This is a genomic window from Paeniglutamicibacter terrestris (assembly GCF_012271785.1).
GTDB classification, from domain to species: Bacteria; Actinomycetota; Actinomycetes; order Actinomycetales; family Micrococcaceae; genus Paeniglutamicibacter; species Paeniglutamicibacter terrestris.
On sequence record NZ_JAAWVT010000003.1, the window covers coordinates 225,970 to 341,312 of the forward strand.

The window sequence follows — 115,343 nt, forward strand, 5'->3', positions numbered from 1 at the left end:
GGTGGCCAATGAGGCAGCACATCTGGGTGGGGCAGGAAAGCTGAACCTCCCAGTGGTGCGCCACCGGATCATCCATGACAAGCACGGACTGGCCGGCCTGCTGGTCGAGCGGTTCGACCGCCGGCCGGAAGCCAATGGCCACTGGCAACGAATGGCCCTCGAGGACGGAACGCAGGTTATGGGTCTGCCCCCGGCCGCGAAGTACACCGTGGCGGCCGAAGACGTTGCTGTGGCCCTAGCCCGTTTGTGCCTTGCCCCGGTGGTGGCCAGCCGCAACCTGTACCTGCAATTCGCCTTTGCCTGGCTGACCGGCAATGGGGACCTCCATGCCAAGAACCTCTCCGTGCTGGGCAGACCCGGTGGTGGTTTCGAGATATCGCCGATGTACGACGTGCCGTGCACGCTGCTTTACGGTGATGACACCATGGCGCTTCCGATTGCCGGCAAAATAAAGAACCTCAAGGCTAGGCATTGGGCGGAATTTGCCGATGCCCTCGGCTTGCCGCCCCGGGCGGCAGCGTCGGCAAACCGGCTCGCTCTCAAGGCTGCGTCCTCGGTGGACCTAACCGCGCTGCCCTTCGAAGGATCAATGGTGCGCGGGGCGCAGCGGGAACTGCGCTTCCGCCGGCACGAAATGCAGGGATAAGCCCGCCCCGCGGCCCGACCTGTGCCAAGACTTAGGGCTTCACGGGATAACGGGAGGTGATAGCGATCCGGTTGAACATATTGATCGCTGCACTGAGCCATGAGACAGCCGAGATCTGTTCATTGGTGAGCACCGCGGAGGCCATGGTGTAAACACCGCGGGGGACGTGGTCTACCGACACCAGCGTGATTGATTCGCACAGGGCCAATGCCGCGCGTTCCACGGCGGAGAAATATTCCGAGTCTGCCCAGGCGGCGACCACCGAGAGTCGGTCCGTGCTTTCGCCGAGCTTCAGCGCATCGCGGGTGTGCATGCGCAGACAATAGGAGCAGCCATTAAGCTGCGAGGCACGGATCTTGAGTAGCTCACGCAGCTTGGGATCGATTCCCGCCGCGTCGGCGGCAGCACTTGCTGCTTCATTCATGGCCAAGAGAGCTGTGTAGGCCGTCGGATCGGATTTGCTGAGATTCACACGGGTTTCCATGGCTTGATGCTAGCCCGGGTTGATGACAAGCAACAGGGGGTGAAGAAATAGCTCGAGGGCCACCAAGCCACGCTTATACAGTTGGGTCAGGCCATCCGGCATCGACCGGTCTTCGCGATCTTCTCCAAGCTGGGCTGCGAGCCATCCGGGGGCGATTATTAACGAGTACAGGCGGTGCTCACGTACCTGCGTGCGCGCGTAGCGAGCATTCGTAGCGCCTTCGGCTACCCAGTGCGTTCTGCCACACGAGGAGCGCTGGTTTTGCGTCAGGGGCACGATGATGAGCCGAAGTCGCGATGACTTGCGCGAATTTGGATTGGTTGACACCCTCGGACGTCGGTTAAGCTTGGTCTTGGCTGGCTGTGGTCTCCGTATGCCACAAGCTATGAAGCCAAACAACGAAACGAGGAACCGTAGTGCTTGAGCAAATCACACTGACCGTCGATGGAGTCCAACGCGAGGTGAATGCCGGCACTACCGGGGCCGAGCTGTACTTTGATGACCGCGAGGTTGTCGTCATGCACGTTGATGGTGTGCTGCGCGATTTGGCCCGCCCGCTGGAAGCCGGAACCGCCGTTGAGCGTGTCACCATTGATTCCCCGGCCGGACTTGAGGTCCTGCGCCACTCCACCGCGCACGTGATGGCCCAAGCTGTTCAGCAGCTGCGCCCGGATGCCAAGCTGGGCATCGGCCCGTACATCACCGATGGTTTCTACTTCGACTTCGATGTTGCCGAGCCGTTCACTCCCGAGGATCTGAAGACCCTTGAGAAGATGATGCTCAAGATCGTGAACCAGAACCAGAAGTTCGCCCGCCGCGTTGTCACCGAGGACGAGGCCCGCGAGGCCATGGCCAACGAGCCCTACAAGCTGGAACTGCTGAACAAGGCCAACGAGGCCGATTCGGCAGGTGAAGGCGTGAACGTTGAGGTCGGCGCCGGCGAGATCACCATCTACGACAATGTTGATCGCAAGTCGGGCGACTCGGTGTGGTGCGATCTGTGCCGCGGCCCGCACCTGCCCAATACCAAGCTGATCTCCAACGCCTTCGCGCTGACCCGTACCTCGGCCGCTTACTGGCTGGGCAACCAGGATAACCAGCAGCTGCAGCGCATCTACGGAACCGCATGGCCGACCAAGGCCGATTTGAAGGCCTACCAGGAACGAATTGCCGAGGCCGAGCGTCGCGACCACCGCAAGCTCGGTGTCGAACTTGACCTCTTCTCCTTCCCGGACGAGTTGGGCTCCGGCCTGCCGGTATTTCACCCGCGCGGCGGAATCATCCGCAAGGAAATGGAAGACTACTCGCGGGCACGCCATGTGGAAGCCGGTTACGAGTTCGTCTACACCCCGCACATCACCAAGGGCCACCTCTACGAGGTCTCCGGCCACCTGGACTGGTACCGCGATGGCATGTTCCCGCCGATGCATGTGGACGCCGAGCTGAACGAGGACGGCACGGTGCGCAAGCCCGGCCAGGACTACTACCTCAAGCCGATGAACTGCCCGATGCACAACCTGATCTTCCGCTCCCGCGGACGCTCCTACCGCGAACTGCCACTGCGCCTGTTCGAATTCGGTTCGGTCTACCGCTACGAGAAGTCGGGTGTGGTCCACGGGCTGACCCGCGTGCGCGGCATGACTCAGGACGACGCCCACATTTACTGCACCAAGGACCAGATGAAGGATGAGCTCACCGAGACGCTGAACTTCGTCTTGGGGCTGCTCAAGGACTACGGCCTTGATGACTTCTACCTGGAGCTCTCCACCAAGAACCCAGAGAAGTTTGTCGGCGATGACGACATCTGGGAAGAAGCAACCCGCACCCTGTCGGAGGTAGCAGAGGCCTCGGGCCTTCAGCTGGTTCCGGATCCAGGAGGCGCCGCTTTCTACGGTCCGAAGATCTCCGTGCAGGCCAAGGATGCACTCGGTCGCACCTGGCAGATGTCCACCATCCAGTTGGACTTCAACCTGCCCGAGCGTTTTGAGCTCGAATTCCAGGCAGCCGATGGCACCCGCCAGCGCCCGGTCATGATCCACCGTGCACTCTTCGGTTCGGTCGAACGCTTCATGGGTGTGCTCACCGAGCACTACGCCGGCGCCTTCCCGGCCTGGCTTTCCCCGGTTCAGGTCGTGGGTATCCCGGTCGCCGAGGCGTTCAACGAGTACATGTTTGATGTCATTGACAAGCTCAAGGCCGCGGGCATCCGCGCCGAAGCCGACATCTCCTCGGATCGCTTCCCGAAGAAGATCCGCACCGCGTCGAAGGACAAGATCCCGTTTGTGCTCATCGCCGGTGGCGACGATGCAGAGGCTGGAGCGGTGTCCTTCCGCTTCCGCGATGGCAGCACCGATAATGGCGTGCCGGTCGACGAAGCGGTAGCCCGCATCGTTGCCGCCGTGAAGAACCGGGAAGCCTAGGCACATGGGGGAGTCCACGAACATGCGCGAAGCGCGGAATTCGGCCGGAGTGCGCCAGGGGTCATCCGACGCCGAGATCACCGACGACTTTGAAATCGCCGGTGTCCCGGATTCGTTCCAACGCCTGTGGACTCCCTACCGGATGGCCTACATCAAGGCCGGCCAGGGGCAAGTCAAAGACGAGGAATCCTGCCCATTCTGTACCGGTCCCAACCGTAGTGATGAGGATTCGCTGATCGTGCACCGCGGTAAAACCGCGTACGTCATCCTTAACCTTTTCCCCTACAACCCGGGCCACTTGCTGATTTGCCCCTACCGTCATGTTCCGGACTACACGGACATCACCGAGGAGGAAACCGCGGAAATGGCGGCATTGGCCCAAAAGTCGATGCGGGTCCTTCGTGCGGTATCGCGTCCCACCGGTTTCAACTTGGGCATGAATCAGGGTGTCACCGGGGGAGCCGGCATTGCTGCGCACCTTCACCAACATGTGGTTCCGCGCTGGGCCGGTGATGGGAACTTCTTCCCGATTATCGCGGAGACCAAGGCCATTCCGGCGACTCTGGGTGATATTCACACGGATCTGGTTGCCGGTTGGTTGGACATCGACTAAGGCTTCAAAGAAATATCTGAGTAAAGACCGTCGTGCATCTGCACGGCGGTCTTTACCGTTTTAAGGCCAAGGGTCGCAGATCACGAGGGAAATGAGCTGGTATGGCGTCCGGTCACTTGACCCGGGACCTCGTGGTGCAACCAAGGGGCGGAGTTCCGCCGATACGTTCCTGGCTCTTGGGAGCGTGCCATCCGGTGCGATCTTCGCAGAGGGAAAAGTTGCGGAGAATGCCTCTTTCCGATCTTTGCCCAAAACCCTATGATTCTGCGGTATTGGCTGCTTTGCTTGGAGGTGCATCCCTCCAATTCATAGATGTTTTATCCACTAGTATTGGATTGTGACGACATGACCTACGTCTTTGTTACGTCCGCACCCTACGATGATCGCGTAATGCTCAGCTTTTTGAAAGGAAACCAAGGTGTCTGAAAACGAAGGCGTCTCGACCCCGACCACTACCCTCGGCAGCGACCGCGTCAAGCGTGGCATGGCAGAAATGCTTAAGGGCGGCGTCATCATGGATGTCGTCACCGCCGAACAGGCCAAAATTGCCGAAGACGCCGGGGCCGTAGCAGTGATGGCACTCGAGCGCGTTCCGGCCGACATTCGCGCCGAGGGCGGCGTCTCGCGCGCCAGTGACCCGGACATGATTGACAGCATCATCGCAGCCGTTTCCATTCCGGTCATGGCCAAGGCCCGCATCGGTCACTTCGTTGAAGCTCAGATCCTTCAGTCCTTGGGTGTTGACTACATCGATGAGTCCGAGGTCCTTTCCCCGGCCGACTACGAACACCACATCGACAAGTGGCCGTTCAAGGTTCCCTTCGTCTGTGGTGCAACCAACCTGGGTGAAGCACTGCGCCGCATTAACGAGGGTGCTGCCATGATTCGTTCCAAGGGTGAAGCCGGAACCGGCGACGTTTCCAACGCCACCGGTCACATGCGCAAGATTCGCGCGGAGATCGCCAAGCTGGCGGCTCTGCCCAAGGATGAGCTCTACGTGGCCGCCAAGGAACTTCAGGCCCCGTACGAACTGGTCAAGGAGATCGCGGCTACCGGCAAGCTCCCGGTAGTCCTCTTCACCGCCGGTGGTATCGCTACCCCGGCCGATGCAGCCATGATGATGCAGCTGGGTGCCGATGGTGTATTCGTTGGCTCGGGTATCTTCAAGTCCGGCAACCCGGCACAGCGTGCCGCCGCCGTCGTGAAGGCCACCACGTTCTACAACGACCCTGACGAGTTGGCTAAGATCTCGCGCGGCCTGGGCGAGGCCATGGTTGGCATCAACGTTGCCGACATCCCGGCACCGCACCGTCTGGCCGAGCGCGGCTGGTAACACCCATATCGCATGATCTAACGCCCGCTGGCATGAGAGCCAGCGGGCGTTATTTTTTGCACTACAAAGTGCTGCGAGCGGTCACTAGACTGGCGGCATGGGACAAATCATCTTCGACGCAGCAGTCACATTAAACGGCTACTTAGCCGACGTGAACCACTCACTACAATGGCTGTTCGACGTCCCCGGTGACGGCGATCCGGACCCTACGCTGCTGCCCGACGATGTGAGCCTGCACGTCGAAGGGGCCAATACGTACCTGTGGATATTGGAGCATGAAAATCTGCTGGCCCAACCAGCCAGGTGGCAGAGGCTCTACGGAGATATTCCGACATACGTGTTTACGAACCGCCAGCTGCCCATTCCCGCCGGCGCCGACGTGCGCTTCGTTAGGGGAGAGGTCGCAGAATTGCTCCCGGAACTGCGCGAAGCTGCGGCCGAGGGGAACATCTGGGTGCTTGGTGGTGGGGAGCTGCTGGGACAGTTCCTCGACATCAATGCGTTAGACAGGTTCGCGTTGACGATCGCCCCGGCCGCGTTATCCGGCGGAGCACCACTGCTGCCGCGCACCATTGGCAGCGATCGACTAGAACTAAGCGAAGCACGCCAAGTCGGCCCGTTCGCGCGGCTCATCTACCGGGTGAAACCCGGCCCGGTCGCGACGTGAAGCTAAGGACGTCATCAGTTGTAGGGGAACCCGGTTCTCAACACGCGGTCCCGCTACTATCGGGTGTTTTAGCGCAGCAGCATGTGCCTGCCGCGGCCCAACAGTCGCATTCCGTTGGCCTCAAAGAACTTGGCGGAGCGCGGGGAAGCCGCGGCAATCAGCTCAACCTGGCCGGGTTGTTCCAGGCCCAGGGGATTGACCATGCCACGCGCCAAACCGTAGAGCAACGCCGAACCAACGCCGCTGCGCTGGTATTCGGGGGAGACGGCCAAGCCATGGATCGCCAATTGCCCACCGAGCGCTTGCTGAGCAAACGCGCGACCCACGAGATCACCCTCAAGAGTACGGGCCGTGGCTTGTTCAACGCGGCGTAGTGCCGGATGTCCGGCGCTGAGGCCCGCCGAAGCGGGGTCACGCCAAAGATTGGCCACCTTCAACTCCGCGGCATCGGCGCCGGTGGCCTCGGGAATATCCGAACCCAAGCGCACTCGACCGTCCCACGGTTCTGCGGGACTGACCAGTTCGCCGGCATGCCACGAGATCTGGGCGGCATCAGTAAACCCTGCCGCCTCGAGCGGCCCGGAGGGCGCACCGGAATTAACCCACGCATCCACCCGCCGAGCACCTAACCGTGTGCCCTCGGCAAGCCCGGGACGAAGCCCGGCTTCTTGCGCGTGAGCCGGAAAAAGTAGGACCAATCGGGCGCGGGCCGGTTGCCATGCCCACGAACAGCCATGGGTGGTGAAGACTTTACCGCCGGTGGCGATGGCCAGGGCCTGGTGCCAATGCGAGAGCGCATCTTGAGCAAAGCTGATGGTGGTCACGCTTGCTTGCCCTTTGTTAGTCCACGGCGAACCAGCAGCGGTTCGATGAGTGCAGCTCGGCCCCGGAAGATCTCATACGATTCCAAGGGATCACGCGTATTGCCGCGTGAAAGTAATTCGGTGCGGAATCGTTCCCCATTTTCCCTAGTAGCTCCGCCGTTTTCGGTGAACCACTGGACGGTATCGGCATCCAGTACTTCGGACCAGATATAGGAGTAGTATCCGGCCGAGTAACCGCCATCAAAGATGTGCTTGAAGTAGCCGGTGCGATATCGCGATGGAACCAAATCGGGGATCAGCCCGGCTTCGGTAAGTACCTGCTCTTCGAAGGCCAGCGGGTCGCTGATCAACTCACCCTCGGTGAGTGAATGCCAGGCCAGATCCAAGACCGCTGCGGACAGGTACTCGGTGGTGGCAAAGCCCTCGCCCCATAACGCCGAAGCCTCAAGCGTTTGAACCGTACCTTCTGGCAGCGGAGCCCCCGTTTCGGTGTGCACGGCATAACCGGGCAACACCGCAGGATGCAGCGCCCACATTTCATTAACCTGCGAGGGATACTCGACAAAATCGCGCGGGACGCTCGTGCCGGATAGTGATGGGTACACGCCATTGGAGAAGAGACCATGCAGGGCATGGCCAAATTCATGGAACAGCGTAGTAACTTCATCCAGGCTCACCAAGGCGGGGGAGTCTGTCGCTGGTGCCGGAATATTCAGGGTGTTGGTGACCACGGGAAGTTCGCCAAGCAGCGAAGATGACTCGCGGATCGAATTCATCCAGGCGCCACCGGCTTTGGTGGGGCGGGCGAAGTAGTCGCCGAGAAATAGGCCGAGGGTGGTTCCGTCTTCGTTGAACACCTCCCAGATGCGCACCTGTGGGTGGTAACGCGGCAGATCAAAACGCTCGCTAAAGGTAATTCCGTACAGTCGAGTGGCTGCGGCAAAAACGCCGTTGGTGATCACCGCGTCAAGTTCGAAGTACTCACGCAGCGCCGCGGTATCCAGCGTGTAGCGTTCGCGCGCCACGGCTGCTGAGTAGAAGGCCCAGTCCCAGGGCTGGATGCTGGATTCGGAAATCTTTTCCAACTCGGCTGCTTCGGCCCGAGCATTGGCCACGGCCGGAACAACGAGCTCAACCAGACGCTGAGAGACCGCGGTCAGATCGGGTGCTGTTGCACCCTGCAGGACGACTTCTGCGTGGGTAGCAAATCCGAGCAGCCCCGCACGCTTGGAGCGCAACGATGCCATCTGCGCGCCCAATTCCAGGGTGCGGTTCTCACCATGCTGGCCACGGTTCACCGAGGCTTCGAAGAGCCGGCGGCGGGTGGCAGAAACCGTCAGTCGCTGCAATAACGGCTGGCCGGTGGGCAGCACCAGCGTCAGCAGATAGCCGCCGTCATGGCCGGCCTTTCTGGCAGCATCGGCAGCTGAGGCTAATTCGTTTGCGCTGAGGCCATCCAGTTCTGCAGCGTCGGTGAAGTGCACCGCCGCCTCATTCATGGCACCGAGTAACTTCGCCGAATACTCCGAAGAGAGGTCGGTGATTTGGCTGTTCAGTGCGCGCAGTTCCGCCTTGTTAGTCGGGTCAAGTTCGGCGCCGGCAGCACGGAATCGGCGTAGCGTTTCGGATACCAAGCGGGCGTCTTCGCCCGAAAGGGTCGTGGCGTCCAGTGATACCAAGCGGGAAAAGAGTGCGTCGTCAAGGTGGATTGCGTCCTGATGATCCGAAACCATGGACTGGATCTGCGGGTCAAACTCGCGCAGATCGTCGGTGCCGTGGGCGGAGAAGACCGTCCAGTACGCCATGATGGACCGGCGCAGCATCGCACCGCTGCGTTCCATGGCTACAAAGGTATTCTCGAAGGTCACGTCATCGACATTGTGTGCGATGGCCCGAAGCTCGAGGAGCTGGATCTGAATGCCATGACCAATGGCTTCCAGATAGTGAGGTGTCTCGATGGCCGAATAATCTGGGAATTCAAACGGCAAAGTGCTTGGTTCAAGCAACGGATTAGGCATGTCCTTAACCCTGTCATATGCCCGGGGAACTGGAGGTTTCCCGCGCCGAAATTCGGCCAGAAGGTTAGGCTCGTGAGTATGAATTTTCCCGCAGTGGCTGGCACGCCGCGAAGAAGCGCGTTCTCTGTAGCAGCGGTTTTGTTACTGAGTGCAATATTGGCCGGCTGCACGGCTTTGCCCGCACAGCCAGAATCTGCGCCGGGTGAGACCCCAACAGTGGCCTCCAACGAATCCCCAAGTCCATCACCTGTGGCCTCGGATGTCGCCTCACCACCTGCTTCCACCCCAAAGGATCGGGCGTGCGACGGGGATCAATGTGTTGAGGTGGCGGTCACGGGAGACATCTTGCTGCACCCTGCGCTCTGGGCTCAGGCGGAATCCGATGGGCATGGTGAGCTGAATTTCTCGCCGCTGCTTGCCGGAATCACCCCTTACCTCGCGGAGAGTGATCTGGCCCTATGCAATCTTGAGACCCCTGTCGCTGCGGCGGATGGTCCCTTTAGTGGCTACCCCATGTTTGTAGTGCCGCCGCAAATCATTCCCGCCCTGAAAAAGGTAGGTTATGACGGCTGCACGACGGCGAGCAACCACTCGATGGACGCCGGCGCCGCGGGAGTTAGGCGAACACTTGATGCCCTTGACGCCCAGGACATGGTTTACACCGGCTCCTACCGCAGCGCGGCAGATGCAAAAGCACCGTTGCTGGTGGACGTTGACGGCGCGCGTATCTCTGTCATCGCCGGCACCTTTTCACTTAATGGAGTCGCCGAAGATGCGCCGTGGCGAGTTGATGACATCAACGAGGAATCACTGCTCGAAAGGGCAAAGGTCGCACGAGCCGCCGGTGCTGACATTGTGATAGCGGCACTCCATGCCGGGGCCGAATATAGCAACACGCCCACCGCCGAACAGCTTGACCTCTACCGCTCACTGGCCGACAGCGGAGCGTTTGACTTCATCTATTCACACCACACGCACTCGGTCCTACCCATCGAAAAACGCGCGGGCACATGGATTGTCTACGGATTGGGTAACTCCGTAGCCAAACACGCCACGGCCACTGTGCTGAACAAGGAAGGTTTGAGCGTCAAGATGCAATTTGTCCGTACCGGGGATTCGTGGAAAGCGGGGAACTTGGTGTGGGCTCCACACATCATGAGCGCTAACCCGATTAGGTGGTGCGCACTTCCGGCAACCGAGCCCTGCACCACGAAGGCTGGGGATGCTGCATCCTTGAAGCGGACCACCGACACGGTGAATTCGATGAATGCGCGCGGCTCCGGCGCCAAAATGTGGTTACTTTCCGCTCCATGAGTAGGGTAGCCGCGGGCGTCACGAAAATAACGCCAGCTTCACGGGTGGGTTTACGCTGAGCTGTCCTGAGCAATCCATCGGATGATGCAGGAGGAATACCACCCCGTACCCGCGAACTAGAAAGTGATCGATGATGTTGCCACGAGTTGGAGTCCTTGCGTTGCAAGGGGATGTACGTGAACACCTAAAAGCGCTCGAATCTTTGGGTGTTCCAGTGGTGGCAGTGAAGAAGCCAGCGGAGCTCAACGAGGTCGACGGCCTAGTGATTCCGGGCGGGGAATCAACAGTGATCGATAAGCTCGCACGCATGTACGGCGTCGCGGAGGTGCTTAAAGCCAAGATTGCCGAAGGTTTCCCGGTCTACGGATCCTGTGCGGGAATGATCATGCTGGCCAACACCATCGCGGACCCCACAAAGAATCTCAAGGGCGAGCCCCAGCAAAGTTTCGGTGGAATCGATATGGTGGTTCGACGCAATGCTTTCGGGCGTCAGGTTGATTCTTTCGAGGTTGATCTGACAATCAAGGGCCTCGACACCTTGCCAAGTCAAGATCCAGCTCACGCTGCGGAGCCAGTGCGCGCCGCATTCATCCGGGCTCCCTGGGTGGAAAGCGTGGGGGATTCAGTTGAAGTTTTGGCCACGATTCCCGCCGAAAACACGCCTCGGAGCGCGGATGGGGTTCGAATGGCTAGAATTGTTGCAGTACGTTCGGGAAATTTGTTGGCGACATCCTTTCACCCCGAGGTGAGCGGAGAGCGACGAATCCATGAACTTTTCATCCAAATGATAAGAGGAGACGCGTAAGCATGTCCGGCCACTCCAAATGGGCAACAACCAAACACAAGAAAGCCATCCTTGACAGCAGGCGCGCGAAGTCGTTTGCCAAGCTGATCAAGAACATCGAAGTTGCAGCCCGTGCCGGCGGCGCAGACCTGGCCGGTAACCCCGGGCTCGAACTCGCCGTAGCGAAGGCCAAGAAGACCTCGGTGCCCAGCGACAACATCGACCGCGCCGTCAAGCGTGGAGCTGGTTTGACCGGTGAGGTCATTGACTACTCCGAGATCATCTACGAGGCACGTGGCCCCCAAGGTTCTGCCGTGCTGATCGAGTGCTTGACAGACAACAAGAACCGCGCCGCCTCCGAGGTTCGCATCGGGATCACCCGCAATGGCGGATCGATTGCCGATCCCGGCTCCGTGGCCTACATGTTCGCCCGCAAGGGTGTTGTCGGGCTGCCGAAGAACGGCCTGACCGAAGACGACGTGCTGATGGCAGTGCTCGACGCGGGCGCCGACGAGGTCAAGGAAGCGGGGGAATCTTTCGAGATTCACTCCGAGCCCACCGACCTGCGCGCCATCGTTGCGGCACTCGAGGAAGCCGACATCGCCTACGAGAGCGATGAGATCGAATTCGTTCCGTCGATGCAGGTGGAACTGGACGCCGAAGGCGCCCGCAAGTTCCTGAAGTTGGTCGACGCGCTCGAAGAGCTTGATGACGTGCAGAACGTCTACTCGAACGCCAACATCAGCGCCGAGGTCATGGCAGAACTCGAAGAGGACTAGTTCCACAATGGCTCTGCGAGTGGTGGGTGTCGACCCCGGCCTGACCCGTTGCGGTCTGGCCGTGGTCGATATTGAACCCAACCGTCGTGCCACGCTCATTGATGTTTCGGTAGTGGGTACCCCTCCGGGGACCCCGTTGGACCAGCGCCTGCTGGCCATTGCCGAGGGCATCGATGCGTGGCTCGATAAGCACCATCCCGATGTGCTGGCGCTCGAGCGAGTCTTCAGTCAGCTCAACGTCAGCACGGTGATGGGCACAGCGCAAGCCTCCGGGGTAGTGATCGTTGCGGCCGCACGCCGCAATATCCCCGTCGCGCTGCACACCCCCACCGAGGTCAAGGCCGCTGTGACAGGTAGCGGCGGCGCGAATAAGAATGCCGTGGGCAAAATGGTCGCCAAGATCCTGCGCCTGGATGAACCGCCGACGCCCGCCGACGCTGCGGATGCTGCGGCCTTGGCCATCACGCACGGCTGGCGTGGGGCAGCCTTTGGCTCCTCCGGTGCGGCAGCCTCGGCGTCGGGATCACGTCCCAGCGGTGGGACATCGGGCCTGACCCCTGCCCAACGGGCCTGGATTGCCGCCGAAGCCAAGGCCCGCACGGTTAAGTCGCGGTAGTAACGAAACATCCTTCGGGGAGTTGGGCCGTGGAAGCTGTAAGCTGTTCGTAGATATATTCGTATGGCTCGCGGTTTCGAAGAACAAATCCACGTAGCCCAGCACCACCGGAGGTCGGCCCCACATGATCAGTACGCTGCGCGGAGTGCCGCAACAGGTCAACCTCAACAGCGCCATTATTGAAGTTGGCGGCTTCGGCATGCTGATTCAGGCCACCCCCCAGACACTTGCCACCTTGCAGGTCGGCCGTGAGGTCCTGGTTCACACCTCCATGGTGGTCCGTGAGGATTCGATGACCCTATTTGGCTTCGCTAGCGGCGAGGAATGTGAAGTCTTTGAGATTCTCACCGCAGTCTCCGGCGTTGGCCCACGCACCGGACTGGCGATTCTTGCGGTGCACACCCCCGAAGAAGTCCGCATCGCCGCCAGCACCAAGGACACAAAGGCCTTCACCAAGGTTTCCGGCATCGGGCCCAAGGGCGCCGAACGCATCGTGCTGGAACTTTCCGGCAAGCTCACCCCGACCGGTGCGCCGGTACCGGCCGGCAGTTCCAAGACCCGTGCGTGGGAACCACAAGTTCTGGAGGCGTTGACGGGTCTGGGGTGGACCGAGCGCGATGCCCTGAAGGCGCTGGACGCGCTGGCCAAAAACGAACCTCAGATCGTAACAAGCGGCAGCGTGCCGGAAATTCTTCGGGCGGTGCTGCGCTCCCTGGGGCGTGGAAACCGGCCCGGAAACTAGGAGTAGGACATGACCGAAACCGGCGCACTGACCAATGCGGGATCCGAACCCGAGGAGCGTGTGCTCGAGGCTGCCCTGCGTCCTAAGAACCTGGACGATTTTGTTGGACAGGCTCGAGTGCGCCAGCAACTCTCACTCGTGCTTGAGGCCTCAAAAATTCGAGAGCGCACCGCCGACCATGTGCTGCTCTCTGGCCCTCCGGGTCTGGGCAAAACGACCTTGTCGATGATCATCGCCGCGGAAATGAACGCACCGCTGCGCATTAGCTCGGGACCGGCCATTCAGCATGCCGGTGACTTAGCTGCCATCCTCTCCTCACTAACGGAGGGTGAAGTGCTTTTCCTCGACGAGATCCACCGGATGAGCCGCCCCGCCGAGGAAATGCTCTACATGGCCATGGAGGACTTCCGGGTTGATATCATCGTGGGCAAGGGCGCCGGGGCCACGGCCATCCCACTTGAATTACCGCCCTTCACCTTGGTGGGCGCCACGACCCGAGCTGGCCTATTGCCCGGGCCGCTACGCGACAGATTCGGCTTCACCGGACATCTGGAGTTCTACAGTGTCGAGGAACTTGAACTGGTGTTGCGGCGTTCGGCCATGATGCTTTCGCTGAAGGTCAACTCCGCGGCGTTCTACGAAATTGCCTCGCGTTCGCGTGGAACCCCGCGTATTGCCAACCGCTTGCTACGTCGCGTTCGTGACTGGGCGCTGGTGAATCGGCTCGAAAGCATTGATGCTCGCGCGGCTTCGGCGGCTCTTGATATGTATGAGGTGGACGCCCGAGGGCTTGATCGCCTGGATCGTTCGGTGCTGCTGGCGCTGTGCACCAAATTTGGTGGGGGACCGGTGGGCCTGTCCACCCTGGCCATTGCGGTTGGTGAGGAAACCGAAACGGTGGAAACCGTCGCCGAACCCTTCCTAGTGCGCGAGGGTTTGCTCGGCAGAACCCCGCGCGGGCGCATCGCCACGGCTGCGGCGTGGAAGCATCTGGGGCTACGTATGCCAGCTGACGCCATTTTTGCCAGCCAGAGTAGTGGCGAGCTCGATTCCGAGGACGAGACTTAGCTCACGGCGAACATCGTTGTGGGCTAGCCAGCGGGATCTAGACGATTGGCCGAGCGAATGCCGTCAATGGTCAGGGTTTGTTCATGTAGTCCCTATAGTATGGATAGGCCTACCGGCTGCACAAAGTCCACTGTGTGTGCCGATGACACTGACTTAGAAACAGGTATCCACACGTGAACGATTTTGTTCTGGCCCAAGCCGCTACCGGTGAAAAGGCCGCATTCGACCCGACCATGTTGATCATGCTCGCCGCATTCGCCCTGCTGATCTTCATGATGATGCGCGGCAAGAAGAAGGCTGCCAAGGCTCAGGAAGAGATCCGTTCCAACCTCGCCGTTGGTGCCGAGGTCATGACCCAGTTTGGTCTTTACGGCACGATTGCCAGCATTGACACCGACGAAAACAAGATTGTCTTGGAAGTTTCTCCGGGCAGCTTCGTCACCGTTCACTCGCAGGTTGTTGCCAAGGTAGTTGCCTCGGATGAGGCAGTTGCCGAGGCTCCTGTCGTGATTCCGGATGACGCATCGTCGCTGACCAGCACCAACACCGAAGCCACCGCAACGGATCTCACCGAGACCCCGGAGGAGTCCTTGCGTCGCCTCAACGACGAAGGTAAGGGCCCCAAGGCCTAATTTTTGGTGCCATGAGCGTCAAAAATTCCTTCGCGTAGCAGCGAACGGCAGCTGGATTACCGCGGGTGAAATTCTGCGGGTGAGCGATCCAGTCTTGGCCAGACTTCACCAAGCGGCCCGGAGCGACTCTTGATTCCCCTAGTGGGAGAGGTCGTCTTCGGGTTTTCCGCCGAAACTTCGTCCCCGTCAGGGCGGCGGAACAACCAGAAAGCCTCACGATGTCATCTATTGGCCCGATCAAGCAGGCGCGTAAATCCCTGCTGTGGCTCGGCGTTATCTTCCTCATCTCGGCCGCCATCCTCATTACCGGCGTGCTCAGTGGGAAGGCTGCTTTTGCCCCCAAGCTTGCCCTCGACCTCGAGGGTGGCACCCAAATGATTTTGTCACCGCGTGTCCAGGGTGGCAGCGCCGCGACGCAGGAACAGCTGGACCAAGCAGTGGAAATCATTCGCCAGCGCGTGGACTCTACCGGCGTATCAGAAACCGAGATCACCACACAGTCGGGCCGCAATATTGTGGTCTCCATGCCTGGTGTTCCCGATTCTCGTACCCGCGAGCTCATCCAGGCTTCGGCCAATATGGAGTTCCGCCCGGTCATCTATTCCGGTTCGTTCACCGCGACCCCCGAGGACCAGCGTCTGGCCAAGGCCGATTTGCCCAAGCCGTCGGCGAAGCCCGAAAACGGTTCGGATCTGAACTGGGTTGACGCCGCGCTGTACCAGGAATTTGAGAAGTTTGACTGCCCCACGGTGCTGGCCAACGGCTCCGATGAGGTGCACGATCCGGCCAAACCGCTGATTTCCTGCGACCCGGACATGGGCGCTAAATACATCCTGGGTCCGGTTGAGGTCCCCGGTGCCGACATCGCCGATGCTTCCTTCGGCATGGCACGCGGTACCCAGGGCGCCGTTACCGGCGAATGGGCCGTCACCTTGGTCTTCAACGATGACGGTAAGTCGAAGTTCGCCGAGGTCACCAAGCGCTTGGTTCCGATGACCGGAGCCCAGCACCAGTTCGCCATCGTCTTGGATGGAACGGTTATCTCCGCTCCGACGGCCAATGCCGTTATTTCCGATGGACGCGCACAAATCACCGGCAACTTCACCGAGCAGAGCTCCAAGGCGCTGGCCGATCAGCTGAAGTTCGGCGCACTGCCGATCAGTTTCGACATCCAGTCAGAGCAGCAGATCTCCGCCACCCTCGGCGCGGATCAGTTGCGCAGTGGCCTCATCGCCGGCCTCATCGGTATGCTCCTGGTCGCCATCTACTCGATCTTCCAGTACCGACTGCTCGGCTTGGTGACCATCGTGTCACTCGTCGCCTCGGGCATACTGACCTACCTCGCTCTGGTGCTACTGGGTTGGTCAATGAACTACCGGCTCTCGCTGGCAGGTGTTGCGGGTCTGATCGTGGCCATCGGCCTCATCGCCGACTCATTCATTGTGTACTTCGAACGTATCCGCGATGAACTCCGTGATGGACGACCGCTGGCCTCCGCCGTGGAGATTGGTTGGAAGCGCGCCAAGCGGACCATCCTGGCTTCGAAGGCAGTCAACGTTCTGGCCGCAGTGGTGCTGTATATCGCCGCAGTGGGCAACGTCCGAGGCTTCGCCTTCACCCTGGGCCTGACGGCAGTTGTCGATATCATCATCGTCTTCCTGCTCACCCACCCGATCCTGCAGCTGATCTCCAAGACGAAGTTCTTCGGCGAAGGACACCGCTTCTCGGGACTTGATCCTTCGCTGCTCGGAGCCGTACCGCTGTACCGCGGTGCCGGTCGAGTGCGTAGCTTCAGCCCCGAAGCCGAGGCGGCTCGCGGTAAGAAGAACGCCAAGGCAGCCTCCGAAGCCGAGCGTCGGCAGACCATCGCCGAGCGACGCAAAGCCGCGACCACCACCGCGGTCCCCACCCAGCAGGACGAACGCGCAGAGAAGGATTCCACCAATGGCTAGTCTCGCAAGCTGGGGCAATGAGCTCTACACGGGCAAGCGGTCCTACCCGTTCACCGGCAAACGCAATCTCTGGTTCGCCATCTCCGCCGTCCTGGTGGTTCTCTCCATCCTGGTCCCCATCGTCAAGGGCGGATTTAATCTCGGCATTGAATTCCGCGGTGGATCCGAATTCACGATTTCCAAGGTCGTCCACAGCGACATTGCTCCCGGAGAAGAAGCGGTCATCTCGCTGGCGCCGGATCATCACCCGCGTGTCACCAACATCGCTCCGAACACCATGCGTGTGCAGACCGACAAGTTGACCGATGATCAGACCCTTCAGATCGCCGAATCATTGGCCGGTGCCTATGGGGTCAGCAAGTCGGAGGTAACCTCCACTTTCGTCGGCCCGACCTGGGGTGCGGATGTATCCAAGCAAGCCCTCATCGGTTTGGTCGTATTCATCCTGCTGGTCTCGTTGCTGATGGCGGCATACTTCCGCACCTGGAAGATGTCACTCGCGGCAATCATCGGGCTGCTCCAGGTGGTCATCATTACCGCCGGGATCTACGCTCTCTCCGGTTTCGAGGTCACCCCCTCGGCGATCATCGGCTTCCTGACCATCCTGAGTTACTCGCTTTATGACACAGTGGTGGTCTTCGATAAGGTACGTGAAAACACCGCCGGTTTCCTTGACCAAAAGAAGCGGAACTTCGAAGAGCTGGTGAACCTGGGTATCAACCAGACACTGGTTCGATCGATCAACACCTCGGTTGTAGCAGTGCTGCCGGTCGCGTCGATTCTGTTCATCGGTTCTTACCTTTTGGGTGCCGGAACGCTCAAGGATCTTTCCCTGGCACTGTTTATCGGCATCATCGTCTCCGCGCTTTCCACGCTCTTTGTGCAGGCGCCACTGTACTCGTGGCTGCGACACCGTGAGCCAGAGGTACAGGCTCACAACAAGAAGCTGGCGGACTATCGTCTGACCAGCGCATAAGGCGCAGACGTCACTGCCCGTTTCGCGGGCGTTGGGCGGCGAGCTCACGGAGGGAACTCCGTGAGCTCGCCGTCCTTTTTTGGTCCCGAAGTGCTATAACCTAGCAAGAGGATGTTTGACGGACGTTCACCTTCGGTCTTGCAGGGCCGGAAGTACGTGCGTGAACAAGCGTTTGAACAGCAACGAACGACATGCGGCGTCAGCGTTACACGAGGGACCCCGATCGAGAGGAGGCGCCAGATGGTTGAGAACCATGGTGTCATGATGCCAGGGGGCCCACCAGCGGCACCAAAGCGCGGAACAATCTCCCGTCTGGTCCGCCTGGCCGGACGGGGAACCACCGCCCAGCCCCCCACCCTGGAACCCTTGCTGCGCACGGTACGGGCACAGCATCCCAAGGCAGACATTGATCTGCTCGCCCGCGCCTATGCCGTGGCAGAGCACTTCCACGAAGGTCAAAAGCGTAAGAGTGGTGACCCTTACATCACCCACCCCGTCGCCGTGGCAACCATCCTGGCCGAAATGGGTATGACCGGGGCAATTCTCGCCGCAGCGCTGCTGCACGACACCGTTGAGGACACCGACTACTCCTTAGAGACCCTGACCCGGGAGTTCGGCGAAGAAATCGCCAAGCTCGTTGACGGTGTCACCAAGCTAGATAAGGTGCAGTTCGGCGAAGCAGCCCAAGCCGAAACCGTGCGCAAGATGGTCATCGCGATGTCCAAGGACATTCGGGTGCTGCTAATCAAGCTCGCCGACCGTCTGCATAACGCACGCACCTGGCGCTATGTTTCCCCGGAATCCAGCGCCAAGAAGGCACGCGAGACACTCGAGATCTTCGCCCCGCTGGCACACCGGCTCGGCATGAATACCGTGAAGTGGGAGCTCGAGGATCTGTCCTTCGCTGCGCTTCACCCCAAGGTATACGAAGAGATTGTGCGGATGGTCGGGGAGCGCACCCCGGAACGCGAAAAGTATTTGACCACGGTTCGCGCCGCAATCTCCGAAGACATTGTCCAGGCCCGACTCAAGGCCACCGTCAGCGGACGACCCAAGCACTACTACTCGATCTATCAGAAGATGATTGTTCGCGGTAAAGACTTCGACGACATCCATGACCTGATGGGTGTGCGCGTCCTGGTCGACAGCGTTAAGGACTGTTATGCGGTCTTGGGACTCATGCATGCGCGCTGGACGCCGCTACCCGGGCGCTTCAAAGACTACATTGCCCTGCCCAAGTTCAACCTGTACCAGTCGCTGCACACCACGGTGATTGGCCCCGGCGGTAAGCCGGTGGAGATCCAAATCCGCACCCACGACATGCATCAGCGTGCCGAGTACGGTGTGGCGGCGCACTTCAAATACAAGCACGGCACTCCCACGGACGGTCACACCGTGGAAGACCAGGACATGGACTGGCTGCGCAGCCTGATGGACTGGCAGCATGAAACCAGTGACTCCAACGAATTCTTGGATTCGCTGCGCTATGAGATCAACACCGCCGAGGTCTTTGTTTTCACGCCCAAGGGACAGATCATGTCTCTGCCGGTGGGGGCCACCCCGGTGGACTTCGCCTACGCGGTGCACACCGATGTTGGTCATCGCACCATCGGTGCGCGAGTTAATAGCAAATTGGTGCCGTTGAATTCCGAATTGCACCACGGCGACATGGTTGAGGTATTCACCTCAAAGGCCGAAGGAGCAGGCCCGTCGCAGGACTGGATTGGCTTTGTTAAGTCCCCGCGCGCCAGGAACAAGATTCGCCAGTGGTTTACCAAGGAACGCCGCGAAGAGGCCATCGAAAAGGGCAAGGAACAGCTGACGAAGGCGTTGCGGAAGAATAATCTTCCGCTACAGAAGCTGATGACTCACGACGTGCTCTCCGCTGTCGCCCAGGAATTGCGCCATCATGACATCTCCGCGCTGTACGCTGCCGTGGGTGATGGGCATACCTCCGCTCAGAACGTTATTGAACATCTCACTGCACTGGTCGGTGGCGTGGGCGCCGAGGTCGAGGAGGTCTTGGAAGAGACCCCGATCTACGCGGTGCCCAGCCGTTTGGCCGACTCCGACGCGGGAGTCATTGTCCCGGGTGCTGGCGAGGTGCTGGCCAAGCTGGCACGTTGCTGCACACCGGTGCCACCGGATCCGATCCGTGGCTTTGTTACCCGGGGATCTGGAGTTTCGGTGCACCGCACCGACTGCGTGAACCTGAAGGAGCTCGAGCAGCAGCCCGACCGCCTGGTTGAGGTGCAGTGGGCGCCCACCAAGTCCAGTGTCTTCCTGGTAGAGATCCTCGTTGAGGCATTGGACCGCAAGTCCCTGCTTTCGGACGTGACGCGGATCCTCTCGGAAAACCATGTCAACATCTTGGCCGCCAGCGTTTCCACCTCACGTGACCGCGTTGCGTTCTCCCGTTTCGCTTTTGAGATGGGCGATCCGAAGTACCTGAGCCACGTCTTGAATGCGGTACGTCGCATTGACGGGGTGTACGACGTGTACCGTACCTCCGGGGGAAATCGACGCAGTTAGAGCGTGCATCACACCGTCGCGCGCTGTATTGGACGCCGGGTCACAACTTGCCGCTGGCGAGTTCGTGACCCGGTGTTTCGCTTTTTCGGATCACGACGTTGATTCATGGGCGGAATCGATTTATCTCATGGATTGGACTAACTCTTCTGGCGGAATCTAGACTGACGAGTACTTGTCGGTCGATCAAGCACCTTGGGTGCGAGTGGATCATTCCGCCTGAATCTTCGAAGGGTTTTCATGTCGCGCGCGCTGGGCAGTAAATACACGATCGAGGAAAGCATCGGCCGCGGGGCCATGGGCGAGGCCTACCGGGGAAACGACCACCAAGGCCACGAGCTCGCGTTCAAAATCCTTCATGCCGAGCTGGCCAGTGACACCGCGTTGGTCGAACGCTTTATGCGCGAACGCTCCATCTTGTTGGCCCTACGTGGGGCAAACCTGGTGGAAGTGCACGATCTGGTCATTGAGGGCGACACCTTGGCCATTGTCATGGATCTGGTGGCCGGTGGAGATCTGCGCCAAGCTATCCTGAGCCGCGGTCCGTTCATTCCCTCGGAAATCTGTCGGATTGGTGCCGGGATCGCCAGCGGCCTATCGGTGGTTCACGCCGCCGGGATCGTGCATCGCGATATCAAACCCGCCAACATTCTGCTTGACGGGCCGACCGCTGCTCCCATTCCCAAGCTGACCGACTTCGGCATTTCCTCACTGATCGATGTTGACCACGTGCGCAGCACCACCGTGGTGGGAACCCCGCAATACATTGCCCCAGAGATTGGCGCAGGCCATAACGCGCTGCCGGCCTCGGATCTGTATTCGCTGGGCATCGTGCTGTACGAAATGGCCGTGGGAGTGACGCCGTTTGCCGGTGACTCGGTCATGGCGGTGCTGCTGCGCCACGCAACAACAACGGCTGCTCGTCCCGAGGGGATTCCCGATGCCCTGTGGGACATGATCACCTGGCTTCTGGCCAAGGATCCCACCCAACGCCCCGCAGATGCCGCAGCGGTCGAAGATGCGCTCCTGAAGCTGGTCCGGCAGTTCTCCGGCATAGCAGCCGCCGAGCGACTCGAGGCTCCCTTGGCCCCGCTGCCGCTAACTGCTGCGGGCGCGCCCGAGTCTGTATCCCTGCCGGCACCGCCGCAGACCCCGGCCGTGGTGTTGCCGGCAACCGACGGTATCTCGGAGCCAGAGGTGGTGCACGAGGAGGGGGAAGCGACAGAAGTCTTCCAACCTACCGAGGTGCTGCCCACGTCCCGTGGACATGTCCCTGTCACGCCGGGCGCCAACGGGGTGATGCCGCCGGCGAGCCCGCCGCTGGCGCCACCGTTGGGTCCCACGGTGTACGGCGATGGTCCTAACGGTTTCGCGCCCGATGCGCCCTCCGCCACATCTGGTGGATCGAGAGGCGCCTTGATGGTGGTCATCGTCGTGGCGTTACTGGCCGTGCTCTTGGCTGCGGCAGGGGTGTTCGTTTTTCTCAACGGCCAGAAGAACGACCCCGATCCAGTACCCAGCCCACAGGTGACACCCACGGCCACGGCGGCCAAAAACATTGCTCCGGACCTGCGTGGCATGAGCGTGAGTGAGGCGCGCAACGCACTTCCTGCGGAGGTCAAACTGGAACTCATTGGTACCACCTCACCAGATGTTCCAGTGGGTAAGATCAGCGAGCAGAATCCAGCACCTAGCGAGCCGCTGGGGCAAAGTCTGACCGTTGGTGTTGTGGGTGAAGATCAGGAACCGCCGAGTGAGGGAGCGCAGAGTGATGAACCGGAGCTCCCGTCTCCCGAAGCGATAGGCTCACCACTACCCGCCGAAGGCTCGCTGCTGTCCATTGATGGGGCCACAATGAAGGGCGTTGTTCACGCCACGGCACTCGGCGCCAGTGTCTGCACCACCGGGCAACCAAAAAGCGGGAGTGTCGTTTATGACCTCTCCGGAGACTACGACAAGCTCACCATGATCGTGGCCCTGGCCAATGTGGAGCAGGAAAGTGTTACCGCGGTACACGTCGAGGCACTCATCGACGGGGTTGTTTTCGACTCCGCCACCATTTCAGATGTCTCTTACCGCGATTGGGATATTGATCTGGCCGGTGTTGAAAAGCTGGAAATCAACTGGCAGGAAGAAACGTGCGGGTCAGAGTCAGCAATGCTCGGGTTTGGTAGCCCCGTCTTCACCCCAACCGCCGACTGAGCACCGTTGGCATCGCGCTGCTTCAGGCAACGCCATGCCCCGGCGGCTGGACCGCTTTGGTATCAGTCAATGTCCGCAAGCTCTGCGCTCATGAGCTTGGTGATGGCGAGCAATGCTCGGCGGCGACCCGGCCTCCGCGCTTGCTGAGCGATGGTGATGAACATTTGTCCGTAGTCGCAGCGTAGGTGTGCGCTCGCGTTGATGGCGGCAAGAATCGGCAGCGACTCACGTAGTTCGGAATTAAACGCGACGTCCATCGCGGTGCGCAGCGGCGAGGTGACGGGCACGTTGCCGTAGAGACAGATCTGCTCGTCATCCAGCGGTCCCTCGGAGAGACGAAGCACCATTCCCGCGGTGGGCGCGCAGGGCCGATGATAGCGCGGCACCATGATATCTATTTCGCGTGGCATCGGTGCACAGCCGAGGATCCACGCTGCGGTTCCCTTACAGAGCGCACGTGAGGGCACTAGCTGCTTTCCAGCCACGCACGCCGCCACCTGAGCGCGCGTGAGCGGCACATCGGGGTACACCGTTGACACATAGGCACCTGGCAACACTTCACGCAAGGCACCGCGTAGGCGCAGAGCCTGCAGCTCGTTGAGCGTAAAGGTTCCCCCTACGAGGATTACTGGGGGAGCGCCCGCTGTCGTTGGGGTAGCGGTAGGAAGATCGGTGAGATGTTTGCCACCGGGTGTGCGCTGCGTTGTGGCCATGTTTTGCATGGTCTAACTCTCACAGCTCCCGACGTCCAGCGTCAGGGCAGTGCCCCAAATTGTGGATAACCAACAGGGCTCTTGGGCGGGCGCGGCGTGAAACGGCGTTAAACACTTCGGGTGGGCACGGTTCACAAGAACCGTGCCCACCCGAAGGCGCTGCTAATTAATAACTACGCGAGGTCTGCGGAAGACTTCTGCAGCGTCTCGAGCCACAAACGACGAGCGTCAAGTGCCTCCTGAGCCGCCTTGATCTTGGACTCGACGCCCTTGGCCTGTGCCTTGGCCAGATCGGCTTCCAGTCCGGCGATGGCATCTTCGAGCTGGGTCAGCATCGAGTTTGAGCGTGCCTTGGTCTCCGGGTTGGACCGGCGCCACTGCTCGTCCTCGGCCGAACGAACTGCCTCTTCAACCTGACGCAGCGAGGATTCAACGCGCTGCATGTCGGCGCGCGGCACCTTGCCCGCTGCTTCCCAACGATCGCGGATCGAATCCAGCAACTTCTTGGTGGAGTTCAGATCCTTGATCGGCAACAGGGCCTTGGCCTCAACAAGCAGGGCCTCCTTGACGATGAGGTTCGCACCGAACTCTTCGTCAATGGCGGCGTTCGCGTTCAGGCGGGCCTCGAAGAAGACGTCCTGGGCGGCGCGGAAGCGAGCCCAGAGAGCGTCGTCATCCTTGCGCGAAGCGCGCTTGGAGGACTTCCACTCATCCATCAGACGGCGGTACTCCCCGGCGGTGACTCCCCAGTCCGTGGAGCTGGAGAGCTCTTCGGCACGGGCAATCAATGCTTCCTTGGCGCCCTTGGCCTCGGAGTTGGTGGCATCAAGCTGCGAGAAGTAAGCACGACGGTGACGATCAAAGGTCGTGCGAGCCCCGCGGAATCGCTTCCACAAGGAATCCTCGGTGGAACGTCCCAGACGCACGCCCGACTTCTGTGCGGTCTTCCACGCATCAAAGAGATCGTTCATACGGTTTGAACCCTGCTTCCACTGAACAGTGGAGGGATCCAGGGCGGCCAGAGCCTCGGCCTCGGCAACGATGGCCTCGCGGGCGGCCAGCTCGGTGGCTCGCAGCTCGTCGGTGGCCTTGCGTTCGGCAGCAACCAGCGTGGCTACGGCACCGCGTGCGGTTTCGATGCGAGCTTCCAGGGCCGGGATATCGCCAACCATATTCCGCTCGGCAACCGTGGCGGCCAAGTGATCAAGAGTCTTATTCATGTCCGAGCTCGGTGCCTTAGCCGCTACACGCTGCTCCAGGAGCATCAGTGCGGAGACGACCTCGTCGTGCTTACGCACGAAGTATGCCAGTGCCTCTTCGGCCGTGGCATCGGGGTACTGACCCACCGGGTGTTCGGTGCCATCAATGATGACAAAAACATGGCCGTCTTCGGAAACGCGGCTGATCTTAGCGGCGTCTTCCAACGGGGTGGAGAAGGTTGGGGGAGTTGCTACCGGGGCAGGGGCCTTGGCTGCGTGCTTTCCGGCCGGACGCGGGGCCCGGGGGGAAGGGACCATGGCTGCGGGGCTCGGTGCTGCTGCGGGGCTCGGTGCTGCTGCGGGGGTCGGCGCCTGTTCGGCTGCCGGGGTTTCTTCCGTCGCCGGTGCTTCTTGGGCGGCGGGCTCTGTAACCGGAGTTACCTCCGTAGCTGCCTCGGCCTGCGCCGGGGTGCTTTCGGGTTGCTGCTCCTCGGCCATTGCTGCTGGCTGGAGATTGTCGTCGGATTGCTGACTGGTGGTCACCGCTGAAACTCTTTCGCTTAGGTTCGGCCCCGGTAATATGCACTGGGGCACAACTGTCTCCGCCACTTTACCCGTCCGCTTGTGCCATTTGGTACTCTGCCGCGGTAAATCGATGCGCGAATAGCGTGGTTTCGCGCTCGGCGCAGTCACACCCCCAGTAGACTTGTGAGCGCCGTGGGCCCATAAAGCACCAGCATTCAGTACTGCTCGTCGCATCGGGCCAACATCACGGCATCAGCTTTCCCTCTTCTATAGGAGTACAGACTTCATGGCACGCAAGGCCTCACTATCCGGCTTCCCCGAATGGCTTCCACAGGAGCGCGCGGTGGAACAGCATGTATTGGACACGCTGCGTCGGATCTTCGAGCTGCATGGTTTTGGCAATATTGAGACCCGTGCCGTGGAAACCGTTGGCCAGCTCCTGCGTAAGGGCGAGATCGACAAGGAGGTCTACGGGCTTTCCCGTCTGGCCGCCGAGGAGTCGGCTAAAAACGACCCGAATGCCCTGGCCCTGCACTTTGACCTCACCGTCCCCTTCGCCCGCTACGTGGTGGAGAACGCCGGGCACTTAGCCTTCCCGTTCCGTCGCTACCAGATGCAGAAGGTCTGGCGTGGTGAACGCCCGCAGGACGGCCGCTTCCGCGAATTCACCCAGGCCGACATCGACGTGGTCGGTGACGGTGAGCTGCCCTTCCGTTACGACGTGGAGCTGGCCCTGGTGATCGCCGAGGCACTGTCGGCCCTGCCCATCGGTGACTTTAGGCTGCGCGTGAATAACCGCAAATTGGCTGAAGGCTTCTACCTCGGACTGGGTCTGAGCGACACCGCCGGGGTTTTGCGTTCGATCGATAAGCTGGAAAAGATCGGTGCCGCCAAGGTTGCCGAGGCGCTAAAAACCGAATTGGGTGCCACCGACGAACAGGCTGCCGCCGCGTTGTCGTTGGCCCAGATTTGCACCGACGATATTTCCTTCGTGGAGCAGGTGCGGGCCCTGGGCGTGAGCCACCCGCTACTCGAAGAAGGACTTGACGAGCTCTCGCAGGTCATCGAGGCAGCGGTGCGCCGGGCACCAGGCAAGGTAGTGGCCGATCTGTCGATTGCCCGCGGTCTGGATTATTACACCGGCACCGTCTACGAGACGGTCCTGGTTGGCCACGAATCACTGGGCTCAATTTGCTCGGGCGGTCGTTATGAGTCATTGGCCTCCACCGGTAAGAAAAACTACCCGGGTGTGGGGCTGTCCATCGGCGTGACCCGCTTGGTCTCTCGCATGCTGGCCGAGGAAACCGCCACCGCAGCACGCACGGTACCCTCCGCGGTGCTGGTGACGCTGGCCAACGACGATTCCTGGAACGAGGCGCAGGATGTTGCAGCGGAACTTCGCGGTCGCGGAATCGCCTGCGAAGTTGCTGCCAAGGCAGATAAATTCGGCAAGCAGATCAAGTACGCCGATAAGCGCGGCATCCCGTTCGTGTGGTTCACCTCTCCCGAGGGCACCCATGAGGTCAAGGACATCCGCACCGGCGAACAGATCTCGGCTAACCCAACCACCTGGATCCCCGCCGCCGAGGACCTGCTCAATACGATCACGGCGAACCGCGACTAATCCCAACACAGCGTCCCAATGCCCACCGTTTGAGGCCGACTCGTGGTGAGTCAGCCCACAACGATGGGCATTGGGACAACTTGGGTCTGCCGCTAACGGTAAACTCGCACATAGATTCTTCCCAATTCCGCACCCCGCGGGCGCTCCGCTGAAAATAGTGGCGGCAGCCCGAACCCGGGAACCCCACGCGGAAATTTGCACCTTTGTAGAAAGGAATGCAGTGCTACGCACTCATCAGCTCGGCACCTTGAGCGCCGAGAACATCGGAGAAACAGTCACTCTTACCGGTTGGGTGGCCCGCCGCCGCGACCACGGCGGGGTTGCCTTCCTAGATTTGCGTGACGCCTCGGGCTTCGCCCAGGTAGTGGTGCGCGATGAGGAAGATTTCCACCCGCTGCGCAACGAATTCGTCCTGCAGATCACCGGCAAGGTCGAGCGTCGTCCCGAGGGCAACGAGAACCCCGCACTGGCCACCGGTCAGATCGAGGTCATCGCCGATTCCGTGGTGGTGCTGAACACCTCCGCTCCGCTGCCCTTCCAGATTGATGAGCACGTAGAGGTTGGTGAGGAGGCGCGCCTGCGCCACCGTTACCTGGACCTTCGCCGTCCCACCCCGAGCCGCAACATTCGTTTGCGCTCCGAGGCCAACCGCATCGCCCGCAACCTGTTGCATGACGACGGTTTTGTGGAGATTGAAACCCCAACGCTGACCCGTTCCACCCCCGAGGGTGCCCGCGACTTCTTGGTCCCGGCACGTCTGGCTCCGGGCTCCTGGTACGCACTGCCGCAGTCCCCGCAGCTGTTCAAGCAGCTACTGCAGGTTGGTGGCTTTGAGAAGTACTACCAGATTGCTCGCTGCTACCGCGATGAGGACTTCCGCGCCGATCGCCAGCCGGAATTCACCCAGCTGGACATCGAGGCATCGTTCGTCGAGCAGGATGACATCATCGCCCTCGGTGAGTCCCTGGTACAGGCCATCTGGAAGCTGATCGACGTCGAGATCCCGACCCCGATCGCCCGCATCACCTACCACGAGGCCATGGCCAAGTACGGTTCTGATAAGCCGGATCTGCGCTTCGGCCTTGAGCTGAGTGACATGACCGACTTCTTCAAGGACACCGAATTCGGCGTCTTCAAGGCCCCGCACGTCGGTGCCGTGGTCATGCCCGGCGGCGCCTCACAGCCCCGCCGCACCCTGGACGGCTGGCAGGAATTTGCCAAGCAGCGTGGGCACAAGGGTCTGGCCTACGTCCTCTACAAGGAGGACGGCGAGCTCGCCGGCCCGGTCGCTAAGAACCTGACCGACGTTGAGCGCGCCGGATTGGCCGAGGCCACCGGAGCCACGCCCGGTGACTGCATCTTCTTCGCCGCTGGCGAAAAGAGCGAGGCACGTGCCCTGTTGGGTGCCGCCCGCGTGGAAATCGGTCACCGCACCGGCTTGATCAAGGAAGGCGACTGGGCCTTCGTTTGGGTTGTGGACGCTCCCATGTTCGAGCCCGCAGCGGCAGCGGTCGCCTCCGGAGACGTGGCAGTGGGAACCGGCGCTTGGACGGCCGTACACCACGCCTTCACCTCACCGAAGCCCGAATTCATGGATACGTTCGACACGGATCCGGAAAACGCCTTGGCCTACGCCTACGACATCGTGTGCAACGGCAACGAAATTGGTGGCGGCTCGATCCGTATCCACCAGGCCGATGTGCAGCAGCGCGTCTTCAAGATGATGGGTATCGACGAGGAAGCCGCGCAGGAGAAGTTCGGCTTCCTGCTCGAGGGCTTCAAGTTTGGTGCCCCTCCGCACGGAGGAATCGCCCTGGGTTGGGACCGTGTGTTGCAATTGCTCACCGGTTCGGACTCGATCCGCGACGTTATCGCCTTCCCGAAGACCGGAGGCGGCTTCGATCCGCTGACCAGTGCTCCGGCGCCGATTACGGCTCAGCAGCGCAAGGAAGCCGGCGTTGATACGAAGCCGGAGGCCAAGAAGGCCGAAACTAACGAATCGGCCAAGGCCGAAGCAAAGTAGTCTCACTCCCGCCAACCGCGGGATCTTAAGAGGGCGCCCACCGCACACGGTGGGCGCCCTCTTTCACGTTCTCGCTGAGACCGGGGGAGTGGCACGCTCGCTGCCTTCGCGTATCTGTTTGCCGGTTCAGGTTTCCTGCTCTCCTGCCCGTTTGCTGTGCTTCCGCGACGCGGCAAGTACGGTCCAGAGGCTAGCGCTGCCGGCGAGCCGTGTGACCAGTGCCGGATTTGCTCAAGTCCTTGGCACGTGGGTGGGGAAAAGTCACTCACAATGGGGATAACGCTGGTACTATTTTATATCTAGATAAATTTTTGACTTAGTACGTATTTTGGCGGCGTGCGTACCGAACGTACCGCACCAACCAGAGAAAGGCCACGACATGACCGCCTCATTCTCGAGTGCACCCAGTGCTCCTGGCGCCACAACATCCGGGAACAACCGCACAACTTCGGGGGAGTTCTCATGCTGAGCGGCGGCAAAGAATTCCCCAGTAGTTGGCAACGAGCACTGCTGCCGATGAGTTTGCTTGATGCCCTGGAGCAGACTCCCAACCACGGTTATGCGCTGGCTCAAATGCTTGAAGCCCGGGGCTTCTCACCCATCAAGGGTTCCACGCTGTACCCGGCGTTGGTGAAGCTCGAAGCGGCGGGATACATGGAGAGCACCTGGGAAGACGGCGATGGAGCACCGGGGCGCAAGGTATACACACTCACCGGCACCGGCAGAGGACATCTCGCCGCGCAACGCGAACTCTGGTCGTTCTTCCGTGAGGCCGTGACACGACCATGACACAACAGATTTCTTCTCCTGACCAGCAGCCGCGGCAAGGACCATCCAGCCATTTAGCAACACCCGGAGGAGCATCATGAGCCACGAAACGCACAAAAAAACCGCGTGGAGCGATGAACTTGAATTGTGGACGCCCCAGGAACGTGAGTGGGCTGAACTCGCAGCGGCATCCATGGTTTTTGCCGATGCATCGGCTGATGCCATTGGTCCTGCGCTGGCTGAGGTCCGTAAGTCGGTGGCCGGCAGCGGCCAGACACCTACCGAGCTCTTCGGCGAGCCAGTACTCTTCGGGAGAACTCAAGGCAAGACGCTTCGTGCTCCCGTTACTGTCCTGGAGTCCGGCTTGCCCTTCCCCGGCGTCTCCAGCACGATCGCAGGAATGCTGATGGGACTCGGTTTCCTGATATTTGTCCTCGGCATCTGGCTGGGATTCGACGAGGGATGGACGATAGCCAGTTTCACTGTTTCGGTCATGATCCTCTTCCCCGCCGTCTTCGTCCTGGTCGGCATCGGCCTGTGGGGATGGGTTCTGCGCACGCGCGGCCGGCTCCGCACCGCCATAGTCATATGGGCAAGCACGGTGCTCGCAACCGGTGGTCTGATAGCGACAGTGGCCAGTCAGGAAACCTGGAACGTCCCTGGACCACCGAACTGGGTCATGGCGCCAGTCGGTGCCGGACTGCTGATTCTTGGCCTTTTGAGCCCACATTCCAAGGACCGGGCATTGGAAGATGATGCCCAGTGGGACGACGAACGGTGGTTCACCCATGCACAGGACCTGCTGCGTGGACGCTACCTCTTTTCCAAGGCTCAGGCGGTCGCGGCACTGCGAGAACCGCGCGAACATCGGAGACTTGCCGGGACACACCATACTGCTGCGCAGGAATTCGGTAACGTGGAACTTTTTGCCGCCCAGCTTGCTCCGGGTGTTCGTACACCACTGCTGCGCGGAGTTGTGCTCCGTCGGGCCGGATTCAGTCTGGTGATCCTCTGCTTTGGAATTTCGATCGTCTCAGAGTTCATCAACGAACCAGTCGGCGCGTGGCTGATCACTAGGGCAGTTATCTGGACTTTGCTCGCAGTGGGAATCATCGCCTCATGGTTACCCAAGCGCATCCGCGAAGACATTAAGGAAGCCGGCGACCTACGCAAAGCCGATGCCCATACCCTTTCGGGCGACGAGTCGAGAGACTGAGGAACTTAACCCCGGGTAACGTTCTTAGTGTCCTAGCCCGGCAGGTCGTCGGTATCAACAATCAGCGTGTAGGGTCCCGAATTCACCAGAGAAACTTCCATCATCGCGCCAAATTGGCCGCATTCAACGCGCGCACCCAGGGCACGAAGTTCGGCCATGAATTGCTCATACAATGGTTCACTCACCGCTCCGGGAGCCGCGGCACTCCAGCCGGGACGTCGCCCCTTGCGAACATCGCCATAAAGCGTGAACTGACTGATGACCAGAAGCGGAGCGTCTAGGTCCTCGCAGGATTTCTCTCCGGGAAGCATGCGTAACCGCCAGACCTTCGCTGCCAGCTTCGCGGCCAACGCGGGAGTATCGGCGTGAGTGACGCCCAGTAGAACTACGAGTCCGGGCCCGTCAATCTTTCCGACGACAACTCCCTCGACCTCAACCGAGGCCCGGGACGCCACCTGCAACACTGCGCGCATTATTCCACCTTCACATCGTGTGCCCGAGGTCGGAGCCTAACGGCTGCCTAGACTCCTTCGAGCATGACGACTCTATCGATTAAACGGCATTGTCCGCATCTTGCTCCGCGCGATAGTACTGCCCGAACCACGTACTGCCCCAGCGAAGGTGTCCGCTGGTGGAATAACTCGGGAAGCGTTCACTTTCCCGCACATTGGGCTTCTGCTCCGATCGCTGAAGCGCGGACGCGGCAGACTTATGGACATGGGCACACCAGTATCCTCGCCCCGTTTGGGGCTTGAACCGATTGCGGAAATCGGCCAAAAAATGGCTGCCTTGGTAGCGGGCTTTGCTGCGGCTTCCGAGCTACTACCGATGGCCCTCTTGGATGCTGCGGGGTGCGCGACGTTTCTGGGCCTGCTAGAACGACTCCAACGCAAGATCGCCTACACCCAGCTGGTCATCACCGCGCGAGCAGACGCCACGCAAATCCACCGTCTAGATCCGTTGCTGGCACATGAGATCGACCTCATGGTCGCCGACCCACAATGCTTGGCCAATGGTGAGAAGCAAATTCCCAGCGAAGTTCTGCGCGAAGGGATGGCGCCACAGCGCAACACTCAGGCCTTTATGCAAGCGCATCTGCATATCTCCGCGCCCGAAGCCCGGCGGCGTCTCACCGGAGCGAAGCTATTGGTGGCCCCAGATCCCCACGACATGGCAGTCGATGTACTTCCAGCTGCATCCAGATATCCGATCCTCGCGCAGGCTGCTGCCGATGGCAGTGCGGATGTTGGCAACCTCATCACTGTTGCTGGCCAATTGGATTCAATGCAGCCTCGCATCGAACCGCGTGCCGACGCAGCCACTCTCAATACTGCTATCGAAGAAACGCTGGTTCACGAAGCCAGAACCGGGGAGCCCAAGTCGTGCGGTAAGGCTTTGCGTGATTGGGGGAAGCTATCTTGCTGAACATGGCACGCCCCTGAGTGATGAGGAAATACGCTCCAAGAGGGGCTTGTTCTTCCGCGGGTTACGCGACGGCAATGACGAGTACTTACTGCGTTGCGATCCGCTAGACAGTGAGGTCATCAGATCTTTCTGCGAGGCCTGGACCAACCCACGTTCGCATAAATCCGCACCATTCTCCGCGTCAACATCGCCAAGTACTGCGTCTCCCCAGAATGTGCGGGATTCCGGTTGGGATGAACCTCGCCAACCGGATGCCGGCTCGGTTTCTGGGACCCCGACATTTTCACCCGCTGGTGCGCCAATTCCCCAATGGGCAAGGGCCACCGATGCCAAGTCAGTGCCGTTGAGCCAGCTGGATTGTGGGCTTCCGCCAGACGGCTCAGGCTTTGAGTCATTCGCGGATAAAGATCCTCGTAATACCCCTCAATTGTGGCTCGATGCCATCATCGCGGCGTGTTCGGGCGCCCTGAGCGGCAGTGACATGAGCCAGACGGGTGGAACCAAGGTAAAAATCAGTGTGCTGATCGGTTATCGCAGCCTGTTGGGACAAGCCGAAGATGCAGGACTGACAGCCGGTGGACGAGCGATTTCGGCAGAGAACATCAGAAGGCTTGCCTGCAATGCCGATATCCTCCCCGCCGTGTTGGGAACGGAAGGAGAAATTCTCAATCTTGGGCGTGAATCTCGTGGATTCTCTAAGGCACAACGAAAATCCATGGCGATCAGGGACAGGGGATGCATCTATCCTGGCTGCACCCGAACGGCCGCAACGTCAGAAGCCCATCACGTAAAGTCGTGGCTCTCAGGTGGCGAAACTAGCGTCGCAAATAGTTCGACCCTGTGCCTTTACCACCACCTTCAAGTGCACGCAGGACTGATCACGCTGCAATCCATCGGAGGAATTCCCTACGTAATTGCCATAGCGGGCCAGGCACGCGGGGATCCGCAACGCAATTTGTATTGGCACCCCGAACTGCGCACCGCGGGCTACACCCAGCCGATGTTTGACTGACCCCGGCGTTCACGTGTCATCTCTTGCTTTCAAACTCCCGGGCGCTCTCATTTCCTGCATCTGAGAAGGACAACCCCCAAGTCCTTCAGATCGTTTGGACATGGCAGCACCCGGGCCCTTGTTACTGTCAGATCGACAGGCGCGTCGATAAGGAATCCGCGATTCACCAACCCTGTGACCGTAGAAATTCCCGTTACAGATGACACATTCGGGCCCCACAACCACTGGAAGCTCGGCGTCCCTGAATTATGGGTGGTCGCCCCTGAACTAGGCTGGGGGAGTGAATGATCTGCTCAGTGCCTTGGGTGACGACGAGGAAAACGACGAAGAACATGTGCGCCCGCGCGCACCCCTGGCCGTGCGAATGCGCCCTCGTTCGGTAGAGGAGCTCGTTGGCCAACAACACCTGCTGAGGGCCGGCTCACCGCTCCTTCAGCTGGCGGGGATCGATGGCCCCGGTCCATCGGGTCCATCGAGTATCATCCTCTGGGGCCCGCCGGGGACCGGAAAAACCACGATCGCTCACGTTATTGCGCGCGCTCCGGGTCGCCGTTTCGTCGAACTCAGTGCCATTACTGCCGGCGTCAAGGATGTCAGGCGGGTCATGGACCAAGCGCTGGAAGATCGAGATCTGCGCGGACTCACCACCGTCCTTTTTCTTGATGAGATCCACCGCTTCAACAAGGCGCAACAGGACGCATTGCTCCCTGGAGTGGAAAACCGCTGGGTGGTCTTGGTAGCGGCAACGACAGAAAACCCGTCGTTTTCCGTCGTGTCCCCGCTGCTTTCACGCTCCCTATTGCTGACTTTGCGGCCGCTGACCGAGGATGACATTGCAGGGCTGATCACTCGAGCGCTCAGTGATGAACGCGGTTTCAATGATGAACTTGTGCTCGAAGCTGCCGCCGCGGATCACTTGGTACGCATGGCCGGTGGCGATGCTCGGCGTGCATTGACGGCACTCGAGGCCGCCGCGGCGGTTGCCTGGAGCGCCGCTTCTTCCCAGGGGCTTTTGCATCGTGGCCCGCGCCAAAGCACTGTCGTTCACGAAGCGGATGTCGAGACTGAGACGACGGACCCCGAGCAGACCAGGGATTCCGAGGTCGAGGCAACCGAACCCGGTACGGACCCGGCTCAAGAAGAAGACGCCGAATCACGCGATGACTCTCACGCCGATGAGGCATCCCCAGACGCACGGAATGATGCAGACACTGAGAAAGAAGCGCACGCTGACAATGATGCGTTAAATGCTGCGGGCCAGATCATCATCACCATCGATCACACCGAACGCGCGATGGATGCGGCCGTTCAACGCTATGACAAGGCTGGAGACCAGCACTACGACATCATCAGCGCGTTCATTAAGTCTGTACGCGGCTCGGATGTTGATGCGGCATTGCACTACCTTGCCAAAATGCTCGAGGCGGGTGAAGATCCCCGGTTTATTGGCCGCCGCATCATGATCAGCGCCTCCGAAGACATCGGAATGGCTGACCCCACCGCTCTGCAAACGGCAGTCGCCGCGGCCCAAGCGGTTCAGCTCATTGGTATGCCCGAGGCCCGCATTATCCTGGGCCACGCGGTGGTGCACCTGGCCACGGCCCCCAAATCCAACGCCGCTTACAACGCCATCAACGCCGCGGTTGCTGATGTGCGGGCGGGGCGTGGACTCGGCGTCCCGATGCATCTGCGTGATGCTCACTATGCCGGAGCCGGTCGCCTCGGCCATGGCAAGGGCTACAAATATTCACATGACGCACCTCATTCAATCGCCACGCAGCAATATGCACCGGATGATTTGTTGGGCGTGGACTACTACCAGCCCACGGCCAACGGTGCCGAACGCTCAATCGGGGAACGAGTTACGCGCATTCGTGGCATCATCCGGGCCAAGGACCGCAGGGGCAAATAGGAAGGGGGATCTCGTCCGCTGATGAACGTCACAGGTGGGCGCATCACCTGCAGTGCACTTCGACTTTGGTCCCGGTGGTAGGATTGATCCTTGGCTGGCAAGCTGTCTAACCGCTAACCATCTGGAACTTCGGTCCCGGAAGGTTAACACCGTGACAGTTGCAGTGACTAGGGATGCGGTTTCCCACAACTCTCCATCATGGAGGCCAGGCCCAATGATAACCGCTCAAGAAGATAAGGACACTCGTGGCTAATAACACTCGTGCCCGCCGTAAGGTTCGCCTTTCGCGAGCCCTCGGCCTTGCTCTGACTCCTAAAGCTGAAAAGTACATGGAGCGTCGTCCCTACGGTCCGGGCCAGCACGGCCGTGCCCGCAAGAAGCAGGACAGCGATTACGCAGTACGTCTGCGCGAAAAGCAGCGTCTGCGCGCCCAGTACGGCATCCGCGAAGCACAGATGACTCGTGCCTTCGAAGAAGCCAAGCGCACCGCAGGCCAGACCGGTGAAAACCTGGTCGCCCTGTTGGAAATGCGTCTGGACGCCTTGGTTCTGCGTGCAGGCTTCGCCCGCACCATCGCCCAGGCTCGCCAGCTGGTTGTACACCGCCACATCCTGGTCAACGGCCAGCGCGTGGACCGTCCGTCGTACCGCGTGGCCGAGGGTCAGCTGATCCACGTTCACGAGCGTAGCGAAAAGATGGGCCCGTTCCAGATCGCCGCTGCCGGCGCTCACCGCGACGTGCTCCCCGCCGTTCCGGCTTACCTGGACGTCAAGCTTGAAGCCCTTCAGGCCAAGCTCGTTCGCAAGCCGAAGCGCTCCGAGGTTCCCGTAACCTGCGAAGAGAACCTCGTCGTCGAGTACTACGCACGCTAAATCCGTCGGGTTCACGCCCAACGAATCAAGTTTGCAACACGAAGCCCGTGGCACCTGTGCCGCGGGCTTCGTGCTACCCGGCGAGTCTCGTTTCCGTACCGCCGCTCCTGATTCGGTAAGGTGGAAAAGCACACGTCCCCAACCGAAGAGGAAAAGCACATGACAGGGTCGGATATCGCCGGACTCATCGCAGCGGGCGTCTTCGCCGTATTGGTGGCATTGCTCGCCATCCCCATCTGGAAGCTCGGCAAGGTATTTGACGAGTTGCGTGCAGCAGTTCGGGAAGTTTCCGACGGAACCACACCGCTGCTCACCGAGGTCACCAGCACCGTGGCGACCACCAACGATCAGCTCCGCAAGGTTGATGGCATCACCACACACGTCAGCGACGCATCGGCCAACATCAGCGCGCTGTCCTCACTGACCGCGGCCACCGTGGGCCGTCCGCTGATCAAGGTAGCGGCCTTCACCGCCGGAGTCCGCTCCGTCTTGGAAGCCCGGCCGAGCGGCAAGGGACGTCGATCGCGCTAATTCAGCGCAACGCACGTTGAGAATATCCACCACATGAGGAATCCGCAGATGAAGAAACTATTCTGGGTCGGTATCGGCATTGGCGTCGGAGTACTGGCCGCCCGAAAGCTCGGCCAAGCCAAAGACCTAGCCAGCGCCGACGGACTGAACCGCACCGTGGGCCGCATGAGCGACTCATTGCACGAACTTGCCGAGGCTTTTCGCACCGGTATGAATGAACGTGAAACAGAATTACGGCAGGCTCTGGGCCTCGATGAGACGTCCGGCCCCGGCCACCACTAAACTAATTGACGTGGCAGATGATTTTGGGTGCAGCGTTTCGACGCAAAGCCCGCAACACGCGGCCTCCTAGCCCAGAGGGCACGGAGGATCTGTACCGCACAGCCACAGCTAAGCAAAGCGCCCGTAAGCTTGAAGGGATCGAAGAGGAACGATGAAATCGCAGGAAATTGCACGCCGGTGGGTCGACTACTTTGAGTCGAAGGGCCACACCGCTGTACCCAGCGCCTCGCTGGTCTCCTCCGACCCGTCGCTGCTGTTCACCGTCGCCGGTATGGTGCCGTTCATTCCGTACCTGACCGCCCGCGAAGAACCACCGTTCAACCGCGCCACCTCCGTCCAGAAGTGCATCCGCACCGGTGATATTGAAGAGGTTGGCAAGACGGTTCGCCACGGCACCTTCTTCCAAATGTGCGGCAACTTCTCTTTTGGTGACTACTTCAAGGAAGGCGCGATTTCTTACGCATGGGAACTGCTGACCAGCTCCCTCGAAGAGGGCGGATTCGGGCTGCCGGCCGAGAAGCTATGGATCACCGTTTACCACGAAGATACCGAAGCCCTGGAAATCTGGCGCGACAAGATCGGCGTTCCCGCTGACCGCATCCAGAAGCTCGGCAAGGCCGATAACTACTGGTCCACGGGCCAGCCCGGTCCGGCAGGCCCGTGCTCGGAAATTTTCTATGACCGCGGACCCCAGTACGGTATCGAGGGCGGCCCGGAGGCCGATGACACTCGCTACATTGAGATCTGGAACCTCGTGTTCATGCAGTACCAGCGTGGCGAAGGAACCGGCAAGGACAGCTTCGAAATTCTTGGCGAACTGCCCAAGAAGAACATCGATACCGGTCTTGGCCTCGAACGTCTAGCCATGATCCTGCAGGGCGTCGAGAACATGTACGAGACCGACCAGGTCCGTCCGGTGCTCGACAAGGCCGCCGAGCTTTCCGGCAAGGCCTACAGCTCCACCGAGGACCCCGCAGATCCGAACCACGCCAACGACGTGCGTATGCGCATGGTTGCTGACCACATTCGTTCCTCGTTGATGCTCATTTCCGATGGGGTTTCACCGGGTAACGAGGGCCGCGGCTACGTACTGCGCCGTCTGATCCGCCGTGCCGTGCGCGCCATGCGCCTGATGGGCGTCGAAAACGCAGTACTTCCGGATCTTCTGCCGGTCTCCCGCGACGCCATGAAAGGCGTCTACCCGATCGTTGATACCGATTTTGAGCGCATCGCTCGCATCGCGTACGCCGAAGAGCGCGCCTTCCTGCGCACCATCGCCTCGGGCACCACCCGGCTGGAAGAAGCCCTCGAGGTTTCCAAGGCCGCCGGTGGCTCGCTCTCGGGCGAAGACGCCTTTGCCCTGCATGACACCTTCGGTTTCCCGATCGACCTCACGCTGGAAATTGCCGCCGAGGCCGGTTTGGCCGTTGACGAGTCCAAGTTCCGTGAACTGATGACCGAACAGCGCACCCGTGCGCAGAAGGACGCCAAGTCCAAGAAGGCCGGCCACGCCGACCTGACGGTCTTCACTCAGCTGCATGACGCCGGCGATGTCATTTTCACCGGCTATGAGGAACTTTCCAGCGAATCCACCGTGCGCGGCATCGTGCACAACGGATCGTTGGTTGACGTTGCCGAGCAGGGACAGCAGATTGAACTCGTGCTCAACGAAACTCCCTTCTACGCCGAGGCGGGTGGACAGGCCGGCGACGTCGGACTGATCACCGGTGACGGTTTTGTGCTGGAAGTCTTGGATGTTCAGGCTCCGATCCGCGGGCTCAACGTTCACCAGGTCATTGTTCGCGAAGGCGAACTTCCCGCCGGCGCCGCAGTACTGGCCGAGGTTGATAAGGTTCGTCGTCACTCGGGGGAGCAGGCGCACTCCGCCACTCACCTGGTGCACGCCGCGCTGCACGAGATTCTGGGCCCGGACGCATTGCAGTCCGGTTCGTTCAACAAGGCCGGATACCTGCGCTTCGACTTCTCTTGGTCCGAAGCACTTTCCAATGCTGCCCGTAACGAGATCGAAGAGGTGGTGAACCTGGCTATCCGCAACAACCACCAGGTCACTACCAACGTCATGCCGCTGGCCGAGGCTCGCGCCATGGGCGCCATGAGCCTCTTCGGTGAAAAGTACGGCAAGTCCGTACGCATGGTGGAAATCAACGATGCCTGGAGCCGCGAGCTCTGCGGTGGTACTCACGTATCTGCCACCGCCCAGGTTGGCTCGCTGACCCTGCTGGGTGAAGCTTCGGTCGGTTCGGGAAACCGTCGCATCGAGGCCCTGGTGGGGATGGAAGCCTTCCGCCACGGTGCAGCCGAGCGCGCGCTGGTCTCCGAGCTGTCTTCAATGTTCAAGGTCCCCGCGGCTCAGTTGAACGAACGAATCACCGACACCGTTGCGAAGCTACGTCACGCCGAGCGCGAGATCGACAAGCTCCGCAGTGCGCAGCTTGCAGCTCAGGCCGGCACGCTGGTGGCCTCGGCCCGCGAGGTCAATGGGATCAAGGTACTGGCCCACGATGTTGGCGAAGTTCCTTCGGCCGAAGCCTTGCGGACCCTGGCTCTGGACCTGCGTGATCGTTTGGGTTCAACTGCCTCGACCGTCGCCTTGACCGGTGCTTCAAATGGTCGCCCATTGGTGCTTGTTGCCACCAATGATGAGGCCCGCACCAAGGGAGCCAAGGCCGGCGCCTTGGTTCGCACCGCCGCCAAGATTCTTGGCGGCGGCGGCGGCGGTAAAGATGATGTGGCTCAGGGCGGCGGTCAGGATGTTTCCAAGACCGCCGAAGCCCTTGAAGCCATGGTCCGTTCGATCCAGGAGCTGTCATAGCCTCGGGGATTGGGTCATTGACACCGAGCAGCATTCCGCGTCCCGGAGTGCTGCTCGGTGTTGACGTGGGTATGGCCCGCGTCGGTGTTGCATCCAGTGACCCCAGCGGGGTGCTTGCCACCCCGGTTAAGACGCTGAAACGCGACGCTAAAAAGGCCAGCGACATCTCCGTACTGGTGAAGCTGGCCGCCGAGCTAGAAGTGTCACAAATTTTTGTGGGACTACCTCGTTCCATGTCGGGCGGGGAAACCGCTTCAACCACCATGGCCCGTGATTATGCCCGCGACTTGGCAAAATCGCTGGCCCGCGGCGGAGTTGAGACCGAAGTGCGCTTGGTTGATGAACGACTGACCACCGTCAGCGCTCACCGATCGCTCCACGCGGCCGGTCTTGATGGGCGCAAACACCGGGCAGTTGTTGATCAAGTAGCTGCGGTGGAGATTCTCCAGCAGGTGCTCGAAATGATTCGCCATGGTCAGTCCTCGCCCGGTCAATTGGCCACCGCAGACGACGCCGGAATGAACGATGAAGGCTGAGCCCGGCCGTTTTGCCGATTCCAGCATGGCGGACGCGCCACTTCACGACGCAGATGTCCCGCGCGATAGTTCGCCTGTGAGCTACGATCGCAAGACATCTCATTCGGCTGAAGAAGTGGGCACTCATCGCCCCTCGGCTACTACGTTGCCTGCGGGCAAGGGAGAAAACCGCATGACAAACGAGTCGTCCATCGATTCACCACGCCGCGATTCTGCGCCTTCACCTCGGCGCGCCGCGCGTGCGGCACGAGAAAAGGCCGAAAGCGAACGTTCTGCTGCTCAAGCTGAACAGCCAACGGCCCGCCCAGAAGACTCTGCGGTGCAGGACCATTCGGCTCCTGCACGCCATGGATCAGCAACTCACCACGCTCCGAATCCAGGCGACTCCGCAAAGGTTGACGATGCACAGTCTGTTGCCGCTGCCAAAGCGGCCGCCGAGGAAGCCAAGGCTGCAGAAGCGACCGAGGCTGCCGAGAAGCTTCGCCTCGAGGCAGCTGCCGGTGCGCGCGCCGATGCGTTGGATGCGGCTCAGCGAGCCCGAACCCAAAGTGCTCAGAGGGCGCGCACCGAAGCCATTGAGGCCCAGCGCGCTGCTGCCGAACGAGTTCGCCAGACCTTGCGAGCCAATGCTGCTCCACTGCGCGATAGGTCACGAGCTGCTCGTAGTGCGGTCAGCCCTGATTCTTCCCTAGAAACCACATCGGGTTCCTTGAACGGTGGTGAATCGCGTCGCAGTGCAGCGAATCCGGCAGCGCGGCGCTCCCAGCCTCGTAGAGCCTCCGACGCACCGTTTGATCAGAATGCTGATCAGCACCAGTCACGCTACGTGGTTGAACCCCAGACTCCACAGCGAGCAGCACCAGTCGCGCCCGCTCCCATTGAGTCTCAACCGACAGCCGCTGAACAGGCGCCCGTTGAGGCTCCGGCGAAGGTAACGCCGCCGGACGCAAAGGCTACTGTAGCTCCGGCGCCGAAGGCAGTCCCAGCGCAGAAGGTAGTTCCTGCCCCAAAGGCTGCAGAAGCACCGGCCAAGGCAACTTCGCCCGCCCCGAAGGCAGAACCAGTGGCCAAGCCGGCCACAGAAGCTCCCACGAAGGCAACCCCGCCAGCGCCCAAAGCCGCGCCGGCACCCACGGCGCCCGTTGATGCCCCAGCGAAGGCAACTCCGCCGGCACCCGAACCCAAAGCCGCTGCAGAAGCTCCGGCAAAGGCGACACCGCCGGTGCCCAAGGCCCAACCGGCGCCCCAAGCGGCCGCAGTAGCTCCCACGAAGGCAACCGAAGCTGCGCCGAAGGCAACTGAGGCACCCAAGTCAACCGAAGCAGCCCCGGCTAAGGCGACACCGCCAGCGGCGAAGGCAGCACCGGCTCCCAAGCCCGCAGCCAAGCCCGCTGCAAAAGCTCAGGCTAAGCCGAGCCAGGCTGCTCCCCAGGAAGCACCCGCAGTCAAGACGGCAGCAGAAGCTCCCGCGAAGGCTACGCCGCAGGCGCCAAAGACTGCTACAACTACTGCCAAGACTCCACCACCGGCTGCCACCCCAGCGATGCCATCGACTCCGCCAGTTCCCCAGAAGCCGCAGTCCACGCCGGCCACTGAGTCTGAGGTTGCACCCGAGGGCGGCCGCGATCTAACGCAAGATCATGTGGACGCCGAGCTGGCTTATGTTGGTGCCGGTTCCGGCGACTCGCAGGATTCCGCCGGGTTCACCGTGCCCGCAGCAACCGAATCGCAAATAGATTACGTCCCCCATGTGAATTGGGAACCGACCGGCGATCAGAGCCAGGGTCGCGAAAACCTCTTCTTGATGACCTCCGGCATCGACCGCAAGGCCCGCAAGGAGAGACTGCGCCGACGGAACTGGATCATCTCCGTGGTGGTGCTGGCCTTCTGTGCCGTGATCTTTGGTGTCGTGCTCTTCTTGGGCGGAATCGTTGAACGGTTGAACCCCTCGGACTTCGAGGGTCCCGGAGGCACGGCTGTTTCCTTTGAGGTCAAACCCGGCCAGGGTCCGGCAGCCATCGCCAATGAACTGGTAGACAAGAAGATCGTCGCCAGCGACAAGCTTTTCTTGGAGTCAATTCAGCTGGTGGATGCCCCGAGCCGTGAGATCCATCCGGGCACCTACGAACTTCGCGAGGAAATGCCTGCGCTTGATGCAGCAACGATTCTTATCGGCGAAGCCGCGGCCAAGGTTTCCTATGTGGCCATCAAGGAAAACACCCGCATGGGCACGGTCATCACGGATGTTGCCACGGCCACCGGGCTCTCCGAGACCGAACTCGGTGTCCTGGTAGAGGATCCGAGCGCCTTTGGACTCCCCAAATCCGTGGCCGACCTTGAAGGTTACCTGCACCCGGGGGAGTACCGCTTCCCGGTGGACGCCGATGCCAAGACGGTCCTGAAGACCATGGTTGATACAACCCTCAAGACCTTGACCGATGCCGGGATCACCGACCCCGAGCAGCAATATCACGTGCTCAAGGTCGCTTCCATCCTGCAGGCGGAGGCCCGTCCCAACGATTACGCCACCGTGGCCGGGGCGCTGGAAAACCGCTTGCGGGAGGGCAATACCGAGACCGCGGGGCTGCTCCAGGTTGACTCCTCCGTCATCTATGGCCTGGACCGTTACACCTTGCACTTCACGCCGAAGGAAAAGGCCGACGCGGGCAACGCCTACAACACCTATGTGCATCCGGGCCTGCCCCCAACGCCCATCGGCTCTCCCGGCAGTGGTGCCATCACGGCTGCGGCTCATCCGGAGGCCAATGACTTCTACTACTGGGTCACGGTGAACGCCAATACCGGTGAAACGAAGTTCGCCAAGACCTATGCCGAGCACCGGGTGAACCAGAACGAGTTCCGCACCTGGTGTGCAGCGAACACGGACGTGTGTAAGTGATCGCAGCCGCGGCGCAGCCAACGGCAAACGCCACTAGAGGTGCCCGGGCAGCTGTGCTTGGCCACCCGATCGGGCACTCCCGGTCCCCGTTGCTGCATTCGACGGCCTACCGGGCCATGGGCGTGAGCATCGACTACACGGCGATCGACATCGAGCCCGACGAGGCCGCAGCCTTCGCCGCACGGTTACGCACCGAACCCGAATGGGTGGGTGTATCGGTGACCATGCCGATGAAGGACGCGCTGATTCCGTACATGGACGAGCTCTCGGAGCGGGTCCAGCGACTCGGCGCGTTGAACACCGTGCTGGTGCGCCGCACCGCCGACGGTGTGCGCCTGATGGGGCACAATACCGATGTGGATGGCATTGTGCGCTCCCTGACTCCGGCTCTGCGCGCGCAGGACGACGTCATGGTGACCGGTACTGCGCGTCGCGCCGCGATTTTGGGTGCGGGGAATACCGCCTTGGCGGCTCTCGAAGCGTGCGCAGACCTTGGCTTCACCCATGTGGATCTCATCGTCCGTAACCCGGAGCGGGCGACAGCAGCTCAGGGGCTGGCGACTGAGCTGGGACTGAGCTGCGAAACCATTTCCGCGAAAGCAGCGGGGGCGCGATTGCGCGATTATGCGGCAGTTATTTCTACTCTCCCCGCACGTGCCGCAGATGGTCTCATGGCCCAGCTCGGGCTCACCGGCTCAGCCGGGATCTTGGCCCCGGGTGCGGTGCTGTTGGATGTCGCCTATGACCCCTGGCCCTCGGCGATCGCGAGTGCTTGGCACGACGCGGGCGGCACCGTGGTCTCCGGGATGCTGATGCTGGTGCACCAGGGTGTGGAACAAGTCAAAATGTTTAGCGGTGTCAAAGTCGCCGATTGGAAGCACGTCACAAATGTGATGTGCGACGCAGTGGGGCTATCTCGACCCTAATCGGGACACTGGTACATGGCAGGATGGAGTGCATGTTGCGTTGGTTGACGGCGGGCGAATCACACGGCCCCGCATTGGTTGGAATTATCGAGGGACTGCCCGCGGGCATCTCTATCTCTTCTCAGGACGTCCGCGATGCTCTCGCGCGCCGGCGTCTGGGGTATGGCCGCGGTGCCCGGATGAAGTTTGAGCAGGATGCTGTCTCCTTCATCGGTGGAGTTCGCCACGGATTGACCCAGGGTGGCCCGGTGGCCGTTGAGGTGGGTAACACCGAGTGGCCGAAGTGGGACAAGGTCATGAACCCCGATGCCGTAGATCCCGAGGAGCTGGCCTCGATGGCGCGCAATGCGCCGCTGACCCGCCCGCGTCCAGGACACGCAGACTTCACCGGCATGCAGAAGTACGGGTTCGACGATGCTCGCCCCGTGCTGGAGCGTGCCTCCGCCCGCGAGACCGCCGCCCGCGTGGCGCTGGGCTCGGTGGCCTCAAACTTCCTGGCCCAGCTGGGCGTCCAGCTGGTCTCCCACACCGTTGCCGTGGGTACGGTCTCCGCTCCGGAAAACGGTGCCCTGCCCACAGCCGCTGATGTTTTGGCCCTGGATGCCGACCCGCTGCGCTGCTTCGACAATGAGACCTCTGCTGCCATGGTGGCCGAGGTGGACGCCGCCCACAAGGAGGGTGAAACTCTCGGCGGCATCGTTGAGGTGCTGGCCTACAACCTTCCCCCCGGTCTTGGCTCCTACGTCCACTGGGACCGTCGTTTGGACGCCCGGCTGGCCGGTGCCCTCATGGGAATTCAGGCCATCAAGGGCGTGGAGGTCGGCGACGGCTTCCTCACCGCCGCGCGCCGAGGATCGGCGGCACACGATGAAATCGTGCGCGGCGACGACGGCGTGATCGACCGCTCGGGCAATAAGGCCGGCGGCATCGAAGGCGGCATGAGCATCGGAGATGTGTTGCGCGTCCGCGCAGCCATGAAGCCGATCGCTACCGTGCCCCGCGCACTGCGCACCATCGATACCTCCACGGGTGAAGAAACCACCGCCCACCACCAGCGCTCGGACGTCTGTGCCGTTCCGGCAGCGGGTGTGGTCGCCGAGGCCATGGTCGCCCTAGTGCTGGCGCAGGCCATGTTGGAGAAGTTCGGCGGCGATTCACTGAGCGAGGTCAAGCGCAACATCGCCTCCTACCTCGACGCCATTCCGGCAAATTTGGACTCGGTCCGCCGTTCATGAGCGCTCCGATCTTCCTGATCGGACCGATGGCCAGCGGCAAAAGTGCCGTCGGAGCCCTAGTGGCTGCCCTTTTGGGCACGGAACTGATCGATACCGACGCGCGGGTGGTGGCCGCCCACGGGGATATCCCCAGCATCTTTGCCGCCGGCGGTGAGCCGCGTTTTCGCGCCCTTGAGGCGCAGGTCTTGAGTGACGCAGTCAAAGAATGGCCCACATCCGGACCCCCGGCGGTCATTGCCACCGGGGGAGGGGCGGTACTAGCGGCGGCCAACCGCGAGATTATCGCCCGCGGCTTCTGCGTCTACCTGTTCACCGACGCGCTTACCGTGGCGCCACGCATCGGGGCCGACACGACCCGTCCGCTGCTGGGAGGCACACCGCTGGAATCGTGGAAGCAAATCTTTGCCACCCGCAGCGAAACCTACGAGTCCATGGCCACCCTACGCATCGACACTCGCGCGAAGACCCCGGCGCAAATCGCCGAGTTGATACTCACTGCATACAGTGATGCCGAACACTGAAACCCCCTCTAGCGTGCCGCAACACGTACGATTGAGGACAGCGACGGAAGCAATGAAGCGTCCAACGCCAGGCTTGTAGTCAATCCGGACAACATGGTTGACGCGTTTTCACCCCCGCACCCCTAGCCCGCAGCCACACCCGAACATCGGTGTGCTGCGGTGGTGCGCTACGCAGCATTTGGAGGATCCAACGATGAACCCCGCACCCACGACGATCTCCGTCACCGGCTCGGCCCCCGCCGAGAACTATGACGTCATCGTCGGCAATGGCCTGTTGGGCCGCCTGCCCGCGCTCTTGGGCGAGCGCGTGCGGAAGGTACTAATCATCCTTCCCCGCGCCCTGCGTGCCACCGGCGACATCGTTAAGGAAGAACTTGATGCCGCCGGATACGGCGCGATGATCGCCGAGATCCCCGATGCCGAAGAGGGCAAGCACATCGAGGTGGCGTCCTTCTGCTGGCAGGTGCTGGGCAAAAATGACTTCACCCGTTCGGACGCCATCGTGGCCGTTGGCGGCGGCGCCGTCACCGACCTCGCCGGCTTTGTTGCAGCCACCTGGCTGCGCGGCGTGAAGATCGTGCACCTGCCCACCTCATTGCTGGGCATGGTTGATGCCTCCGTGGGCGGTAAAACGGGCATCAACACCGCTGAAGGCAAAAACCTTGTTGGTGCCTTCTTCCCACCGGCCGGTGTCCTGGTTGACCTGGACACCCTGGCCACGCTGCCCAAGCATGAACTGGTCACCGGCATGGCAGAAATCATCAAGTGCGGCTTTATTGCCGATGAGCGCATCCTGGAACTGATCGAAGAAGATCCGGCCGATGCCACCGACGCAACCTCCCCACGCCTGCGTGAACTGATCGAACGCGCCATCGCCGTCAAGGCGAAGGTGGTCTCCAATGATCTGCGCGAGTCTGGCGAACGCGAATTCTTGAACTACGGGCACACCCTGGCTCACGCCATCGAGCTGGCCGAACGCTACTCGATTCGCCACGGTGCTGCCGTTTCCATCGGCATGGCCTTCGCCGCAGAACTTGGCCGCACCGTCGGTCGCACCCCCGACGCAGTGGCCGAACGTCACCTGGCCATCCTCAAGTCCCTGGGCTTGCCCACGACCTACCGTGGAGATCGCTGGCAGACCCTGCTAGACGGGATGCGCCGGGATAAGAAGTCCCGTGGTGACCTCTTGCGCTTTGTGGTGCTTGACGGCATCGGCCGCCCCAGCATCCTTGATGTTCCGGATACTTCCCTCTTGTTCGCCGCTTACCAGGAGATCGCAGAATGAGCACCGCTACCGATCTGGACCTGACCCACACCCAGGCACTGCTGCAGATTCCTGCTGGCGGACTGGCCAGCGAGCGTCACAACATTGAAACCGGCATCCCCGGTGTGCGGCTGAACCCCACCCTGATGCGCCACGAGATTTCCGATCCCGAACTGGCCGAGGCCGCACTGCGCAGCGGTGAACCCAGCTCCCAGGTGGTCATTCTCTTGGCCAAGGGTGAGCTGCGCGCCGCCAGCGAACTGGTCGCCGAGACCCGCTTCCTGCAGCCACAGAACTTTGCCATGCGGGTGCTTGATACCTCGCTGACTCGTGCCGCAGGAGATGCGCCGCGTGCCATCAACCGCCTGCGCGCGCTGATCACCGAGTTCAAGGGCACCGCCCACGAGGCGGTACTGCAGCAGCACCTGGGCTTCGCCTACGCGGAAAGCAGCGACCTGCTGGCCGCAGCCAACCGTTTCCGCGCCGCTCTTGATCTGCGCATCGCCTCCAACGCGGATCAGCACCTCATCGAGATGTCCCGCGCTTGCCTGGAATCCGTGCTTGATCACACCGCGAGTGTGGCCGCCGGCGCGGATACCCAGCACCCGGCGGCGGTTAATGCAGCCTCTTTGCACCCGGCACCGGCCACCAGCCAGTTGCCGGTTCAAGCACCGGCGGCGCACTGATTTACCCCGACGTCTGGCAAATCACCATGGCCGGGCACCGGAGCGCGCTCACGGGTGCGCTAAACTTAATCTTGGATTTTTGACAACAGCCTCAGGGAGGCCGCCTAGCGGTGGCTTTCGTCCGCCGGCGCTTCGTGCGCAACGCGGGCCGGCGCATACGGAAGAAGAGTAGATCGTGGCATCAACCACTGACATCAAGAACGGCCAGGTTCTCAAGATCGAGAACCAGCTCTGGACCATCATCGATTTCCAGCACGTCAAGCCGGGCAAGGGCGGCGCCTTCGTGCGCACCAAGATGCGTAACGTGCTCACCGGCAAGGTCGTCGATAAGACCTACAACGCCGGCGCCAAGATCGAGACCGCCACCGTTGATCGTCGCGATTACCAGTACCTGTACAAGGATGGTGAAGACTTCGTCTTCATGGATCTGAGCGATTACGACCAGATCACCGTTCCGGGCACCGTTGTTGGCGACCAGGCTGGCTACATGCTGGAAAACCAGAACGCCACCATCGCGATGCACGAGGGTTCCCCGCTGTACATCGAGCTGCCTTCTTCCGTGGTTCTGGAAATCACCTACACCGAGCCGGGCCTGCAGGGCGACCGTTCCTCGGCCGGCACCAAGCCAGCCACGCTGGAAACCGGTGTTGAGATTCAGGTGCCGCTCTTCGTTGAGCAGAACACCAAGGTCAAGGTTGACACCCGCACCGGCGATTACCTGGGGCGTGTCTCCTAGTGAGTGCCCGCGCCAAGGCCCGTCGCCGGGCACTTGACATCCTTTTTGAAGCAGAACAGCGCGATGTCTCGCCCCTGGCAGCCATGCGCCTACGCCGTGAAGCCACGGATATCACCATCAACGAATACACCGTGACCCTCATCGAAGGTGTCATGAGTGAGCTGGATCGGATCGATGAGATCCTTTCCTCCTACTCCAAGGGCTGGACCTTGGAGCGCATGCCGGCGGTCGACCGCACGGCACTGCGTATCGGTTCCTGGGAACTGCTTTATAACGACGATGTCCCCGATGGGGTAGCAGTTGCCGAGGCGGTTGCCCTGGTACGTGAGCTCTCCACCGACGAATCCCCGGAATTCGTTAATGGTTTGCTGGGACGTATCCAGCAAATGAAGCCGACGCTGCTGGCCTAGCCAGAACGTTTTGTTCTTGGGAGGTGTTGGTACCTGCGCATTGCGCACGTACCAACACCTCCCTTTTGTTTGCCCTAGAGTTTCCCGACGCGCCGAACGTACCAAAGGCACAGGGGAGACCCCGGCCCGTCTGTGAATTGTGGCACACTGGCAATCGTGGGTTGAAGTGCTATCAGCTAACGGTTCTTGAGCTCAGATCATTGCCACCCTTATGCGGATTCGATCCGGAGGAGACACGCTTTATGAAATGGCTCGAACGTTCACGATCCATCGCGGCACCGGGATTCAACCGGTGGCTCATCCCACCGGCAGCCCTGGCCGTGCACCTGTGCATCGGCCAGGCCTATGCCACCAGCGTCTACAAATCCTCACTCATCGGTCACTTCGAGGTCTCACAAACCGCCATCGGGATCATCTTCTCCATCGCCATTGTGATGCTGGGACTTTCTGCGGCCATCATGGGCACCTGGGTGGAACGCAGCGGGCCGCGCAAATCGATGTTTGTTGCCGCCTCCTTCTGGGGTGCTGGCTTCTTGGTGGGCGCCGCCGGCATCTTCACCGAACAGCTCTGGCTGCTCTACCTGGGCTACGGCGTCATCGGTGGCATCGGGCTCGGCATCGGCTACATTTCCCCGGTCTCCACGCTGATGAAGTGGTTCCCGGACCGCCCCGGAATGGCCACCGGTATGGCGATCATGGGTTTTGGTGGCGGCGCCCTGATCGCCTCACCGCTGTCCACCGCACTGCTGAAGAGATTTGATGGTTTTGACCCGCTGAGCGATGGCTCCGACTGGATTGCCAGCGGATCCTCGGTGGGCAAGTTGTTTATCACCCTGGGCGTGCTCTACTTCGCCGTGATGATGTACGGGGTGCTGAACATTCGGGTTCCGGCGCCCGGGTGGAAGCCACGGGGCTGGGATAGCACCAAGGTTAAGTCCTCCGCGATGGTCACCACCGGACAGGTTTCGGCGGCCAACGCCATCAAGACCAAGAGTTTCTGGTTGGTCTGGACAGCATTGTTCCTCAACGTCACTGCCGGCATCGGCATCCTAGAACAGGCCTCCCCGATGATCCAGGACTTCTTCCGCGGTGCGGACGGAAACTCTGCCGTGAATGCCGCCGTAGCAGCGGGCTTTGTCGGGTTGCTGTCCATCGGCAACATGGCCGGGCGCTTCATCTGGTCAAGCACCTCGGACGTGATCGGTCGCAAGCGCATCTACATGCTCTACCTCGGTGGTGGCGCGGTCTTCTACGTTGTGCTGGCCCTCTTCGGCGGCAGCTCGATGCTGCTGTTTGTCATGATGGCAGTGGTCATCATCAGCTTCTACGGTGGCTCCTTTGCCACCGCCCCGGCCTACCTCAAGGACCTCTTCGGCACCTTCCAGGTGGGCGCCATCCACGGCCGCCTGCTCACCGCGTGGTCAGCCGCAGGCATCGCCGGACCACTGATCGTTAACGGGTTACTTGATGCGCAGGGCAAACCCGGGACGATGGTGGCCCACAACTACCTTCCGGTCTTGCTGACCATGGTCGTGCTGCTGGTGATTGGCTTCTTGGCCACCACCCAGATACGAGCAGTGGATACCAAATTCCACGAACCCGAGGCCGATCTGGCCGATTCAACCTCGAAGGGAGCCTAGATGTCTCAGAACAGTGGAAATCTTGAACCCATCGATGCGGCAGGGGCTCACGACGTACAGGTAGACAGGGCCGTACTACGGCTGGTCTTCGGCTGGGCGCTGGTGGGAGTGCCGCTGGGCTATGGTGTGATCACCACGCTCTCGCGGGTAGCGCAGCTCTTCAATTAGCCCGACTTAGCGAGAACACAACAAGAGCGCGACACCACAGCGGTGCCACGCTCTTGTGTTGCTGCGAACTTTTAGCCGCGCGGTGATACCCCGCCGAGCAATTGCGCCCGCTGTTGGTGGGAATGATGCAACAAGGCCGTCTCTCGGGCCAGATCCGTGCCCGTTCCGTGGCCGGCAACAATGCGCTGGCGGACCGCGGCCAGATGCATCGCGGTGGAAGTGAAGGCCTTCATCTGCCGTTTTCGCCCAATTCCGGCGGCCCAGTGGCGGGCATGACGGCGGCCCGGGGCGGTGGCGAACATTTTCACCTCGGCGGCGGTGAACCAACCACTGTTCTGGTAGTCGGCCAGTCGTTGCTCGGTCAGTCGGCGTTCGGCGCGCTGAAGCAGCACCACGGCCACGATAAACGCGATAAACAGGGGCACCTGCAGCAGGAAGTAGAAGCTGAGGAAGTCGGTGAAGAAAATCCCGATGCCGCCATTCCAGAGGAAGTGACCGGCCATCGCCGGGATCAGTCCGAGCAATAGATACAGTGGCCAGCGCCCGCGTTGACCACGGCCGGCACATAGCCCTAAGGCAAATCCCGTCCATGCGGTGAACATGACATGCGCGAAGGGGGAGAAGAGCCCGCGGAGCACAAAGACGGTGGCCAGTTCCCCCGGCGCACTCGGGGAGAGGTAGCTGGAACCGAAGTACAGGATGTTCTCGGTGAAGGCGAAACCAGCCCCGACCATGCCACCATAAACAATGCCGTCGATGGGTCCATCAAAGTGGGCTCGATTGATCCAGAAGATCAGCAGTACCCCGGCACCCTTCACCAGTTCCTCCACGATGGGCGCCTGAACAACCGCCCCAAAGGTATCCATCTTCAAGGCACCCGCGGGGTCAAAAAATAGTTCGGTAAACACATCGCCAATCAATAGCGCTCCCGCCACCGATGTGCCAGCGCCCCAAAGCAGACCCAAGACCAGCAGGACACGTGGTTCCGGATCCCACCGATCCACCCAGCGCAGGCCGATCAGGCACAGGGCCAACGGGACCATGGCCAGAATGCCGAGCCAGAGCAGGGTCCCGGACCCGAAGGCGTCCGAGAGGAACCAGGTCACACCCAGCAGCACCACGGTACAGCCCAGCAGGGCAAGAATCACGCCTAGTCCGGCGCGCTGCTTAGCCCCCGCGGAGGCGGGCGCGAGATGCGGTACGGACAGGGCGCCGGGAGTGGCTCCGCGACCGGGAGCTAGAGTCCAGGGATCATTCGGTGGGGCGGAATCGGAGGGCTGAGGTGGGTGTGAGGTAACGCGCATGACTCAAATCTTACGTCGATGAGCCATTGTGATAATTTTGATGGTGCAAGTGCAACCTTTAAATTCCGTCCAGTGAGGCGGGGAAGGAGGCCGCAGATGAGCAACGAGCCAGAAAATGCCCGTGCCCTAGCGCCCGTCAGTGCCCGGATTGTCCTCTCTAGTGACGACATTGACCGGGTTATTACCCGCATCGCCCACGAAATCATCGAGGCAAACAAGGGGACAGCTGACCTCGTGCTGTTGGGGATTCCCTCCCGCGGCTTCCCGTTGGCCCAACGTCTGGCCCAGCGCATCGCAGCCACAGATCCGACGCTGGACCCGTCCGCCATCATCGGCCAGCTCGATGTCACCATGTACCGTGATGACCTTCGTCACTCCACCACCCGCACCCCGGTGCCCACCCGACTTCCGGCCACCGGCATCGACGGCAAGGTCGTTGTGCTGGTAGATGACGTGCTGTACTCCGGGCGCACCATCCGCGCCGCGCTTGACGCCATCGCCGATTTGGGCCGCCCGCGCATCGTTCGCCTGGCCGTCCTGGTAGACCGCGGCCACCGTGAACTTCCCATCCGCGCCGACCACGTGGGCAAGAACCTGCCGACCGCCACCACTGAGAAGGTTCGTGTGCACCTGAGTGAGGTTGATGGGGAAAATAACAACGAAGTCATCATCGAGGCCACCGCATGAAACACCTGCTCTCCACCCTTGACCTCTCGCGCGAAGACGCCATCCGGATCCTTGACATCGCCGAGGAAATGGCCGCTGTAGGCACCCGTGAGGTCAAAAAGCTTCCGGCCCTGCGCGGGCGCACGGTGGTGAACCTCTTTTTTGAGGACTCCACCCGCACCCGTATCTCCTTCGAGGCAGCGGCCAAGCGCCTGAGCGCCGATGTGATCAACTTTTCCGCGAAGGGCTCCTCGGTGTCCAAGGGCGAGTCGCTGAAGGACACCGCGCAGACTCTGCAGGCGATCGGCGCCGACGCCGTGGTCATCCGTCACGGCGCCTCCGGTGCCCCGGCCCGCCTGGCGGCCACCGACTGGATCGACGCCCCGGTGGTCAACGCCGGTGATGGCACCCATGAACACCCCACGCAAGCACTGCTTGACGCCTACACGCTGCGCACTCACTGGGCCGCAACGCATGGGAATTCCGCATTGGGCAGCGACCTGGCCGGGATGCGGGTCGCCATCGTGGGCGATATTCTGCACTCCCGCGTGGCCCGCTCCAACCTCTGGCTGCTGCGCACCCTAGGTGCCGAGGTCATCATGGTGGCGCCTCCCACGCTGCTGCCGCACGGTTCACACGCGTGGCCGTGCACCATCAGCTATGACCTCGACGCCACGCTGGCCGGTGGGGTTGATGCGGTGATGATGCTGCGTGTCCAAGGCGAACGCATGCACGACTCCTTCTTCCCCAACACCCGCGAGTACTCCCGGCTCTGGGGCTTTGATGACGCTCGACTGGCGGCACTTGATGCGCAGCCGGGATCCGAAACCATCATCATGCACCCGGGCCCGATGAACCGTGGATTAGAAATTTCCTCCGCCGCCGCCGACTCACCGCGCTCCACCGTGCTGGCCCAGGTGGCTAACGGTGTCGCGGTGCGCATGGCCGTGCTGTACCTGTTGCTATCGGGGGACCAGCAGCGTCCCGCCGGCCTCTAAAAAACTTGTCAAGAAATTGGAGTCACCCTTCATGAGCACTTCCACTACCGCTTATCTCATCCGCGGCGCCAAGCCACTGGGCGAAGAGCCCAGCGACATCCTGATTCAGGACGGATTGATCGTTGCCCTCGGCGCCGATGCAATCGCCCACGCCAGTGCCGCCACCGCCACTCTCATCGAGGCCGCCGGCCAGATTGCCTTGCCGGGCATGGTTGACCTGCACACCCACCTGCGTGAACCGGGCCGCGAAGACGCCGAAACCGTGGAAACCGGTACCCGCGCCGCGGCCATGGGCGGCTTCACCGCCGTGCACGCCATGGCCAACTCCAACCCGGTGGCAGATACCGCCGGCGTTGTGGAGCAGGTCTGGTCCCTCGGAAAGCGCTCCGGCTGGGTGGATGTGCGCCCGGTGGGTGCCGTCACCGTGGGTTTGGCCGGAAAGCAGCTCAGCGAGATTGGCGCGATGGCCGACTCCCGTGCCGGCGTGCGGGTGTTTTCCGATGACGGAATCTGCGTTCATGACCCGCTGATCATGCGCCGCGCACTGGAATACGTGAAGGCGTTTGACGGTGTGGTGGCTCAGCACGCTCAGGAACCACGGCTCACCGAGGGCGCCCAGATGAACGAGGGCGAAGTATCGGCGGTGCTCGGCTTGGCCGGATGGCCGGCCGTCGCCGAGGAATCGATCATCGCCCGCGATGTGCTCTTGGCCGAACACGTCGGATCCCGCCTGCACATCTGCCACGTTTCCACCGCCGGTTCGGTGGAGATCATCCGCTGGGCCAAGTCCCGCGGCGTGAATGTCACCGCCGAGGTCACCCCGCACCACCTGCTGCTCACCGATGAACTGGTCAAGAGCTACGACCCGGTCTTCAAGGTCAACCCGCCGCTACGCGCCGAATCCGATGTTTTGGCGCTGCGCGCCGGACTGGCCGATGGCACCATCGACATCATCGGCACCGACCACGCACCGCACCCCTCTGAAGCCAAGGAATGCGAGTGGGCGGCGGCAGCCATGGGCATGACCGGGTTGGAAACCGCACTCTCGGTGGTGCAGCACGCGATGATCGAGACCGGGCTGATTTCCTGGGCCGACTTCGCCCGCATTACCTCCACCACCCCGGCCGCCATCGGCCGCGTGAGCGATCAGGGCCGGGCACTGGCGGTCGGCGAACCGGCGAACATCACCCTGGTCGATGCCGATGCGCGCTGGATTGTTGACCCGTTTGCCATGGCCACCAAGGGCCGCAACTCCCCGTTTAAGGGACTCGAACTGCCGGGCAAGGTGCGCACCGTGTTCTTCCACGGTCACCCGACGGTGCTCGATGGGGCGCTGAACACCCCACGGATCACCGAGGGCGCATAAATGGGTGAATACACCGGGGCAGTGCTCATTACCCTCGCGGTGATCGTGGTGCTGATCGTCTTGATTGCGGTGGGCTGGCGTAATCGCCTGCGCCGCCAATCCGACGTGAGCGCGCCGCCGGAAATTCCCCTTGACGCCCACGGCGAGCCGGCACTCGGGGCAACGATCGGTGAACCCAGTGAGGGTCTCTACGTGTGCACCACCACCGCCGAAGACTGGCTGGACCGGATCGCCGCACACGCCCTGGGCATCCGCACCAATGCTCAGCTGTCCATTCACGAGGAGGGAGTGCTGCTGCTGCGCCGCGGCGCCCCGGATCTCTTCATTCCGCGTTCTGTGCTGAGCGGAGCATCACGCTCCGCGGGCATGGCCGGAAAATTTGTGGAGAAGGACGGACTGCTGATCCTGCACTGGATGCTGGGCAGCCAGGCCGTGGATACTGGCTTCCGCCCGCGCTACCACCAAGAACTCCCGGATCTGCTCACGCGCATTCTTGCGCTGAGCACCGGACACAACGAAACATCATCACCAGCCGAGAAAAAGGAAAACCAGTGACAGCAGTACAGGGAACCGAGCAAGCCCTCTTGGTGCTCGAAGATGGACGCGTTTTCCGTGGCCGTAGTTACGGCGCCATCGGCACCGCCTTGGGTGAAGCGGTCTTCTCCACCGGCATGTCCGGCTACCAGGAGACCCTCACCGATCCTTCCTACGCGGCGCAGATCATCGTGCAGACCTTCCCGCACATCGGTAATACCGGTGTGAACGACGAAGATGCCGAGTCCAAGCGCATCTGGGCCGCCGGTTATGTGGTCCGCGAGGCCGCCCGACGCCCCTCCAACTGGCGTTCACAGCGCACCCTGGATGAGGAATTGGTGACCTACGATGTTGTGGGCATCTCCCGCATCGACACCCGCGCACTGACCCGTCACCTGCGTGAGGCTGGGGCCATGAAGTCGGGCATCTTCTCCGGTACCGCCGCCGAGGCACCACTGGAAACGCTCATCAAGATCGTCAACGAGCAGCCCTCGATGGCCGGTGCGAATCTCTCCGAGCGCGTCTCGACCAAGGAAGCCTACGTGGTGGAGCCCAAGGATCACGGCTTCACCGGCGAGGTGGAATTCTCCATCGCCGCCATCGACCTGGGCATCAAGGCCATGACCCCGCAGCGTTTCGCCGAGCGCGGTGTGCGCGTGCACGTCTTGCCGTACAACGCCACACTCGAAACCATCACCGCCACCGGCGCCGACGGCGTATTTGTCTCCAACGGCCCCGGTGACCCGGCCACCGCCGCCACCCAGGTGGAGCTCGTGCGCTCGGTGCTGGATGCGAAGATCCCCTACTTCGGCATCTGCTTCGGCAACCAGATCCTGGGCCGCGCCCTGGGCTATGACACGTACAAGTTGGCCTTCGGTCACCGCGGCATTAACCAGCCGGTGCTGGACAAGGCCACCGGCACGGTGGAAATCACCAGCCAGAACCACGGTTTTGCCGTCGACGCACCCCGTGAGGGTGCCTCCATGGCGCCGCTGGATCGCTTTGGTCGCGTGGAGGTATCCCACCTCTCGCTGAACGATAACGTGGTTGAGGGCCTAGCCTGCCTGGACATCCCCGCCTTCTCCGTGCAGTACCACCCGGAGGCAGCGGCCGGACCGCACGACGCGTCCCACCTGTTCGACAGGTTCATCACCACCATGCGCGCGGCCAAGAACGCCCCCGCCACCACCGCAGATTCCACCCAGGGAGAGAAGTAAATGCCTAAGCGCGAAGACCTTAAATCGGTCCTGGTCATCGGCTCCGGTCCGATCGTCATCGGCCAGGCCGCCGAGTTTGATTACTCCGGCACCCAGGCCCTGCGAGTGCTCAAGGAGGAAGGCATCCGTGTCATCCTGGTGAACTCGAATCCCGCCACCATCATGACCGACCCGGAGTTCGCCGATGCCACCTACATCGAGCCGATCACTCCGGAGGTGGTGGAGAAGATCATCGCCAAGGAACGCCCCGACGCGATCCTGCCGACCCTGGGCGGCCAGACGGCCCTGAACACCGCCATCGCCCTGGATAAGGCCGGTGTGTTGGAAAAGTACAATGTCGAGCTGATCGGTGCGAACATCGCCGCCATCGAGCTCGGTGAGGACCGCGAGAAGTTCAAGGGCGTGGTGGAGCGCTGCGGCGCCGAATCGGCCAAGTCCGTCATCGTACACACCATGGACGAGGCCTTTGCCGCCGTGGAAATCCTGAACTACCCGGTCGTGGTCCGTCCCTCCTTCACCATGGGTGGACTGGGCTCGGGCATGGCGTATGACGCCACCGACCTGCGCCGCATCGCCGGGGCCGGCCTGCAGTACTCGCCCACCACCGAGGTGCTCCTGGAGGAGTCCATCCTGGGGTGGAAGGAGTACGAGCTGGAAATGATGCGCGACAAAAAAGACAACGTCGTGGTCATCTGCTCGATCGAGAACTTTGACCCGGTGGGGGTGCACACCGGCGACTCGATCACCGTGGCTCCGGCACTGACCCTGACCGACCGCGAATACCAGCGCCTGCGCGATATCTCCATCGCCGTGATCCGCGAAGTTGGAGTGGACACCGGTGGTTGCAACATCCAGTTCGCCATCGAGCCCGACACCGGACGCATCGTGGTCATTGAGATGAACCCGCGTGTTTCACGCTCCAGTGCACTGGCCTCCAAGGCCACCGGCTTCGCCATCGCCAAGATCGCCACCAAGCTCTCGCTGGGCTACACGCTGGATGAAATCCCCAACGACATCACGCTCAAGACCCCGGCCGCCTTCGAGCCGGCCCTTGACTACGTGGTCGTCAAGGTCCCGCGCTTCGCCTTTGAGAAGTTCCCGGCCGCCGATGCGACGCTGACCACCACCATGAAGTCGGTCGGCGAGGCCATGGCCATCGGTCGTAACTTCACCGAGGCCCTGCAGAAGGCCCTGCGCTCCCTGGAGCAGAAGGGTAGCGAGCTGGAGTTCAACACCCCGGCCGCCTCCGAGGTGGAGCCGCTGATCGCCGCCTCCGTCAAGGGTTCAACCTCACGGTTGTCCAATGTGCAGCGCGCGCTGCTCGGCGGCGCGTCCATCGAGCACATCTTCGAAGAGACCGGCATCGACCCCTGGTACCTCGATCAGCTCGCGCTGATCAATGAGACCGCCGCGATGATTCGTTCCAACCCGGATCTCAACGAAGAAGTCTTGCGCGAGGCCAAGCGTCACGGTTTCTCCGACGCTCAGATCGCCGCACTGACCAACAAGCCCGAGGCAGTGGTACGCGGGATCCGCCACGCACTGGGTGTGCGCCCGGTCTTCAAGACCGTTGATACTTGCGCCGCCGAGTTTGAGGCCTTCACCCCGTACCACTACTCCTCCTACGATGAGGAGACCGAGGTTCGTGCCCACGAGAAGCCCTCGGTGATCATCCTGGGTTCGGGCCCGAACCGTATTGGTCAGGGCATCGAGTTTGACTACTCCTGCGTGCACGCCACCATGGCGCTGCGGGCCGCCGGGTACGAGACCGTGATGGTGAACTGCAACCCGGAAACCGTCTCCACCGACTACGACGTCTCCACCCGCCTGTACTTTGAGCCGCTGACGCTCGAGGACGTGCTGGAGGTCATCCACGCCGAGGAATCCACCGGTGGGGTTTTGGGCGTCTTTGTGCAGCTCGGCGGGCAGACCCCGTTGAAGCTGGCGCAGGAATTGGCCAATGCCGGTGTGCCGATCCTCGGTACCTCCCCGGAGGCCATCGAGCTGGCCGAGCACCGCGGTGCCTTCCAGCGTGTGCTGGATGCCGGCGGACTCATCGCCCCGAAGAACGGCACCGCCGTCTCCTTCGATGAGGCCAAGCGCATCGCCGATGAGATCGGCTACCCGGTCCTGGTTCGTCCGAGCTATGTTTTGGGCGGCCGCGGCATGGAGATCGTGTACGACGAGGCCAACCTGGCTCGCTACATTCTCAACGCCACCGAAATCACCGCCGACCATCCGGTACTGGTGGACAGGTTCCTTGAGGACGCCATCGAGATCGACGTTGATGCCCTCTTCGACGGCACCGACCTCTACGTCGGCGGCATCATGGAGCACATCGAAGAGGCCGGCATTCACTCCGGTGACTCCGCCTGCGTGCTGCCTCCCATCACGCTGGGCAAGGATGTGCGTGACCGGGTGGTTGCTGCCACCCACGCCATCGCCGAGGGTGTTGGCGTGCGCGGACTGATCAACATCCAGTTCGCCCTGGCCTCGGATATCCTCTACGTGATCGAAGCCAACCCGCGCGCCAGCCGCACCGTGCCCTTCACCTCCAAGGCCACCGGCGTGCAGCTGGCCAAGGCCGCGGCGATGATCGGAGTGGGGGTCTCGATCGCCGATTTGCGCTCGGTACACCACATGCTGCCGGAATCCGGCGACGGAGCCAACCTGCCCGAGGGCGCACCGGTATCGGTGAAGGAAGCAGTCATGCCCTTCGCTCGCTTCCGCACCCCGGAGGGCAAGGTTGTTGACTCGCTGCTCGGCCCGGAAATGCGCTCCACCGGCGAGGTGATGGGCATCGACAAGTACTTCGACACCGCCTTCGCCAAGTCCCAGGCCGCGGCAAATAACCCGCTGCCCACCAGCGGCAAGGTCTTTGTCTCCGTGGCCAACAGCGACAAGCGCTCGATCGTGATCCCGGTCAAGCACCTCGCGGAGATGGGCTTCGAAATCCTCTCCACCGGTGGCACCGCCGAGGTTTTGCGCCGAAACGGCATCCCCTCCAGCGTGGTCCGCAAGGTCCGCGAGGGTTCGGCCGAGGGTGAGAGCAACATCGTCGATTTGATCACCAATGGTGATATCGCGATGATTCTGAACACCCCCTCGGGCGGCGAGGCACGTGGTGATGGTTACGAGATCCGCGCCGCGGCCGTCTCGGTAGGTACCCCGATCATCACCACCGTCGCCGAGTTCGGTGCAGCGATTCAGGCCATCGACGCCATGCGTCACTTTGAGTGGTCGGTCGCCTCGCTGCAGGAGCACGCGGTGACGCTGCGTGATGCCGGCATTGCCGAGGCAGCTGCCCTTGCTGCCGACACCAAGGCAGGCGCACGTGCCTAGCTCGGCGGTGCGAGCAGCAGCCGCCGCGTCCCGCGTGCCCTTCGGGGAGCGCCTGGCAGCGGCCATGAACAAGCACGGCCAGTTGTGTGTGGGCATCGACCCGCACCCCGCACTGCTGAGCTCCTGGGGCCTGAATGATGACGTGACGGGGCTGCGCAGCTTCTCCCTGACCGTGGTTGAGGCACTGGCGGGGCATGTTGCGGCCTTGAAGCCTCAGGTGGCGCTCTATGAGCGGCACGGTTCGCGTGGTCTGGCGGTGCTGGAGGAGACTTTGGCGCTGTGCGCCCAGGGACATGTGCTCTCGATTGCCGATGCCAAGCGCGGGGACATTGGCTCCACCATGGCCGCCTACGCGGATGCCTGGTTGGGCGAGGGCAGCCCGCTGGCTGCCGACGCCGTGACACTGAGCCCGTACCTGGGCTACGAGTCGCTGCGCCCGGCGCTGGATCTGGCTGCTGCCACCGGCCGTGGTGTGTTTGTGCTGGGGCTGACCTCCAACCCCGAGGGTGCCTCGGTCCAACACGTGGGCGGAAGCGCCTCGGTAGCCAAGGGTGTTATTCAGTCCGTGGGTGCCGAGAATGCCGGTGCACTACCGTTCGGTTCCACCGGACTGGTCATTGGTGCCACGGTGGGTTCGGCTCTGGAGAAGCTTGGTATTAACCTCGCCGCTTCCCACGCCCCGATCCTGGCTCCGGGACTCGGCGCACAGGGTGCCACGGGTGCGGACATGAAGGCCTCCTTTGGGGCGTTCTGGCCGCAGGTGCTGGGTACCTCGAGTCGCGATATCCTCAAGGCCGGGCCAACCGCCGCCGCCCTGTGTGATGCAGCGGCAGCCACTCGGGATTCATTGCTCTAACGAGTACCTCCGGGGCAACACCCCCGACATTTAGTGGTGGTCTCACGGCCCTCTTCCTCCCAAACTGGGGGATTGGGGCACGTGGGGCCACCATTTGTCTGTTTGGGGGTAAAGGTTTTGCTTCGGGGTGAAAACGTGCAATATCCAACACGAAGGTTCTGCCGAGCGTTGCCACGTAAGCCTCTGCAAGGGGGACCACTAATCGCGGTGAAATATCGAGGTGCTGGCTCGGTGGCCGTCAGGAACGTGCTGGTACTCATGCGAATTTCTCAGCCACCGCATCGCCGTCGGGTGGGGATCGCGGGCAAATTCCATCCATGTCGACCGAAAATGGGTTTGCGCAGGTGGGAGCACTTTCGCGTTTCAGGATCCCGGGTTCGGATGATCTTCCTTACACTCTCCAGCGCACCGGGCAAGACCTGAGCGTGTTTTCTACCTGGATGACACGTTTGTGGTAGCCACAGCACGATTACCCATTGCATCGGGGGCCATGATTGGTTATCTTCAGTTCAGGGCTTGTTGCCCTGATGCTTGACCCAATAGATGGAATGGCGGCAAAAGGCATGGTACTGCGAGAACTCTCAGACGAGGACCGTATTCGGGCCCGAGCAAAAGCGCTGGCTGCACGAACACGACGGGCCGAAATCAAGAACGAATTTGGTGCTGGAAAGCTGGGCATTAACCAGTTGTTGGACCTCGTTCCGAACGACGAGGCCATCGGTCGACTGCGTGTTATGGACCTGCTGGAATCGGTTCCCGGTGTCGGCGAGATCCGAGCACACACGCTTATAGATAGACTAGGTATCTCACCCAGCCGACGCCTGCGCGGGCTGGGGCGCAAACAGCGCATCGCATTGGTGGATCATTTCCAGCAATCGCCTCCCAAAACGAAAGAGTAACGAAGCACACCATGACGGTAAGCCCTCACCCAACGGTCACAGTCCTCGCCGGTCCCACGGCCGTAGGGAAGGGAACGATTTCCACCTTCATCAGGGACAACTACCCCGATGTTTGGCTCTCGGTTTCCGCGACGACGCGGGCTCCGCGCCCCGGAGAAATCGACGGTGTGCACTACTTCTTCGTGGGGCCGGAGAAGTTCGGTGAACTGGTCAACGACGGCCAGATGCTTGAATGGGCGGTGGTGCACGGGCAGAACAGCTACGGCACCATCCGCACCAAGGTCCAGGAGGCCGTCGACGCCGGCAAACGTGTGTTGCTGGAGATCGATTTGCAGGGCGCGCGTCAGGTGAAAGAGAATCTTCCCGACGCAAAATTCGTCTTCCTAGCGCCGCCCAGCTGGGACGAATTGGTGCGCCGACTTGTGGGCCGCGGCACTGAAACGCCCGAGGAGCAGCAACGTCGGCTGGAAACCGCTAAACTGGAACTTGCCGCTGAATCGGAATTTGACGTGACCATCGTTAACGACGAGATTTCGCGAGCGGCCGACGAGCTGGTCACCCTCATGGGATTGACCCCGCACGCACGCTAAAAACTTTTTTGTGTAAGGCCCGCAGTTGCCCCGGCGCCGCTTGGTTTCGGGGAAATACATGTGGGTGCAGTACTTATACGTCTTGATCCACCAACTAGTTATTTGGAGGCTTCGTGAACACGAACCTTGAAGGCATCATCAGCCCGTCCATCGACTCGCTGTTGACCACTACCGATTCGAAGTACGCTCTGGTGATCAACTCCGCCAAGCGCGCACGTCAGATCAACGCGTACTACGCACAGCTGCACGAGGGCCTCTTCGAGTATGTTGGCCCGTTGGTTGACACTCGCCTGAACGAGAAGCCGCTGTCGATCGCCCTGCGCGAAATCAACGAGGGCATGCTCAACGTCTCGAAGATTGAGGAAGTGGCCGAGTAATCACTCGGTAACTTTTGATTCCCTGACTCGGTAACGGCGTTTACACCCCGGCCTCCTTGGAGGGGCCATGATGTGAACATCAGCACCGGGCATCAACGTATCGGTGGTAGCAGTGAAGCGCATTGTCTTAGGTGTATCCGCAGGGATCGCCGCCTACAAGGCAGCTTTGCTGCTACGGCTGTTTAAAGAGGCGGGGCATCAGGTGGATGTCATCCCCACTGCCGCCTCGCTCGAGTTTGTTGGTCTGGCGACCTGGGAAGCGCTGAGCGGGCGTCCGGTACGCACCTCCGTCTTTGAGGCGGTGGATACCGTGAACCATGTTCGGCTCGGTCAGGAAGCCGATCTGGTGGTGATTGCCCCGGCCACCGCCGACGTCCTGGCACGGGCCGCCGCCGGAATGGCGAACGACCTGCTGACCGGTACCTTGCTGGCAACTCACGCTCCGGTGGCGATGGTCCCGGCCATGCACACCGAAATGTGGGAGCACCCCGCGACGCAGGCCAACGTGGCCACGCTGCGTAGCCGCGGTGTGCGCGTGATCGAGCCGGCCATCGGCCGACTGACGGGTAAGGATTCCGGTGCCGGGCGATTCCCGGAACCTTCGGACATTTATACCGAACTGTTGCCCTACCTTGCTGCGGATTCCGCGGTGGAGGCCCAGGGGCCCTTGGCCGGAAAGATCATTGCCATTTCCGCCGGTGGAACCCGAGAGCCGCTGGATCCTGTGCGTTTCTTGGGCAATCGATCCTCTGGACGTCAGGGCGTTGCTCTCGCGAACGCCGCGCTGGCCGCCGGTGCCTCCGTCAGGTTCATCGCAGCCCACATGGATGTTCCAGCTCCTGCGGGTGTGGAATTGAGTACCGCCTCCACCGCCCGGCAGCTACAGGGCGCCGTCACCGAGGCGGCTCGGGGCGCCGATGTTTTGATCATGAGCGCAGCCGTCGCCGACTTCCGCCCCGGTGAATACCAAGACTCAAAGATCAAGAAGAGTGATGATCATGCCGATCCTGTCATCACCTTGATCCGCAACCCCGACATCCTGGCCACCTTGGTCAAGCAGCGCGCCAGTGAGGGTGAAGCTGGCACCTTGGCCCCGCTGATCGTTGGATTTGCCGCCGAAACCGGCGATGCCGAGTCCAGCGTGCTCGAATATGGGGCCAGCAAATTGGCCCGTAAGGGCTGCGAAATGCTGGTTGTTAATGAGGTGGGGGAGAACCTCACGTTCGGGACCACGCAGAACTCCGTGACGATCCTGTTCGCCGATGGTGCCCAGCCGGTGGCGGCTGCCGGTTCCAAGGACGAGGTTGCGGTGGCGGTTCTCACTGCGGTGGCCCAGGCGCTGAGCACCACTGGCACTCCCGCGCACTAAAGACTCGAGCGCTACAGACAGCTCAATTGATGGGCACCGTGGTGGAAAGATCCGGGCAGCGAAGCAAATCGCTGCCCGGATTTTCGTCATCTGGTCGAATGTTGCGACATCAAACGCCACATTCGGATCATTGAGTGACTGTGTTCACTTCCACATGTCGCACCAATTCTTGGGATCTGCCTCGCGGCACACTTACCGGTAGAGTGGCACAGTGACTTTAGAATCCCCGCAGCTACGCCTCTTCACCTCCGAATCGGTTACGGAGGGCCACCCGGACAAGATCTGTGACCAGATCTCCGACGCCATCCTTGACGCCATGTTGGCGCAGGACCCGAACTCCCGGGTTGCCGTGGAGACCCTCACCACCACCGGTCTGGTGCATGTTGCCGGCGAAGTGACCACCGACGGGTACGTGGAAATTCCGGAGATTGTGCGTCGCACCATCCTGGACATTGGTTATGACTCCTCGGCCAACGGCTTTGACGGAGCGCGCTGCGGCGTCTCGGTATCCATAGGGCAGCAGTCCCAGGAAATTTCCGATGGCGTCTTCAACTCCCTGGAGGTCCGCGAGGGCACTGCCGTTGACCCGCGTGATGCGCAGGGCGCCGGCGACCAAGGTCTGATGTTCGGCTACGCCTCGGATGAGACCGCCACGCTGATGCCTACCCCCATCCACTTGGCCCACCGTCTCTCCGAACGGATGACCCAGGTCCGCAAGGACGGCACGCTCGCATTGCTGCGCCCGGACGGCAAGACTCAGGTGACCGTCGGCTATGACGGGGATACCCCGGTGTCGGTTGAAACCATCGTGGTCTCCTCACAGCACGCCGCCGAGTACTCACTCGAAGATCTCAAGGCAGGCCTGCTCGAAGAGGTCGTGAAGCCGGTTCTCGCCGGCACGGAACTTGATACCACCAATACCCGCATTATCCTGAACCCCTCGGGCCCCTTCATCATCGGTGGCCCGGTCGGCGATGCCGGTCTGACCGGACGCAAGATCATTGTTGATACCTACGGTGGTTTTGCCCGTCACGGTGGCGGAGCGTTCTCCGGCAAGGATCCCTCGAAGGTTGACCGTTCGGCCGCCTACGCCATGCGCTGGGTCGCCAAAAACGTGGTGGCTGCCGGTTTGGCCCGCCGCGTTGAGGTCCAGATCGCCTACGCCATCGGCGTGGCACGCCCGGTGGGCCTCTACGTCGAGACCTTCGGCACCGAAACCGTTGACCCGGTGCGGATCACCGCTGCCATCAACGAGGTCTTTGACCTGCGCCCGCTGGGTATTATCGAAGATCTGGACCTGAAGCGTCCGATCTACCAGAAGACCGCGGCGCACGGCCACTTTGGCCGCGAAGATCCCGATTTCACCTGGGAAAAGCTTGACCGTGTTGACGCACTGAAGGCCTTCTTCGGCGCTTAGTCACATGGGTTTTGACCGTCCTAACAGGGGTGGTTAAACCGGGAGATCGGGAGTCGTGCCGCAAGGGCGTGCGGCGCCCGATCTCTTGCTTAAAACTGGGCACTTAAAACACAGGGGAGCTGATGATCATGTCGGAGTCACTTCAGCCATCGTTGCTGGCTGGCTTCGACCTGTCCGCGCCGCTGCCCGGGATCCCGCACATGGCGGCGGTGCTGCCCATCGCCCGGGTCATCATCGATTCACCGGTCCCGCATCTTGACCGCCCGTTTGACTACCTGGTGCCGGTTGAACTTGATGCCACGGCGCAGCCCGGGGTCAGGGTTAAGGTTCGATTCGGTGGTCAGGAGCTGGCCGGTTTTATTGCCGAACGTCTGGAGCATTCCGAACCCGGGATCAAGCTTCAGCCGTTGCGCGCCGTGGTTTCCCCCGAGGTGGTGCTGCGCGCCGAGGTATTGGCGGTGGCTCGGGGTGTGGCGGAACGATATGCCGGAGGCGTGTGGGACGTATTGCGAGCGGCCGTTCCGGCCCGCATGGCACGGGTAGAAACGCAGAAGAGCCAGGACGCGAAGCGGACTGAGGAAGCCCAAAAAGCGGAGGCCGACGAAGCTGTGGTTTCTGAGCGGTCCACCGCGGGCAGCTTGTTGGGTGAATACGACGGCGGGGCGGATTTTGCCGAGGCCCTACGCGCCGGAAGCGGACCACGGGCGGTATTATCGGCGGTGCCCAACCGCCCGGGGGACTGGCCAGCGCTGCTGCTCGAGGCAGCCGAGCTCAGCCTCAGTGCCGGTCGCGGCGCACTGATCGTTGTCCCCGACGCGCGGGACCTCAACCGGCTGTGCACCTACGTTGATGGCGCCATCGGGCCGAACTCCTATGCGAGGCTCAGTGCCGAGGATGGGGCGACCCCGCGCTATAAAAACTTCTTACGCATCACTCGTGGTGAGACACAATTGGTGATTGGCACCCGCAACGCCGCCTTCGCTCCGGTGCACAATCTGGGCCTGGCCATCATCTGGGACGATGCGGATCATTCGCACGCCGAACCACGCGCCCCGTATCACCACGCCCGTGAGGTGTTATTGCTGCGCTGCGGAATTGAAAACGCCGGATTATTGGTGGCGGCCCCCGGGCGTAGTGCCGAAGCCCAACGCCTCATTCGCAGCGGCTGGGCCCAAGAACTTGGGGCCAATCGTGCGCTGCTGCGCGCCAATGCCCCGCGCGTGATCGCCGCATCGGACGAATTTGAATCCGAACGCGACCCGGTGCTGCATGCCGCTCGGTTGCCCGCCGCGGCCTGGCGTGAGGCGAAGGCCGCCCTTGAGCACGGGCCGGTGCTGGTGCAGGTGGCACGCACCGGATTTATGCCTGCCCTGCGCTGCGAACGCTGCCGTACCTCCGCCCGCTGCAGCGCGTGTAGCGGCCCGCTGGCTCTTGACGATGCCCGCGGTGCACCCTCCTGCGGTTGGTGCGGGCTGGTGGCAGCCGGCTGGTCATGCGGTGAATGCGGCTCTATGCGCCTGCGTGCCGCCTCCATTGGAGCGGATCGCACGGCCGAGGAATTGGGTAGGGCCTTCCCCAACTTGACAGTGCTCTCGGCCACCGGGGCCAAACCGATCTTTACCGTGCCGGCGAAACCAGCGCTCGTGGTTGCCACCCCCGGCGCCGAGCCGGTGGCCGAGCAGGGCTACGCCGCGGTGCTATTGCTTGATGGCGATCGCATGTTAGCCCGGGAGGGGCTGCGCACCGGTGAGGAAGTACTCAACCGGTGGATGGGAGCTGCCGCCCTGGCTCGTGGACGTGATAAATCCGGCGAGCGTCCGGGCGGCGGCACCGTGGTCGTCGCCGGAGATCCCACCGAGCCCATGCGAGCCCTGGTTCGCTTTGATGCTGCAGCCTATGCCGATGCGGAGCTGACAGAACGCCGCGAGGTGGGGTTGCCCCCGGCCGTGCGTACCGCGTTGATCCAAGGTCCGGCCACCACCGTGGAAAAATTCATGGCCGCCCTTGAGCTCCCGGACTCGGTACGTCGTAATGGTCCGGTGCTGCAGGGGGAGGGCGAACATCGCTGGTTGTTGTTCTTCTCCTACGCGCAGGGACCGAGCGTCACCGCGCACCTGCGCGCCATGCGGGCACGTTTCAGTGCCGCGAAGGAGCCGGTCGTTTCCATCCGCATCGACGCCGACGGAATTCTCTAGCCGTTGCTGCCACCAGCTGCTGGCTCGTGCGCGGCGCTGGTGTAGGTGCTGCGCGGCATCCCGCTTCGTGCCCATGGCATGGGAGCGCGTAAAAAGTCCTGGATCAGCGCCGCGGCCTCCGGTGCCTTCTCATAGTGGATCAGATGTCCCACGTTGTTGATGACCCGCAGTCTGGCACGCGGGAAGCGCCGGGCCAGTGCCCGCTGCGCTTCCACGGAGCCCAATTCATCAAGTTCCCCCACCACCAGGAGGGTCGGTTCATTGATGCGCGCAGCAACATCACGCACCGTGGCGGTGATGGAGGCACCATAGGCCTCGCGCAGGGTCGCACGTGAGGTGAACCCGGAGAAATAGCGGCGGTGTTGGTCAAAAACGTAGGCCCGCATGGCCGGGTCCTTGGACTTCAGCATGGCCAGTGAGGTGGCGTCGGTGATCAGCCGCGAACGCAGGAGAGCATCACCCAGCGGTGCGGGCAGCCAGGAGCCGACCGCGTAGTAGCTGCCGGCGGCCCGGGAGAGCAACGCCGAACTGCCCTCGAGCGCCGGTTCGCAGATCGGGTTCAGCAGCAGCAACCGGGCGAAGCTGCCCGGATGCCGAGCCAGATACGTGGCGGCGACGATGGTGCCGAAGGAATGACCCAACAAGATGGTCTCCGGGCCCAACTCCAGCTCGTGGCGAAGCGCGGATATGACCTCACCGTAACCAGCAACATCGTGGGCTGGAACCGTGGGCGCCGAATTCGACGTTTGTGATTCCTCGTCCTTGACTGAGTCCTCGTCGTTGACGGGGGCGCCGAACGGGGTGGAGATCCCAAAGCCGGGCAGATCCGGAACGATAATCGTGTAATCGCCGAGCTCTTGGATGATCCGAGTGAGTCCGTGATGATCTCCCCGGAAGCCGTGCACGGCCAGGATCACGCCGCGGGCGCTACCGAGGGCCGGGTAGGTCCAAGTGCGCACCCGTGCGCCGTGGATGTGGTGAGTGCTTTTCAGGGCGCGGCGAGTGCGCGGCTGCGAATGATCGGGCATGAGATCAAGCCTAATGGCTGGAGCTGGGAGGGGCGTTGAGCAGGCGCAGTGCGGTTCCCTCGTCGAGCACCAGGTCGGTGATCAGCCCCCCGGCCAGCGCACCGTGCAGGGCGCGTAGTTTGCCCGCTCCGGAGAGTACACACAGTCGCCGTGGAACTTTGCGTAGGGCGCGCAGGGTGGGACCGGTGGCCCGAGAATTGATTTCGATTCCCTCGTCGCTTCCGCTGCCGTCAAAAAACACGGTGGCCACATCTCCCACCACGCCGTGTTCGTGAAGTGCCGCCGATTCCGCGGCGCTGAGGTAACCGCCGCGGTAGACCTGGCTGGGAACCGCGGCCTCGGTTGCGCCGAGTGAGAAGACCGCCAGTCCCATGCCCTGCTGAACACCCAAGACCCGGCGCACCGAGCCCTCCCGCCACATGGCCTCGCGGGTACTGGCCTGATCGAAAAACGCCGGGACCGGGAACTGCTCAACCCGGGCCGTGTAGGCGGCACCAAAACGCTGCAAGATTTCCGAGGCGTAGGTGAGACCGGTGGTCTGCGGGTTGGCCGCACCGTTGAGTTGAACGATCAGCGTGTCGTGTGTTGGCTTGCGGGTCAGCGCGAGGGAGAGCGCCTGCATCGTGGAGCCCCACGCCACCCCGACCGTCATCCCGGAGGACACCAGGGTATTGAGCACGTGGGCCGCGTGGGTGGCCACGCGTTCGAGGATTTCGGCGTCGGCGAGCGCCCCGTCGGTGGGCACCACGTGGACCTTGATGCCGAACTTGTGTTCCAGTTCGCGCACCAGCATCGGGCTGCGGTCACCACCTGCGTTGATTTCGATGTTCACCAATCCGGTGCGGCGGGCCATGGAAAGTAGCCTCGAGACGGTGGAACGCGAGACGGCCAGTTCCTTGGCGATCGACTCCATGGTGAGGTCCTGGAGGTAGTACAGCTGGGCGGCGCGCAGGGCATCACGCTCCCTGGGCTGGCCATGTCCGGGTGTCCCGCGGGTGCCGCGCGGGGGAGTAGATGATGTGACGTGTTGAACAAAAGCACCAGTCCCGGGTGAGGTCGGCGCCGTGTTCAGGGGCATGTTGGGCATGGGTTCGGTCCTTTTGTGCACATATGTGCAAATGAATTGACGAGTTTGTTCTCCAGTGACAAGACTAACTACTACATGGTTTTGACCCAAAGTCCCGTAGAGGGTGGTGGGAAGTTTTCCAAAGGGTTATCGGAACGCTCCGCATTGGCGGTGTTGAGCCGGTAATCTGGAGAAGACCATGTGAAGCACTCTTATTCGCCGCAGCATAGTTCTAAGGATGGCCCCATCGTGGCAGCCGCAGCCTCCCACCGTTCCCATTTAGCCGCGCTCCGGTCCCGGCCGGGCGCCAAGGTACTCATCGTCGGTGGTGGAATCAACGGAGTGGCGACCTTCCGGCAACTCGCCCTGCAGGGTGTTGACGTGGCCTTGATCGAGCGCGGTGACTACTGCCAAGGGGCATCGGGTGCCTCCTCGCACATGATCCACGGTGGTATCCGTTACCTGGAAAACGGTGAATTCCGACTGGTCCATGAATCGGTGCAGGAACGCAACTCATTGCTGGAGATCGCTCCGCACTACGTCAAGCCGCTGCGCACCACCATCCCCATCTTCTCCACCTTCTCCGGCATCCTCTCCGCGCCGGTGCGGTTCTTGACCCACCGTAGCGGCAAGGCCACCGAACGCGGAGCCGTACTGATCAAAGCCGGCCTGGTGATCTACGATCTCTTCGCCGGCGCCGGTGGACGTAACACGCCATGGCACAAGTTCCGTGGCACCAAGGGCTCGCTGGCCGAGCTTCCGATGCTCCGCACGGACGTAAAGTACACCGCCACCTACTTCGACGCCTCCGTCCACAACCCCGAGCGCCTGACCCTAGATGTTTTGCGTGACGGGCTGGAAGCCAACCGCCAGGCGCGAGCGGCCAATTACGTTTCGCTCATCGGCCACAACGAGTCCGGTGCACGCTTGCGAGATGAACTCACGGGCGAAGAATTCGACTTCGACGCCGAGATCATCGTGAACGCCACCGGCGCCTGGGTGGATCTGACCAACGGATCCATCGGTGCCCCGAGTCAGTTCATGGGCGGGACCAAGGGCAGCCACATCGTGCTGGACCACCCAGCCCTGCTGGCCGCCTGTGGCGGACGCGAGATCTTCTTTGAGCACTCCGACGGGCGCATCGTGCTGATCTACCCCATGGGCGATCGTGTCCTGGTGGGTACCACCGATATTGACGCCGACATGAGCGAGCCGGCGCGCTGTACCGATGCGGAAGTCGAGTACTTCTTTGAACTCATCCGCCACGTTTTCCCCACCATCGAGGTGGGCCACGAGCAGATTGTTTACAAGTTCTCCGGCGTTCGCCCGCTTCCGCGCCACGACGACACGGCCCCGGGCTTTGTCTCCCGCGATTACCGGATCGAGCGTAGCGAGCTGGCCGGGGAGTCCATCATGTTCTCGCTGGTCGGTGGCAAATGGACCACCTTCCGCGCGCTCGGGGAAACCCTGGGCGGCAAGGTGCTTGATGAACTCGGTGTGAGTTCCACGGTGAGCACCCGCGGGCTGCCCATTGGTGGTGGCAAAAACTTCCCGGATTCCTCCGCAGCCCTGCAGTCCTGGTTTGGTGCGCGTTCACTGCTCGCCTCCCGGGCCCGCCTCGAGGTGCTGCTCACGCGTTATGGCACCCGGGCCGATGCAGTGCTTGATGCCATCGGCCCCAACGATCCCACCTTGCCCGGCTGTGCCGAGCTGTCGGTGGCCGAGCTGCGTTACCTCGCAGAACACGAGCAGCTGGGCATGCTCAGCGACGTGTTCATCCGGCGGACCTCGCTGGCCTTCCGCGGGCTCGTGACCAATGAACTGTTGGTACAAGTGGCCGACGCCATCGCGCCGGTGCTCGGCTGGGACGCCGCCGAACAAGCACGCCAAGTCAGCGAATGCGCGCGCGTGCTCACCGAAGACCACGGATCGAACCTGGCCCTGACTAACGCCTGATTCTCTTGCTCCCCTTCGCGCCTGCCCACTTACCGGCGCGAAGGCGGTAGCCCGGCACTGCCAGCGCGTGTTTCACCGTCATCCCCTCGCGCGGGGGATCACTTCCTAAATGTTCCGTCTCACCGCATCGGTGGGTGCGGTCTTTGTCATGCCGAAAAACGGCCTGGCCGCGTGAAAAGTGGCCCACAAAAGCCCACCGCGAATCAACACTATAAACACTGAAGGAACAACGATGTCTCTTACGGTCTTTACCGCCGAGTTCTTCGGCACCATGCTGCTAGTGCTCTTAGGTGGTGGTGTGGTGGCCAACGTGCTGCTGGACAAAACCAACGGGCGCGGCGGCGGCCCGCTGATGATCAACTTCGGTTGGGGTCTGGCCGTGTTTGCCGGAGTCTGGGTCTCCGCGGCCTCCGGGGCGCACCTGAATCCGGCCGTGACGGTGGGTTTGTGGGTCAACCCCGACGTGAGTGAATTTGCCCCGGGAGTCGCCAAGACCCTCGGATTTGCACTGATCTACTTTGCCGCACAGCTACTCGGGGCCATGGTGGGTGCAGCCCTGTGCTTCCTGTCCTACAAAAAGCACTTTGATGCCGAAGAGGATCCGGGCACCAAGCTGGCGGTCTTTTCCACGGCACCGGCCATTAAAGCCCCGGGCTGGAACCTGCTCACCGAGGTCATCGCCACCTTCGTCTTGGTATTTGTGATCTCCGGATTCGGAACCACACCGCACGGCTTGGGCCCACTGGCCGTGGCACTGTTGGTGGTGGGCATCGGAGCCTCGCTGGGCGGACCCACCGGTTACGCCATCAACCCCGCACGAGACCTTGGTCCGCGCATCGCCCACGCCCTGCTACCGATCCGCGGTAAGGGTGGCAGTAATTGGTCCTACGCATGGATTCCGGTGGTGGGCCCGCTCCTCGGCGGTGTCGCTGGTGGTCTGGGCGCGGGAGCCTTGTTCTAATGGGAGAACCGATCCAGACGCCAGCTCGCACTCAGAGCGGAAGCACCACCACCGACAAGAGCATTACCCAGAGCAACACAACACAGCACCTCGTTGAAAGGTCAAACACCGTGTCCACATACGTCATCGCCATTGATCAGGGAACCACCAGCTCCCGCGCCATCGTTTTTGACCACGACGGGAAACCCGTCTCCACCGGTCAGATGGAGCACCAACAGATCTTCCCGCATGCGGGCTGGGTGGAACACGACGCTGTGGAGATCTGGAACAACGTCCGTGAGGTCATCGCCGTCGCGCTGGCCAGTGGCAACCTCACCCGCCACGACATCGCCGCCGTCGGGATCACCAACCAACGCGAAACGGCAGTGGTTTGGGACAAGCACACCGGTGTGCCCGTCTACAACGCGATTGTCTGGCAGGACACCCGTACCCAGGGCATCGTGGAGGAATTGGCGGCAGATGGGGGAGTTGACCGCTACAAGGAGCGTGTAGGCCTGCCGCTGGCACCCTACTTCTCCGGTACGAAGATCAAGTGGATCCTTGACAATGTCGACGGTGCCCGTGAGCGCGCCGAGGCCGGGGACCTGCTCTTTGGCAACACCGACACCTGGGTCACCTGGAACCTCACCGGCGGAACCGATGGCGGAGTGCACATCACCGACGTCACCAACGCCTCACGCACCCTCTTTATGGACCTGGAAAAGTTGGAATGGGATGCCCAGATCCTTGCCGACTTCGCGGTGCCCGCGTCCATGATGCCGGCGATCAAATCCTCCTCCGAGGTCTACGGACACGTGCACTCCTCGCAACTATTGCGCGAGGTCCCGATCGCGGGGATCCTCGGTGACCAGCAGGCGGCAACCTTCGGCCAGGCGGCGTTTGACGCCGGCGAGGCGAAAAACACCTATGGCACCGGCTGCTTCTTGATCTTCAACACCGGCAAAGAGATCGTACGTTCGGGCAACGGGCTGCTCACCACCCTGGGTTACAAGCTCGGTGATGCGGACCCGGTGTACGCCCTGGAAGGCTCGATCGCCGTGGCAGGCTCCCTGGTGCAGTGGCTGCGCGATAACATCGGGATGATTTCCACCGCCGCGGAGGTGGAGGTGCTGGCCTCTAAGGTCCAGGACAATGGTGGGGTGTACATCGTTCCTGCCTTCTCCGGGCTTTTTGCCCCGTACTGGCGTGCCGATGCTCGTGGGGCCATCGTGGGGTTGACCCGCTATGCCAACAAGAACCACATCGCCCGCGCCGCCCTGGAATCTACCGCCTTCCAGACCCGTGAAGTGCTTGATGCTGTTAACGCCGATTCGGGGGTTCCGCTCACCGAGCTCAAGGTTGATGGTGGGATGGTGGCCAACGATGCACTGATGCAGTTCCAGGCCGATCTGCTCGGTGTCCCGGTGATCCGCCCCCAGGTCACCGAGACCACGGCCCTGGGCGCCGCCTATGCCGCGGGCCTGGCAGTGGGGTTCTGGAAGGATCTGGGAGAACTTCGCTCCAATTGGGCCGAGGACAAGCGCTGGGAACCGACCATGGAGGATGCCGAGCGCGATCGCCAGATGCGCCTGTGGAAGAAGGCCGTGACGCGCACCTTCGACTGGGTTGATCAGGACGTGCGCTAGGGCGCACTAGTGTTTCAGATCCCGCGGGCGCGTCGGTGGCGCGCCCGCGGGGCCCACCCTCGGTAAGGTAGAATGTGGGCATGAACGCAGTGCTCTTGCTAACTTAGCCGCATGGAATGAACCCCATGCGGCCGCCCCTTGTTTGCCAAGGGGCTTTTGTGTGTCAGGGGGTCTTTGCCGCCGATGCACTCCATGAACCCAGTCATGCAGCCACGTTCCACCACTCCATCAGGCGCAGCAACAAAAGAAGGCGAAACACGATAGTGAGCACCCAGCCGACCGGCACCGATACCGCTGACAACGAGTCCACAGCAGCGGCCTACGACTTCCACACCATGGAAGCCAAGTGGGCCCCGGTGTGGGAAAAACTCGGCGTCTTCACGCCCAAGGACGATTCCAGCGCCGAACGCCGCTACGTGCTTGATATGTTCCCCTACCCCTCCGGCGACCTGCACATGGGTCACGCCGAGGCCTTCGCCATGGGGGATGTTGTAGCGCGCTACTGGCGCCAAAAGGGCTACAACGTGATGCACCCGATCGGCTGGGACTCCTTCGGTCTGCCGGCCGAAAACGCCGCCATCAAGCGCAATGCCCACCCCGCCGAGTGGACGTACGCGAACATCGACACCCAGGCCGCCAGCTTTAAGCGCTACGCGATCTCCGCCGACTGGGAACGCCGCATCCACACCTCGGACCCCGAGTACTACCGCTGGACCCAGTGGCTGTTCACCCGCTTCTACGACAAGGGCTTGGCCTACCGCAAGAACCACCCCGTGAACTGGTGCCCGACCGACCAGACCGTGTTGGCCAACGAGCAGGTTGTTAACGGCGCCTGCGAACGGTGCGGCACCATCGTGACCAAGAAGTCGCTGAACCAGTGGTACTTCAAGATCACCGATTACGCGGACCGCCTGCTTGATGACATGGACGAGCTGAAGGGCCACTGGCCCGAGCGCGTGCTGGCCATGCAGAAGAACTGGATCGGCCGCTCCGAAGGCGCCCACGTGGACTTCGTCATCGAAGCCACGGACACCTTGGAAGCACACAAGACCACGGTCTTCACCACCCGCCCGGACACGCTGCACGGCGCCACCTTCTTTGTGGTGGCAGCCGATGCCGAGCTGGCCAATCAGCTGGTCACGCAGGAACACCGCGAAGCCCTCGAGGCCTACCAGGAACAGGTCAAGGCGCTTTCCGAGATCGAACGCCAGGCCACCGAACGCGAAAAGACCGGTGTCTTCACCGGCCGCTACGCCATCAACCCGCTTAACGGCGAAAAGCTGCCCGTCTGGGCCGCGGACTACGTCCTGGCCGACTACGGCACCGGAGCGATCATGGCCGTGCCCGCGCACGATCAGCGCGACCTGGACTTCGCTCGCACCTTTGACCTGCCGGTACGCGTGGTTGTTGATACCGGCGCCGAGGATCCGGCAGAGACCGGCATTGCCACCACCGGTGAAGGTGTTTTGGTGAACTCCGGTGAGCTGAACGGCCTGCCCAAGGCCGATGGCATTTCCCGCGCCATCGACATCGTCACCGAAGCCGGCACCGGTGAGAAGTTTGTGAACTTCCGCCTGCGTGACTGGCTGCTTTCCCGCCAGCGCTTCTGGGGCACCCCGATCCCGATCATTCACTGCGCTGACTGCGGTGAGGTCCCGGTTCCCGATGACCAGCTGCCGGTGCGCCTGCCGGAGAACCTGCGCGGTGAGCAGCTGGCACCCAAGGGCACCTCCCCGCTGGCAGCCGTCGAGGAATGGGTCAACGTACCCTGCCCCAAGTGTGGTGCCCCTGCCAAGCGCGACACCGACACCATGGACACCTTTGTCGACTCCTCCTGGTACTTCCTGCGCTTCGTTTCCCCGAACTACACCGAGGGTCCCTTTGACCCGCAGGCGGTTCGTGACTGGATGCCGGTGGGCCAGTACGTGGGCGGTGTTGAGCACGCGATTCTGCACCTGCTCTACTCGCGCTTCTTCACCAAGGTGATCTTCGATCTGGGTCTGATCGATGTGAAGGAACCCTTCAGCGCACTGCTGAACCAGGGACAGGTGCTCAACGGCGGCAAGGCCATGAGCAAGTCGCTGGGCAATGGTGTGGATCTGGGTCAGCAGCTGGATAAGTTCGGTGTTGACGCCGTGCGCCTGACTATGATCTTCGCCTCCCCGCCGGAGGACGACGTGGACTGGGCAGATGTGTCTCCGGGCGGTTCCTCCAAGTTCTTGGCCCGCGCCTGGCGCCTGGCTCAGGACGTGGCCAGCGAGGTGGGAGCGGACGTCACCACAGGGGATAAGGCACTGCGCCAGGTCACCCACAAGGCCGTGCACGAGGCGACCGGGATGCTTGACGGTGGCAAGTTCAACGTGGTCATCGCCAAGATGATGGAGCTGGTCAACGCGACCCGCAAGAGCATCGACTCCGGTGCAGGTGCGGCAGATCCCGCCGTACGCGAGGCCACCGAGGCCGTTGCCATCGTGCTCTCGCTCTTCGCCCCGTACACGGCCGAGGACATGTGGGCGGCACTGGGCCACGAACCGGCCGTTGCCAACGCTGGATGGCCGGCCGTTGATGAGGCCCTGTTGGTACAGGACACCGTCACCGCCGTGGTGCAGATCAAGGGCAAGGTCCGGGCACGTCTGGAAGTTTCGGCCGACATCAGTGCCGAGGACCTAGAGGCCCTGGCACTGCAAGATGAGGCAGTGGTGCGTTACCTTGATGGTGCAGCCATCAACAAGGTGATTGTTCGTGCACCGAAACTCGTCAACGTGGTGCCGGCTTCCTAGCCAAAGGCGGTAATCTACAGGGCATGGAAGCATCCGAGTCTCACATCCGACCGCCGCGGGCCACCGGCCCCGGCGGCTGGATAGAGCGCTTACGCCCGCGGCGCTCACGCGGCACCACCGAGAGCTCTACCGAGCGCAAAACGGTGGTGCCCGTGGGCATCGTGACGGATTCGGCCGCTGCCCTTCCGGACGCTTGGATGGCCGAGCACCAGCGTTTTGTACGCATGGTGCCGATGCCGGTGATGGTCAACGACCAGATTTTCTCCGAAGGCAGCGACGATGTACCCACCGAGCTGGCCCTGGGCCTGGCCATGGGTCAGGCGGTACGCACCTCCCGCCCCGCACCGGGTACGCTGCTGCGCGCCTACCGGGAACTGGCCGAAGCCGGGGTCAGCGAGATTATTTCCATCCATCTCTCCTCGAAACTCTCCGGAACAGTAGAGGCAGCGCGCTTAGCAGCTGCCTCCGCGCCGGTTCCGGTGCGCGTTGTTGATTCCCTCACCGTTGCCCTGGCCCAGGGCTTCGCTGTGATGGCCACAGCAGAGCGTGCCGCGGCCGGAGCTAGCGCCGATGAGCTCGAAGCGCTGGCTCAATCCGCGGCCGATAATCACGTGTACTTCGCCGTGCCGTCCCTTGAGCAACTTCGTAAGGGCGGGCGGATTGGTACCGTTGCCTCAATGCTTGGCACGTTGCTCAACGTTAAGCCGATTTTGTCGATGCGCGATGGACAGATCATCGCGTATGAAAAGGTCAGAACCCAATCCCGAACCGTGGCCCGACTGGTGGCCATCGCCCGCGCCGAGGCGCAGGCTCGTGGGCCGGCGGTGCAGATGGCTGTACATTATTTCGGCAATCTTGAGGCCGCCGAGGAAATTGTCCAGGAGCTGGCCGGTGCCTCTCAATTTGAGGTCCTGGCCGTCCCGGTGCCAGCGGTACTCGGCGCGCACACCGGTGTTGGAGTATTGGCAGTGGCCATCGCCGGTGGTCAGGCTCCACCGGTTCCCAAGCCCGTGCGGGCGGAACCCAAGACTCGGGCAGAACCACGGCCCAAGCCCGAACCGCGACCTAAAAATGGAGCGCGGCAGCGCGCGGAGGCACGCAAAGATTCACGCCAGCCTGGGCCAGTGCCTCCGGCGGATCCCACCCCGTAGCGGTTGAGCTGAAAGCGTTCGCCGGTTCTCCACATACGGACGGCGCCTCAGTCTTTGGGGATCTGAACGGGCGTGCACTTGAGAGCATGGGATCTCACGAGTGGGTGGAATATGAGCAGCAAACCAGCCTGGGGCCGGTCCCCGGGCGTTGGCGTGTGCTCGTTGGCCGTTCCGCTGCCATCGTCCTGATCCTCGGCGCACTGTCCTGGATCGCTGTCTCCTTGGTCTTCAATCCCCTTCCACGCGCGCCAGATGAGGCGCAGTCGATTCCCATAGCCGCTGCTGGAACTCCGGAACAAACAGGCAGTTTTGCTAGCGGCTCACCCCCGAGCGCGCAGGAATCGGCCGCGCCGTCCACCGGCGGCGCCACGGTCGTCATCCATCTCATCGGGGCCGTGAAGAAGCCGGGAGTCTATTCCCTCCCTTTGGGATCTCGAGTACTTGACGCCGTGAAGCGCGCCGGTGGGCTGGCAGCTGATGCTGCTCCGGAAGCCATCAATTTGGCCGCCGAGCTCGGAGACGGACAACAAATCCGCATTCCACACACCGGGGATTCCGCAGCAGCGCCGCCAGCAGGCGCTTCGCAATCCGCAGTGGAAAGCGCGCCCGGCGGAAAACTCAATATCAACATCGCGAATCAAAGTCAGTTGGAAGAGCTTCCGGGCATCGGCCCGGCACTGGCGGTGCGCATCCTCGATTTCCGTACTGCCAACGGACCGTTCAAGAGCTTGGCGGAACTTGATGCCGTCAGTGGGATCGGCCCTGCTCTGCTGGGAAATTTGCGTGATGCGGTGGTGTTTGAATGAATCGCGAGGTCCCTGCTCGGGATTCAAATCGTAGGTAGGCAGATACCGTGTGCGGGTTCAGACTATCCAAACCACGGCTTCTGGGCCTTTGCGTAGGTGCCATCGTTCTCCGTCATGTTCAACCAAGCATCAACGTACTCCTTGAAAGCAACGTCACCGCGGGGAAGCAGGTAGGCCTTCTGTGAATAGTTGAAGGGTTTATCCGGGTGCACAGCGCATAGTTCAGGATGTGTGTTGGCAACCCAACGAGTCTCCGAAGCGTCGGTTGTCATGACATCTGCGCGCCCCTCGATGATCTCATCGAAGATCTCGTTGTTATCTTCAAAGGGAATCACCTCACCCTTGGGGTAGTGCTCGTCAGCGAATTTTTGGTTGGTTCCGCCAATGGGGGTAACGGAGCGGACACCGGGCTGATTGATTTCTTGGACGGTATCGTATTTCTTGACGTTTGTGCACAGCGTGATGGGCGTTTTTCCCTCGTCCAAGGTGGCAGTGGAAAAAGCTGCCTGTTCGGCGCGCTCTAATGAAATGGAAACGCCACCAACCCCAATGTCGCAAGAACCCAAGAAATCATCCATGAGTCCCTTCCACGTGGTGTCAACATATTTCACCTCCACACCCAGACGTTTCGACAGGTCTTGAACCATGTCGATGTCGATGCCCGAATATTTCCCGGTCTCGGGGTCTTTGTAGGTGAAGGGTCGATAATCACCGGTGGTGCAGACCTTGATTTCACCTGCTTCGCGAATCGAATCCAAGCGCGAGCCGTCCATTGCTGATGCAGCCTTCGGGGAAGAAGGTGCCTCTTTCTCGGGTGCCCCAGCAGCAGTGCATCCGCTGAGGAGAAAACCTATTCCGGCGATGGTGGCTACGATCGGTAGGCGTTGCATGCGTTAGTTCCTAACTTTTGGTGTGCTGGCGCGTCGTTGCCACCAGATTCTGCCTAACCTAGCACTGCCTTCATTCTCCACAGCCCGGCGCCACTGGAACCGCAACTTGAAAGTGATCGTTTGGACTTGAGTACATGGGTTCTCACCGGTGGGCTGATCTAGTCGCAAGAGGCAGGTCGAATTCGGTCCCTGGCGCCGGTCTCATCGATCCAACACTGGAGGCGGCGGCTCACAATGGTTCCACCGTACGCATCCAACTGGAACTCGCATCGGCTCCGAGTGCCAGCACCCTGACTAACAGATTCACCCCGGGCGAGCCGGCCCACACGCAATTTACCGCCGATGCCCGCACCGCGGCCGTGAGCGGTAATGGTCGATGGGTGCGAGCGGCGGTGCCGGTACGCAGCGGAAATGGGAAAGACGCCTCACTCGGACAGCGAAAATGATGTCAGAGGTGGCCGATATCGTCGTCCTGTCTACAGCCATCCAAGATGGGCTCCAGACAATCCACATGCCGGCAGTCGCGTTCAAACTAACCAAAGAGCAGATTGATTCGTTTGCGGCCAAGGCGATGAGCGACTGGTCTGAAGCTCAGGCTAAGCTCCTACGGCTCGGCCTCACCACAAATAGGCATACTGATTCGGCTGGCAATCAGCTCCTGAATTCACTCAAAGCTGCCACGAACTACCTTGACCCACACAGCAGACCCGGCTTAAAAACTGATTTTGAGTACGCCGATCAGAGGCTCTTGAAAGTCGAGTTTGACTAGGAGTCACTGATTGCTGTTTTCAAGGCGCCACTTTTACGAAAGAAACGAACCCCGACAAAGCGGAAAGAAGCCAGACCGGGAGAATGATTGTCGTACCTGCTGAGGCCGTAGTCGGGGTGTCTAAGGATGATCCGAACGGAAATTCTCGTTACGGGGACCAGCCAGCGCTGAGTGGCCCAGTTAGCACCCGCCACCCGTTCACCGGGTTCTTTCTCGGGCGGGTCACACGCGAATCTGGCATCTACGGAAACACGCTGTTTATGAAACCGTCCAACGTCCTCTGCACATGCATCGGTGGCCTACCGGCCTATGGGCCAACCGATCACATCTCTGCGTCAGACCACTTTGCTAGGCTGCCTGGAAATCTGCGGGAGATGTTCTCCCATTCTTCATATATTTTTGCGCAATCTTCGAACTTGGAAGGCTCAGTCTTTGACACCCAGTCGATACAGGGTGACCGCCAGATGTAATGAGGTCATGGTATCTGCGTCTGTCAGCTCGCGTCCCAGGACCTTTTCGATTCTGCGTAGGCGGGCATAGACGCTAGGCCTGCTGAGATGGAGAGCTCGTGACAACTCCGCGATGCTGCCGTTGGTTTGCAGGTAGGTCTCGATGAAATCCAGGTACTCCGGTTCGGCCAAGAACGGGGCCAGCTGGTCGCGCACAAATGTGTGGCTTTCTTCCACGTCGAGTAGCTGTTGCATGAGCCATCGGAAGCCGAGATCGCTGGCGCGATGATACGAGGCCTCGGAATGGTCCATGGACGAAGCGGAATGGGCCACGCGACAAGCGTCGTCGAGGCCCTTCAAGGCGGCGGTGCCCCATTTGGAACTCCCGGTTCCCACACCCATCGTCCAGGCCAAGGCATTGCCATGGGCGCGAAGGGTCGAAACAACTCGTTCGTGGACATCGGACACGGCTGCTTCAATTTCCGCAGCCGGGGGCAGGCAAAGCATGATGCCCACTCCGTTCTTGCCGAGACCGCACGCGAATGCCCTGTATCGGCCATCAGCCAGCGTGTGCTGAAGGGATGCCGCAATGACGTCGGGATCGGGGCTTCCCTGTGATTGTGTGAAACCGTCTTGGTGCTTGATGTTTATGGCGATGGGAATGAACAGGTCGATCGCTTCGACGCCCAGCACCGCCGCCTGCAGGATCAATTCAATTTCGTTTCGGTTTTCGCCCGAGCGCACGTTTCTGACAATCATGGCCAAGGACTCCTGCCTGGCCAACGCCAGATCAGCCGGGCCATTGCGCAGCATTCCGCCCAGGAACGTCGCGACTTGCTCCATGGCGAGGGATGCCCGGAGGTTTCCGGCACCCACTGGGGTCACCAGCTGACCCAGCTTCCTGCCGTGGGCGATCACCGGGTAAGTCAGCCAGTTTGCCTCGCCAAGGACCCGACCGCCGGTGCCCAACGCTTCGGGAGGGGCCGGGGTCCTCGAGTAATGGGTCATTTGCAGCAGATCCAAGCCCTGGTGGATAACGGCACCTGAACGTGATTCCTCTAGGACAAGCGGCGCGTCGAGCATCTCTGCGATGCTCGATAACACCTCCCGCAGGTCCAAATGCGCTGCAGCAGCTGAGGAGAGAAGACTTGAAACCGCATCAACTCCGCTGAGACCCCGGGCTGCGGAGTAGATAAGCCCGTGCACCGTTTCGGTGATGTCGATGAAGCGTGCTCGATCGTCAAGCAGAACCACTGGAAGCGGAGCCATTGAAGCCGCCAATTCAAGACACTTCTTGATTTCGGGCGCATCGGAAAGGAACGAGAAAATCACGCCCGCTGCGCCCGCCTCGGCCAAGCCGTTCAGGAAGGCGCTGGTTGCCTCAAGGGAGGTCGTCAGGGATAAACCGGAACTGAGAATCAGTTCCCCGCCTTCCAATAGCCCAGTCAGATCTGCCGACTCTGTCACGTGGATCCCGAGTACAGGAGAATCCAGAAGCGGCGCTCGGCCCAGAACCCGAGGATGTACGTTGCTGACCGCCGACACCCCAAGAACACGGCGAATCGTTAAAGTCATTTACAGAGTGTAACAGCGGAAAAATCCAAGTGGTTACAGTATAAATGTTGCGGGCATCACGGGTTCGGACCGAGGATATATGCATAGCTTGCAGATCTCTGTTACCCGAGGTCGCAGCCTAATACGCTGTCGAATCTGGACCCCACACCCATTTCCCACCGTCTCGCAAATGCAGGACACAGTTAACCCTAAAATTCGGCAAGTGATCGATCATATCTTCGATTTTTTGATGAAAATACAAAGGAATAACGACAAATGAAGCATTTTAACGAAGAAGTCGAGTTATCTGAATCAACCATGGATCTAGCGGCGTTCGAAGCGGAGCGTGACCGGGTGTGTGAAGACTTCGGCAACCGTGAAGTGGCGAAGCAGCCTGGGCAGCTCGGACGCATGGAATACCTCTTGGTGGGATTTTTGCTGGCTGTCAGCTTCGCACTGGTGCTGTTGATTCAGTAAACGTCCACCCCCTCACCCCCTCACATTGGCGCAAAAGATCACATAGGAGTCCAGATGGACTACACCGTTGAAGCAGAACGAGGAAGAGCCCCCTTGCCACCGGCCAAGCGGCTTTGGGGCTTCTGGGAATACACATGGGCAAACGCGGCCCTGGCGATTGCCACTTGGGGTTTCCTCATCGGCGGGTCACTGGCACTCGTCGTGGATGTCAAGCACGGCCTCCTGGCCATTGTCTTAGGCAACGTACTGGGCGTCTTGCTGGTTGGCCTAGCGGTCTCCATCAGTGCCGGCAAGTACGGCACGGAGCAGTACACCTTCCTGCGCAGCGTGTTCGGCCACAATGGCAGCCGAATGATCTACACCATCGCCATGATCCTGCTGACTGTCGGCTGGCTCGTTGTCCTGGGCACGATGTTCGGCAGGTCCATCGACTCGGCGATCAGCGTGGTCACCGACAGCGAACCAGATCCCAACGCCCCGTACATCTACGTCGTGACGATCCTTGCCATCGCGCTGACGGCATTCATCGTGGCGAAGGGCCCGACCTCGATCAAGGTGTTCAATACAATCGTGGCCCCGGCACTGATCCTGGTCATGGGCTTCATGATCTGGCTCTTCCTCACCGACTCTTCGCTCTCGGACCTGCTGGCCCTTGAGCCGCTGTCCCGCCCATTCGATTCAAACGCAGTGAACTTCATGATCGCCGTTGAAATCAACATTGCAGCCGGTTTCTCTTGGTGGCCATACATCGGAAACCTGTCCCGCATCACCAAGAACGAGCGCACAGCCTTCTGGCCCAACATGATCGGCCTTGGATTCGCCGCCAGCTTGGGTGAGGCCGTGGGACTCGTCGGGGCCATCAAGTACGGAAACGCGGACCCGACACAGTGGATGGCTGAAATCGGGGGAGTCTGGCTCGGCGCCATTGTCTTGGTCTTCATCGCCTTCGCGAACATCACCTCCATGGCCAACATCCTTTACACGGCAGTCGTCGGGCTCAGACAGATGTTCGGCGCATGGTTCGCAAAAGTTTCTTGGGAATGGCTGGTCATTGGATTCTGTGTAGTCCCGGTGATCGTCATGTTTGCCATCCCGGGTCTTTACGACGGATTCATGACATTCCTGGTTTGGACGGCGGCCATCTACGGAGCTTTGACCGGAATCATGATTGTCGACTACTTCTTCCTTCGCCGACAGCACGTGGACCTGAAGAACCTCTTCATCGAAGGCAAGTCCTCCATCTATTACTTCACCGGCGGCTACAACATCGCGGCATTGGCCGCGACCTTGATCGGCATTGCCATCTTCACCCTCACGTTCAATCCACTGACCTTTGAGCACACCGGATACTTCCGGTACACCACCGCCTCGCTGCTTGCAGCGTTGGTTGCAGGACTCTGCTACTGGGTTCTGTCCCTACTGATCATCATTCCCCGGGGACTTGGCGGATACCGCGCCATCCTCGAAAAGCACACCACTAGGAGCTGAATTACTATGACCGAAACAATGTTGGCCGCTTACTTCATCGAAGACAACAGCCCGCTGGAAATCCGTGAAACCGCCATCCCGAAGCCAGGCAAGGGAGAGGTCCTCGTCAAGATGGAAAGCTGCGGCGTCTGCCACACCGACGTGCACTTCTGGAAGGGCGAAGACGAACTTCCCCGCCCGAAGCCGGCCATCCTGGGCCACGAGGGCGTCGGTTCCATCGTTGCCGTTGGCGAAGACGTCTCCCTGACTACCGGTGAGCGCGTTGGCGTGGGCTTCGTCTACTCTGCCTGCGGCAACTGCCGCGAATGCCGCAAGGGCCTGGAAACCTACTGCCAGAACTCCCAGGCCACCGGCGTCCACGTTGATGGTTGCTTCGCCCAGTACATTGTTGCCCCGGCCGAGTGGGTCACCCACGTCCCGGGTGAACTTTCCTCCGAGGAAGCCTGCCCGCTGCTCTGCGCCGGCGTCACCGCCTACAGCGCAGTGCGCAAGGCCAACATCGAACCGGGTTCCGTGGTGGTGGTCTTCGGCCTCGGCGGCTTGGGCCAGTACGCGATCCAGTTCGCACGCCTCTTCGGTGCCAAAGTCATTGGCATTGATCTGGACCCGAAGAAGCTGGAAATCGCTAAGGGCCTCGGTGCCCACGCAGCCTACGCACCGGGTGAGGAAGCCGAAAAAGCAATCCACGAGCTCGGCGGCGCAGACGCACTGCTCAGCTTTGCACCCTCACCGCAGGTCTTCCGCAACATGTTCACCCTAGCGGCGCCGACCGCACGCTTCATCCAGGTGGCGCTTCCAAACAACCCGTTCACCTTCAAGGCAGCGGAACTGATCGACCTAGGCATCACCATCATCGGCAGCGCCGACGGTACCCGCCTGGAACGCGACCAAGTCATGGCCCTTGCCAAGGACGGGCTGGTGAAGTCCAACGTCGAAACCATGGACTTCGACGACATCAACGTGGCGTTCAAGCGGCTGGAAGCAGGCGACGCCGAAGGCCGCCTGGTGGTCCAGTTCTAACAGCGCCGATTCCGGCAACACCAGCAGTACACGTTCCACCAGTTTTGCAGTACAAGTTCAAACACGATTGTGAGAGGAGATTCAGTTGAGCATCGTCAGCACTGAATCCAACTTTAAGACCTACCAGATCCCCGCGACCGTCAGCGCCTTCCTGGCCCGGACGCACCAGCTGTTCATCGACGGGCAGTTCATCGACGCCTCCGACGGAGGCACGGTTGCAGTTATCGAGCCTTCGACCACCGAACAAGTCTCGACGATCGCCAGCGCCACAGTTGCCGACCTCGACAAGGCTGTTGCGGCAGCCCGTCGTGAATTCGACGGGGGCACCTGGAGCCAGCTCACCCCGTTGGAGCGCGAGGCCCTGATCCACAGGCTTGCAGACCTGATCGAAGAGAACGCCACGGACCTGGCCTACCTTGAAACCATCGACGTGGGCAAACCGCTGGCCGAGGCCGAGATGGACATCCAGGGCACTCTGGACACCTACCGCTACTTTGCCGGTTGGGCCTCGAAGATCTCCGGACGCAGCGGCGAGGCGGCTGGCCTGCCCGGTGACTACGTGACGTACACCCGCAAGGAACCCGTTGGCGTCGTTGGCGTCATCGTTCCGTGGAACTTCCCGCTGCAGACCCTGGCCTGGAAGTTGGGCGCTGCCCTGGCCGCGGGTTGCACCACCGTGGTGAAGCCGCCGGAGGTCACCTCGCTGACCGCACTGCGCTTCGCCGAACTGGTCAAGGAATCGGGCATCCCCGACGGGGTTGTCAACATCCTCACCGGCAAGGGTTCAACTGTTGGCGCGGCCCTGGCCGCCCACCAGCGAATCGACAAGGTCACTTTCACCGGTTCCACCAACACCGGGAAGTCGGTGGGCCACGCGGCCCTGGAAAACATGACGCGCATGACCCTGGAACTGGGCGGAAAGTCCCCGGTTCTGGTTTTCGCCGACTCGGACCTGGATAAGGCGGTCGAAGAGGTGGCCATGGGCATCTTCTTCAACGCCGGCCAGATCTGCGACGCGGGCTCGCGTCTGTACGTCGAAGACGGCATCTATGACGAGTTCATGGGCAAGCTAGTGGAACACACCAAGACCTGGGTCCTTGGCCCGGGCCTAGAAGCGGACTCCACCATCGGCCCGCTGGTCTCCGAAAACCAGTTGAACTCGGTCATGGGCATGATCCAGTCCGGCATCGATGAGGGCGCCACCTTGTTGGTCGGCGGCAATCGCGTAGATCGCACCGGCTATTTTGTTGAGCCGACCATCTTTGGCGACTGCAACAACCAGATGACGATCGTCCAGGAAGAAATCTTCGGACCCGTGCTGGTTGCCCAGCGTTTTAGCACCGATGAGCAAGCCGTCGAACTGGCCAATGACAACCAGTACGGCCTGGCCGCCACGATCTACTCGCAGAACCTGAACCGCGTGCATCGCCTGTCAAAGGTGCTCAAGGCTGGCTCGGTGTACGTGAACGCGCAGAGCTCCATCGACCCGGCCATGCCGTTCGGTGGCTTCAAGAACTCGGGCTTCGGCCGCGACCTGGGCCCGGAGCAGCTTGATTCGGTGACCGAAACCAAGACCGTATGGATCACGCTCTCCTGACAACGGATGGCACCAAGACTTTTTAGGAGAACACCATGGTGAATTTCACCCCCGTTGGCCCAGTTGCGGCCACCGAAGTACCGCGTTACGCGGGCCTGGGAACCTTTGCACGACTGCCACAAATCACCCAGGTCCCGGACTACGACGTGGCCATCGTCGGGGTTCCCTTCGATGGCGGAACCTCGTTCCGGCCCGGTGCCCGCTTTGCCCCCGCCGCCGTGCGCGAGGCATCGCGCCTGCTGCGCCCCGGGTACCACGTTGAACTGGAAACCACTCCGGTGGAAGTTGCCCAGTTCGTGGATGCCGGTGACATCGCCTGCACCCCGTACGACAACCACAAGGCTGTGGCCCAGATCCAGGAACAGGCCGCCAAGCTGGTGGCCAAGGGCAAGACGGTCATCGCGATCGGTGGCGACCACACCATCGCCCTGCCGATGATCAGGGCAACCTCAGCCGTTCACGGCCCGGTGGCGCTGCTGCACTTCGACGCGCATCTGGACACCTGGGACACCTACTTCGGTGAGGAGATCACCCACGGCACCATGTTCCGCCGGGCCTTCGAGGAGGGCCTGCTGATCGAGGACCGTTCCATGCACGTGGGCATCCGCGGGCCGGTCTACGACAAGGATGACTTCCTGCGTGACCACGAGTTCGGTTTCCAGATCATCCGCTGCACCGACATTGACAAGTTCGGCGTTCAAGCGGTGATCGACCGCATCAAGGAACGGATCGGTGACCTCCCGGTCTACCTGTCCATCGACATTGATGTACTTGACCCCGCCTTTGCCCCTGGCACCGGAACCCCGGAAATCGGCGGTCTGTACTCGCGGGAAATGCTGCAAATCGTGCGTGGGCTCGTTGGTCTGAACATCGTCGGCGCCGACGTGGTTGAGGTTGCGCCAGCCTACGACCACGCCGATGTCACCTCGCTGGCAGCAGCCACGCTGGTGTTTGAGATGATGGCGTTGCTGACGAAGAAGCAGCCCATCTAAAGCAGTTCATGGCAAGCGGTGTTGTCGCCAACAAAAGTTGGCGACAACACCGCTTGTTCCTATTGGGGGATGAAAATCTGTAATTGGTTGTTGTAGGAACCTAACGGCAGGGGACCAGTGGTCCAGAACCTAGTTGGCTTCGCACTGCGGGGGAGGAAGGCACCACGCCCAACACCCAGGGAATGCTGGCCAGCCCGTCCAGCAAGGTACATGCAATTTTTTTGATGTGTTTTGTTTGCACGGGGTCCGGAAGGGCTCCTACGAATACGGTCCCGCGGGGCGGCTGCCCGCGCACCTTAGCGCGGGAAAGCGGGATCTGGTGGTTGTCCCTTAAAGAGCGGACTCCGCGGGGAGAGAGGGCCGCCGGGGCTTTCTGCTGGCTGCCAAGGGCGTGCAAACGTGGCCACGGATTATCTCCAGCACGCTGGGCGGGCTGGTCCTGGTGGGAACCGGAATGGTTTGGGGTGTTGGCAGCCCGGTGTCAGGATGGTGGCCCGTTGAAGCTCGCTGGTGGTTGCTTGGTGGGTGGGGAGCCGGCATCACGCTCATCGTCTCGGGCGGTTTCACCTGGGGAATGATCGTCTGTAGTTTTCGTCGATTCCGAGGGCATCCCATTGCGGCCCTAAACGATGCGCCCCTGGCCTCCGACGACAGACCCCTCACCGCAGTTCCGCCTCGCTAGCACGCTTGGCGATCCGCAATAGTGCCCCGAAAAGCGGCTTGCTACTTGGAAGTCCTTGCCTGGGCATTCTCGATCCGACTCGTCCTCCGAACGTATCAGCGCCGCGGTGGAACGACGATCGCCGGCCTTATCGGACCACTGAGTCAGCCTAGATGCAGCGCCATCGCGGCTAGCTCGAACCGGGAAGGTGCGTCGCCGCCGCGTGCTTCTCAGCGATCAGGTACTCATTTACGGCCCGGGCGGGAACCCGATATGACCGGCCGAAGCGCACGGCCGCCAGTTCCCCCTCATGGATCAGCCGGTAGACGGTCATCTTTGACACGCGCATTGCCATGGCGACCTCGGCGACCGTTAGGTAGTGGGCGTCCTCGAAGCTTTTCAGGTCAACCATGTTATCCCCATCATTGTGTCCGTCATTCTTAGGCGGACCAGCGGACTCAATGTGCACCTTTAACCCCTGGCGCAGCGTTATATCCATCGTAGGGGCAAATTGCGCCTTGTGCTATGAATGACACCTTCATGGGTGCGGGGGAAGACTTCCGACCATATGGAACCGATATTTGGGACTCCTGTCGACTTTTCGTTCCGGGGCTCGGTTCCGGCCCGACGGGCGGGTTGGTTTAGCTAAATCGGTCGAGGACCGGTCACCAACAGTCGCAGACATCCCTCGAGCTCCGCTTCTTAGGATCGCTCTGCCATCTGTTTAATCGTGGTGATCGCCTCCGACCACATTCCGCGCATGTCGTCGGCCCACTCGTCAGGCACCTCGAGCTCGACGACGAGAGTCGTCACCCCGTTGGTCTCGCTGAAGGAGTAGCTCTCATGCAGCCCGACGGCGGGCCCCTCACGGTTCTCGACGCCTTTGTCGATATCACCCAGATAGCGGATCATCACGAACTCGTGGGGCCGGTTCTCGACGATGGTGCCGAAGAGACCGCTCGCCGTGCCGTCGTCGTTCGGGCCGAGGAAACGGATTTCCTCGCCCTCGTTCCAGCTGCCCTCGTAGGTCGATCCCTCGTGAAAGGCGCCTGTCCATTCGCGGTAGGTGTCGAGGTCGAGCATGACGTTCCAGACATGGTGCGCGGGAGCGTCGACATCGACGCTGAATCGAAGATTTTCCATGCGTGATTGTAGACCGAGAAGCCTTGGCGGCTCAAGACAAGGCTACGAGGCCTGTGCATCGGCGATTTCCGCGACGTGGAACCCGGAAATCACCTCGCCCCACTTCGGCCAGTTGATTGTGTGACCTGCCCATTCGGTCACCATCCAGTTCTGAAAGGCGGCCAGACAGTCCGACGCCACGAGATGGTAGAAGCGATGTTCATCGGACCGCTTGGCGTGGGATTCACCTTGGTTCTCGAATGCCATCAGGAATCTGCCCCGGTTGCCCCGTCGGCGATGAAGTCCAACCAGAGGCGAGGTGGCAATTTCGGGAACTTATAGGTCTTGATGCCCTGCTCGCGGACATAAGCCATGATTTTGGCAGTCCACGGTCAACAACCGATCACACGGACTGGGCAGCCCCTTCTGTTCTGAGGGCGGCGGCTATAAGCGAGCAAAGCCCGGCTGCGTTTTCTTCCTCGAACACCAAGGATTTAAGGTCATTCAAGGTCGGCATCACAAACCTCGACACCAAGCGTTTAGAGCACTTCCAGGCCGATGGATGGACCGTCCTTTACTGTGAACATTTCTCCGACGGAAGCCATGCCCTTGCCGTCGAAGGGGCCATCAAGCACTGGTGGCGGGACAAGCTATGGCACACCAAGCCTTGCCCCAGCTAAGTACTGGCGCGATTCTTGCTCATTGTTTAGGCCAGCGTACGTTTGGCACGCCAGCACCGATGTTGCCCGCGGAACCGGTCAAGCCCGAGAGGCCAGTGCCAATAGCCAGTACAAGCTCAGACGTTCTCCACAGCCCGGCGCCACTGGAACCGCAACTTGAAAGCGATCGTGTGGACTTGAGTACATGGGTTCTCACCGGTGGGCGGATCTAGTCGCAAGAGGCAGGTCGAATTCGGTCCCTGGTGTGGGGCTGCTTGCAGACTTCCTTCGTGCTGTGCTGGCTCGGCGGCCGAAGGACGAAGCCGAACCGGCTCCCGGACCCATGGATTTGCGGGGCGGCTGGTCTCTGCTGGGGGCTTGGATTTCCGCATCTGCCGGGGTTCGGTTGGGTCAGGCCCAGTTGATTCTCTGGGCACTTGGCTTGTGGTTAGTTGCAGGGATCGGGGTGCTGCTGCTCTTACGACGTAGGCATGGGCGAATAGGGGAGTCGGCCACCCCGAGTTTTGCTGGCCTTGCGTTGGGCTGTGGTGCGGCGGCCATTGTCTGTACGCAGTTGCTTCTCTCGGGTGTCGGTCTCATCAACCCAGCTCTGGAGGCGGCGGCTCACAATGGTTCCACCGTACGCATCCAACTGGAACTCGCATCGGCTCCGAGTACTAGCACCGTAACTAACAGATTCACCCCGGGCGAGCCCGCCCACACGCAATTTACCGCCGATGCCCGCACCGTGGCCGTGAGCAGTGACGGTCGATGGGTGCGAGCGGCGGTGCCAGTATGGCTGAGTTTTGCTGAGTCCAAGGCTCCGAGCGGTGAGTTAAGTACCGGCAGTACCGTTGAGTTGCTGGCGACGGTGTCATCGAGTGAACCGGGGGACCGTCAGCAGTATTGGATCAATGCCGCAGCGCCGTTGAAAGTGGTTGGGGTGAATGCTGCTCCGAGCGTGTTTAAGCACATGCGTGAGCGTTTTACGGATAGCAGCACCGCTCTCCCGCACCCTGCTAGGGCGCTGCTGCCGGGCATGGTGTTTGGGGATCGTAGTCCCATGGATCAGGAGCTTTCTACGGCGATGAAGGTTGCCGGGCTTTCACACCTCAGTGCCGTCAGTGGCGCTAATTGCGCCTTGGTGCTGGGATTTGTGCTGGCGCTGAGCAGAGCTGCAGGACTCGGGCGGGCCGCCACTTTACTGCTGGGGCTGGCCGCACTGCTCGGCTTTGTCTTCCTAGTCGGAAACGAACCCAGTGTGTTGCGGGCGGCGGTGATGGGCAGCATCGCTGCAGTGGGAGTCCATGCCAATCGGGGAAGAAATGCGTTGGCCACACTGGGGTTGGCGGTGCTCGTGCTCCTGACCATTGATCCGTGGCTGGCAGGGGAACCCGCCTTCCAACTATCGACGATGGCCACGGCCGGGATTGTGCTGATGGGCCGACGCATGGCACAGCGGCTGAACCGCTGGTTACCTGCCTTCCTTGCCGAAGGCACGGCCGTTTCCGTCGCGGCACAGATCGCTTGCCTACCGGTGTTGGTGACTTTGAACCCGAGCTTCTCGCTCTATTCGGTGCCGGCAAACTTGCTGGTGGCACCGCTGATCCCGCTCATCACCGTGGCAGGGACCTTGGGTGTGGTGGTACTGATTCCGGTGCCCGTGCTGGGTGTGGCGCTGATCTGGGTGGCGGGCATGCCGACCATGGTGGTGGGTTTGCTGGGCACCTGGATTTCGGAATTGCCTGGCGCACTGCGCCCATGGCCCGTTGGTTTAGCTGGCATCCTGCTGGCTTGGGGGATCGTCGTGGGGGCGCTGACCGCCCTGGGATACGTTCCTCCGACAGCCGTTCACTGGCGTTCGCGAATTCTGCTCGCTGTCCAAAGTGTTGTCACCGGCGTGCTGCTCGGGTTGGTATTGCCCCTGACGGCACTGGTCCCGGTGCCGGTGATCACCGATTGGATCATAGCGGCCTGCGATGTGGGTCAGGGTGATGGGATGGTGCTCAACGCCGGGGCGGCGGGAGCGGTGGTTGTGGACACGGGCAAGGAGCCCGAGGCCATGAATGCTTGCCTCAAACGCCTGAAGGTCAAGAACGTGGCGGCACTCTTCATCTCACATCGCCACGCCGACCACGATGGCGGGATCGCCGGAGTCGCGGCAGGACGCACTGTAGGTAGCTTCTTCTATTCGGTCGCCGACGATCCTGCCGATCCGCCGCACTTAGCCGACACATCGGGTCAGCAGAAGACCGCTACCCAGCTCGGTTCCGGGGCTACCGGCAAAGCCGGAACCGTCTCGTGGAACGTGCTGGGACCCATCCCGGGCGGTATTAATACGGGGGAGAACGATGCTTCCCTGGTTATCAGGTTCGAGATCCAGGTGTCGGGTTCGGATCGCCGGGTTTCGTTACTTGCCACCGGCGACATGCAGGAAGAGGCCATGGACCAGCTCATCGCTCAGGGAACTATCACACACGCCGACATCTTGAAGGTCTCCCACCATGGAGCCGCTAACGGAGGGATTCACACCGCACCCACGGTGCGCCCGGTACTGGCTTTGGTCAGCGTCGGTAAGGACAACACCTATGGTCACCCCTCCGATACCGCGCTGCGGGCACTTGAGGTAAACAATGTGAGAGTCATGCGCACGGATCTGAGCGGAACCATCATCGTGAGCTGGGGTGATCGTGGCTTGAGCGTCTCCTCGCTTGGGCCTTCTACGACCCAGTGATCAACACGGTCCCGTACCTAAGGCATCCGGTGATGCCGCAGATTGTCGTTGGCGATAGGATCGATAAGGTTTGAAAATCACTATCTAAAGGGTTGGTCATGGCAGCGCCACGAGGCACGTCCAAGAATGCCGGTATTTCCTGGCGGTCGGTGACTCCGGCACCGTTGATCCTCTTGCAAGGTTCCGAAGAGTTGCTTGCCAGCCGTGCCTTCGAAACCGTGCGTACGGCCTTACGCGGCAACGCGGAGATCGAAATGACCCGCTTTGAAGCCAATAGCTACGAACGTGGCGAATTGCTCCTAGCTTCCAGCCCTTCGCTCTTTAGCGAAACTAAGCTCATCGAGATTCGTCAGCTGGGCACCATGAACGAGGACTTCCTCAATGATGCGCTGTCCTATGCCAAATCGCCGGCGCCCGACGCCACCCTGGTGATGCATCACAGTGGTGGAGTACGCGGAAAGAAGCTACTTGACGCGCTCAAGGCAGCCGGGGCCATCGTGGTGGATTGCCAGCCGTTAAAGAAGGACGCCGAAAAGATCGACTTTGTGGCGCAAGAGTTCCGCACCGCAAAACGCAAGCTCACCGCCGAGGGGTCCCGAGCCCTAGTGGCAGCGCTAGGCAGTGATCTCTCCGAGTTGGCTGCTGCATGCTCCCAGCTGCTCCAGGACACCACCGGCGCCGTTGACCAGGACGTTGTTGATAAGTATTACGGCGGGCGAGTTGAAGCCACCGGCTTCAAGGTAGCCGATGCCGCCCTAGCCGGACGCGCAGACGTTGCGTTGAGCACCTTGCGCCATGCACTGGCCACGGGTACCGACCCGGTGCCGATCGTTGCCACGCTCGCCATGAAGCTCCGCCAGGTCGCGAAGGTCGCAGGTGTTCGCAAGTCCTCCGGACAGCTGGCCAGCGAATTGGGTATGGCGCCATGGCAGGTCCAGCAGGCGCAGGAACAGGCCAGGAATTGGAAGGCCGAGGACCTTGCTCGCTGTATTCGTCTGGTTGCCGAAGCTGATGCCCAGGTGAAGGGCGCATCACGCGATCCCGAGTACGCGGTGGAGCGTGCAGTAATGCAGATTTCCTTGGCGGCTCGACACTAAAGGTTCATCTTCGCGGGCAGTGATATAGCGCGCGAGTTGATGGTGAGCGGCGCGCTGCGCTCGTGGGCGGGTTGTTCACCCCGATATAGCGACCACAATCGTCTAGCCCGAGAATTACGAGCTTGTCGGGCGAGAAAGTACAGCCCGGGGCCGCGATGATAGCTCGGTCCCGCAGAGTGAAGATCTGCTCACTTGCCACCTAGCTCAACACGCTGAGCACGGCTTCAGGATCAGCTCGTGAGCCGTAGGCATTGTGGTCGATGTTTGACGACGGATGGAATCCATCAGCAGAACTCGATTTTTGAAAGTCAGCGTGAAGTTAAAAACGACAGGCTCCCTTTCCCCTAGATATGGGGGAGAGGGAGCCTGTCGATGCAGTGAAGCAATCCTTAGAGGGCGTTAACCTTCTTGGAGATGGCCGACTTGTGGTTTGCTGCGTTGTTCTTGTGCAGCACACCCTTCGTTGCGGCCTTATCGATCTTGCGGCCAGCTGCAAGCAGTGCTGCAGTTGCTGCATCCTTGTCTTCGGCTACAACGGCAGTGTTAACTGCGCGGATTGCAGTGCGAATCTCGGACTTGACGGCAGCGTTACGCTGGCGCGACTTCTCGTTGGTGAGAATGCGCTTCTTCTGGGACTTGATATTTGCCACTGTATTTAAACTCTCTTGCTCATCGCTTATATGGTCGGTGAGGGATATCTTCCGGGCCATTGACTGAGCGGCGTGGGGATACCTATGGCGACCCGGGAGAAGTGCCCGTCGACCTGCGCGGACACACAAGATGTAATACTAGCAGGTTCAGGTGGCCATCTCGACACGTCGGGGACATTTGTGTTGTGATCTAGGACCGTTCACTGGTCTGTTGATTCATGAGTGTGCACCCAGATCGGCTAAGCGCAAACATCAGAAATCCCGCGCAGGGGCAGGGGTTTCGTGCAAGTAACCCAACATCAAAAAAGCCCTGCGCCGCGCCGCTTAGGTGAGCGGGATGGCGCAGGGCTAAATGCCGGGCAAAGATGCCGGGATCAGGCCGAGGCTAGGCTTTCGGCAACACGCGTAAAGTTCTGGCGATCCATGATGGCGCCCTCGCGGCGGATGCCGCCCTCACTCAGGCGGATGACTCGGTCCAGTTTCACTTCGCTCGGGCGCCCCTGCTTGTCCCAGGCCCCGGTTCCGACGTCTAGGTAGTCCCTGTCATTGGTGCGCGTATTGGTGTGGTCCTTGGAGGTCAGCATTAGGGCCAGCAGGTAGTTGGCATCACGACCCACCAGCAACACCGGGCGATCCTTACCCTGGGCATGGTCCTCTTCATAGGGGACCCATGCCCAAACGACTTCCCCTGGGTCCGGGCGCCCGTCGGCTTGAGGTGCGTACTGTGCGTTAACGGTTCCGGGGAAATCCCCGGGATATCCGCCGAACTCCCAGCTTCCCTTGGCGTTGCTGCTCGTTGTTGATGCGGTGGGCCGACGCGTCGAGGGTGAAGATCCGCTGCGGTTTGAGCCGCGGTTCGCGTTGGAACCCTGTTGCTTTGCTGCATCCTTCAGGGCAGATCCGAGTGCGCGGCCGATGAACCTGAGAATGGCTGAGGAATTGAACTTCATGTGGTCAAACTACCAGTTTGGACTCGCGTTCGGCTCGTGGTGCGACACCGTGGCCCTAGTCATGGGACAATGGCCTGTGCGCAGCAAGTTGCGCGCCCCTGAACATTTTCGTCCCCCATTAGCGAGGTCCCTTACGTGTCACCCTTGGCCCGCACCGCACCGGTGCCTGCCGCGACAGATCCGGCGATCATCAGAAATTTCTGCATCATCGCCCACATCGACCACGGCAAGTCGACCCTGGCCGACCGGATGTTGCAGCTCACCGGAGTCGTCTCCTCACGCGATATGAAGGCCCAGTACCTGGACCGAATGGATATCGAGCGAGAACGCGGCATCACCATCAAGTCCCAGGCCGTTCGCATGCCTTGGGAGGTTGATGGTCAGTCCTACGCACTGAACATGATCGACACCCCCGGGCACGTCGACTTCACCTATGAGGTTTCGCGTTCGCTGGCCGCCTGCGAAGGCGCGATCCTGTTGGTGGACGCCGCCCAGGGTATTGAGGCCCAGACGCTGGCAAACCTCTATTTGGCGATTGAGAATGACATGACGATCATTCCCGTGCTGAACAAGATTGACCTTCCCTCTGCACAGCCGGAAAAGTATGCGGCGGAGATTTCCAAGCTCATTGGCTGCGAACCGGAGGACATCCTTCAGGTTTCGGGCAAGACCGGCATGGGCGTTGAGGCCCTGCTGGACAAGGTCGTTCGCGACCTGCCGGCCCCCGTAGGGGATCCGGACGCACCGGCCCGCGCCATGATCTTTGACTCGGTGTACGACACCTACCGCGGCGTCGTGACCTATGTCCGAGTTGTCGACGGCAACATCTCGCCGCGCGAGAAGGTCCAGATGATGTCCACGGGTACCGTTTATGACCTGCTGGAAATCGGAGTCTCCTCACCGGAGCCGGTTCCTTCCAAGGGTCTGGGCGTCGGTGAGGTGGGATACCTCATCACCGGCGTGAAGGACGTACGCCAGTCAAAGGTCGGCGACACCGTCACCAACTTTGCCAAGCCGGCGGAAAAATCGTTGGGCGGTTACCAAGACCCGAAGCCGATGGTCTTCTCCGGTCTGTACCCGATCGACGGTTCGGACTACCCTGCCCTGCGTGATGCGCTGGATAAGCTGCAGCTTAACGATGCGGCACTGACCTATGTCCCGGAGACCTCCGTGGCCTTGGGCTTCGGTTTCCGCGTCGGTTTCTTGGGTCTATTGCACCTGGAAATTACTCGCGAACGCCTGGAAGCCGAGTTCAATCTGGACCTGATCTCCACCGCACCCAACGTGGTGTACGAGGTCATGACCGATGACAAAAAGCTGCGCACCGTGACCAACCCGAGTGAGTTCCCCGACGGGAAGATCCTCGAGGTACACGAGCCGATGGTTGCCGGCACGATTCTGGCACCCCACGAATTTGTTGGCGCCATCATGGAATTGTGCCAGTCACGCCGTGGTGTCATGCGCGGCATGGATTACCTCTCCGAGGAACGCGTGGAGATCCGTTACTGGCTTCCGCTGGCAGAAATCGTCTTCGACTTCTTCGACGTGCTCAAGTCCAAGACCCGCGGGTACGCCTCGCTGGACTGGAAGGCCGACGGCGAACAGATTTCCGATTTGGTGAAGGTCGACATTCTGCTCCAAGGTGAGCAGGTTGACGCCTTCAGTGCTGTCACGCACCGCGACAAGGCGTACGCCTACGGACTGATGATGACCAAGAAGCTGCGCGAACTCATTCCTCGCCAGCAGTTTGAGGTGCCGATTCAGGCGGCCATTGGCTCACGCATCATCGCGCGCGAATCCATCCGAGCGATCCGTAAGGACGTTTTGGCCAAGTGCTACGGTGGCGATATTAGCCGTAAGCGCAAGCTGCTCGAAAAGCAGAAGGCCGGTAAGAAGCGCATGAAGATGGTTGGTCGTGTGGAGGTTCCGCAGGAAGCCTTCATTGTTGCCCTCTCCTCCGACGAGCCCAAGAAGAAATAGTTATGCCCTCTGCTTTACCCCTCGGGGACCCGGCGCCGGCTGACGGCTTGCTTCCGGCAAGTTGTATCACCGGCGCCGCGGAGCGTACCTTCTCGGTATACGTCCATATTCCCTTCTGCGCGGTGCGCTGTGGCTACTGTGACTTCAACACCTACACGGCCCATGAGCTGGGTTCCGGATCCAGCCAGGAGTCCTATGCCGAGGCGGTTTCCGCGGAAATTGCCTTTGGCGCCACGGTACTTGAGACCTCCGGGGTTCCTCGGCGTGAAGTCTCCACCGTCTTCTTCGGTGGGGGCACGCCGACCCTGCTGCCCGCAGCAGATTTAGTCCGGGTGCTGGCCGAAATTCGTACCCAATGGGATTTGGCGCCCGACGCCGAAGTCACCACCGAGGCTAACCCGGACTCCGTGACCAGCGAATCCCTGCAGGCTTTGGCCGACGGCGGCTTCACCCGTGTGTCCATCGGCATGCAGTCAGCGGTTCCGCACGTCTTGGCCACCCTTGACCGGACGCACAATCCCGATCGAGTGGGTCAGGCAGTTGCCTGGGCAAAGGAAGCTGGCCTGGCGGTCAGCGTTGATCTGATCTACGGAACTCCGGGGGAGTCCATCGAGGACTGGCGCACCAGCGTGCAGACCGCGCTGTCCTACGACCCGGACCATATCTCTGCCTATGCACTGATCATCGAGGAAGGCACCCGCCTCTTCGGGCAGATCCGCCGCGGTGAGGTGGCAGACATTGACGATGATGATCACGCCGATAAATACCTGATTGCCGACGAGCTCTTTGCTGCCGCCGGATTCCAATGGTACGAGGTCAGCAACTGGTCTAAGACCGAGGAAAACCGCTGCCTGCACAACCTCGCCTATTGGCGGGGAGGTGACTGGTGGGGAGCGGGCCCCGGTGCCCACTCCCACGTGGGCGGGCTGCGCTGGTGGAACGTTAAACACCCGGCGGCTTACCAGCAGCGCATCGATGCTGGAACCTCGCCGGCTGCAGGCCGCGAAACCCCGGACGCGGACGCTCGCTATCTGGAGAAGGCCATGCTGCTCACGCGCATTGTTGATGGCATGAACATCGCCGATCTTCAGCCTGCCGGACGCACGGCCATTGCCGGGCTGATTGCCGACGGTTTGGTGGTCCCGGAGGCCGCCTTCGCTAAGAAGGTCGTGCTGACCTTGCAGGGACGGCTACTGGCCGATGCTGTATTGCGAAGACTGCTGGACTTCTAGTCCCAGTATTGGCCGGCCAAAAGGTTCGGTGAAAAAACGGCAACAAAAAAACGGTGTGGAACTCGCCATTCGCCTTGCGGCGGTGCTGAGCTCCACACCGTTTTTTGTGGTGTCAGTTCTTCCTAGTGGAAGAGGCGCAGATTCAGTCCATAGCGGTACGGCCGCGACTTATTCACGTTGATGCCGGCACGTACTCCGCTGACGGTGAGGAAGAGCCAGTCAATAACCACCAGGACCGCAAAGACCCATCCGATGACCGGGATGAGCGAGAGCAGCTGAAGCACGATCGCCAGAATGGTTAACGGGAAGGTGAAATTCAACGCTTCCTTTGACTCCTGGGCGGTGAAGGGGCCACGCGAGCGGAACACCGAGTAAATGATCAGCGCGGGGATGCATCCGAGGATCGCACCGAAGTGGGCGATCGTTGCCCACTGCCTGTCCTCGGTTGGCGTCAGTGGCAGGGGTGCGGCGGAAGAGCCTTCGAATCGATCCGGCTGACTTTGACCACCGGGTGCTTTTCGTGCCTCGTTTACCACTGCTGCAGTCCTCTTCGTAGGGATGATTGAATCGAACGCCAGTTTATCCTCAAAGCAATGCCGTGAACTAACACGAAATGCCCACAGGATGGCATTTTCGGCGCAGGAGGCGCATTGTGATCATTTTGTCACCAACACTGGGCGCGGATCCGCTCCTTCGTCCGCCGGTGGTGATCAAGCTCATGGCGAAACGCTTAGTGCCCCTCGGCGGTGAGGAAGTCGATGACCTCTTCCACCCGGCCCAAGAGTGATGGTTCCAGATCCGCATAGGAGCGCACCTGGCCAAGGATGCGTTCCCAGCCCTGGGCCACGTCAATCTGTTCGGCGTACGGCCAGCCCAGACCCTTGAGGATGCCAGTCTTCCAGTCGGTGCCGCGCGGAACTACCGGCCACGCCTTGATTTTCAGTACCGAGGGCCTGATGGCTTGCCAGACATCAACATAGGGGTGACCGACGATCAGCACATTGCCGGCTGCTCCGGGTACTCGCATGGCCTCGGCAGCGATTTTTGCTTCCTTGGTGCCGGAAACCAGGTGGTCAACGAGAATGCCGAGTTTGCGCTGTGGCGACGGATTGAAGGCGCGGATGGCGGAAGCGAGATCATCAACACCGTGCAACGGTTCAACGACGATGCCTTCAACACGCAAGTCGTGCCCCCAGACCTTCTCCACCAACTGCGCGTCGTGCTTACCCTCGACCCAAATGCGGCTGGCCCGAGCCGTGCGGGCCTTCATATTCGTGACCATGCGTGAGCCCGACGCGCTGCGCGCGGTGCCCTGAGGTGCCGGGGGAACCGCGGCGGGCTCGATGATTTCCACCGGCTCACCCTCCAGCAGGAAGCCGAATCCGGCGCGGAAGGATCGGGTACGTCCGTGACGATCCTCGAGGACCAATACCCGCATGCCCCCAGATTTTTCGGTGCGCACCACTTCACCCACCCAGCCACTTTCCACGTCCTCCAGCAGGAGTCCACGGGCAAGTGGGACCTGACGCAAAACACGTTTCTTGGGGGCGCTGATGTCCTGGGCGCCCCACCCTTGATAGTTCATCGTGTCACTTTCGGCTATCAGCTGATGTTGGGTCATCGTCCTTGGTTCTTGGTCGCGTACCGCCGGCTTCGGCCGGGACTCCGCGCCCACGTGGGGCGGCAGTGTGTCGAAGTACGCATCAAGCTATGGGACCAGACCATGCTAACAAGTACGTAAGATCGTATTAGACTTGGCACTTGAACATGTCGAGTGCTAACTCCGGTCCCGCGGGCCGGGGCACCGCCCGACCGCTGTGAACCGCTGTGTCAGGAGAAGGTGGGAATGACCGAACCGCGCCGGCTCGAGGTCCTTCGAGCTATCGTTGAAGACTACGTGCAGTCACGCGAACCAGTTGGTTCGCGTGCTCTTTTAGAGCGCCACGATCTCGGTGTCTCGGCCGCCACCATCCGCAACGACATGGCCTCACTCGAGGAAGAGGGGCTCATTGTCGCCCCGCACACCTCCTCGGGCCGCATCCCTACCGAAAAGGGATACCGGCACTTCGTGGACCAGATCGGTGACGTCAAGCCGCTGTCCGGACCCGAACGCCGCGCCATCGCCGCCCTCTTGGAGGGCTCCCACGATGTGAACGATGTCCTGGAGAACACGGTGCGACTACTGGCCAGCATCACTCGGCAGGTCGCGCTGATCCAGGTTCCGCATTATTCCAACGCCACGGTCCGCCACATCGAATTGGTTGGGCTCGGGGCAGGACAGACTCTGGTGGTCCTTATCGCCTCCAGTGGCAAGGTGGAACAACGCGTGATCCTGCTGCCCCGTACGGTGGGCGAGGACGATCTGGCGCGTCTGCGCTCGATACTGCTTACGGTTCTGGCATCGAAGCCGATCGCCGAGGTGGCCCGACTGGGTCAAGGCGCGATCGACCTCGTGGAACCGCGCCTGGTCGTAGCGGTGCGCATCATTACCGAGGTACTCGGTTCCCTGGCGCGAAATTCCTCGGTAGACCGCATCCTCACCGCCGGGACGGCCAACTTGTCCCGGTCTAATATGGATTTCCCCCTGAGTATTACCCCGGTGCTCGAAGCTCTCGAGGAACAAGTGGTGCTACTGCGCCTCTTTTCCGAACTCGAGCAGGACGCTCACGGTATTGCCGTGGGAATTGGCACCGAGAACCAATACGGTGCATTGACCGAGGCCTCGGTGGTTGCCACCGGCTACGGTCCGGGAGAGCAAGCCATGATTGGTGTGCTCGGCCCGACCCGCATGAATTACCCCACCTCGATGGCCGCCGTGCGCGCCGTCTCCCGCTATCTCTCAAGAATCCTGGCCGGTTAATGCCTGCCGGGAATCAGTTTTTGACGTACGAAAGGACACAGCGAGCACTGTGAGCAGCCATTACGAAGTATTGGGCGTCAGCAAGGACGCTACCAGCGAAGAAATCAAGAAGGCCTACCGCAAGTTGGCCCGCAAACTCCACCCGGATGTGAACCCGGGGGAGGATGCGTCTGAGAAGTTTAAGCTGGTCACCCGCGCCTACGAGGTGCTGTCCGATGCCGAGAAGCGTGCCAACTACGATTCCACCGGCAACGAAAACGGCACCGGCCAGAGCGGCTTTGGCGGCGGCGGCTTTGGCGGCGGCGGCGGCTTCGGCGACATCTTCGAGCAGTTCTTCGGCGGCGGTGGCGGCGGTGCCCAGGGCCCGGCATCACGCACCCAACGTGGCCGTGATGCCTTGATTACCGCGACCATTGACCTGGCCGATGCCGTTGCCGGCACCGTTTACCCGCTGGACATGGAAACGGCAGTCACATGCTCCGTCTGTGAAGGCAGCTGCTGCCGCCCGGGTACCTCCCCGGTCACCTGCGACATCTGCCACGGCGCCGGTCAGATCCAGCGCCCGGTACGTTCGTTCCTGGGTCAGATGATGACGGTGGAGACCTGCGCATCCTGCCGCGGCTTCGGCACCACCATCCCGGATCCTTGCAACGAGTGCAACGGACAGGGACGTGTGCGTGAGCGTATTTCCAAGCAGCTGAAGGTACCTGCCGGCGTTGCCAGCGGAACCCGCATCCACCTGACCAATCAGGGTGAGGCAGGTCCCGGCGGTGGCCCCAACGGCGACCTGTACGTGGAGATCGAGGTACGCCGACACAAGGTCTTCGAACGTGACGGTGTTGACCTGCACGCACGGATGAACGTTCCGATGACCGCAGCGGCTCTCGGCGCGGATCTGGATCTGGAAACCTTCGACGACATTCAGGTCATCGAGGTTGAATCCGGTGCTCAGTCAGGAGACACGGTCCGGCTTCCGGGTCTCGGTGTCCCTCGCCTGCGCGGTGGAAAGCGCGGAGATATCATCGTGCACCTGCAGGTTGAGACCCCCACCAAGGTTGATGCTGCACAGCGCGATCTACTGGAGCAGCTGGCCAAACTCCGCGGCGAAGAATTTGCCGAGGGCCGTTTGGACTCCAACGGTGGAATGTTCTCGCGCTTGCGCGGGAAGCTGGGCAACCTGGGCTCATGAGCAACCAGTGCTTTTTCCTGCCCGTCGGTGAGCTTGCCGACGCGCGCGTGGATACCGAGCTGAGCCTAGATGGTCCCGAGGGCCACCATGCCGTCACGGTCAAGCGCGTACACGCCGGAGAGCTCATTGATCTGGTGGATGGCACGGGTGTGCGAGCCGTGGTGGAGGTCGTGACGACTCATAAATCATCACTGACCGCCGTGGTGCGCGCCCTGGATGTTGAAGCGGCTCCGGCCGTGGGCATCACGCTGATCCAGGCGCTGGCCAAGGGGGACAGGGATCTGCAGGCCGTGGAGTCGGCAGTGGAATTGGGCATTAGTGCCGTACGCCCCTGGCAATCTGACCGCGCCATTGTGCGCTGGAACGAAGCCAAGGCATCCAAGGCGATCGGCAAGTGGGAAAGCACAGTGCTCGCGGCACTCAAGCAATCGCGGCGCACCTTCCTGCCCGAGGTGTTGCCGATGCTCACCACCAGTGCCCTGGCCAAGGACATCGAGGAACGGACCGGTTCGGCCACCCCGACCCTGGTGCTCGTGCTGCATGAACGCGGCACCGCGCCGCTGGCTCAGGTCATCGATCAGTGGTTGGATGCCAATCCGGCACTGCGTGATGCTAAGGGGACAACCCGAGGTGAAATCCAGCTGGTAGTTGGTCCCGAGGGCGGTATCTCTGATGCCGAGTTGGAGAAGTTCATGGCCGCCGGTGCCAAGGTCGCGCTCCTGGGACAACACGTCCTGCGCGCTTCAACCGCTGGCCCCGCAGCCCTGGTCTTAACTCGGCACCTGCTCGGACAGCTCTAGACAAACAAAAAATGATCCCCGCGGGTTCTTAGCAATGTGCTGAGTTCCCGCGGGGATCATTTTTAGTATCTGGCTACTTGGTGACGGTGAAGTCCTTGGTTTCGGTACCCACGCGCTTACTCGAGGCCGAATCCATTCCCCAGGCGGTAACGGTGTAGTCCCCGGGGGCCAAAACATAGGTGAAGGAAAATTCGTTGTGTCCAAGACCTTTTTGTCCGGTACTTAGGGTGCCGGTGGCTACCGTTGAGCTCTTTGACGTGTCGGTGTCACGACGGGTGATTTCCCAAAACTCACCGCCGGTATACGTTGCGCTGACTCCATGGAAGGTCACCTCGCCGCTGGCGAAGCTGCTATTAAATTGTGGATCGATGATCCACAGTGGCGCGGCAAGTTTGGCATCACGGGCGAAGTTGTGGTCCAGCGGGATCTGGCCGAAGGCGTTGTAATCACTTTGCCCATCAACAAGAATTCTGACGCTCGGTTCCAAGCCCTCGGTCAATACCCCGGCATTTGACGCCGCAGCGGTTGCCGTGAAGACCAGCTGCGCAATGGAGCGCTCGGCCATGCCGTGATCTAGGGAGGCGGCGAAGGCCTTGGCCGCTAGATCGATGGTGATGACATTGTTTGAACTAATGGACGCGCCGACCGTGGCACTGGGACGCCAGGCACTGAAGTATTTAGGATCCGAAGGCTTTTCGGAGAGCATGTAGGACACGGCATCGGCCACCGGGTCGGCTGCCACAGGAACCGTAACAAATTCGCGGTACAGGGAAACCGTGGTGTCTTGCTCGCCGAGCCAGTACACCGGGATGTGGTCGGTGGTGTTCAGTGATTCCATCTCGACGCCGGAGAGCGGAGTGGAACTCTGGATGCTGGTGGCCGCTTGCGGCATGGAGAGCTGCTCGTTCGGAATAGCAATGCCACAGGCCGCGAGTGTGCCAAGCACCACGGTGAGTCCCAAGACCGCATATCGGGTCGGGGTGCGACGGGAACGGAACATCGGTGAGTAAACACTCTCTTCAGGCAATGGTGGTTAGGTGAGACGGGAATAGTACGCCGCGCGGTGGGAGACGGCGCCAGCGTGCATTCCAGCTTGGCATAACTTGACGGTCGGTAGGGTGCAAAAACCCCGGAACCGGTAGGACCGTTGTGTGATTGATATGTTGCGGTCGTAGTTGTGGCCAAATTGTTGACTAACGCTCTAGCTGGGCCGAAAATAGGCACCCAACCCCGTTCGATGAATAGTTTTTGTGATCCTCCGTCATCCTTGTCCGCTGCTGTGAGAAAGTAGCGAGGGTCAACGCCGGATCTGCTGCTGGCATTCGCGATAGGATTGGGCGAGTGCAGGGAACCATGGCCGCGGAGACACCGCTGATGCCATTTGCCCACACGGAATGCGGAGGGCTGCAACAGTCGTATGGACCAACAAGTGAGCCAAGTGGGTCAACCTCGGGAAACCGAGACGCTGATCCAATTCGACAGTTCAGATCAAATGCTCGCCACGCTCGGCGCCCACGACGAGTTGTTGCGTGTGATCTCCGGAGCCTATCCGCTAGTTGGGTTGCACGTTCGCGGCAACGATCTGCGGCTTAATGGCGATCCCGGCCAAGGGCAAAAGGCCCTGCGGGTGATCTCAGAGGCGCGCACGCTGGCAGCCAACGGCACCCGCGTCTCCGCCCAAACCATCGAGCAATTGGTACGCATGCTCGAAAGCGCCACAGCGGCCAATCCGCAATCGGTATTGGGCATGAAGATTCTCTCGGGGCGTGGCAAAGAAATCCGCCCGAAAACCGAGAACCAAAAGAACTACGTCGAGGCCATCGATGAAAACACCGTGATCTTCGGCATCGGCCCGGCAGGTACCGGCAAGACCTACCTCGCCATGGCCAAGGCCGTGGCGGCACTCCAGGCCAAGGAAGTCAGCCGCATCATCCTGACCCGCCCGGCCGTTGAAGCCGGCGAGAAGCTCGGTTTTCTCCCCGGTACCCTCACGGACAAGATTGATCCCTACCTGCGCCCGCTCTACGACGCGCTGCATGACATGATCGAACCCGATTCGATGCCCCGGCTCTTAGCCGCCGGAACCATCGAGGTGGCCCCGCTGGCCTACATGCGTGGACGCACCCTGAATGACGCATTTATCATCCTGGACGAGGCACAGAACACCACCCCCGAACAAATGAAGATGTTCCTCACACGCTTGGGCTTTGGCTCCAAGATCGTGATCACCGGGGACATCACTCAGGTTGACTTGCCCAGCGGTACCAAGTCCGGGCTGCGGGTGGTCACCGAGATCCTCGAGGGTGTTGATGACATCGCCTTCTGCGAACTTGATGCCACCGACGTGGTGCGCCACCGGCTGGTTGGCGCCATCGTTGGCGCATACGAGCGCTGGACCGTGCGTCAGGACCCCAACTTCAATCGTTCCGCCGCCCGCTCGCGGCGTCGGGCAGCAACGTCGAAAAACCCAGAGCACCGAACCGATACCAAACGTACGGGCAGCGCGCCCGCCAACCAGGAGCAGTCCCCATGAGCGTAGAGGTTAACAACGAATCCGCGATCGCGGCGGATCTGGATCGGATCAGCGCACTGGGTCGCTCGATTCTCGCCGCCATGTTTGTGCACCCGGAAACCGACGTCTCCATCATCTTGCTTGATGAGGAGCCGATGAGCGCCCTGCACGTGGAGTGGATGGACCTCGAAGGCCCCACCGATGTGATGAGCTTCCCGATGGACGAGCTGCGCCCGGGTACCTCCGGGGCACCCAGTGCCGCGGGAATGCTCGGGGACATCGTGATTTGCCCGCAGGTTGCCACCACCCAGGCCGCCGCGGGGGGTCACTCCGTGGAGGATGAAATCCTGCTGCTCACCACGCACGGCATGTTGCACCTCTTGGGCTTTGACCACGAAGAGCCGGACGAAAAGGACGTGATGTTCGCCCTGCAGCGTCAGCTGCTCGAAGCGTTTCTTGGCCGCCCCGCACCCCGGGAGACGACAGACTAGTGACCGCGATCATTCTCGCGCTCTGTGCCTTGGTGTTTATCATCGTGGCAGCACTGCTCACGGCCGCCGAATCGGCCTATCTGTATCTTTCGAGACAACAAGCCGAATCACTACGCAACGACTACGGCACCCCGGCTCTGGACAAAATTCTTGCCGACTCACTAAATCACACCCATGCCGTGCGGTTCTGGCGGATCTGGTTTGAGACGGCCTCCGCGGTCGCGGTGGCCATCCTCTACCACGATCGACTCGACAACATCTGGTGGGCGGGCCTACTGGCCACCATCACCATGGCGGCCGTCAGCTTCGTGCTGGTGGGCGTATCCCCACGGCGCTTCGGTCGCGGACACGCCGATACCGTGGTCCGCTATACCGCGCCACTGGTTCGCTTCCTCCGCGTGGTCCTGGGTCCGATTCCGAGCTGGCTGGTGAGCATCGGCCAGTCGCTGTCCCCACGTTCGGTCGCAGAAGATGATGGCTTCCTCTCCAAGGAACGCCTGCGCGATCTGGTGGATCGAGCCACCGAGGGCGACGAGCTGGAGGACGACGCGGCGGAGATCATTAACTCCGTCTTTGACCTGGAAGACACCTACGTCCGCTCGGTCATGGTGCCACGCACCGAGATGAAAACCATCGACAAGGGCCAGGGCCTGCGTACCGCCATGGATTTGTTCCTGGCCTCGGGCTGTTCCCGCATTCCGGTGATCGGGGAGGATGCAGATGATATTTTTGGCATCCTCTACCTCAAGGATGTGGCCTACAAGCTGCACCTGAACCCGCAATCGGTGGATCTGGTCGAGGATCTCTCGCGTCCGGCACGCTACGTGCCGGAGTCAAAGTCCGTGGCCGAATTACTTCCGGAGCTGCAGGGTGAATCCACCCATATGGCCATCGTCATTGACGAATACGGCGGCACCGCCGGGCTGGTTACCCTCGAGGACCTGATCGAGGAAATCGTGGGCGAAATCGACGACGAATACGACCGCCAGGTCATCGACATCGAAGAGGTGGGGGACGGCAGCTACGTGGTGCGTGCCCACGCCTCCATTGACGAGGTCGGTGAACTCTTTGACATCGAAATTGATGAAGATGAGGTCGATTCCCTCGGTGGACTCTTGGGCAAGGCGCTGGAATCGGTGCCGGTGCTCGGCTCGCACGCCAGCTATGCAGGATTAGAAATGAAAGTCCTCTCGCTGAGTGGACGGCGCAACCGGATCGGTAAGATCCTGGTGCGCAAATCAGTTACGCAACCCCAGACCGGCGAAACTACCGCCGCCAAAGATGCAGGGCATCACAAGGAGTTATCATGAGCCGGAACATCAAGAAGCCACAGATGCTGCCCACCGGAGGCTGGCCAGATGACTTCCGCGCCGGATTCACCTCCTTCGTGGGCCGCCCCAACGCGGGCAAATCAACGCTAACCAACGCGTTGGTTGGCCAGAAGGTGGCCATCACCTCCTCCAAGCCGCAGACCACCCGCCACACCATCCGCGGTATCGTGCACCGCGCGGATTCCCAGCTGATCCTCGTTGACACCCCCGGGCTACACCGCCCGCGCACACTGTTGGGTCAGCGCCTCAACGACCTAGTAGCTGACACGCTCTCGGAAGTTGACGCCATCGGTTTCTGCCTGCCGGCCAACGAGAAGATCGGCCCGGGTGACAGGTTCATTGCCACCCAGCTGGCGCAGCTGCAAAAGAAGCCCATCGTCGCGATCGTGACCAAGGCCGATACCGTCGATCGCGCCGCATTGATGGCTCAGCTCATGGCCGTGACCCAGCTGGGCATCGACACCCTGGGCGAGGATGGTTGGGCAGCGGTGGTGCCGGTTTCGGCCACCGGTGACTACCAGGTATCCGAGGTTGCCGATGTGCTGGTGAAGCAGATGCCGCTGTCCCCGCCGCTGTACCCCGATGGTGAACTCACCGATGAGCCCGAGGCCAAGATGGTCTCGGAGCTGATTCGTGAGGCAGCGCTCGAGGGTGTGCGCGATGAACTTCCGCACTCGCTGGCAGTGGTGGTTGAGGAAATGATTCCGCGTGAGGGACGCCCCGAGGATAGCCCGCTGCTTGATGTACGAGTGAACCTCTACGTGGAGCGCTCGAGCCAGAAAGCCATTGTTATCGGCAAGGGCGGGGCGCGGCTGCGAGATGTTGGAACGCGTTCACGCAAGGCCATCGAGGCCCTTTTGGGTACCCGTGTCTACCTTGACCTGCACGTGAAGATCGCCAAGGAATGGCAGCGCGATCCCAAGCAGCTGGGCAAGCTCGGCTTCTAAGCGTTTGTAGTACCAGCTGGGGCCGTGGTGGCACGTAAGTGCCACCACGGCCTTCGAGTTTTAAGCTGCTTCCCGAACTTTGTGACAGTCCATTGCAATAATCGATGGTCGATGCCCGGTGAGTCACATATCCGGTGATACGGTGAACAAATGCATTTCGGACTACTTCTACTAAGCCGCCGCGGCGAGACCCACACAGGACTCTAAAGCGTCCTTCGGCCGACCCCTCGCTGCGGAGTCAAACATCGTCCCGGCCCACTTTCTCACCACCTTAGAAAAGGCCCACTGAAATGCAAAACATGCAAAAGTCATCTGGAATGCCCGTCCACAAGTACGTCCCGTTCCAGGACCAGATCAACGTGTCGCTTCCGGATCGGACCTGGCCGGACAAGTACATCACCACCGCCCCGCGTTGGTGCGCGGTGGATCTGCGCGACGGCAACCAGGCTTTGATTGACCCGATGAGCCCCGAGCGCAAGCACAAGATGTTTGACCTCTTGGTGAAGATGGGCTTCAAGGAGATCGAGGTCGGCTTCCCGTCCGCCTCGCAGACCGACTTCGACTTCGTCCGCCAACTCATCGAGCGCGGCATCCCGGACGACGTGACCATTCAGGTCCTCACCCAGTCCCGCGAGCACCTCATCGAGCGCACCTACGAGGCACTCGAGGGCGCCAAGCAGGCCATCGTGCACCTCTACAACTCCACCTCGGTGCTGCAGCGCCGCGTGGTGTTCAACCAGGACGAGGACGGCATCGTTGACATCGCGTTGACCGGTGCACGGCTGTGCAAGAAGTACGAAGAGCAGCTGGTGGGCACCAAGATCACCTACGAATACTCCCCGGAATCCTTCACCGGCACCGAGCTCGAATTTGCCCAGCGCATCTCCGACGCCGTCGCCGAGGTACTGGAAGCGTCCCCGGAAAACAAGATGATCCTGAACCTGCCGGCGACCGTGGAAATGTCCACCCCCAACGTTTACGCGGACTCCATCGAATGGATGCACCGCAACCTGGTGAACCGCGACTCGATCGTGCTCTCCCTGCACCCCCACAATGACCGCGGCACCGGTGTGGCCGCCGCCGAGCTCGGCTACCTGGCCGGCGCCGACCGCATCGAGGGCTGCCTCTTTGGCAACGGTGAGCGCACCGGCAACGTCGATCTGGTGACCCTGGGCATGAACCTCTTCGGTCAGGGCATCGACCCGATGCTGGACTTCTCCGACATGGACGAGATCCGCCGCACCGTCGAATACTGCAACCAGCTTCCGGTCGCCGAGCGTTCGCCCTACGGTGGAGACTTGGTCTTCACCGCCTTCTCCGGCTCCCACCAAGACGCCATCAAGAAGGGCTTTGAAGCCATGGAGGCCGAGGCCGCAGCCGCTGGCAAGACCGTGGACGAGATCACCTGGGGCGTTCCGTACCTGCCGATCGACCCGAAGGACATCGGCCGCTCCTACGAGGCAGTGATCCGCGTGAACTCGCAGTCCGGCAAGGGTGGCGTCGCTTACCTGCTCAAGAGCGAGCACTCACTGGATCTGCCGCGCCGCGCACAGATCGAATTCTCCGGGGTTATCCAGCGCAAGACCGACGGGGAGGGCGGGGAAATTTCTTCGGCCGCCATCTGGTCGGTCTTCCAGGACGAGTACCTGCCGGTCACCGAGGGATCGGACGCGCAGGAGTGGGGCCGCTTCAAGCTCGGTTCCGCTACTGCCGAGACCGCCGAGGACGGCAGCTTCGCGCTGACCGCCACGCTGATGATCGATGGCACCGCGCACCGCCGCTCCGCATCGGGCAACGGCCCGATCAACGCGCTGGTGAACATCCTGTCCAATGAGGGTGTGGACGTGCGTGTGCTGGACTTCACCGAGCACGCCCTGTCCGAGGGCGGCAATGCGGCGGCCGCAGCGTATGTCGAATGCGCCGTTGGAGAACGCGTGCTCTGGGGTGTCGGTGTTGATACCAACACCACCATGTCCTCACTGAAGGCCGTCATTTCCGCGGTCAACCGCGCCATCCGCGACCAGGCCTAAACCAAGACAGCCGTTCGCGGCTGAACCTCGTGAGCGGGTGCACCTGCCAAAATAGTGGCCGGTGCACCCGCTCACGCATTTCTCTGGGATCATAGAACACGTGGCACGATCAAGTTTTGCAGCAAAAAGTTACCGCACCCGCGGGATTATTCTGCGTACCCATAAGTTGGGTGAGGCGGATCGAATCATCACGCTCTTGAGCCCGGAACTCGGCTTGATTCGTGCCGTGGCCAAGGGTGTGCGACGTACCAGCTCCAAGTTGGGGGCAACTCTTGAACCCTTCATGGAGGTCGACGCCCAGATTGTTGCTGGCCGTTCGCTGCACACCATCCTTCAGGCCCAATTGCGCCACCCCTACGGTCAGGCACTGGTGGCCGACTATGCCGCCTACACCGCCGGCGCCGCAATGCTGGAAACCGCCGAACGACTCACCGACGCCGACGCCGAATCGATCGCCCCGCAATACCGCCTGCTGCACGGGGCCCTGGCCACGCTGGCGCGCGGCGGTCATGAGCCGGGCACGGTGCTTGATTCCTATCTACTGCGCGCCCTCGCCACCGCCGGCTGGGCACCAAGCTTCAGCCACTGTGTGCGCTGCGGCGCGGTCGGCCCACATCAGGCCATCAATATTCCCCTCGGCGGGGTGGTCTGTCATGACTGCCGCCCCGCCGGATCAATCTCCCCGTCTGCCGCAACCGTCACGCTGCTCGCCGCCCTTTTGGACGGGCAGTGGAGCGTGATTGACGCGGCGGATGCCACCACCCGAGCGCAGAGTGCCACGGTGGTGGGCAACTACCTGCAATGGCACCTGGAACGCGCCGTCAAATCCCTTAAACTCGTGGAGCGAAGTTGAGTAAAGCCATCAAGATCACCGGAAAACCAGGACCGAATGTCCCCGCGCTGCGCGCCGATGATGCAGCGATGCCAAATATCCCGCGCGAGTTGCTACCGCAACATGTCGCGATCGTGATGGACGGTAACGGGCGCTGGGCCAATGCGCGCGGTCTTGCCCGCACCGAGGGTCATCGCGCCGGTGAGGCGGCACTGTTGGACGTGATGGCCGGAGCGGTGCAGATGGGCATCAAGTATGTCTCGGTTTACGCGTTCTCCACCGAGAACTGGAAGCGCAGCCCGGAAGAGGTACGTTTCCTGATGGGCTTCTCCCGGGATGTGCTGCGTCGTCAGCGCGACACCCTGAATCAATGGGGTGTGCGCATTCGCTGGGCGGGTCGAGAACCGAGGCTCTGGCGCACGGTGGTCAATGAGCTTAAGGAAGCCGAGCAGCTCACTGCCGGTAACCAAACCTGCCAGCTGACCATGTGCGTGAACTACGGTGGGCGCGCCGAAATCGCCGACGCAGTGAAGGCCATCGCCGAACAGGTGGCTGCCGGGACGCTGAAGCCCTCACAAATTACCGAAAAGACCGTTGCGAAGCATCTGGATGAACCCGAGATGCCGGACGTTGATCTTTTCCTGCGCACCAGTGGTGAGCAGCGGACCTCGAACTTCCTGCTGTGGCAATCCGCCTACGCGGAAATGGTGTTTATTAACGAACTCTGGCCGGACGTTGACCGCACCACGCTGTGGGAAGCGGTGCGTGAATATGCCAGCCGCGACCGTCGGTATGGGGGAGCGGTAGACAAGCCGGCCAACGCGGCACCGACGACCGCGCCTTAAATAGCGCTCGGTGGGTGTGCCGGGTGGCTCGTGACCCGTCGTGGGTTAGCGCTGGGCGTGTCCTTTGGCCCGGGCGTTGTCCCGGGCCAACAGCCCTCGCACGTACCCCGAACTCCACCTGTCCATGGCGGCGTAGGCCGCTGCCCGGGGCTGAGGCAGGGAGGAAAACACATCGTGCATGCTGCCATTGATGACAGCGTTGGTGACCTCGCGCCCCAGCTTCAGGGATCGCTCACGCACCACATTAACCTCCAAAACGCTATCGCTATGCAGCATCGCCTCATCGAAGCTCGTGCCCAGATGTGTCGTTTTGGAGGTCAACACCAGGATCGGGATGCGAATGTCCAGTCCTCTGGCGACCTCCCGGTGTCCGGCCATCACCGCGGTGATCCAGCCGGCCGTGACCGGGAAAGCGATCTGCGGGCGCCAAAGCGGATGAAGATCCCAGTGACCGTGCGCCAGCCTCGAGAGCGAGCGCCAATAATTATCGAGTTCCGGCAGGTGCAGTTTGGCGCGCGGACGCCGCCGGGCGATCGGTTCCACGACACCTTGGGCGGCGTAGCGCACCAAATAGCTGCCCTGCATCTCCAACCACGGACTATTGAGGATCAATGCGTCGAAGGCCTCGGGGTTCCTGTTGACCCACAGGCTTGCTATCAGTCCGCCGGTGGAATGGGCCACGCAGACTCCCGGCGCGTCATGTCCTTCTAACGAGCGGATCATCGCCAGTGCGGCGTCCAAGTCGGCGTCGTACTCATCCAGCGACAAGGTGAACCCGGGATTTAAATGGTGGGCTCGCAGGCTGCGCCCGTACCGGCGCAGGTCCAGCGCGTAAAACGCGAAACCCCGGGCCGCCCAGTGGGCGGCCATTTCGGTGTTGTAGAAGTAGTCACTCCACCCATGCACTGCCAGGACAAAACCCGGGTGCTCGCTGACCGTCGGCTGCTGGGCGTTGGATGGGGGAGTGTGGGTTGTGCTTCGTGCGGCGGTCGGCGGCAAGAATCGTTCAATCAGACGTGATAACCAGGACGTCTTACCGGGCTGGAAATTCTCCGGCGCCGATTCCGGTGGTAGATAGCGCACGAGGGTGGCGCAGAGTTCACCCTCGTCATCATGGCCCATCGGCAGTGTGGTGTAACTGAAACCAACGCCCAGAATGTCCTCTTCCCACCGGCCCTGCGCAGTGGTGAGGGTGTAGTGCGGCCACTTGGCGCTGGGATCATCGTCCGGAGCACGGATTGAACCTGTATCGAGGGGCGATGGTTGCGACATGTGTTGAGCATAACGAACTTGAAGTTGTTTGGGGCCGAGGTTGCGGGAAGACTAGGAGTCATGCGCATATACCCCACGATTTTCCGAGTCGTTTTCCAGGGCATGGACCCGGAGAAAGCCCACCATTTATCCTTTAACGCCTTGCGGCTGGCCGAGAAGTTTGGGGTTTCGAGTGTCTACCGCAAGTTGTGCGCCCCGAAGCCATCCCTGCGCCGCACCGTGATGGGCATCGATTTCCCCTCGCCCTTTGGGCTGGCAGCCGGATTCGACAAGGAAGGTGCGGGCATCATGGCCCTAGCCGATCTGGGTTTTGGCCATGTAGAGGTTGGCACCATCACCGGGGCCGCACAGCCGGGCAATGAGCAGCCGCGGCTCTTCCGGCTGGTTGAGGACAAAGCCGTCATCAATCGCATGGGGTTCAACAATGCCGGGGCCCACGCCGTGGCCCCGCGCATTCGCGAGGCTCGGATGCGTTTGAGAAATCGATTTGGCGCCCATCGTCCGATCATTGGTGTGAATATTGGCAAGACCAAGGTGGTGGAGTTGGATGACGCGATTGCCGACTACCTGATCTCCACCCGCGAGCTTGCCGCTCACGCTGATTATCTGGTGGTGAACGTGTCATCCCCGAACACACCCGGGCTTCGCCTGTTGCAGGGTGTTGAGACGTTGCGCCCACTCTTGGGAGCCGTAGGTGTTGAGGCGGACCGGGTTGCTGGACGCCATGTGCCGCTGTTGGTGAAGATCGCGCCGGATCTGACCGATGCTGACATTGCCGACGTCGCCGCACTGGCCACCGAACTGAAGCTTGATGGCATCATTGCCACCAATACCACCATCGCTCGCGAACCTCTG

99 protein-coding genes (2 of these 99 only partly in view) are annotated in these 115,343 nt (G+C 61.4%); 78 read left to right on the forward strand and 21 right to left on the reverse strand.

The genetic code is table 11. The features are described from left to right. Nucleotides 1-646 carry the 3' portion of a type II toxin-antitoxin system HipA family toxin gene (locus HED64_RS08810; protein ID WP_168151661.1) on the forward strand. It extends 551 nt beyond the left edge of the window, so only the last 646 of its 1,197 coding nucleotides appear in the window; its start codon lies beyond the left edge, outside the window; the stop codon is at nt 644-646. 31 nt (nt 647-677) lie between these two features. On the opposite strand, the gene HED64_RS08815 is transcribed toward HED64_RS08810, so the two are convergent. Then, nucleotides 678-1,118, reverse strand: a complete 441-nt coding sequence (locus tag HED64_RS08815) for a carboxymuconolactone decarboxylase family protein (protein WP_342590684.1) — start codon at nt 1,116-1,118, stop codon at nt 678-680. A 21-nt stretch (nt 1,119-1,139) separates the two neighbouring features. Continuing rightward, nucleotides 1,140-1,406, reverse strand: a complete 267-nt coding sequence (locus HED64_RS08820; protein WP_168151663.1) for a hypothetical protein — start codon at nt 1,404-1,406, stop codon at nt 1,140-1,142. A gap of 140 nt (nt 1,407-1,546) precedes the next feature. Between HED64_RS08820 and thrS the strand changes: the two genes are divergently transcribed. From thrS to HED64_RS08840, 4 genes are all read left to right on the forward strand, one after another. Then, nucleotides 1,547-3,550, forward strand: a complete 2,004-nt coding sequence (gene thrS / locus HED64_RS08825; protein WP_168151664.1) for a threonine--tRNA ligase — start codon at nt 1,547-1,549, stop codon at nt 3,548-3,550. A gap of 22 nt (nt 3,551-3,572) precedes the next feature. After that, nucleotides 3,573-4,163, forward strand: a complete 591-nt coding sequence (locus tag HED64_RS08830; RefSeq protein WP_168151799.1) for an HIT family protein — start codon at nt 3,573-3,575, stop codon at nt 4,161-4,163. 418 nt (nt 4,164-4,581) lie between these two features. Further along, complete coding sequence (gene pdxS / locus HED64_RS08835) at nt 4,582-5,496, forward strand: pyridoxal 5'-phosphate synthase lyase subunit PdxS (RefSeq protein WP_132363628.1); 915 nt, start codon at nt 4,582-4,584, stop codon at nt 5,494-5,496. A gap of 97 nt (nt 5,497-5,593) precedes the next feature. Then, nucleotides 5,594-6,163, forward strand: a complete 570-nt coding sequence (locus tag HED64_RS08840; RefSeq protein WP_168151665.1) for a dihydrofolate reductase family protein — start codon at nt 5,594-5,596, stop codon at nt 6,161-6,163. A gap of 68 nt (nt 6,164-6,231) precedes the next feature. Here the strand turns inward: HED64_RS08840 and HED64_RS08845 are convergent, their stop codons facing one another. Next, the gene (locus HED64_RS08845; protein WP_168151666.1) at nt 6,232-6,987 is read right to left on the reverse strand and encodes a GNAT family N-acetyltransferase; all 756 of its coding nucleotides are present in this window, start codon (nt 6,985-6,987) and stop codon (nt 6,232-6,234) included. Then, entirely contained in the window at nt 6,984-9,005 is a 2,022-nt protein-coding gene (locus HED64_RS08850; RefSeq protein ID WP_168151667.1) for a M3 family metallopeptidase, read from the reverse strand. The genes HED64_RS08845 and HED64_RS08850 overlap by 4 nt, the downstream gene beginning before the upstream one ends. 324 nt (nt 9,006-9,329) lie before the next feature. On the opposite strand from HED64_RS08850, the gene HED64_RS08855 reads away from it, so the two are divergent. The 11 genes from HED64_RS08855 to HED64_RS08905 all read left to right on the forward strand — a co-directional run bounded on the left by HED64_RS08855 (nt 9,330) and on the right by HED64_RS08905 (nt 22,599). Beyond that, on the forward strand, nt 9,330-10,319 hold the full coding sequence (locus HED64_RS08855) for a CapA family protein (RefSeq protein WP_342590685.1): 990 nt from the start codon (nt 9,330-9,332) through the stop codon (nt 10,317-10,319). Between the two features lie 130 nt (nt 10,320-10,449). Further along, nucleotides 10,450-11,124 (forward strand): pyridoxal 5'-phosphate synthase glutaminase subunit PdxT, encoded by a 675-nt coding sequence (gene pdxT / locus HED64_RS08860; RefSeq protein ID WP_168151668.1) that lies wholly within the window; start codon nt 10,450-10,452, stop codon nt 11,122-11,124. A 2-nt stretch (nt 11,125-11,126) separates the two neighbouring features. Beyond that, nucleotides 11,127-11,882, forward strand: coding sequence for a YebC/PmpR family DNA-binding transcriptional regulator (locus HED64_RS08865; protein WP_168151669.1), 756 nt, complete (start codon nt 11,127-11,129; stop codon nt 11,880-11,882). 7 nt (nt 11,883-11,889) lie between these two features. Next, a complete protein-coding gene (gene ruvC, locus HED64_RS08870) occupies nt 11,890-12,498 on the forward strand; it encodes a crossover junction endodeoxyribonuclease RuvC (protein ID WP_168151670.1) in 609 nt (202 codons plus the stop codon). A gap of 124 nt (nt 12,499-12,622) precedes the next feature. Next, nucleotides 12,623-13,240: a Holliday junction branch migration protein RuvA gene (gene ruvA / locus HED64_RS08875; RefSeq protein WP_168151671.1), complete on the forward strand. Its 618-nt coding sequence runs from the start codon at nt 12,623-12,625 to the stop codon at nt 13,238-13,240. 9 nt (nt 13,241-13,249) lie between these two features. Continuing rightward, nucleotides 13,250-14,308 (forward strand): Holliday junction branch migration DNA helicase RuvB, encoded by a 1,059-nt coding sequence (gene ruvB / locus HED64_RS08880; protein WP_168151672.1) that lies wholly within the window; start codon nt 13,250-13,252, stop codon nt 14,306-14,308. Between the two features lie 173 nt (nt 14,309-14,481). After that, nucleotides 14,482-14,940: a preprotein translocase subunit YajC gene (gene yajC / locus HED64_RS08885; protein WP_342590686.1), complete on the forward strand. Its 459-nt coding sequence runs from the start codon at nt 14,482-14,484 to the stop codon at nt 14,938-14,940. A 218-nt stretch (nt 14,941-15,158) separates the two neighbouring features. Beyond that, the gene (gene secD / locus HED64_RS08890; RefSeq protein WP_168151673.1) at nt 15,159-16,892 is read left to right on the forward strand and encodes a protein translocase subunit SecD; all 1,734 of its coding nucleotides are present in this window, start codon (nt 15,159-15,161) and stop codon (nt 16,890-16,892) included. Then, nucleotides 16,885-17,868 (forward strand): protein translocase subunit SecF, encoded by a 984-nt coding sequence (secF, locus tag HED64_RS08895; protein ID WP_168151674.1) that lies wholly within the window; start codon nt 16,885-16,887, stop codon nt 17,866-17,868. The genes secD and secF overlap by 8 nt, the downstream gene beginning before the upstream one ends. A 240-nt stretch (nt 17,869-18,108) precedes the next feature. Next, nucleotides 18,109-20,400 carry a RelA/SpoT family protein gene (locus HED64_RS08900; protein ID WP_168151675.1) on the forward strand — a complete coding sequence of 764 codons (2,292 nt, stop codon included), beginning with the start codon at nt 18,109-18,111 and terminating at the stop codon, nt 20,398-20,400. A 237-nt stretch (nt 20,401-20,637) separates the two neighbouring features. Further along, on the forward strand, nt 20,638-22,599 hold the full coding sequence (locus HED64_RS08905; protein WP_168151676.1) for a serine/threonine-protein kinase: 1,962 nt from the start codon (nt 20,638-20,640) through the stop codon (nt 22,597-22,599). A gap of 62 nt (nt 22,600-22,661) precedes the next feature. Here HED64_RS08905 and HED64_RS08910 read toward each other — a convergent pair whose 3' ends face one another. Both HED64_RS08910 and HED64_RS08915 read right to left on the reverse strand, forming a co-directional pair. Next, the gene (locus HED64_RS08910; protein ID WP_168151677.1) at nt 22,662-23,312 is read right to left on the reverse strand and encodes a type IV toxin-antitoxin system AbiEi family antitoxin; all 651 of its coding nucleotides are present in this window, start codon (nt 23,310-23,312) and stop codon (nt 22,662-22,664) included. Nucleotides 23,313-23,485: 173 nt separating this feature from the next. Next, nucleotides 23,486-25,054, reverse strand: coding sequence for a DUF349 domain-containing protein (locus tag HED64_RS08915; RefSeq protein ID WP_168151678.1), 1,569 nt, complete (start codon nt 25,052-25,054; stop codon nt 23,486-23,488). 268 nt (nt 25,055-25,322) lie between these two features. On the opposite strand from HED64_RS08915, the gene hisS reads away from it, so the two are divergent. From hisS to HED64_RS08935, 4 genes are all read left to right on the forward strand, one after another. Then, a complete protein-coding gene (hisS, locus tag HED64_RS08920) occupies nt 25,323-26,660 on the forward strand; it encodes a histidine--tRNA ligase (RefSeq protein ID WP_168151679.1) in 1,338 nt (445 codons plus the stop codon). A 220-nt stretch (nt 26,661-26,880) separates the two neighbouring features. Beyond that, nucleotides 26,881-28,683, forward strand: a complete 1,803-nt coding sequence (gene aspS / locus HED64_RS08925; protein ID WP_168151680.1) for an aspartate--tRNA ligase — start codon at nt 26,881-26,883, stop codon at nt 28,681-28,683. Nucleotides 28,684-29,145: 462 nt separating this feature from the next. Next, nucleotides 29,146-29,472, forward strand: coding sequence for a PadR family transcriptional regulator (locus tag HED64_RS08930; protein ID WP_132363664.1), 327 nt, complete (start codon nt 29,146-29,148; stop codon nt 29,470-29,472). A gap of 76 nt (nt 29,473-29,548) precedes the next feature. Continuing rightward, nucleotides 29,549-30,667, forward strand: coding sequence for a hypothetical protein (locus HED64_RS08935; RefSeq protein ID WP_168151681.1), 1,119 nt, complete (start codon nt 29,549-29,551; stop codon nt 30,665-30,667). 32 nt (nt 30,668-30,699) lie between these two features. On the opposite strand, the gene dtd is transcribed toward HED64_RS08935, so the two are convergent. Next, on the reverse strand, nt 30,700-31,140 hold the full coding sequence (gene dtd, locus HED64_RS08940) for a D-aminoacyl-tRNA deacylase (RefSeq protein ID WP_168151682.1): 441 nt from the start codon (nt 31,138-31,140) through the stop codon (nt 30,700-30,702). 244 nt (nt 31,141-31,384) lie between these two features. Here dtd and HED64_RS08945 point away from each other — a divergent pair, with 244 nt between their 5' ends. From HED64_RS08945 to HED64_RS09030, 18 genes are all read left to right on the forward strand, one after another. Continuing rightward, nucleotides 31,385-32,092 carry a hypothetical protein gene (locus tag HED64_RS08945; protein ID WP_168151683.1) on the forward strand — a complete coding sequence of 236 codons (708 nt, stop codon included), beginning with the start codon at nt 31,385-31,387 and terminating at the stop codon, nt 32,090-32,092. Between the two features lie 343 nt (nt 32,093-32,435). Continuing rightward, nucleotides 32,436-33,104: an HNH endonuclease signature motif containing protein gene (locus HED64_RS08950; RefSeq protein WP_168151684.1), complete on the forward strand. Its 669-nt coding sequence runs from the start codon at nt 32,436-32,438 to the stop codon at nt 33,102-33,104. A 280-nt stretch (nt 33,105-33,384) separates the two neighbouring features. Further along, a complete protein-coding gene (locus HED64_RS08955) occupies nt 33,385-35,016 on the forward strand; it encodes an AAA family ATPase (RefSeq protein ID WP_168151685.1) in 1,632 nt (543 codons plus the stop codon). Nucleotides 35,017-35,261: 245 nt separating this feature from the next. Beyond that, on the forward strand, nt 35,262-35,888 hold the full coding sequence (gene rpsD / locus HED64_RS08960; RefSeq protein WP_132363673.1) for a 30S ribosomal protein S4: 627 nt from the start codon (nt 35,262-35,264) through the stop codon (nt 35,886-35,888). 159 nt (nt 35,889-36,047) lie between these two features. Beyond that, entirely contained in the window at nt 36,048-36,419 is a 372-nt protein-coding gene (locus HED64_RS08965; RefSeq protein ID WP_132363675.1) for a DUF948 domain-containing protein, read from the forward strand. A 48-nt stretch (nt 36,420-36,467) separates the two neighbouring features. After that, nucleotides 36,468-36,701 carry a hypothetical protein gene (locus HED64_RS08970; RefSeq protein ID WP_168151686.1) on the forward strand — a complete coding sequence of 78 codons (234 nt, stop codon included), beginning with the start codon at nt 36,468-36,470 and terminating at the stop codon, nt 36,699-36,701. Nucleotides 36,702-36,852: 151 nt separating this feature from the next. After that, the gene (alaS, locus tag HED64_RS08975) at nt 36,853-39,534 is read left to right on the forward strand and encodes an alanine--tRNA ligase (protein WP_168151687.1); all 2,682 of its coding nucleotides are present in this window, start codon (nt 36,853-36,855) and stop codon (nt 39,532-39,534) included. A gap of 17 nt (nt 39,535-39,551) precedes the next feature. Then, on the forward strand, nt 39,552-40,070 hold the full coding sequence (ruvX, locus tag HED64_RS08980) for a Holliday junction resolvase RuvX (protein WP_168151688.1): 519 nt from the start codon (nt 39,552-39,554) through the stop codon (nt 40,068-40,070). 172 nt (nt 40,071-40,242) lie between these two features. Beyond that, entirely contained in the window at nt 40,243-42,969 is a 2,727-nt protein-coding gene (gene mltG / locus HED64_RS08985; RefSeq protein ID WP_168151689.1) for an endolytic transglycosylase MltG, read from the forward strand. Next, nucleotides 42,966-43,895, forward strand: a complete 930-nt coding sequence (locus HED64_RS08990) for a shikimate dehydrogenase family protein (protein ID WP_168151690.1) — start codon at nt 42,966-42,968, stop codon at nt 43,893-43,895. Before mltG ends, HED64_RS08990 begins: the two co-directional genes overlap by 4 nt. Nucleotides 43,896-43,927: 32 nt before the next feature. Further along, nucleotides 43,928-45,130 carry a chorismate synthase gene (aroC, locus tag HED64_RS08995; RefSeq protein ID WP_168151691.1) on the forward strand — a complete coding sequence of 401 codons (1,203 nt, stop codon included), beginning with the start codon at nt 43,928-43,930 and terminating at the stop codon, nt 45,128-45,130. Then, entirely contained in the window at nt 45,127-45,651 is a 525-nt protein-coding gene (locus tag HED64_RS09000; protein WP_168151692.1) for a shikimate kinase, read from the forward strand. Before aroC ends, HED64_RS09000 begins: the two co-directional genes overlap by 4 nt. Before the next feature lie 193 nt (nt 45,652-45,844). Next, entirely contained in the window at nt 45,845-46,936 is a 1,092-nt protein-coding gene (gene aroB / locus HED64_RS09005; protein ID WP_168151693.1) for a 3-dehydroquinate synthase, read from the forward strand. Next, nucleotides 46,933-47,601, forward strand: coding sequence for a hypothetical protein (locus tag HED64_RS09010; RefSeq protein WP_168151694.1), 669 nt, complete (start codon nt 46,933-46,935; stop codon nt 47,599-47,601). The genes aroB and HED64_RS09010 overlap by 4 nt, the downstream gene beginning before the upstream one ends. A gap of 175 nt (nt 47,602-47,776) precedes the next feature. Continuing rightward, a complete protein-coding gene (gene efp / locus HED64_RS09015; protein ID WP_132363691.1) occupies nt 47,777-48,337 on the forward strand; it encodes an elongation factor P in 561 nt (186 codons plus the stop codon). Beyond that, nucleotides 48,337-48,747 (forward strand): transcription antitermination factor NusB, encoded by a 411-nt coding sequence (gene nusB, locus HED64_RS09020; protein ID WP_168151695.1) that lies wholly within the window; start codon nt 48,337-48,339, stop codon nt 48,745-48,747. The genes efp and nusB overlap by 1 nt, the downstream gene beginning before the upstream one ends. Before the next feature lie 242 nt (nt 48,748-48,989). Further along, on the forward strand, nt 48,990-50,387 hold the full coding sequence (locus tag HED64_RS09025; RefSeq protein WP_168151696.1) for an OFA family MFS transporter: 1,398 nt from the start codon (nt 48,990-48,992) through the stop codon (nt 50,385-50,387). Next, nucleotides 50,388-50,555: an MFS transporter small subunit gene (locus HED64_RS09030; protein WP_168151489.1), complete on the forward strand. Its 168-nt coding sequence runs from the start codon at nt 50,388-50,390 to the stop codon at nt 50,553-50,555. A 71-nt stretch (nt 50,556-50,626) separates the two neighbouring features. Here HED64_RS09030 and HED64_RS09035 read toward each other — a convergent pair whose 3' ends face one another. Continuing rightward, nucleotides 50,627-51,859, reverse strand: a complete 1,233-nt coding sequence (locus HED64_RS09035; protein WP_168151697.1) for a PrsW family intramembrane metalloprotease — start codon at nt 51,857-51,859, stop codon at nt 50,627-50,629. 96 nt (nt 51,860-51,955) lie between these two features. Between HED64_RS09035 and pyrR the strand changes: the two genes are divergently transcribed. From pyrR to HED64_RS09100, 13 genes are all read left to right on the forward strand, one after another. Next, the gene (pyrR, locus tag HED64_RS09040) at nt 51,956-52,546 is read left to right on the forward strand and encodes a bifunctional pyr operon transcriptional regulator/uracil phosphoribosyltransferase PyrR (protein ID WP_168151698.1); all 591 of its coding nucleotides are present in this window, start codon (nt 51,956-51,958) and stop codon (nt 52,544-52,546) included. Next, a complete protein-coding gene (locus HED64_RS09045; RefSeq protein ID WP_168151699.1) occupies nt 52,543-53,523 on the forward strand; it encodes an aspartate carbamoyltransferase catalytic subunit in 981 nt (326 codons plus the stop codon). Before pyrR ends, HED64_RS09045 begins: the two co-directional genes overlap by 4 nt. Before the next feature lie 31 nt (nt 53,524-53,554). Next, complete coding sequence (locus HED64_RS09050) at nt 53,555-54,889, forward strand: dihydroorotase (protein WP_168151700.1); 1,335 nt, start codon at nt 53,555-53,557, stop codon at nt 54,887-54,889. After that, nucleotides 54,890-55,444 carry a PH-like domain-containing protein gene (locus HED64_RS09055; protein ID WP_168151701.1) on the forward strand — a complete coding sequence of 185 codons (555 nt, stop codon included), beginning with the start codon at nt 54,890-54,892 and terminating at the stop codon, nt 55,442-55,444. Then, the gene (carA, locus tag HED64_RS09060) at nt 55,441-56,640 is read left to right on the forward strand and encodes a glutamine-hydrolyzing carbamoyl-phosphate synthase small subunit (protein WP_342590687.1); all 1,200 of its coding nucleotides are present in this window, start codon (nt 55,441-55,443) and stop codon (nt 56,638-56,640) included. The genes HED64_RS09055 and carA overlap by 4 nt, the downstream gene beginning before the upstream one ends. Then, the gene (gene carB, locus HED64_RS09065) at nt 56,641-59,982 is read left to right on the forward strand and encodes a carbamoyl-phosphate synthase large subunit (RefSeq protein ID WP_168151702.1); all 3,342 of its coding nucleotides are present in this window, start codon (nt 56,641-56,643) and stop codon (nt 59,980-59,982) included. Next, nucleotides 59,975-60,838 (forward strand): orotidine-5'-phosphate decarboxylase, encoded by an 864-nt coding sequence (pyrF, locus tag HED64_RS09070; protein ID WP_342590688.1) that lies wholly within the window; start codon nt 59,975-59,977, stop codon nt 60,836-60,838. Before carB ends, pyrF begins: the two co-directional genes overlap by 8 nt. Nucleotides 60,839-61,401: 563 nt before the next feature. Next, the gene (gene mihF, locus HED64_RS09075) at nt 61,402-61,737 is read left to right on the forward strand and encodes an integration host factor, actinobacterial type (protein ID WP_132363992.1); all 336 of its coding nucleotides are present in this window, start codon (nt 61,402-61,404) and stop codon (nt 61,735-61,737) included. Nucleotides 61,738-61,748: 11 nt separating this feature from the next. Continuing rightward, a complete protein-coding gene (gmk, locus tag HED64_RS09080) occupies nt 61,749-62,327 on the forward strand; it encodes a guanylate kinase (protein WP_132363715.1) in 579 nt (192 codons plus the stop codon). Nucleotides 62,328-62,440: 113 nt separating this feature from the next. Beyond that, entirely contained in the window at nt 62,441-62,704 is a 264-nt protein-coding gene (gene rpoZ, locus HED64_RS09085) for a DNA-directed RNA polymerase subunit omega (RefSeq protein WP_132363717.1), read from the forward strand. 112 nt (nt 62,705-62,816) lie between these two features. Next, complete coding sequence (gene coaBC, locus HED64_RS09090; protein ID WP_168151704.1) at nt 62,817-64,073, forward strand: bifunctional phosphopantothenoylcysteine decarboxylase/phosphopantothenate--cysteine ligase CoaBC; 1,257 nt, start codon at nt 62,817-62,819, stop codon at nt 64,071-64,073. Between the two features lie 211 nt (nt 64,074-64,284). Beyond that, nucleotides 64,285-65,490 (forward strand): methionine adenosyltransferase, encoded by a 1,206-nt coding sequence (gene metK / locus HED64_RS09095; protein WP_168151705.1) that lies wholly within the window; start codon nt 64,285-64,287, stop codon nt 65,488-65,490. A gap of 128 nt (nt 65,491-65,618) precedes the next feature. Next, nucleotides 65,619-67,685, forward strand: a complete 2,067-nt coding sequence (locus HED64_RS09100; RefSeq protein WP_168151706.1) for a primosomal protein N' family DNA-binding protein — start codon at nt 65,619-65,621, stop codon at nt 67,683-67,685. Here the strand turns inward: HED64_RS09100 and HED64_RS09105 are convergent. Next, on the reverse strand, nt 67,682-68,713 hold the full coding sequence (locus HED64_RS09105; protein ID WP_168151707.1) for an alpha/beta fold hydrolase: 1,032 nt from the start codon (nt 68,711-68,713) through the stop codon (nt 67,682-67,684). The two genes, HED64_RS09100 and HED64_RS09105, sit on opposite strands and share 4 nt — an antisense overlap. 10 nt (nt 68,714-68,723) lie before the next feature. Continuing rightward, the gene (locus HED64_RS09110) at nt 68,724-69,800 is read right to left on the reverse strand and encodes a sugar-binding transcriptional regulator (protein WP_281069222.1); all 1,077 of its coding nucleotides are present in this window, start codon (nt 69,798-69,800) and stop codon (nt 68,724-68,726) included. A gap of 228 nt (nt 69,801-70,028) precedes the next feature. On the opposite strand from HED64_RS09110, the gene HED64_RS09115 reads away from it, so the two are divergent. The 6 genes from HED64_RS09115 to HED64_RS09140 all read left to right on the forward strand — a co-directional run bounded on the left by HED64_RS09115 (nt 70,029) and on the right by HED64_RS09140 (nt 79,058). Beyond that, nucleotides 70,029-71,735 (forward strand): FAD-dependent oxidoreductase, encoded by a 1,707-nt coding sequence (locus HED64_RS09115; protein ID WP_168151708.1) that lies wholly within the window; start codon nt 70,029-70,031, stop codon nt 71,733-71,735. Nucleotides 71,736-71,967: 232 nt separating this feature from the next. After that, nucleotides 71,968-72,696, forward strand: a complete 729-nt coding sequence (locus HED64_RS09120) for an MIP/aquaporin family protein (protein WP_168151709.1) — start codon at nt 71,968-71,970, stop codon at nt 72,694-72,696. Between the two features lie 110 nt (nt 72,697-72,806). Then, nucleotides 72,807-74,321 (forward strand): glycerol kinase GlpK, encoded by a 1,515-nt coding sequence (glpK, locus tag HED64_RS09125; protein WP_168151710.1) that lies wholly within the window; start codon nt 72,807-72,809, stop codon nt 74,319-74,321. Between the two features lie 263 nt (nt 74,322-74,584). Next, nucleotides 74,585-77,101 (forward strand): leucine--tRNA ligase, encoded by a 2,517-nt coding sequence (leuS, locus tag HED64_RS09130; protein WP_342590689.1) that lies wholly within the window; start codon nt 74,585-74,587, stop codon nt 77,099-77,101. Nucleotides 77,102-77,124: 23 nt separating this feature from the next. Continuing rightward, a complete protein-coding gene (locus tag HED64_RS09135; protein WP_168151711.1) occupies nt 77,125-78,252 on the forward strand; it encodes a DegV family protein in 1,128 nt (375 codons plus the stop codon). Nucleotides 78,253-78,356: 104 nt separating this feature from the next. Then, the gene (locus HED64_RS09140) at nt 78,357-79,058 is read left to right on the forward strand and encodes a helix-hairpin-helix domain-containing protein (RefSeq protein ID WP_168151712.1); all 702 of its coding nucleotides are present in this window, start codon (nt 78,357-78,359) and stop codon (nt 79,056-79,058) included. A 62-nt stretch (nt 79,059-79,120) separates the two neighbouring features. On the opposite strand, the gene HED64_RS09145 is transcribed toward HED64_RS09140, so the two are convergent. Then, on the reverse strand, nt 79,121-79,948 hold the full coding sequence (locus HED64_RS09145; protein WP_168151713.1) for a transporter substrate-binding domain-containing protein: 828 nt from the start codon (nt 79,946-79,948) through the stop codon (nt 79,121-79,123). A 454-nt stretch (nt 79,949-80,402) separates the two neighbouring features. Here HED64_RS09145 and HED64_RS09150 point away from each other — a divergent pair, with 454 nt between their 5' ends. Then, nucleotides 80,403-80,717, forward strand: coding sequence for a hypothetical protein (locus tag HED64_RS09150; RefSeq protein WP_168151714.1), 315 nt, complete (start codon nt 80,403-80,405; stop codon nt 80,715-80,717). Between the two features lie 425 nt (nt 80,718-81,142). Here HED64_RS09150 and HED64_RS09155 read toward each other — a convergent pair whose 3' ends face one another. Next, a complete protein-coding gene (locus HED64_RS09155) occupies nt 81,143-82,741 on the reverse strand; it encodes a PucR family transcriptional regulator (protein ID WP_168151715.1) in 1,599 nt (532 codons plus the stop codon). 255 nt (nt 82,742-82,996) lie between these two features. Between HED64_RS09155 and HED64_RS09160 the strand changes: the two genes are divergently transcribed. The 5 genes from HED64_RS09160 (at nt 82,997) to speB (ending at nt 88,294) form a co-directional block, all read left to right on the forward strand. Then, nucleotides 82,997-83,197: a hypothetical protein gene (locus HED64_RS09160; protein WP_168151716.1), complete on the forward strand. Its 201-nt coding sequence runs from the start codon at nt 82,997-82,999 to the stop codon at nt 83,195-83,197. A gap of 54 nt (nt 83,198-83,251) precedes the next feature. Beyond that, on the forward strand, nt 83,252-84,685 hold the full coding sequence (locus HED64_RS09165) for a purine-cytosine permease family protein (RefSeq protein ID WP_168151717.1): 1,434 nt from the start codon (nt 83,252-83,254) through the stop codon (nt 84,683-84,685). A gap of 6 nt (nt 84,686-84,691) precedes the next feature. Then, nucleotides 84,692-85,705, forward strand: a complete 1,014-nt coding sequence (locus HED64_RS09170; protein WP_168151718.1) for an alcohol dehydrogenase catalytic domain-containing protein — start codon at nt 84,692-84,694, stop codon at nt 85,703-85,705. Nucleotides 85,706-85,790: 85 nt separating this feature from the next. Beyond that, nucleotides 85,791-87,302: an aldehyde dehydrogenase family protein gene (locus tag HED64_RS09175; protein ID WP_210149454.1), complete on the forward strand. Its 1,512-nt coding sequence runs from the start codon at nt 85,791-85,793 to the stop codon at nt 87,300-87,302. A 35-nt stretch (nt 87,303-87,337) separates the two neighbouring features. Further along, on the forward strand, nt 87,338-88,294 hold the full coding sequence (gene speB / locus HED64_RS09180) for an agmatinase (protein WP_168151719.1): 957 nt from the start codon (nt 87,338-87,340) through the stop codon (nt 88,292-88,294). A gap of 851 nt (nt 88,295-89,145) precedes the next feature. Here the strand turns inward: speB and HED64_RS09185 are convergent. The 3 genes from HED64_RS09185 to HED64_RS09195 all read right to left on the reverse strand — a co-directional run bounded on the left by HED64_RS09185 (nt 89,146) and on the right by HED64_RS09195 (nt 90,344). Further along, the gene (locus tag HED64_RS09185; protein WP_168151720.1) at nt 89,146-89,367 is read right to left on the reverse strand and encodes a helix-turn-helix domain-containing protein; all 222 of its coding nucleotides are present in this window, start codon (nt 89,365-89,367) and stop codon (nt 89,146-89,148) included. A 290-nt stretch (nt 89,368-89,657) separates the two neighbouring features. Next, nucleotides 89,658-90,098 carry an SRPBCC family protein gene (locus tag HED64_RS09190; protein ID WP_168151721.1) on the reverse strand — a complete coding sequence of 147 codons (441 nt, stop codon included), beginning with the start codon at nt 90,096-90,098 and terminating at the stop codon, nt 89,658-89,660. Nucleotides 90,099-90,140: 42 nt separating this feature from the next. Next, nucleotides 90,141-90,344 carry a hypothetical protein gene (locus HED64_RS09195; RefSeq protein ID WP_168151722.1) on the reverse strand — a complete coding sequence of 68 codons (204 nt, stop codon included), beginning with the start codon at nt 90,342-90,344 and terminating at the stop codon, nt 90,141-90,143. 657 nt (nt 90,345-91,001) lie between these two features. On the opposite strand from HED64_RS09195, the gene HED64_RS09200 reads away from it, so the two are divergent. Together HED64_RS09200 and holA are read left to right on the forward strand one after the other, a co-directional pair. Continuing rightward, entirely contained in the window at nt 91,002-93,470 is a 2,469-nt protein-coding gene (locus HED64_RS09200) for a ComEC/Rec2 family competence protein (RefSeq protein WP_168151723.1), read from the forward strand. Nucleotides 93,471-93,568: 98 nt separating this feature from the next. Continuing rightward, the gene (gene holA, locus HED64_RS09205) at nt 93,569-94,567 is read left to right on the forward strand and encodes a DNA polymerase III subunit delta (protein WP_168151724.1); all 999 of its coding nucleotides are present in this window, start codon (nt 93,569-93,571) and stop codon (nt 94,565-94,567) included. Between the two features lie 389 nt (nt 94,568-94,956). On the opposite strand, the gene rpsT is transcribed toward holA, so the two are convergent. Both rpsT and HED64_RS09215 read right to left on the reverse strand, forming a co-directional pair. Further along, entirely contained in the window at nt 94,957-95,217 is a 261-nt protein-coding gene (rpsT, locus tag HED64_RS09210; protein ID WP_132363743.1) for a 30S ribosomal protein S20, read from the reverse strand. A 374-nt stretch (nt 95,218-95,591) separates the two neighbouring features. Next, nucleotides 95,592-96,167, reverse strand: coding sequence for a type II toxin-antitoxin system PemK/MazF family toxin (locus HED64_RS09215; protein WP_168151725.1), 576 nt, complete (start codon nt 96,165-96,167; stop codon nt 95,592-95,594). Between the two features lie 135 nt (nt 96,168-96,302). On the opposite strand from HED64_RS09215, the gene lepA reads away from it, so the two are divergent. Together lepA and hemW are read left to right on the forward strand one after the other, a co-directional pair. Next, nucleotides 96,303-98,147, forward strand: coding sequence for a translation elongation factor 4 (gene lepA, locus HED64_RS09220; RefSeq protein ID WP_168151726.1), 1,845 nt, complete (start codon nt 96,303-96,305; stop codon nt 98,145-98,147). A gap of 2 nt (nt 98,148-98,149) precedes the next feature. Continuing rightward, a complete protein-coding gene (gene hemW / locus HED64_RS09225) occupies nt 98,150-99,379 on the forward strand; it encodes a radical SAM family heme chaperone HemW (protein WP_168151727.1) in 1,230 nt (409 codons plus the stop codon). 122 nt (nt 99,380-99,501) lie between these two features. On the opposite strand, the gene HED64_RS09230 is transcribed toward hemW, so the two are convergent. Both HED64_RS09230 and HED64_RS09235 read right to left on the reverse strand, forming a co-directional pair. Then, on the reverse strand, nt 99,502-99,915 hold the full coding sequence (locus HED64_RS09230; protein ID WP_168151728.1) for a DUF4870 domain-containing protein: 414 nt from the start codon (nt 99,913-99,915) through the stop codon (nt 99,502-99,504). A gap of 194 nt (nt 99,916-100,109) precedes the next feature. Beyond that, nucleotides 100,110-100,964 (reverse strand): DUF3097 domain-containing protein, encoded by an 855-nt coding sequence (locus HED64_RS09235; RefSeq protein ID WP_168151806.1) that lies wholly within the window; start codon nt 100,962-100,964, stop codon nt 100,110-100,112. Nucleotides 100,965-101,225: 261 nt separating this feature from the next. Between HED64_RS09235 and hrcA the strand changes: the two genes are divergently transcribed. The 3 genes from hrcA to HED64_RS09250 are packed head-to-tail and all read left to right on the forward strand — an operon-like array spanning nt 101,226 to nt 104,228. Then, complete coding sequence (hrcA, locus tag HED64_RS09240; protein ID WP_132363757.1) at nt 101,226-102,239, forward strand: heat-inducible transcriptional repressor HrcA; 1,014 nt, start codon at nt 101,226-101,228, stop codon at nt 102,237-102,239. A gap of 49 nt (nt 102,240-102,288) precedes the next feature. After that, a complete protein-coding gene (gene dnaJ, locus HED64_RS09245; protein ID WP_168151729.1) occupies nt 102,289-103,428 on the forward strand; it encodes a molecular chaperone DnaJ in 1,140 nt (379 codons plus the stop codon). Continuing rightward, nucleotides 103,425-104,228 carry a 16S rRNA (uracil(1498)-N(3))-methyltransferase gene (locus HED64_RS09250; RefSeq protein ID WP_168151730.1) on the forward strand — a complete coding sequence of 268 codons (804 nt, stop codon included), beginning with the start codon at nt 103,425-103,427 and terminating at the stop codon, nt 104,226-104,228. Before dnaJ ends, HED64_RS09250 begins: the two co-directional genes overlap by 4 nt. A 73-nt stretch (nt 104,229-104,301) precedes the next feature. Here the strand turns inward: HED64_RS09250 and HED64_RS09255 are convergent, their stop codons facing one another. Beyond that, entirely contained in the window at nt 104,302-105,228 is a 927-nt protein-coding gene (locus HED64_RS09255; protein WP_168151731.1) for a GerMN domain-containing protein, read from the reverse strand. A gap of 492 nt (nt 105,229-105,720) precedes the next feature. Between HED64_RS09255 and HED64_RS09260 the strand changes: the two genes are divergently transcribed. From HED64_RS09260 to HED64_RS09290, 7 genes are all read left to right on the forward strand, one after another. After that, a complete protein-coding gene (locus HED64_RS09260; RefSeq protein ID WP_245325865.1) occupies nt 105,721-106,761 on the forward strand; it encodes a PhoH family protein in 1,041 nt (346 codons plus the stop codon). Next, complete coding sequence (ybeY, locus tag HED64_RS09265) at nt 106,758-107,231, forward strand: rRNA maturation RNase YbeY (RefSeq protein ID WP_168151733.1); 474 nt, start codon at nt 106,758-106,760, stop codon at nt 107,229-107,231. Before HED64_RS09260 ends, ybeY begins: the two co-directional genes overlap by 4 nt. Further along, complete coding sequence (locus HED64_RS09270; protein WP_168151734.1) at nt 107,231-108,541, forward strand: hemolysin family protein; 1,311 nt, start codon at nt 107,231-107,233, stop codon at nt 108,539-108,541. The genes ybeY and HED64_RS09270 overlap by 1 nt, the downstream gene beginning before the upstream one ends. Beyond that, complete coding sequence (gene era, locus HED64_RS09275; RefSeq protein WP_370630970.1) at nt 108,538-109,509, forward strand: GTPase Era; 972 nt, start codon at nt 108,538-108,540, stop codon at nt 109,507-109,509. Before HED64_RS09270 ends, era begins: the two co-directional genes overlap by 4 nt. A gap of 290 nt (nt 109,510-109,799) precedes the next feature. After that, a complete protein-coding gene (gene leuA, locus HED64_RS09280) occupies nt 109,800-111,539 on the forward strand; it encodes a 2-isopropylmalate synthase (protein WP_168151735.1) in 1,740 nt (579 codons plus the stop codon). 100 nt (nt 111,540-111,639) lie between these two features. Further along, on the forward strand, nt 111,640-112,392 hold the full coding sequence (gene recO, locus HED64_RS09285; protein WP_132363774.1) for a DNA repair protein RecO: 753 nt from the start codon (nt 111,640-111,642) through the stop codon (nt 112,390-112,392). A gap of 47 nt (nt 112,393-112,439) precedes the next feature. Beyond that, nucleotides 112,440-113,216, forward strand: a complete 777-nt coding sequence (locus HED64_RS09290; RefSeq protein WP_281069224.1) for an isoprenyl transferase — start codon at nt 112,440-112,442, stop codon at nt 113,214-113,216. A 45-nt stretch (nt 113,217-113,261) separates the two neighbouring features. Here HED64_RS09290 and HED64_RS09295 read toward each other — a convergent pair whose 3' ends face one another. Continuing rightward, nucleotides 113,262-114,488 carry an alpha/beta hydrolase gene (locus HED64_RS09295; RefSeq protein ID WP_168151736.1) on the reverse strand — a complete coding sequence of 409 codons (1,227 nt, stop codon included), beginning with the start codon at nt 114,486-114,488 and terminating at the stop codon, nt 113,262-113,264. A gap of 60 nt (nt 114,489-114,548) precedes the next feature. On the opposite strand from HED64_RS09295, the gene HED64_RS09300 reads away from it, so the two are divergent. Beyond that, a protein-coding gene (locus HED64_RS09300) for a quinone-dependent dihydroorotate dehydrogenase (protein ID WP_168151737.1) crosses the window boundary here: on the forward strand, nt 114,549-115,343 show its 5' portion. It continues 297 nt past the right edge of the window; only the first 795 of its 1,092 coding nucleotides appear in the window; the start codon lies at nt 114,549-114,551; the stop codon falls past the right edge of the window.

What these genes read in the sequence shown, in the direction of transcription:
- HED64_RS09235 (WP_168151806.1), bottom strand. Translation starts at nt 100,964, where the DNA reads ATGAACTATCAAGGGTGGGGCGCCCAGGACATCAGCGCCCCCAAGAAA.
- mihF (WP_132363992.1), top strand. Translation starts at nt 61,402, where the DNA reads ATGGTACTGCGAGAACTCTCAGACGAGGACCGTATTCGGGCCCGAGCA.
- HED64_RS09195 (WP_168151722.1), bottom strand. Translation starts at nt 90,344, where the DNA reads ATGGCATTCGAGAACCAAGGTGAATCCCACGCCAAGCGGTCCGATGAA.
- ruvB (WP_168151672.1), top strand. Translation starts at nt 13,250, where the DNA reads ATGACCGAAACCGGCGCACTGACCAATGCGGGATCCGAACCCGAGGAG.
- dtd (WP_168151682.1), bottom strand. Translation starts at nt 31,140, where the DNA reads ATGCGCGCAGTGTTGCAGGTGGCGTCCCGGGCCTCGGTTGAGGTCGAG.
- HED64_RS09135 (WP_168151711.1), top strand. Translation starts at nt 77,125, where the DNA reads ATGGAAGCATCCGAGTCTCACATCCGACCGCCGCGGGCCACCGGCCCC.
- secF (WP_168151674.1), top strand. Translation starts at nt 16,885, where the DNA reads ATGGCTAGTCTCGCAAGCTGGGGCAATGAGCTCTACACGGGCAAGCGG.
- HED64_RS08850 (WP_168151667.1), bottom strand. Translation starts at nt 9,005, where the DNA reads ATGCCTAATCCGTTGCTTGAACCAAGCACTTTGCCGTTTGAATTCCCA.
- alaS (WP_168151687.1), top strand. Translation starts at nt 36,853, where the DNA reads ATGAAATCGCAGGAAATTGCACGCCGGTGGGTCGACTACTTTGAGTCG.
- HED64_RS08930 (WP_132363664.1), top strand. Translation starts at nt 29,146, where the DNA reads ATGCTGAGCGGCGGCAAAGAATTCCCCAGTAGTTGGCAACGAGCACTG.
- holA (WP_168151724.1), top strand. Translation starts at nt 93,569, where the DNA reads ATGGCAGCGCCACGAGGCACGTCCAAGAATGCCGGTATTTCCTGGCGG.
- HED64_RS08830 (WP_168151799.1), top strand. Translation starts at nt 3,573, where the DNA reads ATGCGCGAAGCGCGGAATTCGGCCGGAGTGCGCCAGGGGTCATCCGAC.
- hemW (WP_168151727.1), top strand. Translation starts at nt 98,150, where the DNA reads ATGCCCTCTGCTTTACCCCTCGGGGACCCGGCGCCGGCTGACGGCTTG.
- HED64_RS09160 (WP_168151716.1), top strand. Translation starts at nt 82,997, where the DNA reads ATGAAGCATTTTAACGAAGAAGTCGAGTTATCTGAATCAACCATGGAT.
- HED64_RS09145 (WP_168151713.1), bottom strand. Translation starts at nt 79,948, where the DNA reads ATGCAACGCCTACCGATCGTAGCCACCATCGCCGGAATAGGTTTTCTC.
- HED64_RS08970 (WP_168151686.1), top strand. Translation starts at nt 36,468, where the DNA reads ATGAAGAAACTATTCTGGGTCGGTATCGGCATTGGCGTCGGAGTACTG.
- HED64_RS09165 (WP_168151717.1), top strand. Translation starts at nt 83,252, where the DNA reads ATGGACTACACCGTTGAAGCAGAACGAGGAAGAGCCCCCTTGCCACCG.
- HED64_RS09025 (WP_168151696.1), top strand. Translation starts at nt 48,990, where the DNA reads ATGAAATGGCTCGAACGTTCACGATCCATCGCGGCACCGGGATTCAAC.
- HED64_RS08965 (WP_132363675.1), top strand. Translation starts at nt 36,048, where the DNA reads ATGACAGGGTCGGATATCGCCGGACTCATCGCAGCGGGCGTCTTCGCC.
- leuA (WP_168151735.1), top strand. Translation starts at nt 109,800, where the DNA reads ATGCAAAACATGCAAAAGTCATCTGGAATGCCCGTCCACAAGTACGTC.
- HED64_RS09045 (WP_168151699.1), top strand. Translation starts at nt 52,543, where the DNA reads ATGAAACACCTGCTCTCCACCCTTGACCTCTCGCGCGAAGACGCCATC.
- HED64_RS09100 (WP_168151706.1), top strand. Translation starts at nt 65,619, where the DNA reads ATGTCGGAGTCACTTCAGCCATCGTTGCTGGCTGGCTTCGACCTGTCC.
- HED64_RS09260 (WP_245325865.1), top strand. Translation starts at nt 105,721, where the DNA reads ATGCTCGCCACGCTCGGCGCCCACGACGAGTTGTTGCGTGTGATCTCC.
- ruvA (WP_168151671.1), top strand. Translation starts at nt 12,623, where the DNA reads ATGATCAGTACGCTGCGCGGAGTGCCGCAACAGGTCAACCTCAACAGC.
- pyrR (WP_168151698.1), top strand. Translation starts at nt 51,956, where the DNA reads ATGAGCAACGAGCCAGAAAATGCCCGTGCCCTAGCGCCCGTCAGTGCC.
- HED64_RS09050 (WP_168151700.1), top strand. Translation starts at nt 53,555, where the DNA reads ATGAGCACTTCCACTACCGCTTATCTCATCCGCGGCGCCAAGCCACTG.
- HED64_RS09215 (WP_168151725.1), bottom strand. Translation starts at nt 96,167, where the DNA reads ATGAAGTTCAATTCCTCAGCCATTCTCAGGTTCATCGGCCGCGCACTC.
- hrcA (WP_132363757.1), top strand. Translation starts at nt 101,226, where the DNA reads ATGACCGAACCGCGCCGGCTCGAGGTCCTTCGAGCTATCGTTGAAGAC.
- HED64_RS09250 (WP_168151730.1), top strand. Translation starts at nt 103,425, where the DNA reads ATGAGCAACCAGTGCTTTTTCCTGCCCGTCGGTGAGCTTGCCGACGCG.
- HED64_RS09295 (WP_168151736.1), bottom strand. Translation starts at nt 114,488, where the DNA reads ATGTCGCAACCATCGCCCCTCGATACAGGTTCAATCCGTGCTCCGGAC.
- HED64_RS09155 (WP_168151715.1), bottom strand. Translation starts at nt 82,741, where the DNA reads ATGACTTTAACGATTCGCCGTGTTCTTGGGGTGTCGGCGGTCAGCAAC.
- speB (WP_168151719.1), top strand. Translation starts at nt 87,338, where the DNA reads ATGGTGAATTTCACCCCCGTTGGCCCAGTTGCGGCCACCGAAGTACCG.
- HED64_RS09110 (WP_281069222.1), bottom strand. Translation starts at nt 69,800, where the DNA reads ATGCCCAACATGCCCCTGAACACGGCGCCGACCTCACCCGGGACTGGT.
- HED64_RS08900 (WP_168151675.1), top strand. Translation starts at nt 18,109, where the DNA reads ATGGTTGAGAACCATGGTGTCATGATGCCAGGGGGCCCACCAGCGGCA.
- ruvC (WP_168151670.1), top strand. Translation starts at nt 11,890, where the DNA reads ATGGCTCTGCGAGTGGTGGGTGTCGACCCCGGCCTGACCCGTTGCGGT.
- HED64_RS09185 (WP_168151720.1), bottom strand. Translation starts at nt 89,367, where the DNA reads ATGGTTGACCTGAAAAGCTTCGAGGACGCCCACTACCTAACGGTCGCC.
- HED64_RS09170 (WP_168151718.1), top strand. Translation starts at nt 84,692, where the DNA reads ATGACCGAAACAATGTTGGCCGCTTACTTCATCGAAGACAACAGCCCG.
- mltG (WP_168151689.1), top strand. Translation starts at nt 40,243, where the DNA reads ATGACAAACGAGTCGTCCATCGATTCACCACGCCGCGATTCTGCGCCT.
- aroB (WP_168151693.1), top strand. Translation starts at nt 45,845, where the DNA reads ATGAACCCCGCACCCACGACGATCTCCGTCACCGGCTCGGCCCCCGCC.
- HED64_RS08840 (WP_168151665.1), top strand. Translation starts at nt 5,594, where the DNA reads ATGGGACAAATCATCTTCGACGCAGCAGTCACATTAAACGGCTACTTA.
- pdxT (WP_168151668.1), top strand. Translation starts at nt 10,450, where the DNA reads ATGATGTTGCCACGAGTTGGAGTCCTTGCGTTGCAAGGGGATGTACGT.
- HED64_RS08945 (WP_168151683.1), top strand. Translation starts at nt 31,385, where the DNA reads ATGGGCACACCAGTATCCTCGCCCCGTTTGGGGCTTGAACCGATTGCG.
- HED64_RS09035 (WP_168151697.1), bottom strand. Translation starts at nt 51,859, where the DNA reads ATGCGCGTTACCTCACACCCACCTCAGCCCTCCGATTCCGCCCCACCG.
- HED64_RS08935 (WP_168151681.1), top strand. Translation starts at nt 29,549, where the DNA reads ATGAGCCACGAAACGCACAAAAAAACCGCGTGGAGCGATGAACTTGAA.
- HED64_RS09190 (WP_168151721.1), bottom strand. Translation starts at nt 90,098, where the DNA reads ATGGAAAATCTTCGATTCAGCGTCGATGTCGACGCTCCCGCGCACCAT.
- ybeY (WP_168151733.1), top strand. Translation starts at nt 106,758, where the DNA reads ATGAGCGTAGAGGTTAACAACGAATCCGCGATCGCGGCGGATCTGGAT.
- gmk (WP_132363715.1), top strand. Translation starts at nt 61,749, where the DNA reads ATGACGGTAAGCCCTCACCCAACGGTCACAGTCCTCGCCGGTCCCACG.
- HED64_RS08865 (WP_168151669.1), top strand. Translation starts at nt 11,127, where the DNA reads ATGTCCGGCCACTCCAAATGGGCAACAACCAAACACAAGAAAGCCATC.
- carB (WP_168151702.1), top strand. Translation starts at nt 56,641, where the DNA reads ATGCCTAAGCGCGAAGACCTTAAATCGGTCCTGGTCATCGGCTCCGGT.
- secD (WP_168151673.1), top strand. Translation starts at nt 15,159, where the DNA reads ATGTCATCTATTGGCCCGATCAAGCAGGCGCGTAAATCCCTGCTGTGG.
- era (WP_370630970.1), top strand. Translation starts at nt 108,538, where the DNA reads ATGAGCCGGAACATCAAGAAGCCACAGATGCTGCCCACCGGAGGCTGG.
- HED64_RS09055 (WP_168151701.1), top strand. Translation starts at nt 54,890, where the DNA reads ATGGGTGAATACACCGGGGCAGTGCTCATTACCCTCGCGGTGATCGTG.
- HED64_RS09255 (WP_168151731.1), bottom strand. Translation starts at nt 105,228, where the DNA reads ATGTTCCGTTCCCGTCGCACCCCGACCCGATATGCGGTCTTGGGACTC.
- HED64_RS09010 (WP_168151694.1), top strand. Translation starts at nt 46,933, where the DNA reads ATGAGCACCGCTACCGATCTGGACCTGACCCACACCCAGGCACTGCTG.
- HED64_RS09000 (WP_168151692.1), top strand. Translation starts at nt 45,127, where the DNA reads ATGAGCGCTCCGATCTTCCTGATCGGACCGATGGCCAGCGGCAAAAGT.
- HED64_RS09105 (WP_168151707.1), bottom strand. Translation starts at nt 68,713, where the DNA reads ATGCCCGATCATTCGCAGCCGCGCACTCGCCGCGCCCTGAAAAGCACT.
- HED64_RS09030 (WP_168151489.1), top strand. Translation starts at nt 50,388, where the DNA reads ATGTCTCAGAACAGTGGAAATCTTGAACCCATCGATGCGGCAGGGGCT.
- aroC (WP_168151691.1), top strand. Translation starts at nt 43,928, where the DNA reads ATGTTGCGTTGGTTGACGGCGGGCGAATCACACGGCCCCGCATTGGTT.
- HED64_RS08910 (WP_168151677.1), bottom strand. Translation starts at nt 23,312, where the DNA reads ATGGCCACAACGCAGCGCACACCCGGTGGCAAACATCTCACCGATCTT.
- HED64_RS09120 (WP_168151709.1), top strand. Translation starts at nt 71,968, where the DNA reads ATGTCTCTTACGGTCTTTACCGCCGAGTTCTTCGGCACCATGCTGCTA.
- hisS (WP_168151679.1), top strand. Translation starts at nt 25,323, where the DNA reads ATGGCACGCAAGGCCTCACTATCCGGCTTCCCCGAATGGCTTCCACAG.
- HED64_RS08905 (WP_168151676.1), top strand. Translation starts at nt 20,638, where the DNA reads ATGTCGCGCGCGCTGGGCAGTAAATACACGATCGAGGAAAGCATCGGC.